The 110,305-nt window shown below is 62.6% G+C and carries 117 protein-coding genes, 2 tRNA genes and 1 other RNA gene (2 of these 120 cut by a window edge); 56 read left to right on the forward strand and 64 right to left on the reverse strand.

What is annotated here, in order from left to right; genetic code table 11:
* From K3758_RS15490 to K3758_RS15505, 4 genes are all read left to right on the forward strand, one after another.
* Nucleotides 1-180: the 3' portion of a hypothetical protein gene (locus K3758_RS15490; RefSeq protein ID WP_259946424.1), read on the forward strand. It extends 75 nt beyond the left edge of the window; the window shows 180 of its 255 coding nt (coding positions 76-255); the start codon falls outside the window, past its left edge; it ends in the stop codon at nt 178-180.
* Between the two features lie 10 nt (nt 181-190).
* Nucleotides 191-1,822 carry an FAD-dependent oxidoreductase gene (locus K3758_RS15495; RefSeq protein ID WP_259946425.1) on the forward strand — a complete coding sequence of 544 codons (1,632 nt, stop codon included), beginning with the start codon at nt 191-193 and terminating at the stop codon, nt 1,820-1,822.
* The gene (locus tag K3758_RS15500; RefSeq protein ID WP_259946427.1) at nt 1,819-2,007 is read left to right on the forward strand and encodes a DUF2783 domain-containing protein; all 189 of its coding nucleotides are present in this window, start codon (nt 1,819-1,821) and stop codon (nt 2,005-2,007) included. The genes K3758_RS15495 and K3758_RS15500 overlap by 4 nt, the downstream gene beginning before the upstream one ends.
* A gap of 236 nt (nt 2,008-2,243) precedes the next feature.
* Nucleotides 2,244-3,923 (forward strand): ABC transporter substrate-binding protein, encoded by a 1,680-nt coding sequence (locus K3758_RS15505; protein WP_259946429.1) that lies wholly within the window; start codon nt 2,244-2,246, stop codon nt 3,921-3,923.
* Between the two features lie 68 nt (nt 3,924-3,991).
* Here the strand turns inward: K3758_RS15505 and K3758_RS15510 are convergent, their stop codons facing one another.
* The 7 genes from K3758_RS15510 to clpS all read right to left on the reverse strand — a co-directional run bounded on the left by K3758_RS15510 (nt 3,992) and on the right by clpS (nt 8,853).
* On the reverse strand, nt 3,992-4,927 hold the full coding sequence (locus K3758_RS15510) for an acetamidase/formamidase family protein (RefSeq protein ID WP_259946430.1): 936 nt from the start codon (nt 4,925-4,927) through the stop codon (nt 3,992-3,994).
* Nucleotides 4,924-5,892, reverse strand: coding sequence for a Gfo/Idh/MocA family protein (locus K3758_RS15515; protein ID WP_259946431.1), 969 nt, complete (start codon nt 5,890-5,892; stop codon nt 4,924-4,926). The genes K3758_RS15510 and K3758_RS15515 overlap by 4 nt, the downstream gene beginning before the upstream one ends.
* A 75-nt stretch (nt 5,893-5,967) precedes the next feature.
* On the reverse strand, nt 5,968-6,399 hold the full coding sequence (locus K3758_RS15520; RefSeq protein WP_259946432.1) for a thioesterase family protein: 432 nt from the start codon (nt 6,397-6,399) through the stop codon (nt 5,968-5,970).
* A gap of 134 nt (nt 6,400-6,533) precedes the next feature.
* A tRNA-Met gene (locus K3758_RS15525) sits at nt 6,534-6,610 on the reverse strand.
* 103 nt (nt 6,611-6,713) lie between these two features.
* Entirely contained in the window at nt 6,714-7,514 is an 801-nt protein-coding gene (locus tag K3758_RS15530; RefSeq protein WP_067939675.1) for an SDR family NAD(P)-dependent oxidoreductase, read from the reverse strand.
* 19 nt (nt 7,515-7,533) lie between these two features.
* Nucleotides 7,534-8,526 (reverse strand): class I SAM-dependent methyltransferase, encoded by a 993-nt coding sequence (locus tag K3758_RS15535; RefSeq protein ID WP_259946433.1) that lies wholly within the window; start codon nt 8,524-8,526, stop codon nt 7,534-7,536.
* Between the two features lie 3 nt (nt 8,527-8,529).
* Nucleotides 8,530-8,853: an ATP-dependent Clp protease adapter ClpS gene (gene clpS, locus K3758_RS15540; RefSeq protein WP_120352290.1), complete on the reverse strand. Its 324-nt coding sequence runs from the start codon at nt 8,851-8,853 to the stop codon at nt 8,530-8,532.
* Between the two features lie 156 nt (nt 8,854-9,009).
* On the opposite strand from clpS, the gene K3758_RS15545 reads away from it, so the two are divergent.
* Complete coding sequence (locus K3758_RS15545) at nt 9,010-9,717, forward strand: HAD family hydrolase (protein ID WP_259946434.1); 708 nt, start codon at nt 9,010-9,012, stop codon at nt 9,715-9,717.
* Between the two features lie 263 nt (nt 9,718-9,980).
* Complete coding sequence (locus tag K3758_RS15550) at nt 9,981-11,453, forward strand: D-alanyl-D-alanine carboxypeptidase family protein (protein WP_259946435.1); 1,473 nt, start codon at nt 9,981-9,983, stop codon at nt 11,451-11,453.
* A gap of 127 nt (nt 11,454-11,580) precedes the next feature.
* Here the strand turns inward: K3758_RS15550 and K3758_RS15555 are convergent, their stop codons facing one another.
* Genes K3758_RS15555 through K3758_RS15570 form a run of 4 tightly spaced genes read right to left on the reverse strand, consistent with a single transcriptional unit; the run spans nt 11,581 to nt 17,293 of the window.
* Nucleotides 11,581-13,161, reverse strand: a complete 1,581-nt coding sequence (locus K3758_RS15555) for an ABC transporter ATP-binding protein (protein ID WP_259946436.1) — start codon at nt 13,159-13,161, stop codon at nt 11,581-11,583.
* A complete protein-coding gene (locus K3758_RS15560; RefSeq protein ID WP_067624908.1) occupies nt 13,158-14,264 on the reverse strand; it encodes an ABC transporter permease in 1,107 nt (368 codons plus the stop codon). Before K3758_RS15560 ends, K3758_RS15555 begins: the two co-directional genes overlap by 4 nt.
* On the reverse strand, nt 14,264-15,355 hold the full coding sequence (locus K3758_RS15565; protein WP_259946437.1) for a microcin C ABC transporter permease YejB: 1,092 nt from the start codon (nt 15,353-15,355) through the stop codon (nt 14,264-14,266). Before K3758_RS15565 ends, K3758_RS15560 begins: the two co-directional genes overlap by 1 nt.
* Before the next feature lie 9 nt (nt 15,356-15,364).
* Nucleotides 15,365-17,293, reverse strand: coding sequence for an extracellular solute-binding protein (locus K3758_RS15570; protein WP_409202609.1), 1,929 nt, complete (start codon nt 17,291-17,293; stop codon nt 15,365-15,367).
* A gap of 265 nt (nt 17,294-17,558) precedes the next feature.
* On the opposite strand from K3758_RS15570, the gene K3758_RS15575 reads away from it, so the two are divergent.
* Nucleotides 17,559-18,812, forward strand: coding sequence for a GAF domain-containing sensor histidine kinase (locus tag K3758_RS15575; RefSeq protein ID WP_259946438.1), 1,254 nt, complete (start codon nt 17,559-17,561; stop codon nt 18,810-18,812).
* Between the two features lie 43 nt (nt 18,813-18,855).
* On the opposite strand, the gene K3758_RS15580 is transcribed toward K3758_RS15575, so the two are convergent.
* Nucleotides 18,856-19,677, reverse strand: coding sequence for an alpha/beta fold hydrolase (locus tag K3758_RS15580; protein WP_259946439.1), 822 nt, complete (start codon nt 19,675-19,677; stop codon nt 18,856-18,858).
* Nucleotides 19,678-19,869: 192 nt separating this feature from the next.
* Here K3758_RS15580 and K3758_RS15585 point away from each other — a divergent pair, with 192 nt between their 5' ends.
* Entirely contained in the window at nt 19,870-20,601 is a 732-nt protein-coding gene (locus tag K3758_RS15585) for a uracil-DNA glycosylase family protein (RefSeq protein ID WP_259946440.1), read from the forward strand.
* 62 nt (nt 20,602-20,663) lie between these two features.
* On the opposite strand, the gene K3758_RS15590 is transcribed toward K3758_RS15585, so the two are convergent.
* Nucleotides 20,664-21,164, reverse strand: coding sequence for a cytochrome c family protein (locus tag K3758_RS15590; RefSeq protein WP_259946441.1), 501 nt, complete (start codon nt 21,162-21,164; stop codon nt 20,664-20,666).
* Between the two features lie 154 nt (nt 21,165-21,318).
* Between K3758_RS15590 and K3758_RS15595 the strand changes: the two genes are divergently transcribed.
* On the forward strand, nt 21,319-22,176 hold the full coding sequence (locus K3758_RS15595) for a prephenate dehydratase (RefSeq protein WP_259946442.1): 858 nt from the start codon (nt 21,319-21,321) through the stop codon (nt 22,174-22,176).
* 15 nt (nt 22,177-22,191) lie between these two features.
* Here the strand turns inward: K3758_RS15595 and K3758_RS15600 are convergent, their stop codons facing one another.
* Together K3758_RS15600 and nudC are read right to left on the reverse strand one after the other, a co-directional pair.
* On the reverse strand, nt 22,192-22,665 hold the full coding sequence (locus K3758_RS15600) for an SRPBCC family protein (protein WP_067624890.1): 474 nt from the start codon (nt 22,663-22,665) through the stop codon (nt 22,192-22,194).
* Nucleotides 22,666-22,737: 72 nt separating this feature from the next.
* Nucleotides 22,738-23,706 (reverse strand): NAD(+) diphosphatase, encoded by a 969-nt coding sequence (nudC, locus tag K3758_RS15605; protein ID WP_259946443.1) that lies wholly within the window; start codon nt 23,704-23,706, stop codon nt 22,738-22,740.
* 166 nt (nt 23,707-23,872) lie between these two features.
* Here nudC and K3758_RS15610 point away from each other — a divergent pair, with 166 nt between their 5' ends.
* Both K3758_RS15610 and ffs read left to right on the forward strand, forming a co-directional pair.
* Nucleotides 23,873-25,717: a 5'-nucleotidase C-terminal domain-containing protein gene (locus K3758_RS15610; protein WP_259946444.1), complete on the forward strand. Its 1,845-nt coding sequence runs from the start codon at nt 23,873-23,875 to the stop codon at nt 25,715-25,717.
* 37 nt (nt 25,718-25,754) lie between these two features.
* Nucleotides 25,755-25,852: signal recognition particle sRNA small type (gene ffs, locus K3758_RS15615), an RNA gene on the forward strand.
* A gap of 143 nt (nt 25,853-25,995) precedes the next feature.
* On the opposite strand, the gene K3758_RS15620 is transcribed toward ffs, so the two are convergent.
* The gene (locus K3758_RS15620) at nt 25,996-26,829 is read right to left on the reverse strand and encodes a neutral zinc metallopeptidase (RefSeq protein WP_259946445.1); all 834 of its coding nucleotides are present in this window, start codon (nt 26,827-26,829) and stop codon (nt 25,996-25,998) included.
* Between the two features lie 63 nt (nt 26,830-26,892).
* On the opposite strand from K3758_RS15620, the gene K3758_RS15625 reads away from it, so the two are divergent.
* From K3758_RS15625 to recR, 4 genes are all read left to right on the forward strand, one after another.
* Nucleotides 26,893-27,255 (forward strand): YidH family protein, encoded by a 363-nt coding sequence (locus K3758_RS15625; protein WP_259946446.1) that lies wholly within the window; start codon nt 26,893-26,895, stop codon nt 27,253-27,255.
* Between the two features lie 77 nt (nt 27,256-27,332).
* Nucleotides 27,333-29,084 (forward strand): DNA polymerase III subunit gamma/tau, encoded by a 1,752-nt coding sequence (locus K3758_RS15630; protein WP_259946447.1) that lies wholly within the window; start codon nt 27,333-27,335, stop codon nt 29,082-29,084.
* A 52-nt stretch (nt 29,085-29,136) separates the two neighbouring features.
* The gene (locus K3758_RS15635; RefSeq protein WP_007118099.1) at nt 29,137-29,481 is read left to right on the forward strand and encodes a YbaB/EbfC family nucleoid-associated protein; all 345 of its coding nucleotides are present in this window, start codon (nt 29,137-29,139) and stop codon (nt 29,479-29,481) included.
* Nucleotides 29,482-29,532: 51 nt separating this feature from the next.
* Nucleotides 29,533-30,126, forward strand: coding sequence for a recombination mediator RecR (gene recR / locus K3758_RS15640; RefSeq protein ID WP_120351929.1), 594 nt, complete (start codon nt 29,533-29,535; stop codon nt 30,124-30,126).
* Nucleotides 30,127-30,216: 90 nt separating this feature from the next.
* On the opposite strand, the gene K3758_RS15645 is transcribed toward recR, so the two are convergent.
* The 3 genes from K3758_RS15645 to K3758_RS15655 all read right to left on the reverse strand — a co-directional run bounded on the left by K3758_RS15645 (nt 30,217) and on the right by K3758_RS15655 (nt 33,602).
* Complete coding sequence (locus K3758_RS15645; RefSeq protein WP_259946448.1) at nt 30,217-31,395, reverse strand: type III PLP-dependent enzyme; 1,179 nt, start codon at nt 31,393-31,395, stop codon at nt 30,217-30,219.
* A gap of 186 nt (nt 31,396-31,581) precedes the next feature.
* Entirely contained in the window at nt 31,582-32,703 is a 1,122-nt protein-coding gene (locus K3758_RS15650; protein WP_259946450.1) for an endonuclease/exonuclease/phosphatase family protein, read from the reverse strand.
* 119 nt (nt 32,704-32,822) lie between these two features.
* On the reverse strand, nt 32,823-33,602 hold the full coding sequence (locus K3758_RS15655; protein WP_132443785.1) for a DUF1013 domain-containing protein: 780 nt from the start codon (nt 33,600-33,602) through the stop codon (nt 32,823-32,825).
* A 123-nt stretch (nt 33,603-33,725) separates the two neighbouring features.
* Here K3758_RS15655 and K3758_RS15660 point away from each other — a divergent pair, with 123 nt between their 5' ends.
* Nucleotides 33,726-34,370 (forward strand): ribonuclease T2, encoded by a 645-nt coding sequence (locus K3758_RS15660; protein ID WP_259946451.1) that lies wholly within the window; start codon nt 33,726-33,728, stop codon nt 34,368-34,370.
* Nucleotides 34,371-34,532: 162 nt separating this feature from the next.
* Here K3758_RS15660 and K3758_RS15665 read toward each other — a convergent pair whose 3' ends face one another.
* Nucleotides 34,533-35,543, reverse strand: coding sequence for an NAD(P)H-quinone oxidoreductase (locus tag K3758_RS15665; protein ID WP_259946452.1), 1,011 nt, complete (start codon nt 35,541-35,543; stop codon nt 34,533-34,535).
* A gap of 98 nt (nt 35,544-35,641) precedes the next feature.
* Here K3758_RS15665 and K3758_RS15670 point away from each other — a divergent pair, with 98 nt between their 5' ends.
* Nucleotides 35,642-36,871, forward strand: a complete 1,230-nt coding sequence (locus K3758_RS15670; RefSeq protein WP_259946453.1) for an AMP-binding protein — start codon at nt 35,642-35,644, stop codon at nt 36,869-36,871.
* Nucleotides 36,868-37,974: a thiolase family protein gene (locus K3758_RS15675; RefSeq protein WP_259946454.1), complete on the forward strand. Its 1,107-nt coding sequence runs from the start codon at nt 36,868-36,870 to the stop codon at nt 37,972-37,974. Before K3758_RS15670 ends, K3758_RS15675 begins: the two co-directional genes overlap by 4 nt.
* A 36-nt stretch (nt 37,975-38,010) precedes the next feature.
* Here the strand turns inward: K3758_RS15675 and K3758_RS15680 are convergent, their stop codons facing one another.
* The 4 genes from K3758_RS15680 to K3758_RS15695 all read right to left on the reverse strand — a co-directional run bounded on the left by K3758_RS15680 (nt 38,011) and on the right by K3758_RS15695 (nt 40,699).
* Nucleotides 38,011-38,556 (reverse strand): biotin transporter BioY, encoded by a 546-nt coding sequence (locus K3758_RS15680; protein WP_259946455.1) that lies wholly within the window; start codon nt 38,554-38,556, stop codon nt 38,011-38,013.
* Nucleotides 38,557-38,618: 62 nt separating this feature from the next.
* A complete protein-coding gene (locus tag K3758_RS15685) occupies nt 38,619-39,215 on the reverse strand; it encodes an energy-coupling factor transporter transmembrane component T (protein WP_259946457.1) in 597 nt (198 codons plus the stop codon).
* The gene (locus tag K3758_RS15690) at nt 39,190-39,924 is read right to left on the reverse strand and encodes an energy-coupling factor ABC transporter ATP-binding protein (protein WP_259946458.1); all 735 of its coding nucleotides are present in this window, start codon (nt 39,922-39,924) and stop codon (nt 39,190-39,192) included. Before K3758_RS15690 ends, K3758_RS15685 begins: the two co-directional genes overlap by 26 nt.
* Before the next feature lie 82 nt (nt 39,925-40,006).
* Nucleotides 40,007-40,699, reverse strand: coding sequence for a COQ9 family protein (locus K3758_RS15695; RefSeq protein WP_259946459.1), 693 nt, complete (start codon nt 40,697-40,699; stop codon nt 40,007-40,009).
* A gap of 110 nt (nt 40,700-40,809) precedes the next feature.
* Here K3758_RS15695 and rpsU point away from each other — a divergent pair, with 110 nt between their 5' ends.
* On the forward strand, nt 40,810-41,016 hold the full coding sequence (gene rpsU, locus K3758_RS15700) for a 30S ribosomal protein S21 (RefSeq protein ID WP_007118112.1): 207 nt from the start codon (nt 40,810-40,812) through the stop codon (nt 41,014-41,016).
* A gap of 283 nt (nt 41,017-41,299) precedes the next feature.
* On the opposite strand, the gene K3758_RS15705 is transcribed toward rpsU, so the two are convergent.
* Entirely contained in the window at nt 41,300-41,758 is a 459-nt protein-coding gene (locus K3758_RS15705) for an Lrp/AsnC family transcriptional regulator (protein ID WP_120351940.1), read from the reverse strand.
* Between the two features lie 138 nt (nt 41,759-41,896).
* Between K3758_RS15705 and ald the strand changes: the two genes are divergently transcribed.
* Nucleotides 41,897-43,015, forward strand: a complete 1,119-nt coding sequence (gene ald, locus K3758_RS15710; protein ID WP_259946460.1) for an alanine dehydrogenase — start codon at nt 41,897-41,899, stop codon at nt 43,013-43,015.
* A 64-nt stretch (nt 43,016-43,079) separates the two neighbouring features.
* Here ald and mscL read toward each other — a convergent pair whose 3' ends face one another.
* Both mscL and K3758_RS15720 read right to left on the reverse strand, forming a co-directional pair.
* A complete protein-coding gene (mscL, locus tag K3758_RS15715; RefSeq protein ID WP_259946461.1) occupies nt 43,080-43,511 on the reverse strand; it encodes a large conductance mechanosensitive channel protein MscL in 432 nt (143 codons plus the stop codon).
* 123 nt (nt 43,512-43,634) lie between these two features.
* Nucleotides 43,635-44,609, reverse strand: coding sequence for a histidine kinase dimerization/phosphoacceptor domain -containing protein (locus K3758_RS15720; RefSeq protein WP_311201537.1), 975 nt, complete (start codon nt 44,607-44,609; stop codon nt 43,635-43,637).
* On the opposite strand from K3758_RS15720, the gene K3758_RS15725 reads away from it, so the two are divergent.
* On the forward strand, nt 44,508-44,723 hold the full coding sequence (locus tag K3758_RS15725) for a hypothetical protein (RefSeq protein WP_259946462.1): 216 nt from the start codon (nt 44,508-44,510) through the stop codon (nt 44,721-44,723). The genes K3758_RS15720 and K3758_RS15725 overlap by 102 nt on opposite strands.
* Nucleotides 44,724-44,943: 220 nt before the next feature.
* Here the strand turns inward: K3758_RS15725 and K3758_RS15730 are convergent, their stop codons facing one another.
* Both K3758_RS15730 and pheT read right to left on the reverse strand, forming a co-directional pair.
* On the reverse strand, nt 44,944-45,387 hold the full coding sequence (locus tag K3758_RS15730; protein ID WP_120351942.1) for a YtoQ family protein: 444 nt from the start codon (nt 45,385-45,387) through the stop codon (nt 44,944-44,946).
* Between the two features lie 15 nt (nt 45,388-45,402).
* Nucleotides 45,403-47,799 carry a phenylalanine--tRNA ligase subunit beta gene (gene pheT / locus K3758_RS15735; protein ID WP_259946463.1) on the reverse strand — a complete coding sequence of 799 codons (2,397 nt, stop codon included), beginning with the start codon at nt 47,797-47,799 and terminating at the stop codon, nt 45,403-45,405.
* Between the two features lie 158 nt (nt 47,800-47,957).
* Between pheT and K3758_RS15740 the strand changes: the two genes are divergently transcribed.
* The gene (locus K3758_RS15740) at nt 47,958-48,461 is read left to right on the forward strand and encodes a hypothetical protein (protein WP_259946464.1); all 504 of its coding nucleotides are present in this window, start codon (nt 47,958-47,960) and stop codon (nt 48,459-48,461) included.
* A gap of 12 nt (nt 48,462-48,473) precedes the next feature.
* On the opposite strand, the gene pheS is transcribed toward K3758_RS15740, so the two are convergent.
* Nucleotides 48,474-49,547: a phenylalanine--tRNA ligase subunit alpha gene (gene pheS, locus K3758_RS15745; protein ID WP_259946465.1), complete on the reverse strand. Its 1,074-nt coding sequence runs from the start codon at nt 49,545-49,547 to the stop codon at nt 48,474-48,476.
* A gap of 173 nt (nt 49,548-49,720) precedes the next feature.
* On the opposite strand from pheS, the gene K3758_RS15750 reads away from it, so the two are divergent.
* Entirely contained in the window at nt 49,721-50,395 is a 675-nt protein-coding gene (locus K3758_RS15750; protein ID WP_243261616.1) for a type 1 glutamine amidotransferase domain-containing protein, read from the forward strand.
* A gap of 90 nt (nt 50,396-50,485) precedes the next feature.
* On the forward strand, nt 50,486-50,698 hold the full coding sequence (locus K3758_RS15755; RefSeq protein WP_259946470.1) for a hypothetical protein: 213 nt from the start codon (nt 50,486-50,488) through the stop codon (nt 50,696-50,698).
* Here the strand turns inward: K3758_RS15755 and K3758_RS15760 are convergent.
* From K3758_RS15760 to pyk, 6 genes are all read right to left on the reverse strand, one after another.
* Entirely contained in the window at nt 50,687-51,883 is a 1,197-nt protein-coding gene (locus K3758_RS15760) for a Hint domain-containing protein (RefSeq protein WP_259946472.1), read from the reverse strand. The genes K3758_RS15755 and K3758_RS15760 overlap by 12 nt on opposite strands.
* A gap of 223 nt (nt 51,884-52,106) precedes the next feature.
* Nucleotides 52,107-53,150, reverse strand: coding sequence for an alpha/beta hydrolase (locus K3758_RS15765; RefSeq protein WP_259946473.1), 1,044 nt, complete (start codon nt 53,148-53,150; stop codon nt 52,107-52,109).
* A 163-nt stretch (nt 53,151-53,313) separates the two neighbouring features.
* Nucleotides 53,314-53,679 carry a 50S ribosomal protein L20 gene (gene rplT, locus K3758_RS15770; protein WP_007118124.1) on the reverse strand — a complete coding sequence of 122 codons (366 nt, stop codon included), beginning with the start codon at nt 53,677-53,679 and terminating at the stop codon, nt 53,314-53,316.
* Nucleotides 53,680-53,694: 15 nt separating this feature from the next.
* Nucleotides 53,695-53,895, reverse strand: a complete 201-nt coding sequence (gene rpmI / locus K3758_RS15775; protein WP_007118125.1) for a 50S ribosomal protein L35 — start codon at nt 53,893-53,895, stop codon at nt 53,695-53,697.
* Nucleotides 53,896-54,031: 136 nt separating this feature from the next.
* Complete coding sequence (locus K3758_RS15780; RefSeq protein ID WP_259946474.1) at nt 54,032-54,256, reverse strand: hypothetical protein; 225 nt, start codon at nt 54,254-54,256, stop codon at nt 54,032-54,034.
* A 28-nt stretch (nt 54,257-54,284) separates the two neighbouring features.
* On the reverse strand, nt 54,285-55,730 hold the full coding sequence (gene pyk, locus K3758_RS15785; RefSeq protein ID WP_259946475.1) for a pyruvate kinase: 1,446 nt from the start codon (nt 55,728-55,730) through the stop codon (nt 54,285-54,287).
* Nucleotides 55,731-55,882: 152 nt separating this feature from the next.
* On the opposite strand from pyk, the gene K3758_RS15790 reads away from it, so the two are divergent.
* A complete protein-coding gene (locus K3758_RS15790; protein ID WP_132443798.1) occupies nt 55,883-56,194 on the forward strand; it encodes a DUF1244 domain-containing protein in 312 nt (103 codons plus the stop codon).
* A gap of 197 nt (nt 56,195-56,391) precedes the next feature.
* Here the strand turns inward: K3758_RS15790 and K3758_RS15795 are convergent, their stop codons facing one another.
* Nucleotides 56,392-56,850, reverse strand: coding sequence for a MaoC family dehydratase (locus K3758_RS15795; protein ID WP_259946477.1), 459 nt, complete (start codon nt 56,848-56,850; stop codon nt 56,392-56,394).
* A 106-nt stretch (nt 56,851-56,956) separates the two neighbouring features.
* Here K3758_RS15795 and K3758_RS15800 point away from each other — a divergent pair, with 106 nt between their 5' ends.
* The gene (locus K3758_RS15800; RefSeq protein WP_259946479.1) at nt 56,957-57,400 is read left to right on the forward strand and encodes a DMT family transporter; all 444 of its coding nucleotides are present in this window, start codon (nt 56,957-56,959) and stop codon (nt 57,398-57,400) included.
* A gap of 3 nt (nt 57,401-57,403) precedes the next feature.
* On the opposite strand, the gene K3758_RS15805 is transcribed toward K3758_RS15800, so the two are convergent.
* Genes K3758_RS15805 through dgcN form a run of 3 tightly spaced genes read right to left on the reverse strand, consistent with a single transcriptional unit; the run spans nt 57,404 to nt 60,236 of the window.
* On the reverse strand, nt 57,404-58,264 hold the full coding sequence (locus K3758_RS15805; protein WP_259946481.1) for a D-amino-acid transaminase: 861 nt from the start codon (nt 58,262-58,264) through the stop codon (nt 57,404-57,406).
* A gap of 2 nt (nt 58,265-58,266) precedes the next feature.
* Complete coding sequence (dgcA, locus tag K3758_RS15810) at nt 58,267-59,232, reverse strand: N-acetyl-D-Glu racemase DgcA (RefSeq protein WP_259946483.1); 966 nt, start codon at nt 59,230-59,232, stop codon at nt 58,267-58,269.
* Nucleotides 59,233-59,234: 2 nt separating this feature from the next.
* Nucleotides 59,235-60,236, reverse strand: coding sequence for an N-acetyltransferase DgcN (gene dgcN / locus K3758_RS15815; protein WP_259946485.1), 1,002 nt, complete (start codon nt 60,234-60,236; stop codon nt 59,235-59,237).
* 257 nt (nt 60,237-60,493) lie between these two features.
* Between dgcN and K3758_RS15820 the strand changes: the two genes are divergently transcribed.
* Nucleotides 60,494-61,453 carry an L-malyl-CoA/beta-methylmalyl-CoA lyase gene (locus K3758_RS15820; protein WP_259946487.1) on the forward strand — a complete coding sequence of 320 codons (960 nt, stop codon included), beginning with the start codon at nt 60,494-60,496 and terminating at the stop codon, nt 61,451-61,453.
* A gap of 158 nt (nt 61,454-61,611) precedes the next feature.
* Nucleotides 61,612-62,574 carry an acetyl-CoA carboxylase carboxyltransferase subunit alpha gene (locus K3758_RS15825; protein ID WP_259946488.1) on the forward strand — a complete coding sequence of 321 codons (963 nt, stop codon included), beginning with the start codon at nt 61,612-61,614 and terminating at the stop codon, nt 62,572-62,574.
* Here K3758_RS15825 and K3758_RS15830 read toward each other — a convergent pair.
* Nucleotides 62,571-63,017 carry a GNAT family N-acetyltransferase gene (locus tag K3758_RS15830; RefSeq protein WP_259946489.1) on the reverse strand — a complete coding sequence of 149 codons (447 nt, stop codon included), beginning with the start codon at nt 63,015-63,017 and terminating at the stop codon, nt 62,571-62,573. The genes K3758_RS15825 and K3758_RS15830 overlap by 4 nt on opposite strands.
* Nucleotides 63,018-63,310: 293 nt before the next feature.
* Between K3758_RS15830 and K3758_RS15835 the strand changes: the two genes are divergently transcribed.
* Nucleotides 63,311-63,622, forward strand: coding sequence for a hypothetical protein (locus K3758_RS15835; protein ID WP_259946490.1), 312 nt, complete (start codon nt 63,311-63,313; stop codon nt 63,620-63,622).
* Between the two features lie 15 nt (nt 63,623-63,637).
* Here the strand turns inward: K3758_RS15835 and K3758_RS15840 are convergent, their stop codons facing one another.
* Complete coding sequence (locus K3758_RS15840) at nt 63,638-64,288, reverse strand: GntR family transcriptional regulator (protein WP_067624773.1); 651 nt, start codon at nt 64,286-64,288, stop codon at nt 63,638-63,640.
* Nucleotides 64,289-64,414: 126 nt separating this feature from the next.
* Between K3758_RS15840 and K3758_RS15845 the strand changes: the two genes are divergently transcribed.
* Both K3758_RS15845 and K3758_RS15850 read left to right on the forward strand, forming a co-directional pair.
* Entirely contained in the window at nt 64,415-64,708 is a 294-nt protein-coding gene (locus K3758_RS15845) for a Dabb family protein (protein ID WP_067624770.1), read from the forward strand.
* 8 nt (nt 64,709-64,716) lie between these two features.
* Nucleotides 64,717-65,838 carry an aminodeoxychorismate synthase component I gene (locus tag K3758_RS15850; RefSeq protein ID WP_259946491.1) on the forward strand — a complete coding sequence of 374 codons (1,122 nt, stop codon included), beginning with the start codon at nt 64,717-64,719 and terminating at the stop codon, nt 65,836-65,838.
* Here the strand turns inward: K3758_RS15850 and K3758_RS15855 are convergent.
* The gene (locus tag K3758_RS15855; protein WP_259946492.1) at nt 65,835-66,536 is read right to left on the reverse strand and encodes a M48 family metallopeptidase; all 702 of its coding nucleotides are present in this window, start codon (nt 66,534-66,536) and stop codon (nt 65,835-65,837) included. The genes K3758_RS15850 and K3758_RS15855 overlap by 4 nt on opposite strands.
* Before the next feature lie 111 nt (nt 66,537-66,647).
* On the opposite strand from K3758_RS15855, the gene K3758_RS15860 reads away from it, so the two are divergent.
* The gene (locus K3758_RS15860; protein ID WP_259946493.1) at nt 66,648-66,977 is read left to right on the forward strand and encodes a TIGR02300 family protein; all 330 of its coding nucleotides are present in this window, start codon (nt 66,648-66,650) and stop codon (nt 66,975-66,977) included.
* 93 nt (nt 66,978-67,070) lie between these two features.
* Nucleotides 67,071-67,146, forward strand: a tRNA-Ala gene (locus K3758_RS15865).
* A gap of 280 nt (nt 67,147-67,426) precedes the next feature.
* On the opposite strand, the gene K3758_RS15870 is transcribed toward K3758_RS15865, so the two are convergent.
* The gene (locus K3758_RS15870) at nt 67,427-68,191 is read right to left on the reverse strand and encodes a sulfite exporter TauE/SafE family protein (protein WP_259946495.1); all 765 of its coding nucleotides are present in this window, start codon (nt 68,189-68,191) and stop codon (nt 67,427-67,429) included.
* Between the two features lie 142 nt (nt 68,192-68,333).
* Here K3758_RS15870 and K3758_RS15875 point away from each other — a divergent pair, with 142 nt between their 5' ends.
* Together K3758_RS15875 and K3758_RS15880 are read left to right on the forward strand one after the other, a co-directional pair.
* Nucleotides 68,334-70,016, forward strand: a complete 1,683-nt coding sequence (locus K3758_RS15875; protein ID WP_259946496.1) for an acyl-CoA dehydrogenase family protein — start codon at nt 68,334-68,336, stop codon at nt 70,014-70,016.
* Between the two features lie 67 nt (nt 70,017-70,083).
* Nucleotides 70,084-70,476 carry an META domain-containing protein gene (locus tag K3758_RS15880; protein ID WP_259946498.1) on the forward strand — a complete coding sequence of 131 codons (393 nt, stop codon included), beginning with the start codon at nt 70,084-70,086 and terminating at the stop codon, nt 70,474-70,476.
* On the opposite strand, the gene recO is transcribed toward K3758_RS15880, so the two are convergent.
* The 12 genes from recO to folK all read right to left on the reverse strand — a co-directional run bounded on the left by recO (nt 70,460) and on the right by folK (nt 79,941).
* Nucleotides 70,460-71,182: a DNA repair protein RecO gene (gene recO, locus K3758_RS15885; protein ID WP_259946500.1), complete on the reverse strand. Its 723-nt coding sequence runs from the start codon at nt 71,180-71,182 to the stop codon at nt 70,460-70,462. The two genes, K3758_RS15880 and recO, sit on opposite strands and share 17 nt — an antisense overlap.
* On the reverse strand, nt 71,182-71,511 hold the full coding sequence (locus K3758_RS15890; RefSeq protein ID WP_259946502.1) for a DUF1491 family protein: 330 nt from the start codon (nt 71,509-71,511) through the stop codon (nt 71,182-71,184). Before K3758_RS15890 ends, recO begins: the two co-directional genes overlap by 1 nt.
* A 15-nt stretch (nt 71,512-71,526) precedes the next feature.
* Nucleotides 71,527-72,435: a GTPase Era gene (gene era, locus K3758_RS15895; protein ID WP_259946504.1), complete on the reverse strand. Its 909-nt coding sequence runs from the start codon at nt 72,433-72,435 to the stop codon at nt 71,527-71,529.
* Complete coding sequence (gene rnc / locus K3758_RS15900; RefSeq protein ID WP_259946506.1) at nt 72,432-73,118, reverse strand: ribonuclease III; 687 nt, start codon at nt 73,116-73,118, stop codon at nt 72,432-72,434. Before rnc ends, era begins: the two co-directional genes overlap by 4 nt.
* A complete protein-coding gene (gene lepB / locus K3758_RS15905; protein WP_259946507.1) occupies nt 73,115-73,951 on the reverse strand; it encodes a signal peptidase I in 837 nt (278 codons plus the stop codon). The genes rnc and lepB overlap by 4 nt, the downstream gene beginning before the upstream one ends.
* A 132-nt stretch (nt 73,952-74,083) precedes the next feature.
* On the reverse strand, nt 74,084-74,488 hold the full coding sequence (gene acpS, locus K3758_RS15910; protein WP_259946508.1) for a holo-ACP synthase: 405 nt from the start codon (nt 74,486-74,488) through the stop codon (nt 74,084-74,086).
* A 148-nt stretch (nt 74,489-74,636) separates the two neighbouring features.
* Nucleotides 74,637-75,080, reverse strand: a complete 444-nt coding sequence (locus K3758_RS15915) for a PA2169 family four-helix-bundle protein (protein ID WP_259946509.1) — start codon at nt 75,078-75,080, stop codon at nt 74,637-74,639.
* A gap of 113 nt (nt 75,081-75,193) precedes the next feature.
* Nucleotides 75,194-75,946 carry a pyridoxine 5'-phosphate synthase gene (locus tag K3758_RS15920; protein WP_067627712.1) on the reverse strand — a complete coding sequence of 251 codons (753 nt, stop codon included), beginning with the start codon at nt 75,944-75,946 and terminating at the stop codon, nt 75,194-75,196.
* Nucleotides 75,947-76,045: 99 nt separating this feature from the next.
* On the reverse strand, nt 76,046-76,702 hold the full coding sequence (locus K3758_RS15925; protein WP_067627702.1) for a DUF2062 domain-containing protein: 657 nt from the start codon (nt 76,700-76,702) through the stop codon (nt 76,046-76,048).
* Nucleotides 76,703-76,739: 37 nt separating this feature from the next.
* Complete coding sequence (locus K3758_RS15930) at nt 76,740-78,890, reverse strand: bifunctional (p)ppGpp synthetase/guanosine-3',5'-bis(diphosphate) 3'-pyrophosphohydrolase (protein WP_067627699.1); 2,151 nt, start codon at nt 78,888-78,890, stop codon at nt 76,740-76,742.
* A 36-nt stretch (nt 78,891-78,926) separates the two neighbouring features.
* A complete protein-coding gene (rpoZ, locus tag K3758_RS15935; protein WP_067264606.1) occupies nt 78,927-79,280 on the reverse strand; it encodes a DNA-directed RNA polymerase subunit omega in 354 nt (117 codons plus the stop codon).
* A gap of 73 nt (nt 79,281-79,353) precedes the next feature.
* On the reverse strand, nt 79,354-79,941 hold the full coding sequence (folK, locus tag K3758_RS15940; protein WP_259950127.1) for a 2-amino-4-hydroxy-6-hydroxymethyldihydropteridine diphosphokinase: 588 nt from the start codon (nt 79,939-79,941) through the stop codon (nt 79,354-79,356).
* A gap of 144 nt (nt 79,942-80,085) precedes the next feature.
* Here folK and K3758_RS15945 point away from each other — a divergent pair, with 144 nt between their 5' ends.
* The 5 genes from K3758_RS15945 (at nt 80,086) to K3758_RS15965 (ending at nt 83,782) form a co-directional block, all read left to right on the forward strand.
* Complete coding sequence (locus tag K3758_RS15945) at nt 80,086-80,640, forward strand: NYN domain-containing protein (protein ID WP_259946512.1); 555 nt, start codon at nt 80,086-80,088, stop codon at nt 80,638-80,640.
* 253 nt (nt 80,641-80,893) lie between these two features.
* On the forward strand, nt 80,894-81,631 hold the full coding sequence (locus K3758_RS15950) for a LuxR family transcriptional regulator (protein WP_259946514.1): 738 nt from the start codon (nt 80,894-80,896) through the stop codon (nt 81,629-81,631).
* A 60-nt stretch (nt 81,632-81,691) separates the two neighbouring features.
* Complete coding sequence (gene ispH / locus K3758_RS15955; RefSeq protein ID WP_259946515.1) at nt 81,692-82,642, forward strand: 4-hydroxy-3-methylbut-2-enyl diphosphate reductase; 951 nt, start codon at nt 81,692-81,694, stop codon at nt 82,640-82,642.
* Between the two features lie 55 nt (nt 82,643-82,697).
* Nucleotides 82,698-83,162 carry a ribonuclease HI gene (gene rnhA / locus K3758_RS15960; RefSeq protein ID WP_120351974.1) on the forward strand — a complete coding sequence of 155 codons (465 nt, stop codon included), beginning with the start codon at nt 82,698-82,700 and terminating at the stop codon, nt 83,160-83,162.
* A complete protein-coding gene (locus K3758_RS15965; RefSeq protein WP_259946516.1) occupies nt 83,159-83,782 on the forward strand; it encodes a trimeric intracellular cation channel family protein in 624 nt (207 codons plus the stop codon). The genes rnhA and K3758_RS15965 overlap by 4 nt, the downstream gene beginning before the upstream one ends.
* A 4-nt stretch (nt 83,783-83,786) precedes the next feature.
* Here K3758_RS15965 and fmt read toward each other — a convergent pair whose 3' ends face one another.
* From fmt to def (K3758_RS15985), 4 genes are read right to left on the reverse strand one after another with little or no spacing between them, the layout of a single operon-like run.
* Nucleotides 83,787-84,701 carry a methionyl-tRNA formyltransferase gene (fmt, locus tag K3758_RS15970; RefSeq protein ID WP_259946517.1) on the reverse strand — a complete coding sequence of 305 codons (915 nt, stop codon included), beginning with the start codon at nt 84,699-84,701 and terminating at the stop codon, nt 83,787-83,789.
* Nucleotides 84,702-84,737: 36 nt separating this feature from the next.
* A complete protein-coding gene (gene def / locus K3758_RS15975; protein WP_132443819.1) occupies nt 84,738-85,235 on the reverse strand; it encodes a peptide deformylase in 498 nt (165 codons plus the stop codon).
* Nucleotides 85,232-85,729, reverse strand: coding sequence for a peptide deformylase (gene def / locus K3758_RS15980; RefSeq protein WP_259946518.1), 498 nt, complete (start codon nt 85,727-85,729; stop codon nt 85,232-85,234). Before def (K3758_RS15980) ends, def (K3758_RS15975) begins: the two co-directional genes overlap by 4 nt.
* On the reverse strand, nt 85,726-86,244 hold the full coding sequence (gene def / locus K3758_RS15985; protein WP_259946519.1) for a peptide deformylase: 519 nt from the start codon (nt 86,242-86,244) through the stop codon (nt 85,726-85,728). Before def (K3758_RS15985) ends, def (K3758_RS15980) begins: the two co-directional genes overlap by 4 nt.
* 96 nt (nt 86,245-86,340) lie before the next feature.
* Between def (K3758_RS15985) and K3758_RS15990 the strand changes: the two genes are divergently transcribed.
* A complete protein-coding gene (locus K3758_RS15990) occupies nt 86,341-87,510 on the forward strand; it encodes a MalY/PatB family protein (RefSeq protein ID WP_259946520.1) in 1,170 nt (389 codons plus the stop codon).
* A 42-nt stretch (nt 87,511-87,552) separates the two neighbouring features.
* Here K3758_RS15990 and K3758_RS15995 read toward each other — a convergent pair whose 3' ends face one another.
* Nucleotides 87,553-87,909, reverse strand: coding sequence for a hypothetical protein (locus K3758_RS15995; protein ID WP_120352295.1), 357 nt, complete (start codon nt 87,907-87,909; stop codon nt 87,553-87,555).
* Between the two features lie 173 nt (nt 87,910-88,082).
* On the opposite strand from K3758_RS15995, the gene K3758_RS16000 reads away from it, so the two are divergent.
* The 7 genes from K3758_RS16000 to mnmH all read left to right on the forward strand — a co-directional run bounded on the left by K3758_RS16000 (nt 88,083) and on the right by mnmH (nt 94,150).
* Complete coding sequence (locus K3758_RS16000; protein WP_259946522.1) at nt 88,083-89,057, forward strand: glutathione S-transferase family protein; 975 nt, start codon at nt 88,083-88,085, stop codon at nt 89,055-89,057.
* 80 nt (nt 89,058-89,137) lie between these two features.
* Nucleotides 89,138-90,091 carry a threonine-phosphate decarboxylase CobD gene (gene cobD / locus K3758_RS16005; protein WP_259946523.1) on the forward strand — a complete coding sequence of 318 codons (954 nt, stop codon included), beginning with the start codon at nt 89,138-89,140 and terminating at the stop codon, nt 90,089-90,091.
* Nucleotides 90,088-90,996, forward strand: coding sequence for an adenosylcobinamide-phosphate synthase CbiB (gene cbiB, locus K3758_RS16010; protein ID WP_259946525.1), 909 nt, complete (start codon nt 90,088-90,090; stop codon nt 90,994-90,996). Before cobD ends, cbiB begins: the two co-directional genes overlap by 4 nt.
* Before the next feature lie 14 nt (nt 90,997-91,010).
* On the forward strand, nt 91,011-92,189 hold the full coding sequence (locus K3758_RS16015; RefSeq protein WP_259946527.1) for a lytic murein transglycosylase: 1,179 nt from the start codon (nt 91,011-91,013) through the stop codon (nt 92,187-92,189).
* A 13-nt stretch (nt 92,190-92,202) separates the two neighbouring features.
* Entirely contained in the window at nt 92,203-92,619 is a 417-nt protein-coding gene (locus tag K3758_RS16020; RefSeq protein ID WP_067935519.1) for a rhodanese-like domain-containing protein, read from the forward strand.
* A gap of 71 nt (nt 92,620-92,690) precedes the next feature.
* Nucleotides 92,691-93,041, forward strand: coding sequence for a RidA family protein (locus K3758_RS16025; protein WP_259946529.1), 351 nt, complete (start codon nt 92,691-92,693; stop codon nt 93,039-93,041).
* Between the two features lie 53 nt (nt 93,042-93,094).
* A complete protein-coding gene (gene mnmH / locus K3758_RS16030) occupies nt 93,095-94,150 on the forward strand; it encodes a tRNA 2-selenouridine(34) synthase MnmH (protein WP_259946530.1) in 1,056 nt (351 codons plus the stop codon).
* Here the strand turns inward: mnmH and selD are convergent.
* On the reverse strand, nt 94,134-96,305 hold the full coding sequence (selD, locus tag K3758_RS16035) for a selenide, water dikinase SelD (protein ID WP_409202610.1): 2,172 nt from the start codon (nt 96,303-96,305) through the stop codon (nt 94,134-94,136). The genes mnmH and selD overlap by 17 nt on opposite strands.
* A gap of 290 nt (nt 96,306-96,595) precedes the next feature.
* Here selD and K3758_RS16040 point away from each other — a divergent pair, with 290 nt between their 5' ends.
* From K3758_RS16040 to K3758_RS16055, 4 genes are all read left to right on the forward strand, one after another.
* Nucleotides 96,596-98,689 carry a DEAD/DEAH box helicase gene (locus K3758_RS16040; RefSeq protein ID WP_259946531.1) on the forward strand — a complete coding sequence of 698 codons (2,094 nt, stop codon included), beginning with the start codon at nt 96,596-96,598 and terminating at the stop codon, nt 98,687-98,689.
* A gap of 230 nt (nt 98,690-98,919) precedes the next feature.
* On the forward strand, nt 98,920-100,317 hold the full coding sequence (locus tag K3758_RS16045) for an aspartate aminotransferase family protein (protein ID WP_259946532.1): 1,398 nt from the start codon (nt 98,920-98,922) through the stop codon (nt 100,315-100,317).
* Between the two features lie 206 nt (nt 100,318-100,523).
* On the forward strand, nt 100,524-100,787 hold the full coding sequence (locus K3758_RS16050; protein WP_067631066.1) for a glycine zipper 2TM domain-containing protein: 264 nt from the start codon (nt 100,524-100,526) through the stop codon (nt 100,785-100,787).
* A 141-nt stretch (nt 100,788-100,928) separates the two neighbouring features.
* Complete coding sequence (locus K3758_RS16055; RefSeq protein ID WP_259946533.1) at nt 100,929-101,690, forward strand: sulfite exporter TauE/SafE family protein; 762 nt, start codon at nt 100,929-100,931, stop codon at nt 101,688-101,690.
* Here K3758_RS16055 and nagA read toward each other — a convergent pair.
* Nucleotides 101,687-102,817, reverse strand: a complete 1,131-nt coding sequence (gene nagA / locus K3758_RS16060) for an N-acetylglucosamine-6-phosphate deacetylase (protein ID WP_259946534.1) — start codon at nt 102,815-102,817, stop codon at nt 101,687-101,689. The genes K3758_RS16055 and nagA overlap by 4 nt on opposite strands.
* The gene (locus K3758_RS16065; protein ID WP_259946535.1) at nt 102,814-103,704 is read right to left on the reverse strand and encodes a BadF/BadG/BcrA/BcrD ATPase family protein; all 891 of its coding nucleotides are present in this window, start codon (nt 103,702-103,704) and stop codon (nt 102,814-102,816) included. The genes nagA and K3758_RS16065 overlap by 4 nt, the downstream gene beginning before the upstream one ends.
* A gap of 117 nt (nt 103,705-103,821) precedes the next feature.
* Between K3758_RS16065 and K3758_RS16070 the strand changes: the two genes are divergently transcribed.
* The 4 genes from K3758_RS16070 to K3758_RS16085 form a co-directional block, all read left to right on the forward strand.
* Entirely contained in the window at nt 103,822-105,285 is a 1,464-nt protein-coding gene (locus tag K3758_RS16070; protein ID WP_259946536.1) for a PLP-dependent aminotransferase family protein, read from the forward strand.
* Between the two features lie 96 nt (nt 105,286-105,381).
* Nucleotides 105,382-107,157 (forward strand): sulfoacetaldehyde acetyltransferase, encoded by a 1,776-nt coding sequence (gene xsc / locus K3758_RS16075; protein ID WP_132443835.1) that lies wholly within the window; start codon nt 105,382-105,384, stop codon nt 107,155-107,157.
* A 3-nt stretch (nt 107,158-107,160) separates the two neighbouring features.
* Nucleotides 107,161-108,261: an acetate/propionate family kinase gene (locus K3758_RS16080; protein ID WP_259946537.1), complete on the forward strand. Its 1,101-nt coding sequence runs from the start codon at nt 107,161-107,163 to the stop codon at nt 108,259-108,261.
* Nucleotides 108,258-110,305, forward strand: partial view of a molybdopterin oxidoreductase family protein gene (locus K3758_RS16085; protein ID WP_259946538.1) — the 5' portion only. The gene runs 769 nt beyond the window's last position; the window shows 2,048 of its 2,817 coding nt (coding positions 1-2,048); it begins with the start codon at nt 108,258-108,260; its stop codon lies beyond the right edge, outside the window. The genes K3758_RS16080 and K3758_RS16085 overlap by 4 nt, the downstream gene beginning before the upstream one ends.

Consider the following 110,305-nt stretch of genomic DNA (forward strand, 5'->3'; position numbering starts at 1 on the left):
GTGATGGATCACCGCCGCCAAGCTGCGCGCCGGAGCGGGCAGCCCTACGCCGGGCTGCGCGATACGGCACAGGTTTGGTCAAAGATGCTGCGCGCGCCAGAGCACCGCAGGTCGCGCCGACGGGTGACGCTGACCACGCTGGCCTTGCTTGTCCTGCTGCTTTTGCGTGCTCTTGTCTGAGGAAACCGCCATGGCCTATGCCTACACCCCTTTTCCCTACAGCCCTCCGCCCGGCCTCACCGCGCCCGAGCCACGGCACCCGGTGGTGATCGTGGGCGCGGGCCCCATCGGGCTGTCGATGGCCGTGGACTTGGCGCTGCGGGGCGTGAGATCGGTCGTGCTGGATGACAACAATGTCGTCTCGCTCGGCTCTCGCGCGATCTGCTGGGCCAAACGGACGCTAGAGATTTTCGACAGGCTAGGCATCGGTGAGCGGATGCTGGAAAAAGGCGTGACTTGGAAAGTGGGCCGCCAGTTTTACGGCGAGAGGGAGGTCTATAACTTCGATCTGCTGCCCGAGCCGGGGCATAAATACCCGGCCTTCGTGAACCTCCAGCAATACTATGTCGAAGAGTACCTTGTTGAACGCGCACAGGATTTTCCCGACCTGATTGACCTGCGTTTTCTAAATAAAGTCATCGATCACAAAGGCCGCGCCGATCACGTCGAACTGACGATTGAGACGCCGGACGGCCCGTATCAACTGGAAACCGACTGGTACATCGCCTGCGACGGCGCGGGCTCCGCCACCCGCAAACGCATGGGACTGCCTTTCGAGGGCCAGACCTTTGACGAACATTTCCTGATCGCCGACGTAGAGATGGAAACCTCACCCTTTGACGACCATGACACGCCCGAGCGCTGGTTCTGGTTCGCCCCACCCTTTCACAACGGCCAATCCGCGCTGCTGCACAAACAGCCCGACAATATCTACCGCATCGATCTGCAACTGGGGCCAGAAACCGACCCGAAGGCCGAGGCGACCGAAGAGAAAGTCCTGCCGCGTCTGAAGCAGATGCTGGGCGATGCGCCTTTCCGACTGGATTGGATGAGCGTCTATAAGTTCCGCTGCGCTCGGTTGGAGAAGTTCGTGCATGACCGTGTGGTCTTTGTCGGGGACAGCGCCCATGTGGTCAGCCCGTTTGGCGCACGGGGCGGCAATGGCGGGGTGCAGGATGTCGACAACCTCGGCTGGAAACTCGCCGCTGTCGTGCAGGGCGACGCGCCCACCACCCTGATCGAGAGCTATGACATCGAACGCGGGCATGGCGCGGATGAGAACATGCGCAACTCCGCCCGCGCGACCAATTTCATGACCCCCAAATCGCCCATCGAAACCCTGTTTCGCAATGAGGTGCTGACCCTCGCCGCTCGTCATCCTTTCGCCCGCAAACTGATTAACTCAGGCCGCCTCTCACAACCCTGCACGCTGACCCATAGCCCGCTGCAAACTGCAGGCGACGCCCCCCTGCGCCCCGGCAGCGCGCTGATCGACGCGCCGCTTGCCGGACCTGCGGGGGATCGCTGGCTGCTGGGCGAGGTTCAGGGCCAGTTCACCCTGCTCGCGGTCGGCGGGATCACGGCCCCGGATATCCCCGGCCTGAGCCGTATCGGCATCGACCAATCGCAGGATGCCTACCCCTGTTTTCAGGGCAAGGATGGCCATGCACAGCGGCGCTATGGCAGCGGGTTCCTCTATCTGCTGCGCCCCGATGGCCATGTCTGCGCCGTCTTCGACCAGCCCGACAGCGCCGCGATTTCCCGCGCCTTTGACCGTGCCTTTGACGGCGCTTTGGACTGCGCGAAAGGAGCCACCGCATGATCCTTCAAGACAACCTCGGCGCCGAGGGCGACACCGTCTATGCCGCGCTCATGGCCGCCCACGAAGGGCTGAGCGAAGCGGAAAGCCACGCCCTGAACGCACGACTGGTGCTGATGCTGGCCAATGAACTCGGCGACCCGGCCCGGCTCGACGCGCTTTTCAAAGCGGCGCGTGATCTGGCCTAAACCGCCATTTTTCTAGTGGTTTTTCCCGGCCACCCCGCTTGCCGGGGCGGTTTCCTGCGCTAGCTTGCTGCTCAACTTCCCGCGACAGGCTTGACGCAACGCGCCTGATCGGCAGACTAAACACCCCGCGCCCACCTCAAGAGGCGACAAAAGCAGGTCAACTGCATCACCTGCCCCACCCTTAAAAGTGGGGATCCGCGATGGCCACGGCCAACGCACCAACAGAGAGGAAAATCATGGAATTTTTGACACGCACCGGAAAACCGCTGCCGCAATCCGTGCTGACATCAGCCGAGAACGCCAAGAAAGACCCCGTCAGCAGACGCGAGTTTCTGGCAATTGCGAGCGCCTTCGGGGCCACGTCCGCCACAGCTTACGGGATGCTCGGCATGGCCGCGCCCGCGCGTGCGGCGGCCCATGCCAACCTCAAGGAAGGCGGCACCGTGCGGATGCAGATGGAGGTACGTGCCCTGAAAGACCCGCGCACCTATGACTGGTCTCAGATCGCCAACTTCAGCCGCGGCTGGCTGGAATACCTCGCCATCTGGGAGAACGACGGCACCTTCACCCCCGGCCTGCTGGAAAGCTGGGAGATCAGCGACGACGCCACCGAATACACGCTAAACGTCCGCAAAGGCGTGACATGGAACGACGGCACTGCCTTCACCGCGCAAGACGTGGCGCGCAACATCGAAGGCTGGTGCGATAAATCGCTCGAAGGCAACTCCATGGCGGGCCGTTTCGCCACGCTGGTGGACGAGGAAACCGGCAAGGCCATCGAAGGTGCGATTGAGGTGGTCGATGACCACACGGTCAAGCTGAAGCTGCCCAAATCCGACATTACGTTGATCCCCGGCATGGCCGACTACCCCGCCGCGATCACGCCCGAGGGTTTCGACCCCGACACCATGTTGGAAAACCCCAAGGGCACCGGCCCCTACCTGCCTGAAACGCTCGAAGTGGGCGTGAAAAGCGTGTTGGTCAAGAACCCCGACCACACATGGTGGGGCACTGAAGTCTTTGGCGGCCCCTACATCGACCGTCTGGAATACATCGACTACGGCACCGACCCTTCCGCATGGATCGCCGCTGCCGAGGCCGAAGAGGTCGACGCTTTCTACTCCATGGAAGGCGAATACATCGACGTGATGAGCACGCTCGACGGTTGGATCGAGAACGAGATCGCCACCGCGGCGACCATTGTGATCCGCCCCAACCAATTGGCCGAAATCGACGGCATGAAGCCTTACGAAGACAAGCGCGTGCGCAACGGGCTGCAACTGGCGGTCGACAACGCCGTGCTGCTGGAACTCGGCTATGCCGGTCGTGGGATCGTGGCCGAAAACCACCACGTCGGCCCGATGCACCCTGAATATGCAGAGGTTGAACCGCCCAAGACCGATCCCGAAGCCGCCCGCGCGCTGATGGAAGAAGCCGGTATGGCGGATTATGAGCATGAGCTCTTCTCGATCGACGATGCATGGCGCAAGGACACGACCGATGCCGTGGCCGCGCAGCTGCGTGACGCGGGGATCAAGGTCAAGCGGACCATCCTGCCCGGCTCGACCTTCTGGAACGACTGGGTGAAATACCCCTTCTCCTCCACCAACTGGAACGCGCGGCCTCTGGGCGTGCAAATCTGGGCACTGGCCTACCGCTCGGGCGAGGCATGGAACGAGTTTGGCTATGCCAACCCCGAGTTCGACGCCCTGCTCTCCGAGGCGCTGGCCACAGCCGATGTCGACGCACGGCGCGAGATCATGGCGAAGGGTGAGAAGATGCTGCAAGACGATGGCGTCACGATCCAGCCCTACTGGCGCTCGCTCTATAACCACACCCGTGAGGGGTTGGTGGGTGCCGCGCACCACATCGGGTTTGAATACCACCCGGCGCGGATGGCTTGGGCAGAAGAGTGATCTGCCGCTAGGTAGAAACGCGAAAGGGCCGCAGCGATGCGGCCCTTTTTCTTTGGTTGGCGCTGGCGTTAACCGCCGATCAGGTTTTTCGCCATCATCATATGCACGCCCTTTTCGCGGTTCACCGTCTGGGTGATGCGCAGATCACCGGCCAGCGAGCAGAGCACATAGGCGTCTTCGCGGCTGATCCCTCCGCGCTCAGACACCAATGCGATCATGTCTCGCAGAGCCATCTCGGCACAGCGATCAAGGTCGGGGGCCATGCCCATGGTGATCACATGGCTCGGCGTTTCGGCCTGCGGATAGCTGAGTGCCCGATCCTTTAGCACGGTCAGACGGAAGCGGCCCTGTAGCGCCGTCTCAATCGCCGTGACGCAGACTTCGCCATCGCCCTGCGCGCCATGCCCGTCCCCGCAGGAAAACAGCGCCCCTTCGTTGAAGACCGGCAGGTAAAGCGTGCTGCCCGCCCCCAGTTCCTTGTTATCAAGATTGCCGCCATGCTTGCGCGGCTCGATGGTGGCGATCCGGCCCCATTCGGGCGGCGGCGCCACGGCCATCACGCCAAAGAACGGGGCCAAGGGCAGTTCCAGCCCCCAAGGCAGCCGGGCGACGCCCCGCTCTGCATCCAGCGGGATGTTGCTGTGATAGGTCTCGGGGAAATCCTGCGGCAGCGTGCCCGCCAAGGGGCGGATGAAGTTATAGCCCCAGTCCTGCCGCAGCGCGACATCAAGGATATCGACCTTCAGCACATCCCCGGGCGTCGCGCCTTCGACGGCCACCGGGCCTGTGAGGATATGACCGGGCATCGGCGGCGGGCCGGCCTTGTGGATGTCGTAAAGTTCCGGCGGCACATGGAAGCCTTCGGGCGGCAGGCAGTTCGGCGCGCCAGAGACGGTGTTGATGATCACCTCGTCGCCGCTTTGGATCGTCAGCGCGGGCGGGCGGCTGGCCTCAAAGTAGCCCCAGTGGCAGGTTTCGGGCGATGCCTGCAACGTGGCGGTCATGACTGTGTCCTTCCGTTGGCCAAAATGCCTTCGATAAGCTCCTGTACGCGCAGCGCCTCTTCTGGCGTGGCCAGTCGGCTCGGGCCGCCGTCCATCAGAAGCGCCATGTCGTCAAGCTGCGCTTTGAGGCTGGTGGCGCGGGTGTCAGTGGGGCTGCTGTTGGTCGGCGCGAAGGCCTCTCCGGTCGACAGGGTGTCGATGGCAAACTCCGAGATGCGGCGGCTGGCCTTGGCCCCTTTCACCGTCACCTCCTGCCGGTCCGGCTGCACGCCACCAACCGAGCCAAGGATCGAAACCGGCAAGCCCTCGGCATTGACCAGCCGTGCCGCGACATGGGTCTCGCAAAGTTTGGCGTCGGGATATTCCGCATGGGCCCATTGTAGGGTCAGGGGCCCCAGCACCCGCTCGCTCAGGAACAGGAAATGCGAGATCACCTCGCGGGTCATGCCTCCCTCTTCGGCAAAGCGCAGCCAATCCGCATTCACCTGCCACGCGCGGGGCCAGGCCGGATAGGTCACGATGATGTCGATACCGCAGAGATCCCCGAGCGCACCCTCACCAATCGACCGCGTTAGATCGGTCAGCGCCGCCCCCGCCGCTTGGGTGAAATTCACCGCCGCCGGGACGCCCGCAGCCTGCAATTCGGCCACCAAAACGCGGCTCTCCGCGATGTCCACGCCCAGCGGTTTTTCGAGGAAGATCGCCTTGCCCGCCGCCGCGGCCTTAAGCGCATAGGCTTTGCGCGGCACCGGAGGGCAGGCGAGGTAAACGAGATCGACATCGGCCATCGCCTCGGCCGCCGTGGCCGACACTGTCGCCTCCGGCGCGATCTTTTGCGCGGCGGCACAGGCTGCAGGATCCGGATCCCACATGGCGGTGACGGTGAAGCCGGGGTGCAGCACCATGTTCTCGGCCATGCGCCGGCCCATGATCCCCAATCCGATTACCGCAGTCCTGATCGTCATCTCTGTCTCCCTCGATATGCAGCGCGATAAGACGCTGCAATTAGGGGAACTTCAACCGCCTCAGACCGATTGCGCCTAGGCGAGGTCGGTGCGGACCAGTGGTTTGATCACGCGGGCCAGTTCTTCGGGGGCAGATTGGCTTTTGAACACATCCGCGATGGTAAAGACGCAGGTGAACGACCCCTCGAAACACAGCACACCGTTCTGCCGCGCTTTCATGCCGAAGGTGATGGATTTATTGCCGAGCCGCGTCGGATAGGTTTCGCACATCAGCTTGTGCCGTGGCGTGACCGGGCTGCGGAAATCCATCGAAAGGTTCACGAAAGGCGTGCCGATGTTGCGGTCGATCTGCAGTTGGAACCAACCATCGCCATCGAAATGCGCCTCCCACCATGCGTTGATCGCATCCAACGCAAAATAGGGCAGCCGTGCCGTATAGGCGATCTGCGCCGGGTCACAATCGCCCCAAGTGACGTTGATCTCGTGAACGAAGTTTTCCGTGGTCATAAGGCTGCTTTCATCTGCTCAAACCCGCGCGGGGCGTGGGCTATCTTCTATCCCTTCCAGCCCCGCGTGCAACCCAAGCGCAGGCGGCCAATGCCAGCCCAGCAGGCATATCGCCATACGAAAAAGGGGGAGGATGGTGGCGTTACCTGGATTTGAACCAGGGACCTAACGATTATGAGTCGTTCGCTCTAACCAACTGAGCTATAACGCCGTGGCGCGTCGGATAAGGCAGCTTGGCATTGGGGTCAAGGGCGAAAGATGGATGAATTCACTTTTGCCGAAGAAAACTGCCGCCCCGTCTTAATGCGCGGGTTTTAATGCGCGGGGGCCGAGACCACATCAAGCAGGGTACGCCCACCATCAATGGTCATGATCTCACCGGTCATAAAGCCCGAGCTTTCGGCGGCGAGGAATTGCACCGCCTCGCAAAGTTCATTCGGCCCGGCGATACGGCCAAGCGGCGTATGCGCGCGAATATCCTCGCGCCAGTCGCGGTTTTCGGCCACGGCGGCGCGCAGCGACGCGCTCATCACCGACCCGAAAGAGATCGCATTCACCCGTATCCGGTGCTGCGCCAGCACCAGCGCCAGAGAGCGGGTCATCTGCTGCACCGCCGCCGAGGCGATGGCATAGCCCATCATATCCGGCTGGTGACGTTGTGCCGCGATGGAACTGAGGTTGATGATCGACCCCACCTGCCCCTCGGTCTGGCCCTCGGCCTGTTTTATCATCCGCCGCGCCACCTGCTGCGACAGTTGCAGCGCCGTCATCAGGTTTTGCTGCAACAGCGTATCAACCGAGCCGTCTTCCACATCCAGCGGATCGGTGGGCAACACCTGCCGCGAGGCATTCACAAGGATATCGACCTGATCGTAGGCGTCGATCGTGGCCGAGACGAGGTTGGCGATGGTCAGCCGCTGGCGTAGATCCCCGGCAAAAACGCGGACATTCCCGTCGTCCGGCGTGTCGCCCAACTCTTCCATCAGCTTTTTCTCGTTGGAATCGGCGCACATCACATTTGCGCCCCGGTCGGCCAGATGCCGCGCGATGGCAAGGCCAATGCCGTCTGCGGCACCTGTGATGATGGCTGTCTTACCAGAGATCGAGAATGACATCGGGATACCCCCTTAAGGCTTAGCGGCGCCGGGTCAGCGGGCGTGTGGCGTGGAACAGTTTGAACCGCGCATCGCCTCCAAGCTCGGCCACCTGTGCAAAGCGTTTCTTCAGTTCCGACTCATAGGGCAGATGCCGGTTGGCCACCATCCACAGGTCGCCCTGCCCCGACAGCATACGCGCGGCGGCGGCGACAAAGGCTTGACCAATCTGTGGCTCAGCGGCGCGGCCGGTGTGGAAAGGCGGGTTCATCACCACCGCGTCCATCCGGTGCGGCGGCTGCCATTCGGTGGCGTCCTCCCAATGGAACACGGCGCGATCATCGGTCACGTTATGACGCGCGCATTCCAGCGCCAAATGCCCGGCCTCGACCAAATGCACGGTCTTCACCTTGGGTCGCGTCAGGATATGCGCCGAGAGGAAGCCCCAACCTGCGCCGAGATCGGCCACCTCGGCCCCAAGGTTATCGGGCAGCGCATCCACCAACAGCGCCGAGGCCAGATCGACCCCATCGGCAGAGAAGACCCCCGGCGCGGTCCAAAAGCCGCCCTCCGTCTGGGCGGGGCCAGCTTCCCAATCGGTGAAGAAATCGCTTGAGCCCGCGTCGATCCAGTAAAGCTTGCCGTGCGCCTTGGAGATCGGCCCCTGCACCGTCACCCGCGCACGCATCTCGCGCAGGATCGAATCCGCGCCATCGGTCTTTTGCCCATCAACCACCACCGGCCCGTCGCTTACGGCGCAGGCTTGCGCGACCAAGGCGCGGGCCTCATGTTTGGCGCGCGGCAGGCAGACTATGGCGGCGGCATAGCGCCCTTCGACCGAATGCGCGGCCTCATAGCCCCGCGCGGTCCAGGCGTCATAGGCCGGTTTGAAATCGTGAATGATCTTGCAGCGCTCGGGCGGCAAACCGGCCAGATCAGCGTCCACGGGGGGCTGAAAGATGGCGATCACCCCAGTTTCGGGCAAGTCCAGCCCACCGCCGTTCAGGGCCAGTTCCAGTCGCGGATCAATCACGTGTTATTCTTCTTTTTCCATAGTGCATTGCAGCGGATGTTGATGACGCCGGGCGAAATCCATCACCTGCGCCACTTTCGTCTCCGCGATCTCGTGGCTAAAGACGCCAACCACGGCCAGCCCCTTTTTGTGAACCGTTAGCATGATCTCAAACGCCTGCGCGTGGTTCAGGCCAAAGAACCGCTCCAGCACATGCACCACGAATTCCATCGGGGTGAAATCGTCGTTCAGCAGCATCACCTTGTAAAGCGGCGGACGTTTGGTCTTGGGACGAGTCTTGGTCAACAACTCGGTGTCGTCGTCATCCTTGGGGCCGTCCGCCATCATCTGCCAACCCATCGCGGGCCGGTCTGCTGCTTGGATCGTCCAATCTGCTTTCGCGTCGTCACGGTGCATTGCTGCTCCTGCGGCTGGGGGTAGAGCTTGTTCGTCGTGCAGCCGTCTATATAACCCCTGAACCAATTTAGGAAAGAGGCAGCACATATGGGCGGGGCACTCACCACCATCGGTTTCGATGCGGATGACACATTGTGGCATAATGAACGCTACTTTGCACTCTCTCACGACCGTTTTGCAGCCCTTCTGGCCGAACATAGTGAACGCGACCACCTGATGGCACGGCTTTTGGAAGCCGAACGGCGCAATCTGCCGCATTACGGATACGGGATCAAAGGTTTCACCCTGTCGATGATCGAGACCGCAATCGAGGTGACAGGGGGCAAAGTCCCCGCTGAGGTGATCAGTGACCTGCTCGCCGCCGGGCGCGAGATGCTGGACCATCCGATTGAACTGCTGCCCCATGTCGAAGACGTGTTGGAAACACTGCGCGGTGACTACCGGCTGATCGTGGTGACCAAAGGCGACCTGCTGGATCAAGAGCGCAAACTGGCGCAATCGGGCCTGCGAGAGAGGTTCGATGCGGTCGAAATCGTCTCTCACAAGACCGATGCCGCCTATCGCCACATTTTTAAGCAGCATGGGCAAGGCGCCGCGCGGGGGCTGATGGTCGGCAACTCACTGGCCTCCGATGTACGCCCGATGATCGAGGCCGGCGGCTGGGGCGTCCACGTGCCCCACGACCTCACATGGGCGATGGAACACGCCGAACCGCCAACCGATTCACCACGTTTTGTTGAAATTAACGATCTTTCCGGCCTCCCAGAGACGGTGAAAAAGATCGTTTCGGGGTGACTCGCCCGCGCCGGTGAGTCGCCCCTGCGCCCCGCCTCAAACGCCCCACTGCGGGCCAATTTACGCCCAATTCTCGCCTTATTCGCGCTTATAGTGGGTAAATGTGCGCAAGCCTCTACATATTGGAGGAGGGATCCGTCCTTTTTTACCCTGTCCATCGGATTCGACGGCTTCCGCGATGCGCCGTCCTATGCTAGCCTTGAACCAATCAATAAATGGTCAGCCGAAAATCGGCGACTTGAGGCAGTAAAAGGCAGGCAAATATGAAGGCTCGGCGCATTCAGCCGGCCCGTTACGGGCTATTTCTATTCGCAGCACTCTGGGTTCTGGTCATCCTACCCCTCAGCGCCATGGCAGCCCCCTATGCCGCCTATGTCATCGATGCCCGCACCGGCAAAGAAATCCACGCAGAGAACGCCGACACGCGCCTGCACCCCGCCTCCCTGACCAAGATGATGACCCTCTACATCGCTTTCCAAGCGGTCGAACGCGGGGAACTCTCACTCGATACCCAAGTAACGATCTCGAAAAACGCCGCCTCAGAGCCGCCCAGCAAACTGGGCATGCGTCCGGGCCAAAAGATCGCCCTGCGCTACCTGATCCGCGCCGCCGCCGTGAAATCCGCCAATGATGCCGCCACCGCGATCGGCGAAGCCATCGAAGGGTCCGAGGCCGCCTTTGCCCGCCGAATGAACCGCACCGCCAAACAGCTTGGCATGACGCGCACCACCTTCAAGAATATGCACGGGCTGACCGAAAGCGGCCACCTCTCCACCGCGCGCGATATGACGGCTCTGGGCCGCCACCTGCTCTATGATTACCCGCAGTACTACAACCTATTCTCGCGCATCACCGCCGATGCGGGCGTGCGCAAGGTCTCCCACACAAACCGCCGGTTTCTGGGGTCTTACAAAGGCGCCGATGGCATCAAAACCGGCTATACCCGCGCCGCGGGCTTCAACCTGACGGCCTCGGCCGAACGGGGCAATGAGCGCATCATCGTGACCGTGTTTGGGGGCAAATCCACCGCCTCGCGCAACGCCAAAGTGGCCGAGTTGATGGACCTTGGCTTCCGCCGCGCCCCCTCTTCGGCCCCCCTGCGCAAACCAGTGCCCCCGGTCTACGCCGATGTCGAAGACACGCCCGCTGCCCCCGGGGCCGCAGGCAAAACGATCCGCCTTGTCGGAGCCGTCACCACCTCCAAACGCCCGCAACTCCGCCCCCGCAGCGAAGTCGTGGTCGTGGCCACCGCGGCTGCCCCCGAAGCAACCAGCACCGTCTCGAACAGCGACATTACGGCAGCCCTCCGAGAAGCGGTGCAAACAGCCCCAACCCCGCCCGCCGCCGCGCCCACACCAGAGATCAAAGACGCCGAAGTCGTCATCGCCGCTGCGCAAGCCTCCCCCCGCCCCGAACCGCGCCCCAAAGACGTAACGCTGGCCGTACAGCAAGCGGTAGAGCAGGAAATCGTGACCCGCGTCTCCACCTCGGGCGGTCGCCACTGGGGGGTCAACGTGGGCCGCTTCCCCAGCCGCTACGCCGCCGAGAAGGTCCTGCTGAAAACCGCACTGGCCGAAATGTCGACGCTTGATGGCACATTGCGCAAAGTGGTGCAGCGTCCGCAGGGCTATGACGCGAACTTCCTCGGCCTGTCACGCGAAAGCGCCGACCTCGCCTGCCGCCGTCTGGCCGCGCGCAACGTCAGCTGCTTCATGATCGGCCCGAGCGAAGGCTAAACGCCGCCGCCCTTCAAGCGCCGCCCCTCCAATCTTCATCCTTTAAAAAATACCGCGGGGGAATCGCGCCCCCCCGGCGCGATGGGGGCAGCGCCCCCCTCCCCCTCTCCGCACTCACGACGTCTGCTTAACCAGCCGCCTGCAACAGCTTGCGCGTATAGTCGGTCTGCGGATTGTCATAAAGCGCATCAACGTCGCCGTATTCCACAACATCGCCGCGCTTCATCACCATCACCTTGTGCGACATCGCCCGCACGACCTTCAAATCGTGACTGATGAACAGATAGGCCAACCCGTATTTCGCCTGCAACTCCCGCAGCAAATCAACGATCTGCACCTGCACCGTCATGTCCAAGGCCGAGGTTGGCTCGTCGAGAACCAGCAGCTTCGGCCGCAGCACCATGGCGCGGGCAATGGCGATGCGCTGGCGCTGGCCGCCGGAAAACTCATGCGGGTAGCGGTCCATCGTCGCGGGGTCGAGCCCCACTTCCGTCATCACCTCCGCCACCAGTTCACGTCGGTCGCGCGCTTTGTCGATCTTGTGGATCGCCAACCCCTCCGAGATGATCTGGTAACAGGTCATCCGCGGGCTGAGCGACCCGAAAGGATCCTGAAAAACGATCTGCATGTCGGCGCGTAGGCGGCGTAGCTTTTTGGTGGACCATTTGCGCAGGTCCTCGCCACGAAAAGTCACCTCCCCTTCCGAGCCGATGAGCCGCATGATCGCCAGCGCCGCGGTGGTCTTGCCCGAGCCGCTTTCGCCGACGATGCCAAGCGTTTCGCCCGCGCGGATCGACAGGCTGGTGTCATTGACGGCCTTCACATGGCCCACGGTACGACGCAGCAGGCCCTTCTGGATCGGGAACCAAACCTTGAGGTTGTCGGTCCGCAGCACTTCGGGCGCATCCGCCGCCACGGGGGCCGGCGCGCCGGTGGGCTCGGCGCCGAGCAGTTTGCGTGTATAGGGGTGCTGCGGATTGTCGAAAATCTCGGCCGTCGGCCCCTCTTCGACGACCAGCCCCTTTTGCATGACAAAGACCCGGTCGGCGATGCGCCGGACGATCCCGAGGTCATGGGTAATGAACAAAAGCCCCATCCCCATCTCATCCTTCAGGTCTTTCAACAGGTCGAGAATCTGCGCCTGAATGGTCACGTCGAGCGCCGTGGTCGGCTCATCCGCAATCAAGATGTCGGGCTTGTTGGCCAGTGCCATGGCAATCATCACGCGCTGCCGCTGCCCGCCGGAAAGCTGGTGCGGATAGGCGCCCATGCGGCTCTCCGCGTCATTGATGCCGACCTGTTCTAGGAGGCTCAACACCCGCGCCCGCGCCTCGGCCCCCTGCAATCCCTGATGCAGCGCCAGCGACTCCGCCAGTTGCTTTTCGATCGTGTGCAGCGGGTTGAGCGAGGTCATCGGCTCTTGGAAAATGAACGAGATGTCGTTGCCACGCACCTTGTGCAGCAGCTTGTCATCCGCGCCGATCATCTCTTGCCCGTCATAGGTGACCGAGCCGCTGACCCGCGCGCTATCGCCCAAGAGCGACACCGTCGAGAGCGCCGAGACCGACTTGCCCGAGCCGCTTTCGCCCACCAACGCGACCGTCTCTCCCCGGTTGACGGCAAAGCTGACCCCGCGCACCGCCGGGATCAACTGCCCGTCCTGCCGGAAGGAAACTTGCAGGTCTTTGACGTCCAACAAAGCAGTCACGAGAAGGTCTTTCTAGGATCGAATGCGTCGCGGATGCCTTCAAAGATGAAGACCAGCAGCGACAGCATGATGGCAAAGGTAAAGAAGGCCGAGAAGGCCAGCCAAGGCGCTTGCAGGTTCTGCTTGGCTTGCAACGTCAGTTCCCCCAGCGACGGCGCCGAGGACGGCAGGCCGAAGCCCAAGAAGTCGAGCGTCGCCAGCGTGGAGATCGTGCCCGTGATGATAAACGGCAGCATGGTCAGCGTGGCCACCATCGCATTGGGCAGCATATGGCGCAGCATGATGGTGCCGTTGCCGACCCCAAGCGCACGGGCCGCGCGGACGTATTCAAGGTTGCGTGCGCGCAGGAATTCGGCCCGCACCACGCCCACCAGCGCCGTCCATGAGAACAGCACCAAGAGGATCACCAAAAGCCAGAAACTTCGCCCCAGAATGGCGAACATGATGATGATCACATAAAGTGACGGGGTTGATGACCAAATCTCGATGATGCGCTGAAAGATCAGGTCGAGCCAACCGCCGAAGAAGCCCTGCACCGCGCCCGCCAGAATACCGATGATCGACGCCGCCCCGGTGACGATCAGAGTGAAGACCACTGACAGACGGAAACCATGGATCACCCGCGCCATCACATCGCGTTTGGTGCCATCGGTCCCGAGCCAGTTCTGCCCATTGGGCGGCAGCGGTGCGGCCCCGGGGCGGTCCACGGCGGTGTCGAAGGAATAGGGAATGACGGGCCAAAGCGCCCAGCCCTTGTCAATCGCCTCGCCTTCGACCTCGCCATCCGCGGCGTCGATGATATAGCCCTCAGGGTCGTCGAAACAGGCATCCAAGCCACCGGTGGCGATGAGACATTGCACCTCAGGGTCGCGATAGGCGGCTTCGGTCTGGAAATCGCCGCCAAAAGCGGTCTCAGGGTAGAAGTTGAAAATCGGCGCGTAATACTCGCCGCGGTAGCTCACGAGGATCGGCTTGTCGTTGGCCACGAACTCGGCCAGCAGCGAAATGCCAAAGAGGATCGCGAAAATCCATAGCGACCAATAGGCGCGACGGTTCGCGGTGAAATTGCGCCAGCGGCGCTGGTTCAGGGGGGACAGCGCCATCAGCCTTCCCTCTTCTCAAAGTCGATGCGCGGATCGACGAGCACATACATCATGTCCGACAAGATGCCGACGACAAGGCCGATGAGGCCAAAGATGAAGAGCGTCCCGAAGACAATCGGATAATCGCGCGCCACCGCCGCCTCAAAGCCCAAGCGCCCCAACCCGTCGAGGCTGAAGATCGTCTCGATGATGATCGACCCACCGAAGAAGACCGAGATGAAGACCGCCGGGAAACTGGCGATCACGATCAGCATCGCGTTGCGGAAGACATGGCCGTAGAGAACCTTGCGCTCAGACAGCCCCTTGGCGCGGGCGGTGATGACATACTGCTTCTTGATCTCGTCCAAAAAGCTGTTCTTGGTCAGCAGCGTCAGCGTGGCGAATGCCGAGATCGTGGAGGCCAGCACCGGCAGGGTGATGTGCCAGAAGTAATCGGCCACCTTGCCCAAGGGGCTGAGGCTGTCGAAATTATCCGAGGTCAGGCCGCGCAGCGGGAATATCTGCCAGTAAGAGCCACCGGCGAAGAGCACCAGCAACAGAATGGCGAAGAGAAAGCCAGGGATCGCATAGGCCGCGATGATCGCGCCCGAGGTCCAAGTGTCGAACCGCGATCCATCCCGCACCGCCTTGCGGATGCCTAAGGGGATCGACACCAAGTGAGCAATCAGCGTGGACCACAGCCCCAGCGTGATCGACACCGGCAGCTTTTCCTTGATCAGGTCAATCACGCTGATGGCACGGAAGTAACTCTCGCCGAAATCAAGCCGCATGTAGTTCCACAGCATGTGAAAGAACCGCTCCACGGGCGGTTTGTCGAAGCCGAATTCCTTCTCCAATTCCTCGATCAACTCAGGCGGCAACCCCCGCGCGCCGACATAGGTGCTGTCCGACCCCCGGGCCATGGTATCGACCCCGGCATCGTTGTTCCCCCCGGCGAAACCGCCGAAGACGTCACCGCCGCCCTGAATCCGGGCGATGGCCTGTTCCACCGGGCCACCGGGCACGAATTGCACCAGCGCGAAGTTGACCAGCATGATGCCGAACAACGTCGGGATCACCAGCAACAGCCGTCTGAGAATATAAGCACCCATGAGGTCGCTTTACCGCAAGGCGCCGGAGGCGCGCAATTGCTGCGCGCGGTCTTCGTCATACCACCAGAAATCGAGGTAGCCCAAAGCATAGGACGGAATCTCGGGGTGGTCGTATTGGTCGTAATAGGCAACCCAATAGCTGTCGTTGTACCATGTGGGGATCATGAAGAATTCATGCCGCAGCGCCCGATCCAGCGCCATCAGCGCCGCATCTTCGTCCTCTGCCGTTTCGGCATCGAGCGAGGCTTCGATGATCGCATCGACCAGCGGGCTGGCAAGCCCTGCGGGGTTGAACAGCGAAAATTCCGCCGCCTCGGACCCGTAGCGCTGTGACAGACCGGTGCCGGTGCCAAGGAAGGCGGCATAGGCGTCATAGATCATGTCATAGTCCCGGTCCCGCTCGCGGGCGGTGTATTGCGAACTGTCCACCTTCTCCAGCCGCGCGTCGATGCCGATGGATTGCAAGTTGCCCACAAAATTCTCGATCACCGCCGAAATCGTCGGCGACCCGGCGGAGTTCATCAGGAAGTTCAGCCGCAAGGGCTCGCCCGCCTCATTGACACGCATGCCGTTCTGCACGGTCCAACCCGCATCCTCCAACAGCTTGGAAGCCTGCCGCGCGTTGCGGCGGTCCAACAGGCGGCTGGGGTCTGAGGTATGCGGCACCACGGCAGGCGCGCTCAAAAGCTCCCCCGGCACCAGATCGCCAAGGCTTTCCAGAAGCGTCAGTTCCGCCCCCTCGGGCGCGGCCCCGGCCATCAGCGGCGTGTCTTGCGTGAACGAGGCGCGGTGGCTGAAGAGCCCGTATTGCAGCGACTCGTTGGTCCATTCAAAGTTGAACATCAGTGCCACAGCCTCGCGCACACGGCGGTCCTGCAGCGTCTCGCGGCCGAGGTTGAAGATGATGCCCGAAGGCGTGGGAGGCGAGCCGTCGGGCAGCTCGGCCTTGACGATGTCGCCGTCACTCACCTTGGAGAAGTCGTAGCCCGTAGCCCACTTTTTGGAGTCCCCCTCGGCGCGGAAGGTGTATTCGCCCGCTTTGAGCGCCTCAAAGGCCGAAGTGTCGTCGCTGAAAATCTCCAGCCGGATGCGGTCGAAATTCATGCGGCCACGGTTGATCGGCAAGTCCTTGCCCCAGTAGTCGGGATTGCGTTTCAGCACGATGCGTTTGGTCAGATCGACGCTTTCGACCATATAGGCGCCCGATCCGGGGGGCGGGTCCATCCAGCTGTCTTTAAGGGTGTTGCCGGTTTCCTCGAACCAATGTTTCGGCCATGCGGGCACGCCGCCCACCGTCTCGATCAGGCTGCGGCGGGAGATACCGTCGGCAAAGTGGAATTTCACCGTATGATCGTCCAGCGCTTCAACCTTGGGGATGCGCTTGCGCACCGCGTCGGCATAGGATTTCAGACCCTCGTCCAAGAGCAGGTTGTGCGAGAACACGATGTCATGCGCGGTCACCGGCGTGCCGTCCGAAAACGTCGCCTCGGGGCGCATGTGGAAGGTCACCCAAGACTTGTCCTCGGGGTACTCAAGGCTTTCGCACAGCAGGCAGTAGCTTTCGCCATAGACATCCGCTGGCAGCGGCTCACCCGATGGGGCCTCGCCCAGCAGGCTTTCAAACCCGAAGATCGAGAACAGATGCGCGCGGCCCTTGCCGGAATAGGGGTTCATCGAATCCAGCGTGCCTACGAAAGGGATCGAGATTTCCCCGCCCTTGGGCGCATCGGGGTTCACATAGTTGAAATGCTCGAAATCCGCCGGGTAGGTCAGATCGCCGTAAAAAGAATAGCCATGGCTTTTGATGATCTCCTGCTCCTGCGCCGCGGCGGCACCGGCCAACAGGGCCGCCACCATCAGCGTCAGCGTCGCGAGCCAGAGCGGCAGGTCATCAAAGACCGAAGGGCGGGTCGCGGCGCGGGTCTGGGCACGGGGCATAGGTCACTCCTTGGCGTGGCGTAGTCCGGATAGGCGTCATCTAGGCTAACGCTGTGCGACGCCAAGATACAAGTTGCGAATATGTAAGGTTGCCCCGCACGGGCGGTCCACCGCGGAGGTTGCCCCATCGAAGGGCGATTTCCCCCGCTTCCGCTCGCGAGAATGTGTAGCCCGACGCCCGGGAACTTCCCAGGCCAGCCGATTTCTCGCCCCAAAATTAACAGATTCTTCACTCAAGTTAACGATGCGTAAACTGGAGCAGACGATGAGAACCTACCCGATTCCCTTTAACGAAGAAGCCCGCTTGCGCGCCGTTTTTGATGTGCCCGGCCTCACGGCCGAGAACGAAGCTTTGTTCGACACTATCTGCGAGGCCACCCGCCGTCTGCTTGACTGTCCGATTGCACATATCAGCGTCGTGGAGGCCGATACCCAATGGTACAAATCCGTGGTCGGCTATCCGCTGGAACCGATGCCGAAGGACACCGGGTTTTGCAGCCATACGATCATGTCAGACGTGCCACTGGTGGTGCCCGACCTCAGCAAAGACCCCCGATTTGAGCGCCACCCCATGGTTGCCAAGGGCGGACCCGAGGCGCGCTATTACTGCGGCGTGCCGTTGATCCTGTCCTCGGGCCACCGCTTTGGCAGCCTCTGCGCGCTGGACCTGCAACCGCACGAACAGCCCTCCGAGAAACAGATCGCCCTGTTGGAAGACCTTGGCCGTATGGTCGTTGCGGCGCTTGAGCGCAGCCAGCCGAACGCCCCTGAGCTAAAGGCCGACACCAGCGCCGAATCCACGTTTTTAACGCTGGTAGGTCACGAACTGCGAACACCGCTGACGGTTCTCTTCGGCAGCCTGCGCATGTTGGAGGCCAAAGCCGAACAAGGCGTTAATCCGCTGCTGATTCGCTCTGCCCGGCGGTCTGTCGACCACCTCAGCGCGTTGATCGAGACGATCATATCCTATAGCAATGTCAGCACCGGAGAGCTGCGCCTGAACGAGCGGAAATGCAATCTGAACGATCTTTTGCAATCGGTTTCGGCCCTGCATTTCGCCACCACGGACGCGACCACGAAAACCATCACTCTGCGCGACAGCCTGCCGCTTGAGGAAATGCACATAGATGGCGACCAGATCGAATTGGCGGTGACGGCCTTGGTGCTAAACTCCGTGCTGCACGGCGGCAGTGAAATCGCGCTAGGGACGTTCAAAGACACCGAGGGCAATATCGAGATTTCGATCACCGACAATGGCTCTTTTGACGATCACGTCGACCTTGCCGAGCTTTACAAACCCTTTGTCGTCGGCGGCATGATGGACCATCGCAGCACCAAGGGCGGGCTGGGCCTTGGCCTGCCGCTGACCCGCAAGCTGATCGAAATGCACGGCGGGGATTTCGAGGTGCATGTAGAGGCGGGCCGCAGCCGCGCCGTGATCCGCCTGCCCGCGTGGCGCTGCGACATCGGCGGGATCGCCGCGGCAAACGTCGTCGCCCCGGTGATCGCGGCTCAGTAATTTGAAGCGCGGGGCGCGCACCATGCCGCGCCCCGCTCTTTGCTCAGGCTCCGTCGACCGTGCGGATCAATGCGTTGATCTCTTCCGCCAATAGGTCCGGGTGATCCTCAGGCGTGAAGTGTTTGCCCCCTTCGATCCGCCGCAGCGGTGCATTCAGATCTTTCGCAAGCCGCTCCCCATATTCGAGCTTTTGAAACTCATCGGCCGCGCCCCAAACGATCCGAGCGGGGATGTTGAGCGTGGGCAGCTTGTCCGCGAGGGCCTTGGTGTCTTCCACGTCCAGCGACTGCGCCTGCCGGACAAAGGCTTCGGCCTCTCCATGTTGGGCGTAATGCGGGGCATGGGCGTCAAAGGCAGCCTCGGCGGCGGCATCGGTCTCATGCCCCTTTGAGAACATCATCTTCAGCAACTGGTGGAACGACCCATCGGGCGCATGTTTCGCCACGCCGCCGGTCTTGGCCACAGCGCTGACCAGCGGCACCGGCCATGAATCATAGCTGATCGCATTCGTCAAAAGCAGCCCGCTGACCATTTCAGGATGACGCACCGCCGCAATTTGCGCGACACCGCCGCCAAGGTCATGCGCGGCAAGGATCGCACGCGAGATACCCTGATCGCGCATCCAAGCGACCAGATAGTCCGCCTGAGCCGAGACCGAAATATCACGCCCTTCACCCTGCGGGATCGAGGCACCATACCCCGGCATTTCCCAAGCAAGCACCCGGCGCCCGGTGACCTTCGGGGCGACATCCCGCCAAAGCGCGGGACAGGTGGGAATACCGTGAAGCAGGATGACAGGCTCCCCCGCCCCCGTCTCTTCCCAACGCATTTCGATCCCATTGACCGTGGTTGTATGACTTTGCATGTCGCGTCTCCTTTCGGTGTGGACGTTTCACGGCCCAACACCTGCATGAAGAAGACGTTCCGCCGCGCCCAAGAGCGCCAAGGTATCAGTAAGGGATAATCGGAGCCGTTTGACCACGGGCTTCACTTCCAGCAACGGTAATTTCATATCATCAATGTCTATCGATCTAAAAATCTATATTGAGGACTAAAAATGGCAGAGCTGATTGGCGCTGAAGGATTTGACAGAGACATACTTTTCAATCCGTCTCCATGGCGTGAACTCATCATGACACAGAATGAACTATTCGATCCAGCTACGCTGTACGATATTTCCGATCGGTTGCGTCAGGAGTTCCACCACGGGCATATGCCAAATCGCAAAATGCCAGAGATACCCCGAGAAAACTGGCATACTGACCTTCTTGCCCCCTATTTGTCCAAGACAATAGGCTATGACCTTCCCTGCCTAATATCCGCTGACCGCACTGCTCGAGGTCGCATTATGCTATGCGCCCAAGATCCCAAACGAGATGGCGATGAACCAATTCTTTCGGTTGGAACGTTTTTCGGGATTGATAGTGACTATCACCGTTGTCGGCGTCATTGGGGCATGATTTGGCAACTGATTAGACGTTGTGTCTTTTCAGGTTACGATGTCTGGGCCACAGATGCCGTTAAACTTTATGCAGGCCGAAATGTCATACGGAAGGACAGAGCGCTACGTGAACTATGTTTTTCTGTCATTCGACAAGAGGTAGAAGCATTTCAACCAGACCGCATCCTTGCGATCGGGAATGACGCTCGCGACGCATTGGTTGCTGCGGGAACGCAGTCTCCGGTTGTTCATGTTGTTCACCCAACAGCGCGCGGCCTCACAGGCCCTTTTAAGGACCGCCTTGAGTTATATTGGGAAGCATTAGGCGGGAATGCCTTAACCGCATAGCCGCGCCCAAACGCAAAAGCCGCCCCAGAGGGCGGCTTTCACACACGCAATGCAGCGTGGAATTAGTTGGAAACGCTTTGCAGGTAAGCGATCACGTCAGCGCGGTCTTCGACTTTACGCAGACCGGCGAAACCCATGGTGGTGCCGGGGGCGTAGCCTTTGGGGCTTTCCAAGAAGGCGCTCAGCTCTTCCGGGGTCCATGCACCTTCGAGCGAGGTCAGAGCGCCGGAATAGCCGAAACCGTCAACCGAGGCGATATCGCGGTCGACCACACCGTCAAGGTGCGGACCAACGGCGTTGGAACCGTCGACCTTGTGGCAAGCGGCGCATTTGCGGAACACTTTAGAGCCGCTGTCGGCATCGGCTTCGGCCATCACGGCGGTAAAGTCGATCTCTTCGCCGCCTTCGTCACCACCGGCATCGGCCACTTCGATCACATAGGACGCTTCCCCATGTGCATCGGCGTGGTAAATCTCTTCCCCCGCCCATTTGCCCAGCAGAAGTACCAACCAGGCGCCGAATACGCCGGCTGCGATTTTGGTCAGGGTCATTGTATCGAACATGCGTCAGGGTCCATCACTTGGTATTGGCACCATGGGCGGGCCATGGTTCTTGGCATCGTTGCCCGCGTATCTATTGCTTTCCCTTGGCGCAGGCAAGGTGTAGTTACCGCGACCAATTGCCCTTCTCCGCGCCTTTTGCAGCAGGATACGATCCATGACCGCCCAGACCACGCCGCGCATCGCCTTCCAAGGGGCCCTTGGCGCCTATAGTCACGAGGCCTGCCTTCAAGCCTGCCCCGACATGGAACCGGTGCCCTGCCAGTCGTTCGAAGGGGTGATCCGCGCCGTAAACGAGGGCCGCGCGGAACTGGCCATGCTGCCGGTCGAGAATACGACCTATGGCCGGGTGGCCGACATTCACCGCCTGCTGCCGGAAAGCGGGCTGCATATCATCGGCGAAGCCTTCGTGCGGGTGCGCATCGCCCTGATGGCCCGCCCCGGCGTGGCATTGGAAGACATCAAACATGTCCGCGCGCATCTGGTGCTTTTGCCTCAGGCGCGCAGCTTTTTGCAGCAACATGGCATCACCTCCGAACCCGCCGCCGATTCCGCCGGGGCCGCCGCCGAACTGGCCGCGACTGAGGGCAGCACCGATGGCGTTCTGGCCGGAGAGGTCGCGGCAGAGATTAATGGCCTGACCGTACTGGCCCGCGATATCGAGGATATGGACCACAACACCACCCGCTTTTTGCTGATGGCCCCGCAGATCGACCTCTCGCGCCGGGCCGAGCGGATGCTGACCACCTTCGTCTTTGAAGTGCGCAACATTCCCGCCGCGCTTTACAAGGCGATGGGGGGCTTTGCGACCAATGGGGTGAACATGACCAAGCTCGAAAGCTATATGGTCGGCGGGTCATTTACCGCGACACAGTTCTACGCCGATATCGAAGGCCATCCCGAAGACCCGGCGGTGAAACGCGCGCTGGATGAATTGGGGTATTTCACCAATAAGCTGGAAATTCTCGGCGCCTACCCCGCCCATCCCGGCCGGGGCGCGCCGACCGGGATGTAGGCTGGGCGCGCAGGCTCAGACTTTGACGCCGCGGGCGTGACGCTCTTCCATACCGCGGGCATATTCCGCGACGCGGTCCTTGTATTTCTTGGTTAGGGTCGTCTTGGCCAGTTTGAGCGATTGCACCCAGAGCCGCGCGGAAAGGGTCAGCGGCTTGATCTCAAGCGCGACCAACACGCGCGTGCTGTTGCGCGACAGGGGCATCAATTCAAACGACATTTGCCCCGCCAACCCCTGTGACATGCTGTCGATCACCATCTCGTTGGGCCGGTCGAAGGTCACCATCTCAAGCGTCAGCTCGCGCCGCTTGCCGCGCAGGGGGAAGACCGCATTCCAAGTCATTCCCACACCGGGCTGATGCATCGTATCGGCGCGCTGCACCTCGGCACCGCGCCGCATGGCCGCCCGCTCAAAGCTCTCAAAATCGCACAACATGTCAAAGACCGCCTCAATCGGCGCTTCGACGTCTTCTTTGGTCGAGAATTTCATTCCGTCCGTTCCAATTCTTCTGCTCGCATTTGCCACCCCTGCCGCTTTGACCGGGCCTGTTAGGTCGGTGTGTCAGGTCAGTGTATCCGCAAGCCAGTTTTCCAGCAAGAAATGCGCGATGGCACCGCGGCGGGCGGGCAGCAGACGCGGGTGGCTTCCGGCAAAGACATCCATCATCTCTTCTCGGGTGACCCAGAGCGCGTCTTCGATCTCAACCGGGTCAATGGTCAGGTCGCGGCTCAGCGCTTCGCCAGCGCAACCCAACATCAGCGAGGCCGGAAAGGGCCATGGCTGGCTGGAGAGGTAGCTCACCGCGCCGACTTGCACGCCTGCTTCTTCAAAAACCTCCCGCCGCACGGCGGCCTCTACCGTCTCTCCCGGTTCGACAAAGCCTGCCAGCAGCGAATACATCCCCTCGGGCCAGCCGGGGGAGCGGCCCATGAGCACGGAATTGCCATGGGTAATCAACATGATGACCACCGGGTCGGTGCGCGGGAAATGCGCGCCGCCGCAGTCGGGGCAGACGCGCTGCCATCCGCCTTGGGCCAGATCGGTCGCAGCGCCGCAGCGCGCGCAATGGCGGTGCGTTTCGTGCCAGCCGAGGATCGCCTTTCCGCTGGCAGCCAGTTCGGCATCGCGCGGGTCAAGCCATGTCATCACCCGCCGCAACTCGGCGAATGCCATGTCATCGCCCAGCAGTGGGTGCCGCTGTTCGCTGGGGTCAAGGAACGCCCCCAGTTGCGATTGGTCCAGATCGGCAGGCTGCCAGCCTGAGATATCGACAGCAAAGCGCGCGGCCCCGTCCTCACGGCCCAGCAAGATCGGCGCGGCAGCGGCCTCTTGCAGCGCCGGGTGATCCATCGCCAATCGGACCAAACCGGCAGGGCGTTCAGGCGCGATCAGGGGTTTGCCACGCCAAAAGACGATGGCGCGCGCCGCAGGGTCGGCGCGAAGCTGCGCCAACGCTTCCGGGTTGCCGCGTATCTCTCCCGCCCGATCAAGGGCCGAGCCTCCAAAGGTTATCGTCTCCGCGTGACGCATGGTGCTCTCCCGATACCGGCCCGATACAGGCTTTGTGCGTTTCGCCCAGCCATGCCACGGCGCAGGCGATATTGGCAATCCCAAGCCCCCTTGCCAGATCGATTGTAATCTGGTCATATCAAAACATCTTTAGGTTGTGTAATTTTAACGAGTAATTCCCTTTACGGTGAACAAGCGCAGCACATATGTCACGGCCGGTGTCGTTCCCCCCAAGGGGGGCACCCCGGTCGGGGCACGTCTGCGCATACTGGCCACGACTGATTTGCACATGCAGATCGTGGGCCATGATTATGTGGGTGACCGTTCGGTGGGGCACCATGGGCTGGCCGGGGTTGCCACGCTGATCCGCGCCGCCCGGCAAGAGGCCGCTGAACAGGGCGCGGCCTGTCTCTTGCTCGACAACGGTGATCTGTTGCAGGGCAATGCCTTGGGCGACCAACTCGCCCAGATGCCGGTCACCCCCACGCATCCGCTTGTCGCCTGTGTAAACCATCTGCGATATGATGGCTTGGGCTTGGGCAATCACGACCTTGATCATGGTCTGCCCTATCTGCGCGCCGTGGCGGGCGCGATTGATATGCCGCTGATCTCAACCAATTTGCATCTGACCGATCCCGGCCCCCTGCGCCGCTGGGCCGTTGTGTCATGCCTGCTGCCCGCTGTTGGGGGGCATCCCTCCTCTACGCTGCAGGTTGGCCTGCTTTCCGTTCTGCCGGGCCGAACGGCAATTTGGAACCGCGAGGTCTTGGAAGACGCGGCTGAAATCGTCAGCCCCCTCGAAAGCCTGCGCAGCGCCGCCCTGACACTGCGGGCAGAGGGGGCCGACCTGACCGTGCTACTGGCCCATATGGGCATCCCCCAAAAAGGAGAGATCGCCGCCGAAGAAGACATCTGCGCCTTGGCTCAGATCGAAGGGATCGACGCCGTGATTACCGGCCACACCCACCTTCGGTTTCCCGGCGCGGACCACGGCCCGCGCAAGGGGGTCGACACGCAGGCAGGTACCCTGTCCAACCGACCGGCGGCAATGCCGGGGTTTGGCGGGTCCGATTTGGCGGTGCTGGATTTGGCCCTTGAACGGGACGCACGGGGGGGCTGGCGGGTGTCGCAGCATCACAGCCACCTGCGCGACAACAGCGCGCAAACGCTGGCCGACCCCGTGGTGCTCAGTGCCGCGCGGATCAGCCACATTGGCACCCGCAAGCATCTGGAAGAGGTGGTCGGCCACACCGGGACGGCGCTGCACAACTACTTTGCCCTTGCCATGCCCACCCCCATCGACGCGCTGACCGCCCGCGCGCAGGCCGAGGTGATACGCATAGGCGTGGCGGGCACGGCGGACAGCGCATTGCCCATCCTCGCGGCCACGGCGGCACATACGGCGGGCGGGCGTGGCGGGCCCGAGCATTTTTTGCACATCCCCCCCGGTGCGGTGCAGCGCCGCCACATCGCCGGGCTGGTTCCATATCGAAACGCGGTCTGGGCGCTGCGTATCACGGGGGCTGACCTTCGGCGACGGCTGGAAAAAGCGGCAGAGGTTTACGCCCCGCTTGGCAGCGCGACAGGTCCGCTTCTCGATCCCTGCCGCCCGCCCTTTCACTGCGATACGATCTACGGCGTGACCTATGCAATCGACCCCCACCGCCCCCGTGGGGCGCGCATCACCGCGCTGTCGTGGCAGGGGGGTCCTGTCGAGCCGGACCAACGGTTTCTATTGGCAACCAACCAGTTTCGCGCAGCGGGCGGCGGCGGATTTGACCGTGCGCCCATCGCAGATGTCGCCCTGCGCAGCCCCCTGCCCCTGACCGAGGCGCTGATTGCCGCCCTTGCGCCGGGCCCGGACCACCCATGGTCCGACGCTCCCCCATGGCACTTTGATGCGACCGGAGCGCAAGCGGTCCACTATACCTCACCGGGCGCGCTGCCCTTTCTCAAAGATATCGCGCATCTGTCGCCCGATCCCCGCGGAATAACGGCGTCAGGCTTCGCCCAGATCTGGATCCGCTTGTGAGGCTTGCACTTCGATCCTTCCCCTCCTATATGGGCCTTGAGAGGTTGGTGCGGGCAAGCGCCTCGCCAACCCGGTCAGATCCGGAAGGAAGCAGCCGTAACGAGCCCCGCTTGGGTCGTTATCAGCCTCTCACCACCGTCGCGTTGTGCAGCAATGCAACGCCCCGGCAGGCGTTCCGCATGAACGCTGAGAGGGGTCGCTTCTCCAAAGAAAATGAGGCGGTTAAGAGGTAACAGGCCCGCCGACGTGCCCCGCCCGCGGGCATCACCCTCACCGCCTCACAGCCGATCCGCTTCAAAGGTATCACAGGCCGCGACTTCGCCGCTCTCAAAGCCCCGTTCGAACCAACGCGCGCGTTGCTCTGACGTGCCATGGGTAAAGGTATGCGGCTGTGGCACCTGACCTGCCTGCCGTTGCAAATGGTCATCCCCGATCATCCGCGCCGCATTCAAGGCCTCCTGAAGGTCGCCCTTTTCCATCAACCCTTCGACGTTCGACGCCCAGATCCCCGAAAAACAATCGGCCATCAGTTCAAGCCGCACGGTCAGGGCATTTGCCTCAACCTGGGAGGACTGCTGCCGCATCCGAGCCACCTGCGGCAAGACGCCGATCTCATTCTGCACGTGATGAGCGACCTCATGTGCAATCACATAGGCCGCCGCGAAATCGCCCTCGGCCCCAAGACGCTGGTCCAGCGTGCGGAAAAAGGCGGTATCGAGATAGGCCATGTTATCCGCCGGGCAGTAAAAGGGACCGGTTGCGCCGGAGGCACCGCCACAGGCGCTTTGGGTGACGTTTTCGAAAACGACAAGCTTGGGCGGCGTATAGGTTTCCCCCAGTTGCTCTTGGAAAATGCGGCTCCAGACCTGTTCTGTCGTGGTCAGTACGCGGGCGGCGAAATCGACCTGCGGGTCTTCGCTGTCGCTCAGAGGGCGGGACTGCTGGACCTGACCGCCGCCTTGGCCGGTCAATAGCGGGGTCACATCGATCCCGGTGAAATATCCAATGGCCATAACCGCCAGAACGCCCACCAGACCAAGTCCGCCCGCCTTACCGGCCCCTCCGCTACGGCGAATGACATTCTTGCTCCGCCCAATCCCCCGCAAACGCATTTACCGTCCCCCGCTATGTCAAAGTTTATTGCCACATGAACGCGCAACGAGCAGATTGGTTCAATGAAGGATAAAAACGATCTCGCTGAAAGCCGCACCGATTGGGCCGAAGACCGCACGATTCTGGCCAATGAGCGCACCTTTGCGGGCTGGATGCGCACCGGCATGGCCTGTGTGGCCGTGGCGATTGGTCTGCGTGCCGTCTTTGGTGAGTTTGAGCCGACATGGGTGGCCAAGGCTGTGGCCTCGGTCTTCATCATAGCCGCGCTCTATGTCTATTGGGCGGCACAGGCCTCGGCGGCGAAAACCCAAAAGCGGCTGAGCGACCATCACGCCAACGCCCAGCCCAACAATCGCATGAAAATATTGGCCGCGATCCTTGCGCTTGCCTCAACCGGCGTCGGCGCGATCCTTTGGATGCTCTGAGCATCCCGCAAGCACGGTAGACGCCACGGCGCGGAGCGCCTAGTTTACGGCCTTGACCGAATCCGATCTGGGGCACCATGACAGATACATCCGCCTACCGCGTTCTGGCCCGCAAATACCGGCCCGAAACCTTTGCCGATCTTGTCGGCCAAGACGCCATGGTGCGCACGCTCAAGAACGCCTTTGCCGCCGACCGGATCGCGCAGGCCTTTGTGATGACGGGCATCCGTGGCACCGGCAAGACGACCACCGCGCGGATCATCGCCAAGGGGATGAACTGCATCGGGCCAGACGGCAACGGCGGGCCGACAACCGATCCTTGCGGCGTATGCGAACACTGCACGGCGATCATGGAAGGCCGCCACGTCGATGTGATGGAGATGGACGCCGCCTCGAACACCGGCGTTGCCAACATCCGCGAGATCATCGATTCGGTGCACTACCGCGCCGCCTCGGCCCGCTACAAAGTCTATATCATCGACGAAGTGCACATGCTCTCCACCGGTGCATTCAACGCGCTGCTGAAGACGCTGGAAGAGCCGCCCGAACACGTCAAATTCATCTTCGCCACCACCGAGATCCGGAAGGTGCCGGTGACGGTGCTGTCGCGCTGCCAGCGCTTTGATTTGCGCCGCATCGAGCCTGAAGTGATGATCGCCCTGCTGCGCAAGATCGCGACGGCAGAGACTGCCGAGATCACCGACGACGCGCTTGCGCTCATCACCCGCGCCGCCGAAGGCTCGGCCCGCGACGCGACCTCGCTGCTGGATCAAGCGATCAGCCACGGCGCGGGCGAGACCGGGGCCGAACAGGTGCGCGCCATGCTGGGGCTGGCCGATCGGGGCCGGGTGCTGGACCTTTTCGACATGGTGCTGCGCGGCGATGCAGCAGCGGCGCTGACGGAACTCAGCGGCCAATACGCCGATGGGGCCGACCCGATGGCGGTGCTGCGCGATCTGGCCGAGATCACCCATTGGGTCTCGGTCGTGAAAATCACCCCCGACGCTGCCGAAGACCCCACCATCGCCCCCGAAGAACGCGCCCGTGGCCAGCAGATGGCCGAGACCCTGCCGATGCGGGTGCTCACGCGGCTGTGGCAGATGCTGCTGAAAGCGCTGGATGAAGTGGCCGCCGCCCCCAACGCGATGATGGCCGCCGAAATGGCCGTGATCCGCCTGACCCATGTGGCCGACCTGCCTTCGCCCGAGGAACTGGTGCGCAAGCTGCAAAACAGCACGCCACCCCCGGCCCCCGGCCCCGTCGGCGGCGGCAATGGTGCACCCCAAGGCAGCACCGGCGCGCAGGCCGTGCAACACGCCCAGCAGCGCATGGCGTCGAACCCCGGTCCGCAGGGGCAGAGCACCGCGCTTGCGCAAGACCTGAACGCCGCGCTGGCGCGTTTCCCGACATTCGAGCATGTGGTCGAGTTGATCCGCGTGAACCGCGATGTGAAATTGTTGGTCGAGGTCGAAACCTGCCTGCAACTGGCCGCCTATCAGCCCGGCCGCATCGAATTCGTCCCCACCGACGACGCCCCGCGCGATCTGGCGCAACGGCTGGGCCAAAAGCTGCAACTCTGGACCGGCAACCGCTGGGCGGTATCGCTGGTCAACGAGGGCGGCGCCGAAACCATCGCGCAAATCCGAGACGCGCGCGAACTGGCGCTCAAGAAACAGGCCCAAGAACATCCGATGATGCAGGCCGTGTTGGCACAGTTCCCCAAGGCCCGCATCACCGCGATCCGCACCCCCGAAGACATCGCCGCCGCCGCCACGGCAGAGGCGCTGCCAGAGGTCGAAGACGAATGGGATCCGTTCGAGGACGGTTGATACACCCCACCTCACGCCACATATAAACGACAACACAACAAGGAGACCCCAGATGCTCAAGGGATTAGGCGGCCTCGGCGATATGGCCGGGATGATGAAAAAAGCGCAGGAAATGCAGGGCAAGATGGCCGAACTGCAAGAGGAGATGCACAACATCACCGTTGAGGGTGAATCTGGTGCGGGCCTCGTCAAAGCGACCTGTAGCGCCAAGGGTGAGTTGAAGGGTCTCGATATCGACCCGTCGATCTTTAACAAAGACGAAAAAGAAGTGGTCGAAGACCTGATCCTCGCCGCCATCAAAGACGCGCAGAGCAAAGCATCTGAACGCGCGCAGGCCGAGATGAGCAAGCTGACCGAAGGCATGGGCCTTCCCGCAGGCATGAAACTGCCCTTCTAAACGGTTGGGGCGGAGACGCCCCTTCCCTCCCTTTTGCCACAGGTGCCAGGCTTGAGCTCTACCCGCGACATTGACGCCCTGATTGAGCTGATGGCGAAATTGCCCGGCCTTGGCCCCCGCTCGGCCCGGCGCGCGGTGCTGCACCTGATCCGCAAACGCGCGCTGTTGCTGACCCCTTTGTCCGACCTGATGCAGACCGTCGCCGCCACGGCGCGCGAATGCCTGAACTGCGGCAACGTGGGCACCGCTGATGTCTGTGACATCTGCACCTCTGAAAAACGCGCCAATGGCGAGCTTTGCGTGGTCGAGGATGTGGCGGACCTTTGGGCGATGGAGCGCTCTGGCGTGTTCAAGGGCCGCTATCATGTGCTGGGCGGCACGCTTTCAGCGCTGGATGCCATCGGCCCGCAGGAATTGCGCATTCCGCGGCTGGTGGACCGGATCGATACTGAAAGCGTGACCGAAGTGATCCTCGCGCTCAACGCCACGATCGACGGGCAGACCACCGCGCATTACATCGCGGATCAGTTGGAGGGCCGGGTGCGGCTCACCTCCCTCGCCCAAGGGGTGCCGATTGGTGGGGAGCTTGATTACCTCGACGACGGGACGATCACCGCCGCGATGCAGGCGCGTAAGGCGCTTTAAGTCTCACCGGAATTGCAGCCCGGAATCAAAGCGGGCCGCCCGCTCCTCCCAAAGCAGACGACCCTTTTCCGTGGCGACGCAGACCGTGCTTTAGAGCACGATCACATCAAGCGGCGGAAATCCATTGAACCCAACCGAACTGTAAGAGCTTGTGTAGGCTCCGCAAGCGCGAATCATCACTTTATCGCCATCGCGTAGGGCCAAAGGCAGGTGAATCGGTCGTTTTTCGTAAAGAATGTCCGCCGAATCGCACGACGGGCCAGCCAAAACGCAGGGTCCGGTCTCTTCGCCGTCATGCGGGGTGACGATCTGGTAGCGAATCGCTTCGCCCTCGGTTTCGGCAAGGCCAGAGAAACGGCCAATGTCGAGATAGACCCAACGGTGCAGGTCGTCCGCGGACTTACGGCTCACCAGCAGGACTTCGGCAGCGATATGACCCGCCTCTGCCACCAGCCCACGGCCCGGCTCTGCCATCAGTTGCGGCACGTCGCCGAACCGTGCTTTGACAGCCGAGATGACGGCAGCCGCATAGGCGCGCGGCGCTTCGATGCTTTCGCCGTAAAAGGCCGGGAAGCCGCCGCCGAGGTTCAGCAGTTGCAGGTCATGACCATCCGCCCGCGCGGCGTGCCACAGCGGCGCGACTTGATCCAACACCGGGTTCCAGAACTCCGCCTTGCGGGTCTGCGAGCCGACGTGGAAGGACAGGCCGAAGGGCACGAGGCCCACGGCGACCGCGTGGTTCAGCAGCGCAGGCAGCGCGGAACCGGCACAGCCGAATTTGCGGCTAAGCGGCCAGTCTGCCATGGAGTTTTCAACGATCAAGCGCAGGTAGACCCGCGCGCCCGGTGCATGGGCGGCGATTTTTTCGAGTTCGGCTTCGCTGTCGGCTGCGAACAGGGTCACGCCTGCGGAATGCGCGAAAGCGATGTCAGAGGCGCGTTTGATGGTGTTGCCGAAAGAGATGTTCTCAGGCTTCGCACCTTGGCTGAGGCAAAGCTCGATCTCTGCTCGCGAGGCCGCGTCAAAGCCAGAGCCCTTTTTAACCAGCAGACGGATGATTTCCGGCGCCGGGTTCGCCTTCACCGCGTAGTGGATATGCGCCTCGCCCAGCCCTTTGTGCAGCGCGTCATATTGCGCGGCGACACGGTCGCGGCTGATCACCAGCGTTGGTTTGTCAAAGCTGTTGGCAGCGATATAGGCGGCAGCCGGATCGGCGAATGCAGTGGGTGCGGTGCGCAGGGCACCGGGGACTGTAGCGTTCATGGTCATCTCCAAAGAGCAGGTGGGGCTGGTTCCCCGCGTGTCGTTTCAAGAGACGTTACCGTCGCTACATAAACGCGGGTCAGTCAGAGTAGGAACTGACCGGCCAGAGGCGCGTGCGTTGGCGTCTGTAATCCGCCACATACGCCGTTTTAGGATTCGTACAAGGGGTAAAATTACCCGAAATGCAGATTGTTAGTTTTGCTCGTCTTCCCAGTCACTGCCGATGGGGTCGCGGTCTCTTTTGCGTTCTTCTTTGATCATATCTTTGGTTTCTTGCTCCTCTTCTGGATCGGTTTCCTCGGGATCACTTTCGGCGGCTTCGGTCTGGGCCAGCGCCAAGACAAACCACATGGGGAAGTGATCCGAGCCGATTTTATCCAACCGGTCCATCTCAAGCAGGCGGAACTGCGGGTCGTGGAACAGGTGATCGAGCGGCCAGCGCATCCACGGCATCGTCGCGCTAAAGGTGTTATACATGCCGCGCCCCACGCGCGGGTCCAACAGGGCAGAGAGCCGCTGGAACCGCCGCGTCGTCGTGGACCAAGCCACATCGTTCAGATCGCCCGACACCACGGCGGGCAGCGGATCTTTCTCGGCCTCGATCCCGACCAAAGCGATTTCGCTGTCGCGCCCCTTGGTGTCATGTTCGATCACAGGCGGTTCGGGGTGCACGACATAGAGACGGAAATCTTCCCCCATCGGCAAATGCACCCGGGCGCGGATCGACGGCACGTCGCGCGTCACCAACTCCCGCACCTCAACCTCCGACAGCGGCAGTTTCGACATCACGCACAGCCCGTAGCCATTGTCGAGCGGCACGTCGATGCGGTGCTCGTAGTTCTTGCCCAGCCCGGCATCCAGCGCATCAATCCAATCCTGATCCACTTCGATGGCCATGAAGATATCCGGCACCCGCGCCTCAACGAGGGCGATAAGCTTGCCATAGTCCCGGTTGGATTTCTTGACGTTAGCCGCCAGCAGACTGAAATGGCGGTCCGTCTCGCGGCGCAGTTCGGGCGAGGCGGCGAGCGATTGCTTGCGCCAAAGTGGGGTGAACTTGGTGATATAAAGCGCCTGAAGCGCTGCAACGCCCAGCATGAGAGCAATGCCAATCATGCCGGAAGGCGTCGTCGGCCCCTGCACCAGCGCAAAGGCGGCGGCCAGCAGCAGCGCCAGACCAAGGAATTGCTCACGTGGGAAGGCCAGCCCCCGGATCGCCCCAAAAGGCAGCTTGCTCAGCGGCAGCAGGCTGCACAGTATCAGCAGCCCTGCCAGCCCCCAGATCATCCAGTCCAATGCCGTTTCCAAATCCATCCCCCGGCGCAAAGCGCCTTTTTAACAAAGAAAAACAGGGCGCCGGAGACTCCGACGCCCTGTCACTTTAACACATCCTTGTGGCGAAAGTTCCTTCCGCCACACCGCCCTGAGGGGGCTTAGCCCTTGGCTTTGTCTTCATCCTCGTCGTCTTCATCGGTGCTCTCGGGCAGCGAGAAGAAGCTGTCGGCGTCGGAGTAATCGCCCTTGGAATGATCCTCTTCCTCTTCGTCATCCGTGCTGTTGCCGGAGAGGGTGAAGGTCTCCAGACCTTCGATGGCCGTGGGGATTTTGGGCTCGTTGTCCATGCCGAGGCTCTGCTCGGTCGACACTAGCTTGCGGCGCTCGTCGTCGTTCATCACTTCGCCCGCAGCGGCCTTTTTCGCGGCGGCCTTTTGCACGGCGGCGTCAAGCTCAGACTGTTTGCACAGGCCAAGGGCAACCGGGTCGATCGGCTGGATGTTGGCGATGTTCCAATGCGTGCGCTCGCGAATCGCTTGGATCGTCGGCTTGGTGGTGCCTACCAGTTTGCTGACCTGACCGTCGGAAAGTTCGGGGTGGAACTTGACCAGCCACAGGATCGACGCCGGACGGTCCTGACGTTTGCTGAGCGGGGTATAGCGCGGACCGCGGCGTTTCTCTTCGCCCTCGGCGGCGGCGTTGAACTTGAGCTTCAGCTTGTGCAGCGGATTGTCCTGCGCCGCGTCGATCTCTTCTTGAGTGAGCTGGTTGTTGGCAACCGGATCAAAACCCTTCACGCCCTGCGCCACGTCGCCATCGGCGATGCCCTGCACTTCCAACTCATGCATGCCGACGAAATCAGCGATCTGCTTGAAGCTGATGGTGGTGTTGTCCACGAGCCAGACGGCGGTGGCTTTGGCCATAATCGGTTTTGCCATGTCACTCTCCTAAAAACGCAATTTTCCCGTCGCCTGAAAGGCTGTCCTGCTTGGCAGAACGGTCTTCATTGTCGGGGAAGTTGGCGGCTGTATACTGTCTCAAACATCATAAGGGAAGACCCAATGCGGCCACTGCGCGCCTGTCTGCTGATCCTCGGGCTGATCGCCCCCGTCCCCTCTCTGGCCGAGGGGGAGCGTTCGGGTGAATTCGACTATTACGTCATGTCCCTGTCATGGTCGCCCAACTGGTGCGAATTGACCGGCGACGCGCGGCAGTCTGCGCAATGCGATGCCGCGAAGGACCATGGCTGGACCCTGCATGGCCTCTGGCCGCAATTCACGCGCGGCTACCCGTCCTATTGCCAAAGCGGTCGCCGTCCGCCGAGCCGCGCTCAGACCGGCGCGATGGCCGATATCATGGGCACCGGGGGGCTGGCATGGCACCAATGGAAGAAACACGGCTCTTGCAGCGGATTGGACCCGGCGGATTATTTCACCCTCTCGCGGGAGGCTTACGCCCGCGTCAAACGGCCCGAGGTCTTTCGCAAGCTCGACCGCGCCGTTTCTCTGCCCGCCTCCGTGGTAGAGGAGGCATTCCTCAAGGCGAACCCCGACCTGACCGCACAGGGGATCACCATCACCTGCAAGCAAGGTCACATCCAAGAGGCGCGCATCTGTCTGTCTCGCAGTCTTGAGTTCATCCCCTGCGGGCCGGACGTTCGGCGGGACTGTACGCTTGATAACGCATTGTTCACCCCTCTGCGCTAAACCCACTGGGGCGAGTATTTGGGCGAAAACGGGAGAGGCGTAATTTCCTCCCCCGCATTCAATGCCTTTCGGCTCTCTCTCCAACACGGGTGGCTGGCGTCCCGGCCACCCGTGCCATCAGTAAACGAATTACTGGTTAACAATTCGTTACTAATTCAAATTTTATTGGTCTGCCTCGGCGTCCAGCGCGCCACCGACCTTTAGAACGATCTTGCCGATATGGCCGCTGGCCTCCATCCGACGGTGCGCGTCATTCGCCTCGGACAGGTCATAGGTGCTGTCCATCACCGGCGCGACGCGGCCCTGCTCCAACAGGGGCCAGACGTTCTGCAAAAGCTCCTCTGCAATCCGCGCCTTGGCCAGATCGCTTTGCGGGCGCAGGGTCGATCCGGTCGTGGTCAGGCGACGGGTCATCAGCGTGACAAAGTTCACCTCCTGCTTGGCCCCCTGCAGGAAAGCGATCTGCACCAGCCTGCCATCTTCGGCCAAAGCCTTCAGGTTGCGGTTGATATAGCTGCCCCCGACCATATCAAGGATCACATCCGCGCCGCCTTCGGCCTGCAGCACGTCAACGAAATCCGTATCCCGGTAGTTGATCGCCACTTCGGCACCCAGCTTCATGCAGGCCGTGCATTTGCTATCCGTGCCCGCGGTCACAAACACCCGCGCGCCCAAGATACGGGCCAATTGGATCGCCGTCGTGCCGATACCGGAAGAGCCGCCGTGGATCAGCACTTTCTCCCCAGCCTTAAGCCCGCCCCGCATGAAGAGGTTGGACCAGACGGTAAAGAACGTCTCGGGAAGGCAGGCCGCTTCTTTCAGCCCCATGCCTTCGGGAATCGGCAGGCAATGCGCGGCGGGGGTGGCCGCATATTCGGCATAGCCACCACCGGGCAGCAGGGCGCAGACCAGATCCCCCGGTGCCAGTGTCGTCACGCCGGGGCCGACCTCGACCACCTCGCCCGAGGCCTCCAGCCCCGGCAGATCACTGGCGGTGGGCGGCGGCGCATATTTGCCCGCGCGTTGCAGGGCATCGGGGCGATTCACCCCGGCATAGGCGACCTTGATGATGACCTGCCCATGTTTCGGTTGGGGCCGCGGGCGGGTGGTGCCCTGAAGAACGTCCGGACCGCCGGGTTCGGTGATTTCGATTGCACGCATGGTCTCTGTCATGTCTGAAGTATCCTCGGGTCTCGTTTTGCCGCAGCCTAACGGGCGGCCCCGGGGCGTGCACCCGGAATTTGAAACCCGGCGGAAGTGGGAGAAGGCGGATGCGCGCGCAAGGCAGTTTCAGATGGCATCAGGACGCGCGGCTTTTCGCGGGACAATCGGAAGTGCCTCGCGCGCCTGAAGGCCAGCGCAGCACCTTTCGCGCCCTACCCGCAACCCCGACCTTCGACACGCTGACGGCCCTTACCACAGCGATCAGCCAGCAGGCCCCCTTTTGCCTCAGCGACCGCCCCCTGCCCGATGACATCGCCTGCCCGCCCGGCGCGTTCCTCACCCTCACCGGGGGCGCGTCGGGCCAACCCAAGGCCGTGCGCCGCAGCCAAGCCTCTTGGATCGCTAGCTTTGACGTGAACGCCGATCGCTTTGCCCTAACCCACCGCGACAGCGTTGCCGTGTTGGGGCGGCTCAGCCACTCCCTGTCGCTCTATGCGGTATTGGAGGCGCTGCACCTTGGCCTCGACGCGCATGTTCTGGCCGATCAGCCCCCCCGCCAGCAGGCGGCGCAGATTGCCACGACGGGGGCGACGATCCTCTATGCCACGCCGACGCAATTGCGGCTGCTGGCCCGTGGGGCCGCCGCCCCGCTGCCTTCGCTGCGGCTGGTGCTTTGTGGCGGCGGCGCGCTTGATGCGGCAACGCGGGCGGCGACCGGGCGGCTTTGCCCCCATGCGGCGGTGCACGTGTTTTACGGCGCGGCAGAAACGAGCTTTATCACGCTGGCCGATGCCGCCACGCCCGAAGGATCGGTTGGCCGCCCTTATCCCGGCGTCGAGCTGCGGCTTTTGGATGCGGCGGGGCAACCCACCTCTGATGTGGGTGAAATCTGGGTGCGCAGCCCGTACCTTTTCGATGGCTACGCCTTAGGTCGCAGCACCGAGACCCGCAGGCAGGATGGTTTCGTGACCGTGGGTGAGATGGGCGCGCTGGATGACAAAGGCAACCTGTGGATCAGAGGGCGGCGGCAGCGCATGGTGCAGGTCGCCGATCAACTGGTGTTCCCCGAAGCGGTGGAGGCCGTGATCGCCGCGCATACCGGTCTGCCCTGTGCGGTGCTGCCCCGTGACGATGCGCTGCGGGGGCAACATCTGATTGCAGTTGTCGAAGGCACCGCAGAGGCGGCGCGCCCTGAGGAAATCATCGCCCAATGCCGCGCAGCGCTCGGCCCACTGGCCGCCCCCCGTCGCGTCTATTTCCGCGCCGAATTGCCGCTGCTGCCTTCGGGCAAGATTGACCTTCGCGCCCTCGCCGACGGGTTGGAGGGCCGAGCATGACCCGCGCCTACGTCGTTTCTGCCTGCCGCAGCCCGGTCGCCCCGCGCGGCGGCGCCTTGGCGCATCTGACTTTGCCCGACCTTGCCGCGCCGGTTCTTTCCGCCGCCCTTGCCCGCGCGGTGTTGGCCCCTGCGCAGGTCGACGAAGTGATCTGCAGCACTGCCCTCGGCCCCGGCGGCAACCCCGCGCGCAGCATCGCCTTGGCGGCGCGGCTGCCTGAACATGTCGCGGGCCTGAGCATCGACCGTCAGTGCGCGGGGGGCTTGGACGCGCTCGCGCTGGCGCGCCAGATGATCCTTGCAGGGGCTGCGGATATCGTCGTCGCGGGCGGGGCGGAAAGCTACTCGCGCCAACCGCTGCGCTACCGCACCTTCGCCGATGGCCGCCCGCCTGAGCCCTATACCCAAGCGCCCTTTACCCCATGGCCCGCGCGTGACCCCGACATGGCGCAAACCGCCGCAGCGCTTGCCCGGTCGCAGGGCATCACCCGCGAGGCGCAGGATGACTGGGCGGTGGAAAGCCACGCAAAGGCCCGCGCGCAGCGAGCGCCCAAGGCGGAACTCGTACCGCTCGCAAGTACCGAAGCCGATACATTCACCCGCCGCCTCACCCCCGCGCTTTGCCGCCGGGCCAAGGTGCTTTCCGGTGAGATCACCGCCGCCAATGCCGCCGTCGCCGCCGATGCCGCGGCCTTTTGCGTCGTAGTCTCGGACCGGGTGGCGGCTGAGCTCACCGGGCCAAAGATCGAACTTATCGCCACCACAACCAAGGGCAGCAAACCCGAAGAGCCGGGATTGGCCCCACTGGTGGCGATTGGCGAAGTCTTTCGCCAGACGGGATTAGCCGCCAGCGATCTGACCCTCGCCGAGATCATGGAGGCCTATGCCGTGCAGGCCATCGCCTGCGCCACCGGCGCGGGGGTCGCGCCGCAGATCGTCAACATCGGCGGGGGTGCCTTGGCACGCGGGCATCCGATTGGTGCATCGGGTGCGATCAACGCAGTGCGGCTCTGGCATGGATTGGTGGCGCGGGGGTCGGGCACCGGATTGGCGGCGATTGCCGCAGCCGGGGGTATCGGCTCTGCCGCGCTGATGCGGCTGTAGCGGCCCGCCCCCTTTTGGGGGAGCGGGCCAATCGTTTTAGCTGCGCGACAGCACGCTTGCGGGGCGCGCCTTGGCCAGACCAGAGGTGATGAAACCCGCCAGAACGGCTTTGATCAGGTCACCGGGGATGAAGGCTTGGACCAGCAGGGTCGCCTCAAGCAGCGTCTTGTTCAGCGTCATCATCATGCCGAAGATGCCAAAGGCATAGACCACAAGGATGCCGCCCAAGACGGCCGAAACCCCGGCGGCCAGACCCACAGGCGCTCTGCGCCACTGGTCCATGATAAAGCCAGTCACAAAGGCACCGATCGGGAAGCCAACGAGGAAACCCACGGTCGGCGAGGCAAAGACGCCCAGACCGCCACGGCCTCCGGCCAGAAGCGGCAGACCAAGCGCCACCAGTGCCACGAACAGCAGTGCGGCAAGACCACCGCGCCATGCGCCCAGCACCGTGCCACAGAGCATGACGCCCAGCGACTGCGCCGTGATCGGCACGCCAAAGCCGAGCGTGAATTTCGGGATCAGGCCCAATGCCGCAATCAGCGCGGCGAAGAGGGCGATCATTGTCAGATTGCGTTCCATTGAGAGGGTCCTTGAATTAAAGTTTCCAATGCCTAGGCCAGCCCTCTGCCCCGGTCAAGCAATCACAGCCCGCCACGCGCGCGCAGCGCCTCTGCCACATGTTCGGCGTCATCGATGGCCAGCACGGTAAAGGGCATCACGATCCGCCAGCCCGCCCGCCTGCGCGACCGCGCGCGCCACGCCAGCGATAGCATCTGCCCTTTGGCCGCCAGCACCGGCGTGAAACGCACCACCAGCGCCACGGCCAACTCCAGACTGCGGGTTCGGACCCCAAAGCGGCGCAGCGGCGTGGCAAGCCAACGCACCACCGCCATCATATCGCTGAGTTTCGTGGTCATGGTCACAAGATTGGCCAGCCCCACCGCCGTGACCATGCGCAGCACAATGACAAGGCCCGCCTCTGCATCGCTGGTCAGCACATGCCACAGCAGGATCAACGCCACAAAGGGCCAGAGCATCCGCAACCGCCCCAAGCCGCCCTTTAGAAAAGCCCGACCCGGCAGGGCGTAAAGCAGCAACATCCCGGCACAAAAGGCGATCTGCCAGACCAGATCCTCGACCCCGAATAGCAACAGAGTCGCCGCACAAAGCGCCCCCAGCTTGGCCCCCGCGGGCCAGCCATGGGCGCGGGTCTCAACCGGCGAGGTCAGAGAGATCATCGCTCGCCCCCAGTTCCTTCATCCGTGTCTCGAAGGCGCGCAGCACCGGACGCGCGCTGCCCTGTTGGGCGACCTCGCCACCCTCAAGCCAGAGGATGTGATCGTAGCCCGCCACCGCTGCCGGATCGTGGGTGATGTGCACCAGCGTCAGGTCGAGCCCGGCCAAGACCCGCTCAAGATGCAGGCGCGTCGGAATGTCGAGCCCGGCAAAGGGTTCGTCGAGCACCAGCACCCGTGGTTGCATCGCCAGAACCGCCATCAGGCAAACCAACTGCCGCTGCCCCTGTGAGAGCTGATGGATCGACGCCTGTGCCCAATGACGCTTGTCAAACTGACCAAGGATTGAGGCCACGCCCCGCGCCGCTTCGGCCTTGGATTGGCCCATTTGCAGCAGGCCAAAGGCGATTTCCTCTTCCACGGTGGGAAAGATGATCTGATGGTCGGGGTTTTGAAACAGGATGCCGACAGCGCCAATCGCCCGGCGGCGGTCGCGGGCCACGTCGATCCCGCCGATCCGCACCTGCCCCTCATCTGCGGCCACCAAGCCCGAAAGCACCCGCGCGAAAGAGGTCTTGCCCGACCCGTTGCGCCCCACAATGCCGATCCGCGAGGCATCTGACCTGAGGCTCACGTCGCGCAGCACCGGCGTGCCTGCGGGGGTGTAGCACACCTTTGCAATATCAATGAGCGGGAGCGTTTGGCTGGTCATTGGGGGCCTGTATAAAACCGGGTGCCCCGACCTACCACCTGCCGGGCGGGCGGGGAAGCCCGCAATTCGCCCGCAGGTTGCGTCAGCTCGGCGGCGTCCAGCGGCCGGGCAGATCAGGGTCCTGCTGCCCCCGTGGCGCTTTGATGTGGCTTAAAAGCCAGTTCGGCCCGGCCATCAGACGGCTGAGCGTCGGGCTTTCGCGCACTTGGGCTTTGATCTTCTCGATCTGCATCACGTCGTCGATCCGCCGGTCCAGGAAAGACCACGTCGCCTGATGCCCCTCGCTGGCATCCCCCAGCCAATAGAGCAGCGTGGCAGAATACACCCCCGACAGCGTGGCGCGTTTGCTGTACCAGTTCACATCATCCGACGTATCGCCAAGCGCGGTCCAGATTTTATCGCTGGTCTCCCAGATCAGGCTCGCCCCTTCGGGCGCGTGATGCGGCAGGGCGAAAAGCGTGCTGCCCCGTCGGATCGCCTCACGATCCCCGGCTTCCAGCCGCAGGCGCACGGCCTTGGCGATACGGTCCCTGAACCGCATCTGTGACAAATCGGCCTGCGCCAAACCCTCCAACATCTTCGCATCGCCGCGTCGGTGATAGGCCACGGCCAGATCGACCGCCCCTCGGGGGCAAACCGCGCGCGCCAGCGCCGGGTCTAGACCGCTGTCCTTGATCGCGGCATTGAATGTCGCGGGCGACCAGCCGTCAAACGGCACATGCATCAATGCGGCATCAAGCAGTTGGTCCTTTGGGTCGGCCTTGGGCGGTGTCATGGCGGGCTCCTATCGCGGCGTGATGGGGTGGACAAAGGAGATATAGGCTGTTATAGGCCCATTTCCTGCAATTCCTTGCAACTTTATCCTAGAAAGGTGGTGACAACCACATGCAGGTTAGTGTTCGCGACAACAACGTCGATCAGGCCCTTCGGGCTCTGAAGAAAAAGCTACAGCGCGAAGGCGTTTTCCGTGAAATGAAGCTCAAGCAACATTTCGAGAAACCGTCCGAGAAAAAAGCGCGCGAGAAAGCTGAAGCGATCCGTCGTGCCCGTAAACTGGCACGGAAAAAAGCGCAACGCGAAGGTATGATGTAAATCATTCCCGCGACACGCAACAGATATAGAACCCCCGGTGCCCTTGGCAGCGGGGGTTTTGTTTTGTGGGGGACTGGGTGCAGAGCCGGCCAGCGCCAGACCGCGGGGTGGTGCCCGGAACTTCAGCAATCGGGCAATTTATGGTGGCTGGGCTTAGGAAGCACCTCAGGACGGCACGAACCTCAGCAAAAACGCCAGCCCGTCCGGGCGGTCTGGCGCTGCCCGGCGGCCTCCGGCCTTGATTCCGGGCTGCTCCGCTTGGAACCTCCGCCGCACCGTCCAACTACACCGGCAGCGCCGTCGTTTTACACACTGTCCGCAACGCGAAACTCGACTGCATCTGAGCGACGCCGGGCAGCCGCGCCAAATGCTGGCGATGGATTCGGGCAAAATCCTCGGTGTTCTCCGCCACGATCTTCAACAGGTAATCCGCCGTTCCCGCCATCAGATGACATTCCAACACATCGGGAATGCGCGAGACCGACTTCTCAAAGGCTTCCAACACCTCTTCGGCCTGCGCCTGTAGGGTGATCTCAACAAACACCGTGGTCGGCATATCCAACTTGCGCGGGTCCAGCAGGGCGACATAATCGCGGATATAGCCCTCTTTCTCCAGCCGCTGCACACGGCGATGACAGGCCGAGGGCGACAGATGCACCACTTCCGACAATTCGGCATTGGACATCCGCCCGTTGCGCTGCAAAGCGCGCAGAACACGCCGATCAATCTCATCCAAGGCCATAAGCGCAATACTTTCGCGTAACAAAGCGTTCAGACGCGATTATATTCGAAGGATGAGTCCAATGGCGACCCCAAATTCGCAGCGATATGCACGGCGGCTGTGATAATCCTGTCCCACTACGGAGGAGGAGTGACCCCCATGAAAATCGGATGCCCGACAGAAATCAAACCGCAGGAATTCCGCGTCGGCCTGACGCCCAATGCCGCACAAGAAGCCATCGCCCACGGACATGAGGTCATCGTGCAGGCAGGGGCGGGCGTCGGCGCGGGTTTTGAAGATGCGGATTATACCGCCGCAGGTGCCACCATCATCGACACGGCCAAGGAAATCTTTGCCAGCGCCGATATGATCGTCAAGGTGAAGGAGCCACAGGCGGGCGAACGCAAAATGCTGCGCGAAGGGCAATTGCTCTTTACCTATCTGCACCTCGCGCCCGACCCGGATCAGACGCATGATCTGCTGGCCTCGGGCTGTACCGCGATTGCTTATGAAACCGTGACCGACCGGAATGGCGGGCTGCCCCTTCTGGCACCGATGTCCGAGGTTGCGGGGCGTCTGGCACCGCAGGTTGGCGCTTGGACGCTGCAAAAGGCCAATGGCGGACGCGGCGTGTTGATGGGCGGCGTGCCCGGTGTTGGCCCGGCCAAAGTTATGGTCATCGGCGGCGGCGTCGTCGGCACCCATGCGGCACGCATCGCCGCAGGCATGGGCGCGGATGTGACCGTGCTGGATCGTTCGCTGCCCCGGATGCGCTATCTCGATGACATCTATGGCGGCACCTTCAAAACCGCCTATGCCAGCGCGGGCAACACCATCGAATTGGCGCGCCAAGCCGATATGATCATCGGCGCGGTGCTGATCCCCGGTGCCGCAGCGCCCAAGCTGATCAGCCGCGCGCAGCTGTCCGAACTCAAACCCGGCGCAGCGCTGGTCGACGTGGCCATTGACCAAGGCGGCTGTTTTGAGACCTCCAAGGCCACCACGCACCAAGACCCGGTCTATGAGGTCGACGGCATCATGCACTACTGCGTGGCCAACATGCCGGGAGCCGTGGCCCGCACCTCGACCATTGCGCTTGGCAATGCCACCATGCCCTTCATGCTGGCACTGGCCGATAAGGGCTGGAAACAGGCCTGTGCGGATGACCCCCACCTCAAGGCTGGGCTCAATGTACATGCGGGGAAGCTGACCTATGCCGCCGTGGGAGAGGCGCTTGGGATCGACAGCATCACCGCAGATCAAGCCATCGCGGGCTAAACACCACCGGTGAGACACGAAAGGCCCGCCAATCTGGCGGGCCTTTCTCTTTCGATAACGGCGCTTAGCGCGTTTTCAAGGCATCCCGAATTTCCAACAATACATCAAGCTGCGACGGACCGGTCTTGACCTCCGGCGCCACCTCATCAGGCTTTTCCGCAGCCGATTTCACGCGGTTCACCATCTTCACCAAGACGAAGACGACGAAGGCGATGATGAAAAAGTTGATCACGGCCATCAGGAACGAGCCGTAAGCAAAGACCGAGGCGCCCGCCTCTCGGGCCTGCTCTAGCGACGCACTTGCGGGCACATCGCCCGATAGCACCGCGTAGTTGTTGGTGAAATCCACCCCGCCGGTGAAAAGCCCGACAATCGGGTTGATCAGGTCGGCCACCAGCGACGACACGATCGCCGTAAAAGCCGCGCCGATGATGATACCAACGGCCATGTCCATGACATTGCCCTTGGCGATGAAATCCTTGAATTCTTGAATCACAGTTCTGTCCCTATTCCACGTCGCGCCGATACCCTCGCCGTCATCCCCGATAGTGGGGACTGCGGCACATTGGGGTCAATAAAGTTTTCAAGTGAACCGCCCGTTTTGCGGGCTCGGGCAGGTCTATTCCCGAAAACAGACCCGTAAAAGCGCGCCCCCGGGGCTGAAATCGGTCGTCAGCCGCCCATTCAACTGCTCGGCTGCCGTGGCCATCAACATCCGCCCAAGGCCTGTGCTATCGGCGCCCGACACGGCACCGTCATGCCCGCGACCATTGTCCCGACACTCCAAAAGCCAGCTCTCGCCCCCCTCCTGCCGACGCAGAGAAATCCTGACCTCTCCTGCACGGTCCCCGGCAAAGGCGTGTTTGATCGAATTGGCCACGAACTCACTCACAATCATGCCAAGCGCCGAGGCTTGCACGGCCTGCAACTCGCCCGGCTCGGCCTCGCAAAAGATGGTGACGTGATCCGGCGCGCTGGCGGCGAGAAGTTTGTTCAACTGCTCGAGGTAGGAAGAGGTTTGCACCTTGCCTCTGCCGCCCTGCCCCATCAATTCGCTGTGCAGCGATGCCACCGCCCCGAAACGCCGCTCTACAAGGGCGAGCACATCTTTCGCGTCGGGGTCTTGCACCTTGCGCGTCGCCATCCGCAGCAGTGACGCGATGGTCTGGAACGAGTTTTTCACCCGGTGGTCCATCTCGGCGCGCAAGGCGGCCTCGATGCGGATTTTCTTGCGCAGTTCCAACTGCATCATCACGTGGCGCGACAGGGTTTGCAGCGCTTGGCGTTGGAAGTCGTTCAGGGTGCGCGGCTTGGTATCCAGCACGCAAAGCGTGCCGATCGGTTGGCCGTTCGGCGCGACAAGGTTCGCCCCGGCATAGAATTTCACCCGCGGGTCGCCCACATAGAGCGGGTTGTCCACGGTGCGCGAATCGGCCCCCATATCCGAGATCTCGGTATAACCCCCATCAAGGATCGCGTGAGAGCAGACCGATTGATCCAAGCCGGTCTCCTGCGGCTCGAACCCCACACGGGCCTTGAACCATTGGCGCTTTTCATCAACCAGACTGATCAGAGAGACGGGCGTTTCGCAGATCTTGGACGCAAGCTCGACGATATCGTCGAAATCCGCTTCGGCTTCGGTATCAAGAATATCATAGGAATAGAGCGTCTCAAGACGCGCATCCTGCTCTGCGGGCGTGTCGGCTAAAATGGACCTTTTCCTTCCAAAGTTAACCCGCCACGCAACTTTGGCGCGACAGCGGGGGTCGGATTTGGCCTGCCTTTCGGGGGGCAGATCAAGGCTGATGAACCTCCAGCTAGTGAAGGTTTAGCCCGCGAAGCAGCGGCGTCCACTACGCTGCCGAATCGATTCGCACTTAAGCCCTTGATAGATGTTAAATTTTAAAGCGGCTAGCCCTGCTGCCGCGTCACCCCGGCAGGGTACCGGTGAGCACATAGCGCAGAATCTCGACCACCTGAGCCGGTTCGGAGGCCACGGCCAGCGCCGCGGCATCGACTTCCTTTAGCGCATGGGCATGGTCGGGGCCGTGCAGGATGATCAGCGATTTGCCCAAAGCGGCGGCATAGCCCGCGTCGAAAGCCGCGTTCCACTGCTTGTATTGTTCGCCAAAGCGCACCACGACCACATCCGCTTCGGCGATCGCCTTGCGGGTGCGAATCGCGTTGATCTGCGCGCCCTTGCGGTCATGCCAGAACTTGTCGGCCTCTTCCCCAAGGATCGCCACGCCGCAATCGTCGCTGGCGGCGTGGTCGGTGACCGGCGCGGTGAAGGTCACCTCAAGGCTGCGTGCCCCTTCGATGATCTGTTCGCGCCAATCGGTGTGGATTTCACCGGAGAGATAGACTTTCATCGCTCGTCCTTTCGTTCAGCCGCGCAGCACGCCGCCCGTGGCTTTGGTCACTTTCTCGACAACCTTAGCACCGACGGCTTCGATGTCTGCATCCTTCAGCGTCTTGTCGCTGGGCTGCAACCGCACAGTGATCGCGAGTGATTTCTTGCCCTCGCCAAGGCTGCCGCCGATGAACTCGTCAAAAACGCGCACGTCTTCGATCAGGTTCTTGTCGGCCCCCTTAGCCGCATTCACCAGCGTCAGCGCCTCGACATCCGTATCGACGACAAAGGCAAAATCACGCTCGACCGCTTGCAGGTCACTGATCTGCAAGGCCGGGCGCGTGGCACCGGATTTGCGCGGCAGCGGCACTTCGGCGGGATAGATGGTGAAGGCCATCGCGGGGCCTTTGACGTCCATCGCGGCCAGCACGCGCGGGTGCACTTCGCCAAAGACGCCGAGCACCTTTTTCGGGCCAAGGCAGACCTTGCCGTGACGGCCCGGATGCCACCAATCCGCCGCGCCGCGCAGGACCTGCACCTTGGCGGGCGCACCGATGGCGGCAAGCACAGCTTCGGCATCGGCTTTGACGTCATAGACATCCACCGCCCGGGCCGCGCCATGCACGTCGCGCGGACCGGTCCGGCCCACCAGCAGGCCGCTGACCATGATCTGCTCTTCGCCCGGCTCACCGCCCGAGAACGCAGGGCCGACCTCAAACAGCGCCATATCGGCAAAGCCACGCGCCTGATTGCGCGCCGCGGCCTGCAACAGACCGGGCAGCAGATCGGGGCGCATGTGGCTCATGTCCGACGAGATCGGGTTTTCCAGTCGCGTCTCATCCGTGCCGCCGCCGAACAGCGCGGCAGAGGCTTGGTCGATGAAGCTGTAGGACACACATTCGTTGTAGCCGAGCGCCGCCGCCGTGCGCCGTGCTGTCACCACGCGGCGCTGCATGGGCGAGAGCACGGGGCGCGGCACGCCCGTTGTCAGACGCGGCAGCGGCTTGCCTTCGAGCTTGGTGAGCGACGCAATCCGCGCGACCTCCTCCACCAGATCGGCCTCGCCCTGCACGTCAGGACGCCAACTCGGCACCTGCGCCATGTCACCGTCGAGTTGGAAGCCAAGCGCGGTCAGCGTCTGGCGCTGATCGCTTTCGGGGATCGTCATACCGACCAGCGACTGAACCTTGGCCGCGTCCAGCTTGTAGGCGCGGCTGGTGTCAGGCACTTGGCCCGCGACCACAACCTCAGACGCCTCGCCGCCCGCGTGATCCAGGATCATCCGCGTGGCATGTTCGATACCATAGGGCGTCCATGCCGGGTCCACACCGCGCTCAAAACGGTAGCGCGCGTCCGAGTTGATCTTGAGCGCGCGGCCCGCATAGGCGATCTGCACCGGGTCCCAATAAGCGCTCTCAACAAAGACGTTCACCGTGTCTTCGGTCACGCCTGTGGCCTCGCCGCCCATGATGCCCGCGATGCTTTCCACGCCGCTGTCGTCGGAGATGACCATCTGGCCCGCTTGCAGGGTATAGGTCTTTTCATCCAGCGCCACGATCTCTTCGCCGCCCTTGGCGCGGTGGACGCGCAGGTTGCCTTTGACCTTATCCGCGTCAAAGACGTGCAGCGGGCGGTTGCGGTCGAAGGTGAAGAAGTTGGTCACGTCGACAAGGAAAGAGATCGGACGCAGCCCAATCGCGCGCAGGCAATCTTGCAGCCACGCGGGGCTTGGGCCGTTCTTCACGCCCTTGATCAGGCGGCCATAGAACACCGGGCAGCCGTCCAGCGTGTCATCGTCGATGCTGACATTGATCGGCGAGGCAAAGCGGCCCTCAACCGCATCGCAATCGCGCGGCTTCAGCTTGCCCAAACCCCGCGCCGCGAGGTCGCGCGCGATGCCGCGCACGCCGAGCGCATCGGGACGGTTGGGGGTGATGGCGATCTCGATCACCGGGTCGACCTTGGCGGGGTCATTCTCGGCCAACCAATCGATGAAACGGTCGCCGGGCTTGCCCGAGGGCAGCTCGATGATGCCGTCGTGCTCCTCGCTCAGCTCCATCTCGCGCTCGGAGGCCATCATGCCGAAGCTCTCGACGCCGCGGATTTTGCCGACGCCGATGGTCGTGTCGATGCCCGGCACATAGACGCCCGGCTTGGCCACCACGACGGTGATGCCAGCGCGGGCATTGGGCGCGCCGCAGATGATCTGCATGACGCCTTCGTCGGTTTCCACCTGACAGACGTTCAGCCGGTCGGCATCGGGGTGTTTCTCGGCCGATTGCACATAGCCGAGGGCAAAGTCGGCAAGCTTCGCCGCCGGGTTCTCGACGCCTTCGACTTCGAGGCCGAGGTCGGTGAGGGCATAGGTGATCTCATCAATCGACGCCGTGGTGTCGAGATGGTCCTTGAGCCAGGAGAGAGTGAATTTCATTCTAGGGCGCTCCTACGCAAATCTTGCATGGTCGGTAGCCGTAATTTCAGCAAGTTTCAACGCGCCATGCACTCATGCACCCGGCCAAAGCCACAGAACTTGCTTAAGTTGCTTAAGTTGCTTATAAGGAACTTAAGCAACTGCATTGGAGCTTAATTATGGATTACTTTGAGATCAAAATCGATTTAGACGTTTACAAAATGATAGAGAGTGAACGCATAAGCTTCGCTGAAACTCACAATGATATCATTCGAAGAAAGTATGGGACCCAAAAGACCGAAGTGGCCACCAGCATTCCAGACGAACAAGTGAAGGCCAGCCGAGTTACAGGGAGATACCCTTTCCTCTTTAATGGGATCATATTCGGCGAAGACTCTCTTAAGTCTGCTTACAAGAAGATACTGCTTCTACTTGACGCAGAGAACCCCAAGTTCCTTGACGAACTCTCTAAGCGTGAAACGAGGGGGAGAAGGATTGTGTCGCAGGATCCGAAGCGTCTCTTTATAAGGTCGCCCCACTTGACCCCCCAACATGGAGAAAAACTGAATGACGAGTATTGGTACGACACGAACCTCAGTAAGCCCCAAACAATAAGCAGAATAAAGATAGCATGCACCTGCGCCGGGGTAGATTTCGGCACACAGCTTAAGCTACGTTTTTAGCGCGGTACCATTTCACCTACTCAACCCACCATGTAAATTCGGCTGATCCAAGCTCGCGAACCCATAATGCCGCAGCCAGCGCAGGTCTGAATCAAAGAACGCCCGCAAATCCGGAATCCCGTATTTCAGCATCGCGATCCGGTCGATCCCCATGCCAAAGGCAAAGCCCTGCCATTCGTTCGGGTCGATCCCGCCCGCCTGCAACACCTTGGGGTGCACCATGCCGGAGCCCAGCACTTCCAACCAGCCGTCGCCCTCGCCGATGCGCAGCTGACCGTCGACCCAAGAACATTGGATGTCGACCTCGGCCGAAGGCTCGGTGAAGGGGAAGTGCGACGCGCGGAAGCGGGTCTTGATGCCGTCGATCTCGAAAAACGCGGCGAAAAACTCCTCAAGCGTCCACTTGAGGTTCGCCATCGAGATGTCCTTGTCGATCGCCAAACCTTCGACCTGATGGAACATCGGCGTGTGGGTCTGGTCATAGTCCGCGCGGTAGACACCGCCGGGGCAGATGATGCGCAGGGGCGCGCCTTCGGCCTCCATGGTGCGGATCTGGACAGGCGAGGTGTGGGTGCGCAGCACGTGGGGCGCGCGCTCGTCGCCCTCGGCACGGGCCATGTAAAACGTGTCCATCTCAGCCCGGGCGGGGTGGTGGCCGGGGATGTTCAGAGCGTCGAAGTTGTACCAATCGGTGTCGATGCGCGGGCCTTCGGCGACGGAGAAACCCATCTCGGCAAAGATCGCGGTCAGCTCTTCGGTGACTTGGCTGACCGGATGGATGCTGCCCTGACGCTGGTGCCGCGTGGGCAGGGTCACGTCGAGCCATTCGCTGCGCAGACGCTCGTCCAGCGCGGCATCGCCAAGTGCTGCCTTCTTGGCGGACAGCGCCGAGTTGATCTCATCCTTCAGCGCGTTCAGCGCGGGGCCAGCGACCTGCCGCTCTTCGGGGGTCATCTTGCCCAGCTCGCGCATTTTCAGGGCCACTTCGCCCTTTTTGCCCACGGCGGCCAGCCGGATGTCTTCCAGCGCGGATTCGTCGCCAGCATCGGCGATTTGGCTCAGGTACTTTTGCTTCAGATCGTCCATGACAGGCCCTTGGAATAATACCCCGTCCTGCTAGCCCTCTCGCCCCTCGAATGCAAGCCGTAGGGGTTGTAGCGGCATGGGGGAACCACCACCTCTGCCAAGCGTTAGGCCGCATCCCTCCGGCGCGCCCTCATGGCAGCGGCGCGCCCAAACTCCCCCGAAAGGAGAGACCTATGAAAATCCTGATGGTTCTGACATCGCATGACGAACTGGGCGACACCGGCAACAAAACCGGCTTCTGGCTCGAAGAATTCGCCGCGCCCTATTACGTCTTCAAAGACGCGGGCGCAGATGTGACCCTCGCCTCGCCCAAGGGCGGCCAGCCGCCGCTTGACCCCAACAGCGATAGCGAAGACGCGCAGACTGATGCCACACGCCGTTTCAAAGACGACGACGCGGCACAGAAAGCCCTCAGCTCAACCAAAGTGCTGGGCGATGTGGATGCGGAGGGTTTCGACGCGATCTTCTACCCCGGCGGCCATGGCCCGCTGTGGGATCTGGCCAATGACGCCGACAGCAAGCGCCTGATCGAGACCTTCTGGGCCTCCGACCGCCCCGTGGGTGCCGTCTGCCACGCGCCTGCGGTGTTCAAAGATACCCAAGCCGACGGCAAGCCGCTGGTCTCGGGCAAGCGCGTCACCGGCTTTACCAACACCGAGGAAGAGGGCGTTGGCCTCACCGACGTTGTGCCCTTCTTGGTCGAAGACATGCTGAAGAAGAACGGCGGCGAGTATAGCAAAGGCGATGATTGGGCGTCTTACGTGCTGGTCGACGGCAAGCTGGTGACCGGCCAGAACCCTGCCTCTTCCGAAGAGGCGGCGAAAGAAATGCTGGCACTGTTGAAGTAACGGCATGAGGGGGCGCAGCCGCGCCCCTTCCCCGCCCGGAGGAACCGCCGGTGGTCGCGGCGTGTTTTACCTCTGAAAGGAGCCTCCGACATGGCAGATTATGACCGCAGCACCGGCGCCCCATGGAGCGCCGCAGACCTTGAGCAGCTTCGCATTCTGGCGGCAGAGGGCACAGCGCCCTCCGTGATCGCCGTACAACTGGACCGCAGCGAAGAGGCGATCGCCCATCGGGCCGCGCAGGACGGCATCAGCCTGCCCCCCGCCAGCCTGAACCCCTATGACCCCGACACGTTAGACCGATAGCAGCGCGCGCCCGTTCTTCTTGTGCTTTTCGATCAGCCGTTTTTGCAACTCCCCGGGTGGGATCGGATGCGCGGTTGCGCCGAAACCGACGCCTGCGACCAAGGTGGGAAAGAGTGTGGCAAATTCTTCGCGCTGCGCATGACTTAGGACGCCGATCGTCTCGGCGTTCAGCAGGAAGCTCTCGCTCGGCGCGCCCTCGGCATAGACGACCTCGTGCCGTTTAAAGATCAGGTGGAAATATTCCACCTGCGCCACACTATCGTGGACATGCACCCCCGGCAGTTCGGTCAGCCGAATGGCGGCGACGAGCACGGCCATGGCCCCGCAAACCCGCTTCACGATGCCCGAGCGCGCAACCATGCGGTGCTGCCGCGAGACCATGAGATCGCGCTTGGGCAGACCCGCGCCCAATGCCCCAGCGGTGATCCGAATGGGGTAAAGTTTCGGGTTCTTCGCCAGTTCCGACACCCCAACAGAGCGGCGCAATGCGGCGACAAGCTCTTGATAGCCACTGCTTTGGGTCAGCACGCGCACGCCGGGGGCCAAGGTTTCGACCGGCAGATCGCCCAGGTCGGTTGTGATCAAGGTGCCGCGCGTGAAACAGGCCACACCGGTCGAGACGAGATCCCCCTCTTCGCGCATCGTGTCGATGTCGGACTTCCAATCCAGACTTCCCACAAGCCCCCCCTCCGGCAGAGCGGAGAAATCAACGGTCATAGTGGTGAAAAGATCCCCCACAGGCGGACTGCCCGCCAGATTGACGATGCCAGCGTAGGTCACCTCAAGATCACCGGCCAAATCCCGCGAGTCTGCGTTCACCCGGAAGGGAAACCCCTCTAGCGACGTGGGGGTAGAGCCGCCATTCGGATCGTCATCCGGAGCTGTGGTGGTATCGAAAACCGAACTGGCGGGCTGGAGGTCGATCTCCATAGTGGCCAGAGGTTTGGTCGTTTCCAGATGGTGCCAGTCATAGCCAAAGGACATCTGCGTATCCTCGCCAACCGCCGCGCCATTCGTATAGGGGTCTGTCGCGTGCCAAGTCAGCGTCTCGGTCGTGCCATCCGCATAGGTCAGCGTGATCCGCGCCCCATCCAGATCGACACCGCGCGAACTGGTATCGTCGCGAATGCCGTGGACCGTTTCATGGGGATCTTCGTCCAACCTGTTGATTACAATCCCGGGCATAAACGTCCCCACCTTTTTCAAATAACCTGCCGACCAACAGCATAAATTGCCACGCCACCCGCGAAGGATCTCTGCACAATGGCCTATCGTTAAGCCACATTGTCCATAAGGTGGGGTAGGAGCATGGCCATGGCGAGGGTTTATTAAGGCAACATTAAGCAGCTACCTGATACGCAAAAAGCCCCACCAAAGAGGCGGGGCTTTCGCTTGGCCTTGAGGTGATTTACTTCGAAAAGTGGTTTTTCAAAAAGCCAGACACCTGCTCAATCACCGCTTCGGGCGCGGGGGTGCCCGCAATGGGGTTGAGCATGGCAAAGTCGTGGATCGAGAAATCATAGCGCGTGCCCTCGGTCTCCACGCCCGCTTTGACCAGCTTGGCCGCATAGGCTTCCCCTTCGTCGCGCAACACATCGTTTGCGCCTGTAATCACGAGCGAAGGCGGCAGATCGGCCAACGCTTCGGTGTCATAGTTCAACGGAGAGATCATCGGATCCATCGGATCGGCGTCCTCAGGCAGATAGGCGTTCCAGAACCACTCCATCGAGGCTTTGGTCAACCACGGGCCATCAGCGAATTCCTCGTAAGAGCCGCTGGTCAGATCAGCGGTGGTAACCGGGTAAATCATCGCCAGCGCGTCGAGGTCCGGGCCGCCCTGCTCTTTGGCCATCTGCGCCACGACAGCGACCATCTGGCCACCGACAGAATCGCCCGCCAAAGCCAGTTGGTTGGCATCAATGCCGAACTCAGCGGCATTCTCTGCAACATGTTTTAGCACTGCGAAATCCTGCTCAAGCTGCACGGGGTGCTTCTGCTCGGGCGCCGGGGCGTAGTCGACAAAGACATAAGCCGCGCCTGTCTGGTTCGCCAGTTCGCGGATCATGCGCTCATGGGTCGTGAAATTGCCCAGGATCCAGCCGCCACCGTGGAAGTAAAGCACGCCCGGCAATGCCTCATCACCGGCATCCGCGGGCTTTACCACGACCACATCCGTCTGTCCGGTGGGGCCAATTTCCAGTGTCATTTTCTCGACCGAGGCATCGGGCATCTCGACATCTGCCTTGGTCTGCGTGTCGATCAAGACCTGCCGCGCCTCTTCCGGCGATAGCTCATTGATGGGGGTCGAGCCTTCAAGGCTGTCGATAAACTCCTGCGTCTGCGCCTGCAGCACAACTTTGTCTTTGTCGGCATGTGCCTCGGCAAAGGCGGTCGCGGGAACCAGCGCGCCAATCGCGGCACCGGTCAACAGTTGGCGTAGGGAAAGTGTCATTGAATGTCTTCCTTCCTGAATGTGTCCTGCTGGCACAACAGATGGCTCTTGGGGCAGTTCAATGACATTTTCTTGAGGATCCCCTTCGGTCCTTCTGCGTCTGCCCAAACGCAAAAAGCCCCGCCGTGGGGCGGGGCTTTCTAAAACTCAATGCAAGGTCAGCTTAGGCTGCCAGTGCGTCCTGCGCCTGTTTGACGATCGCGCCAAAGGCTTCGGGCTCATGCACGGCCAGATCGGCCAGAACCTTACGGTCCACTTCGATACCGGCCAGCGACAGACCGTTAATGAAGCGGCTGTATGTCAGCGCTTCGTCATGGCTGCGCACGGCGGCGTTGATCCGCTGGATCCACAGAGCGCGGAAGTTGCGCTTGCGGTTCTTGCGGTCACGGGTTGCATATTGGTTGGCCTTGTCGACCGCCTGTGTGGCGACCTTGAAGACGTTCTTGCGCCGACCATAATAGCCTTTTGCGGCTTTGATGATCTTCTTGTGACGCGCGTGGGTGACTGTACCACCTTTAACTCGGGACATCTCGGTACTCCTATATCAGCGGGCGTAGGGCATGAAGCCCTTGATGATCTTTGCATCGGGCTCGGACAGTGTTGTCGTGCCGCGTGCGTTACGGATGAACTTGTTGGTCCGCTTGATCATACCGTGCTGTTTGCCAGCTTGGCTGCCGATGACCTTACCAGTCGCCGAGACCTTAAAGCGCTTTTTGGCGCTCGATTTCGTCTTCATCTTGGGCATTTCCGTCTCCGTCTTTTGAGTTCGGTATAAACACGACTCGGCATGCCACTTGAGGCCGGTCGTGCAGGCTAAGATGCGCCGTATAGGCGCGCTCGGGTGCGGATGCAAGAGGTTTTGAGCAGCGCTGTGGACGCGCTTAAGGCAACAGGTCCGCCGCCACGGAAACGAAGACATCCGGCAGCGTCTCGAAGGAATAGCGCCCTGGATTTTTCTGCAGCGCAAAGACGACCAGCCCGGCAGCAATCAAGATCGTGATGGCCGAGGCGCGCGGCGACCGACGGTCGGTCACCGCGGAGAGTATCGAAGGGATCGACAGCACCGCCAGAACGATGCCAACCACCAGTGCCAAGTCAGAGTTCACACGCAACATCCCCCTAGTTGAGGAAAGGCTACTCCGGATCGGAGGCGTAAATCAAACGTTCGTCACAGGGCGCCACGCGCAGAATATTGGTGCTGCCCGGCACGTTGAAAGGCACACCGGCGGTCACCACGATATGATCCTCCGGCCCGGCGTAGCCCTCTGACAATGCTGCCCGCGCGGCGCTGAGGACGGCCAGTTTGAACCGGTCATGCCCATCGGTGATGATGCAATTCGTGCCCCAGCTGAGCGCCAGACGGCGCGCGGTATTGACCAATGGCGACAGCGCGATGATCGGCACGCGGGGGCGTTCGCGCGCGGTCAGCAGCGCTGTGGTGCCCGATTGGGTGAAACAGCAGATCGCCTTGATGTCCGTCGTCTCAGCAATCTCACGCGCGGCGGCGACGATTCCGTCGGCCACGGTGGTACGGTCCGCCGTACGCGAAGATTCGATGATCTGCGTATAGGTCGGATCGGCTTCGACCTCTTGGGCGACGTTATCCATCGTCGCCACGGCCTCCAGCGGGTAATCCCCGGCGGCTGATTCCGCACTCAGCATCACCGCATCCGCGCCTTCGTAGATCGCCGTGGCCACGTCCGACACTTCGGCGCGGGTCGGCATCGGGCTTTCGATCATCGATTCGAGCATCTGAGTCGCCACGATCACCGGCTTGGCAGCCGCCCGGCATTTGCGCACCAGACGCTTTTGGATCGGCGGCACGTTCTGCACGGGCAGCTCCACGCCCAGATCCCCGCGCGCCACCATGATGCCATCGCTGACCTCCAAGATGGCCTCGAACCGCTCCACGGCGGAAGGCTTTTCGATCTTCGACAGGATCGCCGCCCGGCCTTTGACCAGATCACGTGCCTCGGTCACATCTTCGGGCCGCTGGACAAAGCTGAGGGCGAGCCAATCAACACCCAACTCGCAGACGAATTCTAGATCAGCCCGGTCCTTCTCGGACAGGGCGGCCAAGGGCAGCAGCACGTCGGGCACGTTCACGCCCTTGCGGTTCGAGATCACACCGCCCGTCACGACTTCGCAATCGGCAAAATCAGGACCGCAGTCGCGCACCTTCAGACGGATTTTACCGTCATTGACCAACAGGCTCGCGCCCGGCTCAAGGGCTGCGAAAATTTCGGGATGGGGCAGGCAAACACGGGCCGCATCGCCCGGCGCCTCATCAAGATCAAGCCGGAAGGATGCCCCTTCTTCCAAGGTCGGCCCGTCGCCCTCGAAAACGCCCACGCGCAGCTTCGGCCCCTGAAGGTCAGCCAAAATGCCGATCGCGCCGCCGGTCTCTTTTTCGATCTCGCGGATGATACGGTGCTTTTCGCGGATCTCTTCATGGCTGCCGTGGCTCATGTTGAGCCGGAAAACATCTGCACCGGCGTTGTGCAATGCCGCGATCACCTCTCGGGTTTCGGAGGCCGGCCCGAGTGTGGCCACGATCTTTACATTGCGCAAACGTCTCATATCTGTTCCTTCGTGTCCTATGTCCCCAAAGCGAATGTTAACGATAACATCGCCTATCCGGTGGCCTAGCGCCCCCATGAGTGCCTGTCAAAGGTTTCATCAGAATGACGGTCCCTCGCGGTGCCGTCCAGTGATATGAGAAGGAAGCTGTCATGCCCAGCCAACAAGAGATCGAACTGCAAGCCGCCGCCTTTCGCCGGTTGCAGAAACACCTGATGGAAGACCGGACCGATGTGCAGAACATCGACATGATGAACCTCGCCGGATTTTGCCGCAACTGCCTGTCGCGCTGGTATCAAGAGGCCGCCAACGAGCGCGGCATCGACATGGGCAAGGACGAGGCGCGCGAGCTTTTCTACGGGATGACCATGGACGCATGGAAAGCCAACTATCAGACCGAAGCGAAAGACAGCCAGAAAGAGGCGTTCAAGACGGCATTTGAAGAGAACGTCGGCAAAGGCTAACAGCCCGTCGAGCTGAAACAATGCACCGTCAAACGACAGCATTGACCATGATCGCGCAACACTCACTACCTGCGCGGCGTGAGTGAAACCGCCAATGGGGCGGGCATTAGGGGCTTTCTTTTCGGTGCCCCCATGCCTGCCCTTTTACTTCGCCCGCATCGCTGAGCGTTCGCCCCCTCCGCCCCGAAGGGGGCCGCTCAAAACATGTAGAGCACCAGCCAATCGGCCTTCAGCGCCGGGCGCTCTGCCCCCTCAATCTCAACCGTCGCGGCAAAGCGGGTCATCAGATTGCCGCGCCCCCGCGTCTGTGCCTCTGCCAGGGCAAACCGCCCCCGGATCCGCTTGCCGGAATGCACAGGCGCGATGAAACGCACGCTATCGAACCCGTAGTTGATCGACGCCTTTGCCCCCGTCATCACCGGCAGCGCGCCATAGGCCATGCCCGACATCATCGACAGCGTCAGCATTCCATGCGCCACGGTGCCGCCGAAATCCGTTTCCGCCGCGCGCACTGGATCAACATGGATGAACTGGTGATCTTCGGTCACATCGGCAAAGGCGTCGATCCGCGCCTGATCCATCATGAACCATGGTGAGACGCCCAATTCGCGCCCCACGGCGGCTTTCATCTCTGCCCGGTCAATCTCGTTGCGCATTGCGGCCTCCTCTTTGCACCAGTCTAGCCGCGCGGCCCGTGGCTGCGAAAGCCCTTGCGTCCGACGGGACATTTCTCATGCTGGGGCCAAGCAGAGCGGAGCCGTCATGAACACCCCCATCCTTGCCCTTATCGTCGTGGCCATCGCCGGGGCCGCCGTGGCCTTGCAAACGCCGATCAATGCCGCCTTGGGCCGTAACATCGGCAGCGGGGTCGCTGCGGCGGCGGTGTCCTTTGGCGTGGGTTTCGCAATCCTACTGGGGGTCTTGCTACTGCGGGGCGAGTTGGGCGCCCTGCCCCGCGCGGCTTCGGCTTCGCCGGTCTTGCTGCTGGGTGGTGTGCTGGGGGCGTTCTACGTCTGGTCGGTGCTTTGGGCGATCCCGACGCTGGGCGCGCTGACGGTGATCTCAGCCCTGATCCTCGGCCAGCTAAGCGCGGCGCTGGTCATCGATGCGACGGGGCTTTTGGGCCTGACGGTGCAGGCCATCACCCCCACCCGCATTGCCGCCGCCGCGCTGGTGGCGGCGGGGCTGGTTTTATCGCGGTTCTGAGCGTCAGATCGCGGTTTTGCGCATCTCTTCCAGATAGATTTCGCGCAGACGGGGCGCCAATTTGCCCGGCGTGCCGCTGCCGATCTTGGTGCCGTCAATCTCTACCACGGGCGTCACGAAAGCGCTGGCCGAGGTCACAAACGCCTCATCCGCCTGCTGCGCCTCTTCGATGGTAAAGTTGCGTTCTTCGACCTGCATCTGCGCCTCGCGGGCCAGTTCCAGCACCGCTTTGCGGGTGATGCCGTGCAGGATATCGCTGGAGGTCTCGCGCGTGACGATCTTGCCGTCCTTAACGATATAGGCGTTGTTCGAGGTGCCCTCGGTGACGAAACCGTCTTCGACCATCCACGCGTCTTCGACACCGGCTTTCTTGGCCATCATCTTACCCATCGACGGGTAGAGCAGCTGCACCGTTTTAATGTCGCGACGGCCCCAGCGGATGTCTTCGATGCTGATGACGCGGATGCCATCACGGGCGGCAGGGTTGTCGGCCAGCCCCGGTTTCGACTGGGTAAACAGCACTAGCGAGGGCGCGGTGGTGTCGGGATCGGGGAAGGCGAAATCGCGGTCACCATCCGACCCGCGCGTGACCTGAAGATAGATCAACCCGTCTTTGATGTCGTTCAGCCGCACCAGCTCGCGGTGAATCTCCAGCAGCTCTTCAGTGGTGGCAGGCGCGCGCATGTCGAGCTCGTTCATCGAGCGGGTCAGCCGTTCGGCATGGCCGTCAAAAGCGATAAGCTTGCCATCCAGCACGCTTGTCACCTCATAGACCCCATCGGCCATCAGGAAACCCCGATCAAAGATCGAGACCTTGGCTTGATCCTCGGGCAGGTATTCGCCGTTTACATAGACAGTCCGCATGGTCACCCCCAAAGCGCTGCGGCGGGGGGATGCACGCCCGCGCCGTCGAATTTCAAAGCATTGTCGCGGTCTTCGGCCAGAAGCAGCGGGCCGTCAAGGTCCACCACCTTCGCACCTTGAGCGACCAGCGTCGCGGGGGCCATGGCCAGCGACGATCCGACCATGCAGCCAACCATCACGTCGAAGCCTTCGGCCCGCGCCGCATCGCGCAACGCCAGCGCTTCGGTCAGCCCGCCGGTCTTGTCGAGCTTGATGTTCACCACATCGTATTTGCCCTTGAGGCCCGGCAGGCTGGCACGGTCATGGCAGCTTTCATCCGCGCAGACGGGCACGGGGCGATCCATACCCAAAAGCGCGTCGTCGTCCCCTGCGGGCAAGGGTTGCTCCACCAGCGCCACGCCAAGACGGACCAGATGCGGGGCGAGATCGGCATAGACCTCAGCCGACCAGCCCTCATTGGCGTCGATGATGATGGTGGCATCGGGCGCACCCGCGCGGACCGCTTCAAGGCGCGGCATATCGTCGGGCGTGCCGAGCTTGATCTTCAACAGTGGCCGATAGCTGTGTTTCGCCGCCTGCGCGCGCATCGCCTCGGGTTCGTCCAGCGAGAGGGTATAGGCCGTGATCTCTGGCCCCGGCGCGGTCAGCCCGGCCAGCTCCCAAACGCGCTTGCCCGCGCGTTTGGCTTCCAGATCCCACAGCGCGCAATCGACAGCGTTGCGGGCCGCCCCGGCGGGCAGCAGATCATAAAGCGCGGCACGGGTGAAATTGTCGGGCAGGCCGTTAATCTCAGCCGTGACTGATTCGAGCGTTTCGTCGTAACGCGCGTAGGGCACGCATTCGCCCCAGCCAGTCACGACACCTTCGGTCACGCGGACGGTCAGCACTTTGGCCTCGGTCCGCGAACCGCGGCTGATGGTAAAGACCTGCGCCAGTTTTAATGTATCTGCGGTAACGTCGATCTGCATGGTCACAGCGCCGCCAGTGCATCGGCCAGCCGCGCAGCCCCTTGGCGGAAGGGATCGACCGCAGGCAGGCCAAGACGCTCTTCGACCTCGGCCAGATAGGCATCCGCCTCGGCCTCAGACATGTGGTAGGTGTTGACCGAGATACCAACGACCTTGCAGTCTGGGTTCGACACCTGCGCCAGCGTCAGCGCCATGTCGCGCACCGCTTCGAGGCTGGGCAGGCTGTATTCCGGCAGGCCGCGCATATGGGTCCGCGTGGGCTCATGGCAGAGGATCAGCGCATCGGGTTGGCCGCCGTGGATCAGCGCCATGGTCACGCCTGAGTAGGAGACGTGGAACAGGCTGCCCTGCCCTTCGATGATGTCCCAATGGTCATCGTCATTGGCGGGGGTGAGATATTCCACCGACCCGGCCATGAAATCGGCAATCACTGCATCCAGCGGCACGCCTTCGCCGGTGATCAGGATGCCGGTCTGGCCCGTGGCACGGAAGGTACTTTTCATGCCCTTTTCGCGCATCGCCTCATCAAGCGCGAGGGCGGTGTACATTTTCCCGACCGAGCAATCGGTGCCCACTGCCAAGACCCGCTTACCGCTGCGTTTCTTACCGTCGGCGATGGGATATTCGACGCTGGGCACGCGCACGTCATGCAGGGTTGTGCCATTCGCCTCGGCGGCGGCGACCAGATCGGCTTCGTTGCGCAGAAGGTTGTGCAGGCCAGAGGCGATGTCGAAACCCAAGTTCAGCGCCTCGATCAGCACTTCTTTCCATGCCGCGCTGATTTTGCCGCCGCGGTTGGCGACGCCGATGACCAAAGTCTCGGCCCCTGCCTCGCGCGCTTCGGCCAGCGTCATGTCTTGCAAGCCGAGATCGGCCTTGCAGCCTTCCATGCGGAATTGGCCCACAGCGTTGTCGGGGCGCCAGTCTTTGATGCCTTGAGCGACCTTGGCGGACAGAGAGTCAGGCGCGTCGCCTAAAAACAGCAGATAAGGGGTTTTGATCATGGCAAGTCTCCGGCATTGATTTTGTCCGCATATTGCGCGCGAGAATACGCAAGTGCGTGGCGTTGTCGACGCATCAGCATGCAATTGCGCAGCATTTACCGCGAATTACCGCTGGTTGCGCAAAAATCGTGCGCCACCTTGGCCCGCCTCGAAAAACATCGAAATGCTGCAACTGCGAAATCCCCCTTGCGATTGGCGGCGCAATTTCATACCAGAATGAAGACGCATGATGAAACAAAATTACCCATAGGTGCCCCATGAGCTTCCGCATTCAGCCTGCCGCCCCTGCCCGCCCGAACCGCTGCCAATTGTTCGGCCCCGGCTCCCGCCCGGCGATCTTTGAAAAGATGGCGGCCTCGGATGCGGATGTGATCAACCTTGACCTCGAAGACAGCGTGGCACCTTCGGACAAGGACAGCGCGCGCGCCAATATCATCAAGGCGATCTCGGAGATCGACTGGGGCAAGAAGACGCTTTCGGTCCGGATCAACGGGTTGGACACGCCCTATTGGTATCGTGACGTGGTGGAGCTGCTGGAACAGGCCGGGCCGCGCCTTGATCAGATCATGATCCCGAAAGTTGGCTGTGCGGCGGATGTCTATGCGGTGGATGCGCTGGTCACCGCAGTGGAAACCGCCAAGGGCCGCGAGAAGAAGATCAGTTTCGAGGTGATTATCGAATCCGCGGCCGGCATCGCCCATGTAGAAGAGATCGCCGCCGCTTCGCCGCGCCTGCAAGCGATGTCGCTGGGGGCTGCCGATTTCGCGGCCTCGATGGGGATGCAGACCACGGGCATCGGCGGCACGCAGGAAAACTACTATATGCAGCGCGGTGAGCAAAAGCATTGGTCCGACCCATGGCACTGGGCGCAGGCGGCGATCGTGGCGGCCTGTCGCACCCATGGGGTGTTGCCGGTCGATGGGCCTTTTGGCGATTTTTCGGATGACGAGGGTTTCCGCGCGCAGGCGCGGCGGTCGGCGACATTGGGGATGGTGGGCAAATGGGCGATCCACCCCAAACAGGTCGCGCTAAGCAACGAGGTTTTCACGCCCTCCGAGGAGGCCGTGGCCGAGGCGCGGGAGATTCTCGCGGCGATGGAAGAGGCCAAAGCGAAGGGCGAAGGGGCGACGGTCTATAAGGGGCGTCTGGTGGATATCGCCAGCATCAAACAGGCCGAGGTGATTGTGCGGCAGTCCGAGATGATCGCTGGGGGCTGAGCGCCTGTGGCAGACCGCCAGGGGCCCTGCCCCCGGACCCCCGCGGGTATTTGAAAAAGGATGAAGTGGTAAGGGCGTGGGCCTGCCTGCCTGTCAAACCCGCGTTGCAAACCGGCGCGTTGCGCTCCATATAACAGGGCAACAAGCCGGAGCATGCAATGACCCAATATTTGGATTTCGAAAAACCGCTGGCCGAGATCGAAGGCAAGGCGGAAGAGCTGCGGGCATTGGCCCGGTCCAACGAAGAGATGGACATCACCGATGAGGCCCGCGCGCTGGACAAGAAAGCCGCGGGGATGCTCGAAGACCTTTATGGCTCATTGACGCCATGGCGCAAATGTCAGGTGGCGCGTCATCCAGAGCGGCCCCATTGCAAAGACTATATCGAGGCGCTTTTTACGGAATTCACGCCGCTGGCGGGCGACCGCAATTTTGCCGATGATCTGGCCGTCATGGGCGGGCTGGCGCGGTTTAACGATACGCCGGTGGTGGTGATTGGCCATGAGAAGGGCAATGACACCAAAAGCCGGATCGAGCGCAATTTCGGCATGGCGCGACCTGAGGGCTATCGCAAAGCGGTCCGGCTGATGGAACTGGCGGATAAGTTCAACCTGCCCGTGGTCACCATCGTCGACACGCCCGGTGCCTATCCCGGCAAGGGCGCAGAGGAGCGTGGCCAGTCTGAGGCGATTGCCCGCTCGACGGAAAAATGCCTGCAGATCGGTGTGCCCCTGATCAGTGTGATCGTCGGCGAAGGCGGCTCTGGCGGGGCGGTGGCTTTTGCCACGGCGAACCGCGTCGCGATGCTGGAGCATTCGGTTTATTCGGTGATCACGCCCGAAGGCTGTGCGTCGATCCTGTGGAAAGACAGCGAGAAAATGCGCGAAGCGGCTGAGCAGATGCGTTTGACGGCGAATGAGCTTAAGACCCTTGGTGTCATTGACCGTATCATTCCCGAACCGATGGGCGGCGCGCATCGCCATGCCGAAGAGTCGATCAAGGCAGTGGGCAACTCGATCGAAGCCATGCTCAAGGAACTCGACGGCAAGGACGGCAAGACTTTGGTCAAAGAGCGCCGGACCAAGTTCCTTGAGATGGGCCGCAAAGGGCTGGCGGCCTAGGCCAGCCGCCGCCGAAAACGCGGATCAGGCGTGATTTGATCGAAACCGGCGGCGCGGTAGAACCCCTGCGCGCGCCGGTTTTTTGTATCTGTACCCACCGTCACATAGCTGCATCCCTGCGCCTTTGCATGGTCCAGCGCGGCGTCGACCAGTGCTTTGCCGATGCCGCGCCCACGCGCGGTGTCACAGACAAAGAGGTGGTGAAGGTCCATCCCCCTTGCGCCGAATTGCAACTGCATCTGCGGGCAGAGCGCCGCATAGCCATGCAAGCCGGTCGCGCCTTCGGCGACCAAGAGTGTCAGCCAAGGCGTGGGGCCGAGGCAGTCCCGTTCCAGCGCTGCAAGCGTGAGTGTGGCGGTGTCGCCGTGGTAGGCGGCCAGCGCATGAGCCAGATCGAGGACCATTGGTAGATCGGATTTTCGGGCGGGGCGAATAGGGGGCATGTCGTCTCTTTCTGTGATTGCCACAGGGAGACAAGCAAAGCCGCGCTGTGGCGGCTTGTGGATATGGGAATAGGTGCCGCGCCGGTTAGGAGCGGGGATAATAGACTGTTGTGAAGCAGGTCTGTTCCATGAAGCGTAGATGCGCCTCTGCCGCGCACCTGTCAAGCGCCGCATATGTGACCCGGTGTGATTTGCAAACAGCCCCAACGCAGCCGATATTTATACTACAGGGCGTCTGCGACACCCCTGTGCCGCCGGATGCCCTTGTTGACCACAGCACAAGGGAGCCTGTCATGTATAAACGTATCCTCACTGCCGCCCTGCTCTTTGGTATGGCTTGCACCGGGCCACCGGTCTTTGCTCAGGCACTGGCCTGCGCCCCGCGTGCGGCGCTCGCGGCGCAATTGGAAGCCGCCTATGGCGAGACCCTTTCGGCGCGGGGCCTGCAAAACCCGAACGCACTGATCGAAGTCTTTGCCTCGGCTGAAAGCGGCAGCTTTACCGTGTTGATAAGCAGGGCTGACGGCATGAGCTGTATTTTATCAACCGGCACGCATTGGATGGTCAAGCCTGTCGCGCCGCCAAAAGAGGGCGCGGCGAGCTGAGCATGGGGCCAGCAGTTAACTGGCCAGCATCCGCAGACCTTGGGTGACATCAGAGCGCACCGCCAGTCGCAGCCCCGGTTCATCCCCGGCGCGCAGGGCGGCGATGATCAACCGGTGGAAATGCGGCGGCTCGGTCCGGCGCAGGCGGCCATAGAGCGCGCGCATGGTGGGGCCCAGTTGCAGCCAGACCGTCTCCGCCATGGCGAGCATGGCAGGCGCTTGGGCGCGCAGATAAAGCGTTCGGTGGAATTCGAGGTTGGTGCGGATGTAGCTGACCGCATCGCGGTGGGCCACGGCCTCGGCGATATTGGTGTTGATGGTCTGCATCCGCTCGATCAGCGCCATATGTGCGCGCGGCAAGGCGCGGGAGGCGAGTTCGACCTCTAAAAGCGCGCGGAGGGCCGCCAATTCTTCAATCCGCTCGTTGCTGAGTTCTGGGGTGGAGATGCGCCCTGAGGCCGACATCGTCAGCGCGCCTTCGGCCGCCAAACGCCGCACCGCTTCGCGCGCGGGCGTCATTGAGACCTCATATTCCTTGCCGATGCCGCGCAGGGTCAGCGCGTGACCGGGCGGCAGATCGCCGTGCATGATCCGCGCGCGCAGGCGACGGTAGACACGATCATGGGCCAGTGGTGTGGCCTCGACAGGGCGGGGGCTTAGGTTCATGATGCGGTTGTGATCACAAATTAGCCACCCGTCAAGCGCGGCATTTTGCGGCGCTGAGCACGATCACCCGTTGTCCCGAGCCCTGCGGCGATTTATCGGGGATAAAACCGCCAAAGGAGACGCGCCTTGACCAAACGAAACTTCATCCGTCACGTGGTCTTTTTCTCGGCCAAAGACCCCAAAGACTTGCCCACGATCGTGGCCGGGCTTTGGAAACTGGCCGACATCCCGCATTCGACTACCTTCGAGATCTGCGAAAACACCCGTGTCGATGCGCTTTCGGGCGATGTGGATGTGGTTGTCTATGCCGAATTCCCCGACGCCGAGGCGCTGGCCGCCTATAAGGCGCACCCGATCTACCAAGAATCCATCGATATCGTCCGCCCGCTGCGCGACATGCGCGTGCCTGCGGACTTTTAAGGCGCGGCATGGCTGGCCCTTGCGTCCTCTTTGACACTGGCCCGCTGGGAAGCGGCACGGCTTTTCACGCGCCCCAGCGGATCATCAGCGCCCAGACCCCCGCGGAGGTGCCCGCAGCCTTTGCAGCCCTTGAGGCGGCGCAGGCGGGAGGCGCGTGGCTTGCTGGCTATGCGAGTTACGAGCTGGGCTACCTCGGCTCTGGTAAGCTGCGCGAGCTGATGCCTGCGGAGCGCGGGCTGCCCCTGCTGCGTTTCGGGGTGTTTGATGCGCCTCAACCGCACCGTTTCGACGACGCAACTGGGGATGCAAGCCTGTATGCCCTGACGCCGGATTGGGACTTTGCCCAGTATGAGGCCGCCTTTGCGCAGGTGCAGGACTTCATCACAGCCGGGGACATCTATCAGGCCAATCTGACCTTTGGGATGGAGGGGCGTTATAGCGGCACGCCTGCCGCCCTCTATGCCCGGCTGCGGCAGCGCCAGAGGGTGGAACATGGGGCCTTCGTCGATCTTGGCGGCCCGGTCCTGCTGTCACGCTCGCCCGAGTTGTTCTTTGCGCTGACCGCGGACGGACACCTAACCGCGCGCCCGATGAAGGGCACCGCGCGGCGGGGGCGGGACGCCCATGAAGACGCCAAGCTGCGCGCCGATCTTGCCGCCTCGGAAAAGAACATGGCCGAGAACCTGATGATCGTGGACCTGCTGCGCAATGACATCAGCCGGATCGCGGAACTGGGCAGCGTCACCGTGCCCAAGCTCTTCGAGATCGAGACCTACGCGACGCTGCACCAGATGACCTCGGAGATCGCCGCGCAGTTACGCCCCGGGTGCAGCCTGCACGACATCTTCGCCGCGCTCTTTCCCTGCGGCTCGATCACCGGGGCGCCGAAGATCCGCGCCATGCAAATCATCCACGCATTGGAGGCCGGCCCGCGCGATGCCTATTGCGGCGCAGTGGGCTGGATCGCGCCCGAAGGGGCGATGCAGTTCAACGTGGCGATCCGCACGGCGACCTGCCACGCCGATGGGCGGTTACGGCTAAATGTCGGTGGTGGCGTGGTGCATGACAGCACGGCCGAGGATGAATATGCCGAAGCGCTGCTGAAGGCGCGCTTTGCGGCCCTGCCCTAGAATCGGTAGCGATGCAGCGCGCCGCCATGGTCGCGCAGCCATTGGCGGGGGGCCTGATAATCACCGTATATCCGCGTGACCTCGGCCCAGAAGGCGGGCGAGTGGTTCATCTGCGCCAGATGCGCAACCTCATGGGCGGCGACATAATCCAGCACCTCGGGCGGGGTCATGATCAGCCGCCACGAAAACATCAGCCCGCCATCACTGGTGCAAGACCCCCAGCGAGAGCGCGTGTCGCGCAGGGTGATCCGGGCATATGGCCTGCCCAGCAGGGCGGCATAGTCGTCACAGGCCCCGGCGAGGCGGTCGCGGGCCACTTCGCGCAGATGCGCCGCAAGACGTTTGCCGATGCTCTCCTCCGGGCCGGGCACGAAGATTTCTTCGGGGCCGATCCGCACGCCCTTCCCTTGCACGGCAGCCCCCTGCCCGCCGCGCACCCGCAGCACCTTGCCGCCTACCGGCACCTCAGCCCCCGGCCCCACGATCACATCCTCGCCCCGCGCGGCGAGATGCTGGCGAATCCAGTCCTGTTTGGTCTCGGCAAAGGCCAAAGCCTCACGCTCGGCCAAACGTTTGGGCATGGTCAGGGTGACCCGCCCGTCCAACTGCGAGATCCGCAAAGAGATGCGTCGCGCGCGCGCCGAACGGCGCAGGATCAGCGGAATCGGCGGGTTGCCGGGCAGCACAGGGTCTTTCATTACCGGAGCAACGTCCCTAGATAGAGGCCAAAGCCTTTGACAGTGCCCCCCTCATATGGCACTTGGCCGGAATCATCTACACGCAACAGCAATATTATAAAGGGGTGTTTCATGCCCAACGAAGAATGGGGAACCAAGCGCCTGTGCCCCACTACGGGCAAGCGCTTCTATGACCTCAATAAAAATCCGATCATCAGCCCCTACACGGGCGAAGAGGTCGAGGTCGACAACTCCAAGTCGCGCATGATCGCGGCGGATGCCGAGGATGCGGTCACAGCCAAAGCCAAGAAGGGCGACAAGGCGAACGAAGAATCGCTGGTCGATGACGATGACTCGGTCGACGTGGATCTGGACGACGACATCCTTGATGACGAAGACGATGATGACGATACAGTTCCGCTCGACGATTTGGCCGATGTGGCCTCGGACGACGAGGACTAATTAATCGGCGGCGGGGTCAATTTTCCGCTTGATCCCGCCTCCGCCAGCGCCTAATTAGCGGCACAGAACGACCCGGATCACATGATCCACGATGGGGCCTTAGCTCAGCTGGGAGAGCGCCTGCATGGCATGCAGGAGGTCAGCGGTTCGATCCCGCTAGGCTCCACCAAGCCTTTTGCAAAGCAAAAGGCGTCGCGCGGCAGTCGCTTCGAAGAAGCGATGAGAGCGCTAGCGCAACAGCCCCTACAACCGATACCCTCTATCTGACCATGGCAAACGATGCTTTGCGATCAAAACCTATAGGCCAACCCTGCCTACTGGTCGGCGATCTGTCTCGCCTCTTGCCACTATGCCGCGCCCACGATGTGCACCGCCTAGCGCGGGCCAAACCTTGCCAGATCGCCAACCCATTGGGAAAGGCTGATGTTAGCTGGCCGTGCCGTACCCGCTCAGAAGATCGCCCGACGGATCAAGTTCAACCCCGCCACCATCAGCACCAGCAACGTCATCTTGCGGAACAGCACCGGGTCCACCCGGTCCATCACCTTGCTGCCCAGCCAGACGCCCAGCATCACCGGCAGGACCAGCAGCGCCGAAAACGGCCATGTCTGCGCATTCAGCACCCCCGACCCGATATGCGCCGCCAAAAGCGCCACGGCGCCCAGCCCGTAGATCACACCTTGGATTCGCATCTGGTCATGTTTCTCGGTCCCGAGCGCGGTGAGATAGGCCACCGTGGGCGGCCCCCAAATGCCCGAAATCCCTCCGACGGCCCCGGCAAAACCGCCCACCAGCGCCTCAACCTTGGCCGAGCGCTGCGGCAGGTGGAATTTATGCTTGGACAGTTGCAGCAGCGCGAACAGCACCACCGGCACCCCGATCATCAAGAGCATCACCGTGGCGGGCACCAGCCGCACCATCTGCGCGGAGAGCACCAGCATCACGCCGCCGCAAACCAAGAAAACCCAAAACAACCGGATCGAACGCAGCGCCGCCTGCGGCCCCTGCCGCAGCGCTTGGAACGCATTGGCCAGCACCGTCGGCAGAATCAGCCCCGCCAGCGCCAATTCGGGCGCCATAAAGGTCGTGAGACCAGAAATCAGCACGAGCGGCAGAGCAAAACCAACAACGCCCTTCACGAACCCGCCACAGAGGCCGATTGCAAGTGCAGCATAGAATTCGAACGGGGTGAGAAAGGGGAAAATACTGTCCATACCGCTACATAGCACCCCCTCTGGCAGCTGCACGCCGAAAATACGCGCGCAAGATTAAAACAAAATGCTGCGGTTAAACGTATCTTTGTTGTGCTGCGACTGCGAAAGGTCTATGTCTTCCCCAAGCAAGAAAGGACAGCTCATGGCACATGATGGTCAGGATATGACGATGCATAGCGTAATTCTCGACGATCTGATCGGGCTCACCGGCGCGACGCTGCCGCCGTTGGATCGGCTGCTGGAAACCGCCACCGCCGCCGTCCGCGCACAGGTAAGCGAGGGGGATCGCGTTTCGGCCAAGCTGATCGAGGCCAACCAAACCGCCGCTCACGGGCTCGCATGGCTCGCCACCTATGTCCAAGCGCTGCGACAGATGCAGCTTTGGGCTGAACGGCTGCAGGATGACGGGCGCTTTGGCGAGGTCGAGCAACTGCTGCACCAGATCGGCTTTGGCGAATACCTTTGTCAGATGCGCGGCGGCATCCAGATGAACCAAGGCGAGATACTGCGCCTGCAAGATTTGGGGCTGAGTGCTGAGGATGAGGCCACGCTCGACAATCCTGCGATCACCACCCTGACCCGCAGCGGCAACACCCAAGCCGCGCGCAGCCGTCTGGTGGAACTGATGCAGGAGCGCAGCGCCGATGTGACCTTTGGCGTCAGCGGGCTTGATGAAGAGCTTGAAATGATCCGCGACCAGTTCCGCCGCTACGCGGTCGAAAAGGTCGAGCCCTTCGCCCATGACTGGCATCTGAAAGACGAATTGATCCCCATTGAGGTGATCGAAGAACTGGCCGAAATGGGGGTTTTCGGCCTGACCATTCCCGAAGAATACGGCGGTCTGGGCCTGACCAAAGCGTCGATGTGCGTGGTCAGCGAAGAACTGTCGCGCGGCTATATCGGTGTCGGCTCGCTCGGTACCCGGTCGGAAATCGCGGCAGAACTGATCCTCTGCGGCGGCACCGACGCGCAGAAAGAGAAATGGCTGCCCCGCATCGCCAGCGCCGAGACTTTGCCCACGGCGGTTTTCACTGAGCCGAACACCGGGTCGGACCTCGGCAGCCTGCGCACCCGTGCGGTCAAGGACGGGGACGACTATAAGGTCACCGGCAACAAGACATGGATCACCCATGCCGCGCGCACCCATGTGATGACACTGTTGGCGCGGACCGACTCTGAGACCACAGACCACCGCGGTCTGTCGATGTTCTTGGCCGAAAAGACCCCCGGCGACGATGCCAACCCCTTCCCCACCCCCGGCATGACCGGCGGAGAGATTGAGGTACTCGGCTACCGCGGCATGAAGGAATACGAACTTGGCTTCGACGGTTTCGAAGTGAAGGGCGAGAACCTGCTCGGCGGCGAAGAGGGCCGGGGCTTCAAACAACTGATGGAGACGTTTGAATCCGCCCGCATCCAGACCGCCGCCCGCGCCATTGGCGTGGCGCAATCCGCGCTCGATATCTCGATGCAATATGCCCAAGACCGCAAGCAATTCGGCAAGGCGCTGATCAACTTCCCCCGCGTGTCGGGCAAGCTGGCGATGATGGCGGTGGAACTGATGATCGCGCGGCAGCTTACCTATTACAGCGCGTTTGAAAAGGACGCTGGCCGGCGCTGTGATGTCGAAGCTGGCATGGCGAAACTGCTCGGCGCGCGGGTCGCTTGGGCCGCCGCCGACAACGGGTTGCAAATCCACGGCGGCAATGGTTTCGCGCTGGAGTACAAGATCAGCCGGGTGCTATGCGATGCGCGGATTCTCAACATCTTTGAGGGTGCAGCGGAGATCCAAGCGCAGGTTATCGCGCGTCGTCTTCTGGGCTGACGCTCCGGGGTTGCATGCGCTGCCTATGTCGGGGACATAGGCAGCGTTTCCACCCAAAGGACAGCCCATGCGCAGCTTCTTGATCCTCGCCGCCCTCAGCGCCCTGCCGCAATGCCAAGGGGATGAAACCGTCCGCGCCTACGGGGCGGGCGATAAGACCTGGACCTTGGTGGAACTGGACGGCACCCCTTTCGACGCCCGCGCCACGCTCACCTTTCCCGAGACCGGCAAGATCGCAGGAAAGGCCCCCTGCAACGCCTATAGCGCCGCGATGACGGCGCCCTACCCGTGGTTCGACGCGGGCCATATCGCCGCCACACGCCGCGCCTGCCCAGACCTCGCGGCAGAGGCAGCGTTTCTGAATGCATTGGGGGATGTGACGATCTCAGACGTGTTGGCCGACACGCTGATTCTGTCGGATGACAGCGGCGAACGACTGATCTTCAAAGCCGCCGACTGAAGGCATCGACAAAACGCGCGCGGGCTTCGGGCAATGGCTTGCCGCCCAGATCGCGCGCCAGATGCGCGGCAAGGAAATGGCCCGTTGTAACAAGCCCCTGCGCAATCTCCGCATCGCTCCCGGTGCCGCCCCGCAGGACAGCCGGCAGCGGCAGCAACCGATCCGCCCACTCCCCCGCGCCTTTGGCGGAGACGGCGCGGCCCGATTTTGGCGAGACATAGATCAGCTCTTCGCTCAGCCCAGTTACCGCGCAGGCCTCAAGATCAAGCGCATAGCCCATCTCTTCCAACAGACGCAGTTCCCATTTCAGATAGGCCAGCGGCCAGACCTCCCCCTGCCCCAGAAGATCAAGCAGCGCTTCGGTGCGGCGGTAGAGCGCCGGATGCGGCTCGCGTTCGGGCAGGCAAAAGGACAAAAGCGCGGTCACCGCGTTCAACCCCGCCAGCGCCAGACGGTCCTGCATGGCCACCGCGGCACGGCTGCGCAAAGGCTCGACCGTGAAGGCACCGATATGGTCCTCCAACCGCGCGCGCCATGCCAGATCAAGCTGCGCGCCGGGCTGCAGGCTGGGGGCGATCTTGCGGCTGGTGCCGCCGCGCACGATCCCGGCATGGCGGCCCTGTTCGGGGGTGAAGACTTCGATGATGGCAGAGGTTTCGCCATGTCGCCGCGCGCTCAGCAGGATGCCCTGATCGCGCCATTCCATCAGGTGAGCCCCGGTTCGTCCAACAGGTGGCGGCCCTGCCGGTCTTCGACTTCGATCACCCAGAGGTCTGGGTCAAAGCTGCGCTGGCGGCTGACGGTGGCGTCAACCTCAGCCTCGTCGCCCGAAGCCAGCTCTATCCACTTCCGGTCGCCAGTCATCAGATCGAAAGAGCGTTGAAACAGCACCGCATTGCTGTCCAGCGTCGCCAGTTTCACCAGCACCGCGCCGCCCGTGTCATCGCCATGGGCCACAACAAAGGCCGGGATATCCTGCAAACGCAGCCGGGTAAGATAGGCGTCGACCCAGAAACGCGCGGTCAGACGCGGCATGGCTGGCCCTTACGCTCAGTCGTTGCCATCTTTGAAATCCAAGCCCATCTCGGAATAGCGCTCGGCCTCTTCCAGCCAATTGGCGCGGACCTTGACCTGCAAGAACAGATGCACCTTGCGGCCCAAGAACTCTTCAAGCTCTTCGCGGGCGGCCTTGCCCACGGCCTTGATCGTCTCGCCCTTATTGCCCAGCACGATGCCCTTGTGACCGTCGCGCACGACATAGACCAACTGATCGATCCGGGCCGAGCCGTCCTTGCGCTCTTCCCAATTCTCGGTCTCGACCGTGAGCTGATAGGGCAGTTCCTGATGCAGCCGCAGGGTCAGTTTTTCGCGGGTGATCTCGGCCGCGATGTTGCGCATCGGCAGGTCGGCGATCTGGTCTTCGGGATAGAGCCACGGGCCTTCCGGCACCTCTCCGGCCAGCCACTGGCGCAGCGTGTCGATACCGTGGCCACGCTCGGCGGAGATCATGAAAGTCTCGGTGAAATCGAAAGCTGCGTTCATCTTTTCGGTCAGACCCAGCAACACAGGTGCCTCAACGCGGTCGATCTTGTTGATCGCCAGCGCCACGCGGCGGCCCTTGGCGATGTTGCCAAGCTCCACAAGGATACGCTCCACACCCTCGGTCATGCCACGGTGCGCTTCGATCAAAAGCACGATCACATCGGCATCGGCAGCCCCACCCCAAGCGGCAGCCACCATGGCACGGTCAAGCCGGCGGCGCGGCTGGAACAGGCCGGGCGTGTCGACGAAGACAAGCTGCGCGTCGCCCTCCATCGCCACGCCGCGGATGCGGGCGCGGGTGGTCTGGACCTTATGGGTCACGATCGAGACTTTGGCCCCCACCATGCGGTTCAGCAGCGTGGATTTGCCCGCGTTGGGCTCTCCGATCAGGGCGACGAATCCGGCACGGGTGGTCATGAGTTCTTCTCCAATTGCCGCAACAGCGTGGTGGCGGCGGCCTGTTCGGCGGCGCGTTTTGAGGGCGCGGTGGCGGCGGCTTCGGCGCCGTTGTCCAGCCGCGCGGTAATGGTAAAGACCGGCGCATGGTCGGGGCCGCTGCGGTCAGTCTGGACATAGCGCGGCGGGGTCAGCCCGCGCGCCTGTGCCCATTCCTGTAACGCGGTTTTGGCGTCGCGGGCGTCTTCTTTAACCGTCTTGAGCCGGTCGCCCCAGAGCCGCAGCACCAGCGCCTTGGCCGCGTCAAATCCGCCATCCAGATAGACGGCGGCGATGACCGCTTCGATCGCATCGCCCAAAAGCGCCTGTTTGCGCCGCCCGCCCGAAATCATCTCAGACCGGCCCAGTTTCAGCACCTTGCCCAGATCGATCTCACGCGCCACATCGGCGCAGGTTTCCTTGCGCACCAATGCGTTGAACCGCGGGGCCAACTGCCCCTCGGTCGCGCCGGGATCCAGCGCCAGCAGCGCCTCCGCCATGACGAGGCCCAGCACCCGGTCGCCCAGAAACTCCAACCGCTGGTTGTCGTCGCGATTGGCCGAGGACATGGAGGCATGGGTCACGGCGCGCACCAGCACGTCCGGCGTGGCAAAGTGGTGGCCGATCCGCGCCTCGAAGGCTTTGAGGTCTCCGCTCAGCTTCATCTGACAGCTTCGAAGAAACGGTCGCTGCGCCATGTCCAGAAGAACAGCATCGAACGCCCAGCAGAACTGAACATGATGCGATCCGCGCGGCCAATGAGGTTCTCAAACGGCACGAAACCCACGCCACCTGCGCGCTGCGCCAACCGGCTGTCAGCAGAGTTGTCGCGGTTGTCGCCCATGAAGAAGTAATGCCCCTCAGGCACGGTATAGACGCCCGTGTTGTCCGACTGCTGGTTGGTGATGTTCAAGATCGGGTGCGAGACGCCATTGGGCAGCGTTTCGATCTGGCGGCTTTTGACGCAGGTGCCGCCTTGCCCGACGGGGCCGTTTTCGCAACGCGGGCGCAGTTGTTGCGGGCCTTGCGGGGCCATGACCTCTTCAAAGGTGCCTGCATCTTCGACTTTGACCGGGGTACCGTTCAGGCTGATAACGCCGTTTTGGATCTGCACCTTGTCCCCCGGCAGACCGATCAGACGTTTGATGTAGTCGCGGCCCGATACGGGGTGACGGAAGACCACCACATCGCCGCGCTCAGGCTCGGATCCGAAAAGCCGATCGTTGTCGCCGTCGAACACACCGCAGACATCCTTGGCGTCGATCTCTATCCCGACCCCGGGGAGCATCAGACTGGGGCAAGACGCGTAGGAATAGCCGTAAGCCATTTTGTTCACGAAAAGGAAATCGCCGATCAGCAGCGTCTCTTTCATCGACCCCGAAGGGATCCAGAAGGGCTGGAAGAACAGGGTCCGAAAGACACCCGCGATCAGCAGCGCCCAGAAGATTGTCTTGATGGTTTCGACAAAGGCGTTGCCGGTTTTTTCCTTAGCGGCCATGCGGCGCTCCTGACATATCGGTTTGGGGTTACATGCGGGGCCGTGCGGGCCAAGTCAAGTGACGCGGGGCCGGATCGGCCTGCCCCGCGTGCATATGACGCGAAACGGCGGGGCGCGCCAGTCTGGGGGGTCTTAATCGGCAAGGGGGCGCGCTTCGATCACGACAAAGGCCTGCGCCCAGGGGTGGTCATCGGTCAGGGTGACATGGATGATCGCCTCATGCCCCGGCGGGGTCATCGCGGCCAGACGGTCGGCGGCCCAACCGGTCACTTCCATCACGGGTTGGCCGGTGCGCAGGTTGCTGACCGCCATGTCGCGCCATGCAATGCCCATGCGCAGCCCGGTGCCAAGCGCCTTTGAACAGGCCTCTTTCGCGGCCCAGCGTTTGGCGTAAGTTCCCGCGACATCGCGGCGACGCTCGGCCTTACGCTGTTCGACGTCCGTAAAAACACGATTGCGGAAACGATCGCCAAAGCGGTCGAGCGTGCTTTGGATACGCTCGATATTTGCCAGATCAGTACCGATGCCGAGGATCATTGGGGCCATTCTTATCGCGTGACGGGGCCGATGCGCCCTTTGCCCTCAATAGATCATGCGGCGGGGCCGAGGAAAAGCAGCAATACGACGAGAAAACGCCGCCTCGCTGGGGCGGGACGGCGTTGAAACTTGTGGCAAGGCGCGGCGCTTATGCGACGGCGTGGCGGGCCTTCTCGGCTTTCGCTTCGTCAATGGCGCGCTGAACCGAGGCACGCTGCTCGGTCAGGAACTCATAACCGGGGCGGCCAGCGGTGGCTTTGATCGCATCGTCGTAGTTTTCGACCAATGCGGATTCGCCGTTGATGATCTCGTCATAGACGGCTTCGTTATCGCCGGTTACCGCGTCGCGCAGTTTCAGCCAGCCACGGTGGGCCGATGCAGCGGCGGAGCCTTCTTCGGAGACATCCACGCCGTCGACGCCCAACTGGCGGTGCAACTCGGTGTGGAACTTCTCGCGCTCAGCGATGCGCTGGTCGAAGAAGCCGACGAAGGCGGCCTCATCCGAGACCTGCTTGCGGGATTCACGATAGCCGTCGCGGCTGTCGATCAGGCGGGTGTGGAGTTTTTTCAGTGTGTCGATATGGTCGCTCATTGGTGCCTCCTTAGGTTTGTTAACCAGTCTGGCGGCCTAACGCAGTCAAAGCCGTTTTGGGTCCAGAAGAAGGCATCCTTTGAGTGATTTTCCGCCACCGAAGACCGGCGGGCTTAGCCCTCGCGGGCCTCATCCATCAGGCGGCGCATCTCGGTTATGGCTGGTTCCAGCCCGAGGAATATCGCCTCTCCGATCAGGAAGTGCCCGATGTTGAGTTCGCGCACCTCTGGAAAGGCGGCGATGGGGGTCACCGTGTCATAGGTCAGCCCGTGTCCGGCATGAACCTCAAGCCCGAGGGAAGCTGCGAAACTCGACATCTCGCGCAGCTTGTTGAGTTCAACGTCCGCCTCGTCCCAGCGGCCTTCGGCGAAGGCATCGCAATAGGCGCCGGTGTGCAGTTCGATCACCTCTGCGCCGATGCGATTGGCGGCTTCGATCTGCGCAGGCTCGGCGGCGATGAAGATCGACACCCGGCTGCCCGCCTCACGCAGGGGCGCGATGAAATGGGCCAGCTTGTTCTCCTCGCGGGCGACTTCCAGCCCGCCCTCGGTGGTGCGCTCTTCGCGCTTTTCGGGCACGATGCAGACGGCATGGGGCCTGTGGCGCAGGGCGATCTTTTGCATCTCGTCGGTGGCGGCCATCTCAAAGTTCAGCGGGACGGAAAGCACCTCCATCAACCCTTCGATATCGGCGTCAGAGATATGCCGCCGGTCTTCGCGCAGATGCGCGGTAATGCCATCGGCGCCAGCCTTTTCCGCGATCTTGGCCGCGCGCAGCGGGTCGGGATAGGCGCCGCCCCGCGCGTTGCGCACGGTCGCTACATGGTCAATGTTCACGCCCAATCTCAGCTTTGGTTGATCCGCCATCTCGATTCCCCTTGCATCACTTGCCCGACCATAGGTCGGAAATTTCGCCAACCCCATAGGGGGAAGCGGTTTTTCCGGAAAATTGATGCCCTGAAAGCCTCAGTCCGCGTGGCGCTTGGCCTCGGCCTTTTGCGCCGCCTTATGCTTGAGCGCCTCGAACTTGGCCTTGATCATCCCGCGGCGCCGCTTTTGGTATGCCCGCAGCACCGGCACCGAGATGTAATAGGCGATAGAGGCGCAGATCATTCCCGGCAGGATGCCCCCGATCAGATAGGGGTAGAAGACCTGATGGAAAAAGGCGGTCAGCCCCGTCCAATCCATCTGGCTATCGGTAAAAATCGCGACAAAGTTCTCTTGCAGATCGCGGCCTGCATCCAGAAACTTCCCCCCGAAGGAGCGATGCTCTTTCGGGGCCACGGGCGCGCCAAGGATCCAATGCCCGGTCTGCAAAGCCGCGATGCCGATGGGCACATAGGTCAGCGGGTTGCCAAAGAAGGTCGCCATAAGGGCGGCGAGGATATTGGCCCGCATCACCCGCCCGATTAGTGCCGCCACAATGAAGTGCAGACCATAGAAGGGCGTGAAGGTGGTAAAGACCCCGGCCCAAATGCCGCGCGCAATGCGCTCGGGGCTGTCGGGCAGCCGCCGCATCCGGTGTTTGACGTAGTGAAACGCACGTGTCCAACCACCCCGCGGCCACAGAAACTCGGCCAGCGCGCGCAGGGTCGGTTTCGGATCGCGGCGTTTGAAAATCAAGTCTCAGGTCCAGTATCGGCGTTTCGTCTGCGCGGGGTCAGTCGGTCTTTTCGACAGTCTTTCCCATGCTCATATTGCGGTGCCTGCTGACATCGGCGACTTCACTTTCGGCTTCGATCGTGGACATCAACGAATGCAGGTGACTTACGTCTCTGAGATCCACATAGACCACCAAACGGTAAAAGTCAGGCTTGCGCTCCACAAACTCCAAATCAGAGATATTGGCCGAGGCTTCGCCGATCAAGGTGCAGACCCGCCCCAGTACGCCCGCGCCGTTGCCGATGGTGATGTCCAACGCGCAGGTATAGACCGCCGGGTGGCTGCCATCGTGCCAGCGCAGATCCAGCCAACGCTCGGGCTGGTCTTCGTATTCCGACAGGCGGTCGCAGTCGATTGAGTGGACGGTCACGCCCTTGCCACGGAAGGTGATGCCGACGATCCGCTCACCGGGCAGCGGCGTGCAGCAGGGCGCGCGGTCAAAGCTCTGGCCCGGCTCCAGCCCCACGACGGCGCGGCGCACGTCGATCTGCTCGCCCTTTTGCGGGGCAAGGTCAGGATAGACGCATTCCACCACTTCGCGGCCCGTGAGCTCGGAACTGCCAAGCCGGGCGAGCACCTCATCGGGGCCGTTGAGCCGCATGTTCTTGGCGACGGTATGCAGCACCTTATCGGTGGCCTTCTTGCCGACCTGCGCAAAGGCCGAGCGCGCCAATTCGCGGCCCAGTTTGATAAAGCGCTCGCGGTCGACCTCCCGCAGGGACCGCCGGATTGCCGACTTGGCCTTGCCGGTGGTGGCGATATCAAGCCATGTGACCTGCGGTGTTTGCCCCTGCGCGGTGGTGATCTCAATCGACTGGCCGTTTTTGATCCGCGTCCAGAGCGGCACACGCATCCCGTCGACCTTAGCCCCAACGCAGGCGTTGCCGATCCGGGTGTGGATCGCATAGGCAAAATCAATCGGCGTCGCCCCGCGCGGCAGTTTCACCACATCGCCTTTGGGCGTGAAGCAAAAGACCTGATCCGCGTACATCTCAAGCTTCACCGCTTCGAGGAAATCCTCGTGGTCGGTCTCGGCGTCGAACTGTTCGGTCAGTTGGCTGATCCACTTGGCGGGATCAACGGCGAAGGGGTTCCGGCTGCGCACACCGTCGCGGTAGGACCAATGCGCGGCGACGCCCGTCTCGGCCACGTCATGCATCTGCCGGGTGCGGATCTGCACCTCAACCCGCTTGCCATCCCGGCCCGAGACGGTGGTATGGATCGAGCGATAGCCGTTGGTCTTGGGCTGGCTGATGTAATCCTTGAACCGCCCCGGCACCGCGCGCCAGCGGCGATGGATCGCGCCGAGAGTGCGGTAGCAATCCTCGTCAGAGGCGGTAATCACGCGAAAGCCGTAAATGTCGGACAGACGGGAGAAGCTCTGTTCCTTCTCCTCCATCTTGCGCCAGATCGAATAGGGCTTCTTGGCCCGGCCAAAAACCTCGGCGTCGATATCCGCTTTTTCCAACTCGACCCGCATGTCGCCGGTGATCCGCTGGATCACATCGCCGGTGTCGCGTTGCAGGGTAATAAAGCGGCGAATGATCGACGCGCGCGCCTCGGGGTTGAGCACGCGGAAGGCGAGGTCTTCCAACTCTTCGCGCATCCACTGCATGCCCATGCGCCCCGCCAGCGGCGCGTAGATATCCATCGTCTCCCGCGCCTTTTTGACCTGCTTGTCCGGGCGCATGGATTTGATCGTGCGCATGTTGTGCAGACGGTCGGCGAGCTTGACGAGGATGACGCGCAAGTCCTTGGACATCGCCATGAAAAGCTTGCGAAAATTCTCGGCCTGTTTGGTCTCGGTCGAGTTGAGCTGAAGGTTGGTCAGCTTGGTGACACCATCGACCAATTCCGCCACTTCACCGCCAAAGAGGCTCTGCACCTCGGCATAAGACGCTTTGGTGTCTTCGATGGTATCGTGCAGAAGGGCGGTGATGATCGTCGCATCGTCAAGCTGCTGTTCCGTGAGGATCGCAGCGACAGCGACAGGGTGGGTGAAATAGGGTTCACCGGAATGGCGAAACTGCCCCTCATGCATCCGCGCCCCGTAGTCAAAAGCGGCGCGGATCAGGGGTTCGTTGGTACGCGGATTGTAACCTTGAACAAGAGCGATCAGGTCATCGGCAGTAATGTCGGCGCTGTTCATGCCATCTGCCTCATAGCCCCGGCCGGGGCGCGGGGGTTAGCCCTGACCCTGTGCGGCCATCAACTGGCGCAGCAACATTTCTTCGGACATGCTGTCTTCTTCAGGCTTGTCCTCTTCGGCACCCATCAAAAGCGCCATGGCGTCTTCTTCGGGTTCGTCGACTTCGATCTGGCTCTGGTTGCTTTCGATCAGACGCTCGCGCAGGTCATCGGCCGACTGTGTTTCTTCGGCGATTTCGCGCAGGGACACGACGGGGTTCTTGTCGTTGTCGCGGTCGACAGTCAGCTGCGATCCGGCAGAGATCTCACGGGCGCGATGCGCGGCCAGCATAACGAGTTCGAAACGGTTCGGAACCTTATCCACACAATCTTCGACGGTGACGCGGGCCATGAAGCCTCCAATATCTCATTTGCTGCCAGAAGTGCGGTATTTAGGCCGCCTCGGGCAGATTTACAAGCCGTTATTACAGACGCCGCACGCTGGCACGATCCCGCTCAGGCAAAGCCTCAAGCAGCGCGCGGACCGGTTTCCCAAGCAGCGGATGCACCCAATCGGGGGCCACATCGGCCAAGGGCACCAGCACAAAAGCGCGGTTTTGCAAGCGCGGATGCGGCAAGATCAACTGCTCTGGCGTGCGGCCAATCTGCGCTTCAAGCGGCAAATCACGCCACATCTTGTGGGTGTTACGGTCTGGCAACACGATATCATCACAGGCCAGCAAATCCAAATCCAAAGTGCGCTGGCCCCAACGCTGCACCCGCTCCCGACCCAACTGCGCCTCGATCCGATGCAGGACGCCAAGCGCCTTGGCCGGATCCCAAGGTGCCTCCAGACGTGCTGCGGCATTCACATAATCGGGCCCCGCTCCTGCGGGGAAAGCCGGAGTATGATAGAATGCACTGGTCGCGCGAATCACCGCGCCGGAGGTTTGCAGCAGCTTCAAAGCCGACTTCAAGGTTTCCTGCGGCGCACCGACAGAAGAGCTGAGGTTCCCACCAAGCGCAATCAGGAGACTATACTTTCGTATAGGCTCTCTACTGCTTAATTCCATACCCACGGGGTCTTGCGACATCGTTAAAAAGCCTTAGTTATGCACCCTGATGTGGGGGCATCGCCAGCCGTCACGGATTTATTAATCTGCGACGATTACAACTCAAACCGGGAATACGGCGAAGCCTGCCGAAAGGATAGATTAATGTTCTACAAAGATGAGCGTTTGGCGCTTTTCATAGACGGCTCCAACCTCTACGCCGCAGCAAAGACGCTTGGCTTCGACATCGACTATAAGTTGCTGCGGCAAGAGTTCATGCGCCGCGGCAAGCTGCTGCGCGCCTTCTACTATACCGCATTGCTGGAAAACGATGAGTATTCGCCGATCCGCCCGCTTGTTGACTGGCTGAACTACAACGGCTTTTCGATGGTCACCAAACCGGCCAAGGAATACACCGACAGCATGGGCCGGCGCAAAGTCAAAGGCGACATGGACATCGAACTGGCCGTTGATGCGATGGAACTGGCACCGCGTGTCGACCATATCGTGATCTTTTCCGGTGACGGCGACTTCCGCCCGCTGGTCGAAAGCCTGCAACGCCAAGGCGTGCGTGTTTCTGTCGTGTCGACGATTCGCAGCCAGCCGCCGATGATCTCTGACGATCTGCGCCGCCAAGCCGACAACTTTATCGAGCTTGACGATCTGCGTGATGTCATTGGCCGTCCGCCGCGCGATCCGATCTCGCCCTCGCAAGACTAAGCGCAAACCGCCTTATTTCCGCCCAAAACCATGTTGCTAGCCGCAGCAGTGGCTTTCTTGTGCCTGCCTCCAATGAGGCAGGCAGACGAATAACAGACCAGTGACAATGGCGTCACTGGCCTGTGAAATTTCTAAAATACCCCAGGGAAGATACAATACAGCACATGAACCCATGCGTTCCCCTTGATCCCACAGTACCCGTTCCCGTAGAAGTAGACGACCCCCCGAAAAAGGGGGGTTAAAGTGAGGGACGATGCTTTTCGATGATGCGGTGCGGCTGGAGAAGCTACAGGATGTAGGCAAGCTCTGGGACGGCATTGTAGAGGCGCTGCGACAGATTGGTTTCACCCACGCCATTCACATCAGCGTCGGGGCAGATTTCAAAGATGCCCAGTTTTTATCCACCATCCCCGACCTTTACGATGATCTCCCCCCCGAGGATGACCCCTTTCTCCACCATTCGTGCAACAGCTATGAAGTCCTGACAATCGGTCAGGCCTTCGTGCACCTTTACCCCGACGTTACCCCTTCTGAGCATTCGCTGATCGCACGCGCAGGACGGGAAGGTTTGCACGCCGCCTTTGCGGTGCCGATGCGGCTGAAAGGATCAGAACGTTTCGGTGGCTTCATCATCGGCAATTGGATGGAGGCCGATGAATTCGAACGGACCTTTAGCGACGTTGCCGAGGATCTTCGCCTCTTTTGCCTGCTGATGCACCGCCGCATCGAAGACCTGACCGGCACCGCCCCGTTACCCCTGCCCGAGACCCCATCGGCCTTTGGCAAACTCAGCCCGCGCGAAGCCGAAGTGGTGAACCTGCTGGCCCATGGCTACACCCGCCAGCAAACCGCGCATCGCTGCAACCTCTCGATCCACACCGTCTCGGACTATGCGAAATCGGGCTACCGCAAATTGGGCATCCGCAACCGGGCGCAGGCCGCCGCCCTCGTTCACGGCACCGCGGGCGAGGCTGCGCCCAAGAAAGGCTGACGGGCTGGACGAAGCGCGCCCAAGCCCTTACCTCTGCGCCAAGCCGTTCGGAGACTTCGCATGACCAACACGCCCCTGACCCTCTACCTCGCCGCGCCGCGCGGATTCTGCGCGGGCGTGGACCGGGCGATCAAAATCGTCGAAATGGCGCTCGAGAAATGGGGCGCGCCGGTCTATGTGCGCCATGAAATCGTGCACAATAAATTCGTCGTCGACGGGCTGCGCGACAAAGGCGCGGTCTTTGTCGAGGAACTGTCGGAATGCCCCGACGACCGCCCGGTGATCTTCTCCGCCCACGGCGTGCCGAAATCCGTGCCCTCCGCCGCGCAGGCGCGCAATATGATCTATGTCGATGCCACCTGCCCGCTGGTCTCCAAGGTCCATATCGAGGCGCAACGCCATGCCGATGCAGGGCTGCAGATCATCATGATCGGCCACGCGGGCCACCCTGAGACGGTCGGTACCATGGGGCAATTGCCCGAAGGCGATGTGCTGCTGGTCGAAACGCCCGACGATGTGGCCGGTGTCGCCGTGCGTGATGAGGCGCAGCTGGCCTATGTCACCCAGACCACGCTCAGCGTTGATGACACCGCCGATATCGTGGCCGCCCTTCAGGCGCGGTTCCCGGCCATCATCGGCCCGCATAAAGAAGACATCTGCTACGCCACCACCAACCGTCAGGAGGCCGTCAAGGCCATGGCGCCCAAATGCGACGCGATGCTGGTGGTGGGCGCGCCGAATTCGTCGAACTCCAAGCGGCTGGTCGAGGTCGGCGCCCGCGCGGGCTGCGCCTATGCGCAACTGGTGCAACGTGCGGACGACATCGATTGGCGCGCGCTAGATGGGATCGGCAGCATCGGCATCACGGCGGGCGCCTCGGCCCCTGAGGTGCTGATCAATGAGGTTATCGACGCCTTCAAAGCGCGCTATGACGTGACCACCGAATTGGTCGAAACCGCGCAGGAAAACGTCGAGTTCAAGGTGCCCCGCGTCTTGCGCCAACCCGCCTGATTGACCGCCGCGCGCCAGCCGCCTAAACCGCGTTGAAACCGCGACGGGAGCCGACATGCCAGACCTTTACGCCTACACAGACGGAGCCTGCTCGGGCAATCCCGGCCCCGGTGGCTGGGGCGTGTTGATGCGCGCCATGGACGGCGACAAGATCGTCAAGGAACGCGAGTTGAAGGGCGGCGAGGCGCAGACCACCAACAACCGCATGGAATTGATGGCCGCAATCTCGGCGTTGGAATCGCTCAGCCGCGCCACTGAGATCACCATCGTGACCGACAGCAACTACGTCAAAAACGGCATCACCGGCTGGATCTTTGGCTGGAAGAAAAACGGCTGGAAAAACGCCGCCAAGAAACCCGTGAAAAACGCCGAGCTTTGGCAACGGCTGGACGCGGCGAACGCGCGGCATAATGTGACGTGGAAATGGGTCAAGGGCCACGCCGGCCACCCCGAAAACGAACGCGCCGACGAACTGGCCCGCGCGGGCATGGCCCCCTTCAAACCGGGCGGCAAGAAGTGAGCCTGCTGGCCCTGCTCGACTATGCCGCCGTGCTGGTCTTTGCCATCACCGGCGCGCTGGTCGCCAGCCGGGCGCAGCTTGATATCGTGGGCTTTGCCTTTATCGCCTGCCTGACCGCCGTGGGCGGCGGCACGATCCGCGACCTCCTGCTCGACCGCAATCCGATCTTTTGGATCGAGACGCCCAGTATGCTCGGCGTGGCCATCGTGGCGGCGCTGGTGGTGTTTTTCACCGCGCACCTGCTGGAAAGCCGCTTTCGCACGTTGATCTGGCTCGACAGTCTGGCACTGGCTGTCGCCGTCGCGGCGGGGGTCGGTGTGGCGATGTCTCAAGCGCAATCCGCGCCGATCATCATCGTCATGGGCATGATCACCGGCTGTATGGGCGGGCTGATGCGCGATGTGGTGGTGGGCCAACTGCCACTGGTGCTGACCCAAGGCGAACTCTACGCCACCGCGGCGCTCTCCGGTGCCGCTGTGGCCGTGCTGCTGGCGCCCTATTTCGACGGGACGCTCTACCCGCTATTGGCCTGCGCCGCCACCACGTGGGTGCTGCGCGCCGGATCGCTTTATTTCGGCTGGCATCTGCCGGTCTACAAAAGCACCCCGCCGAAAAGCTGAGCGTTTAAGCGGCGCTCAGCTTCGTGCCGACCGCGATCTGCGCGCCGCGTTGAAACACATCCGCTTCCTGCACGCCCTTGCCTGCGCGCTGCAACCGCGTGAGCCGCACCGCACCGTCGCCGCAAGCCACGCGCAGGTCATCTGACAGCACTTCACCCGCCGCGCCGGTGCCTTCGTCCAGCACCGATCCGAGCACCTTCACCCGCTGGCCGTCGTTTTCGAACCACGCCCCGGGAAAGGGCGACAGGCCCCGGATCAGGCGGTCCACCTCAACCGCCGGGCGGGACCAGTCGATCCGCGCCTCGGCCTTGTCGATCTTGGCGGCATAGGTCACGCCCTCCTCGGGCTGAGGCTGGGGGGGCAGGTCTGGCAACCGCGACAGCGCCTTGTTGATCGCCACCGCGCCCATGGCGCTCAGCCGGTCGTGCAGTTCCGCCGTGGTCTCGCCCGCGCCGATCTTGGTCTCTTCGCAGAGCAGCACGGGCCCAGTGTCCAACCCCGCTTCCATCTGCATGATGCAAACGCCGGTCTTTTCATCCCCCGCCATGATCGCACGGTGAATGGGCGCGGCCCCGCGCCAGCGCGGCAAGAGGCTTGCGTGGATGTTCAGACAGCCCTGTTTCGGCGCGTCCAGAATGACCTGCGGCAAGATCAGACCGTAGGCCACGACCACCGCCGCATCTGCGTCAAGCTCGGCGAATTCTTCCTGCGGTTCGGGATGTTTAAGCGTTACCGGATGCCGCACCAGCAGACCAATCTCTTCGGCGCGTTGCTGCACCGGGCTGGGGCGGGGTTTCTTGCCGCGTCCGGCGGGGCGTGGCGGCTGGCAGTAGACGGCGCAGATGTCATGCCCCGCTTGCACCAGTGCATCGAGGATCGGCACCGAAAAATCGGGCGTGCCCATGAAAATCAGTCGCATCTGTTCACTCCTGACGAACAGCACCTGTGAGGGCTGTCAGCCGTTCTGTTTACGTGCTTTGCGCAACAGCATGTCGCGCTTGGTTTTGCTGAGGTTGTCGAAATACATCTTGCCCGCCAGATGGTCGATCTGGTGTTGCACGCTGACGGCCTCAAGCCCGACAAAATCACGCTCAACCTCTGCCCCCGTCTCGTCAAGGAACCGCACCTTCACGCCGCGGGGGCGGCGGATCACGGCGCTGAAACCGGGCAGGTTCGGGCTGGCTTCCTCATAGGGGTGCAGCACGGCAGAGGCGTCTATAATCACCGGGTTCGCCAGCCGGATGCGCTTGTTGCGCGCCTCGGAGGCATCGACCACCGCGACTTGCAACATCACCCCGATCTGCGGCGCGGCAAGGCCGACGCCCGGCATGGCGTCCATCGTCTCGATCATATCGTCCCAAAGGGTGCGGATTTCATCCGTCACCGCTTCAATGGGTTCGGCAGGGCTGCGCAGGCGTTTGTCGGGCCATGCAACGTAGCGGCGTAGGGTCATTGGGCGTTGAACTCCGCGATCTTGGCGGCGCGGGTGTCCGCGTCGAGGTGATCGAAGGTCACCACACCGTCAAGGTGATCCATCTCATGCTGCGCGATCAGCGCGGCGGCCCCCTCAAAGCTCTGCACATAGCGGCCACCGTTCAGCCCGGTCCAAACCATCTGCACCTGCGACGGGCGCGAGATGTCGGTGCTGATGCCGGGGATGCTCAGGCAGCCTTCGGTATTGGTCACGCGCTCTTCGCCGATCTCTTGAAACATCGGGTTGATGCAGACCAGCGGGTCGGATTTGTCTTCCTTCCAGCCCGCATCCATCACGAAGATCCGCAGCATCGCGCCAACCTGCGGCCCGGCAAGGCCCCGCCCCGGCGCGGCATACATCGTCTCCAACATATCGGCGGCCAGCGTTTCGATCTCTGGCGTGATCTCTTCGATCGGCGCGCAGGTCTCGGCCAGACGTGGGTCGGGCCAGCGAAGTACCTCCAGCACGCTCATCCGCGTGCCAACTCGCGCTTCAGCTTCACCATCTTGCGGGTGATCATCTGGCGCTTCAACGGCTTGAGGTAATCGATGAAAAGCTTCCCATCGAGGTGGTCAATCTCATGCTGCACACAGGTCGCCCAGAGGCCGTCAAACGCCTCCTGCTGCTCTTTGCCGTCGCGGTCGAGCCAGCGGACCTCAATCTCAGCCGGGCGGGTCACATCGGCGTATTGCTCAGGAATGCTCAGGCAGCCTTCTTCATAGGTGCTGAGGTCATCCGAAGAGGCCACGATCTCAGGATTGAACATCAACAGCGGGCGCGGCGCTTCGCCCTCTTCTTTGACGCAATCGAGCACGATGACACGGCTCAGCACGCCGATCTGCGGCGCGGCAAGGCCGATGCCCGGCGCATCATACATGGTGGTCAACATATCATCGCCCAGCACGCGCAGCTCGTCGCTGAGATCGGCGACAGGGGCTGCGGCTTTCTTGAGCCGTGGATCGGGGTGCAAAAGGATCGGGCGTTTCATCCCGCTCATTTAGGCCATGCCCGGGCATCGCGCAACCGGGGGCTTGCAGCGCCTGCGGCAGCCGTTAGCTTGGCCGCAATATCAGGAGAGACCAGCATGAGCTTTGACGACATCATCGACCGGCGCGGCACCCATTGTGCGAAATGGGACAAGATGGAAGCGATCTATGGCGTGCCCGCGGATAGCGGCATCGCCATGTGGGTGGCCGACATGGATTTCCGCCCCCCGCAGGTGGTGCAGGACGCGCTTCAGGCCCAGATCGACCACGGGGTGCACGGGTATTTCGGCGACGACAGCGAATACCTTGCCGCGATCCAATGGTGGATGGAAAACCGCCACGGCTGGAAGGTCGACGCCGAGGCGATCTTTACCACGCATGGCTTGGTTAACGGCACCGCCATGTGCGTCGACGCCTTCACCCAGCCCGGCGATGGCGTGGTGCTGTTCACCCCGGTCTATCACGCCTTTGCCCGCGTGATTAACGCCGCCGAGCGTCGGGTGGTGGAATGCCCGCTGACCAATGCTTCGGGCCGTTACGAGATGGATTTTGACGCCTATGACGCCCTGATGACCGGGGATGAGAAGATGGTGATCCTCTGCTCGCCGCATAACCCCGGCGGGCGGGTCTGGAGCCGTGAGGAACTGCAAGGCGTGGCCGACTTCGCCAAGCGGCACGATCTGGTGCTGGTCTCGGATGAGATCCACCACGATCTGGTGATGCCGGGGCACAAGCATATCCCCATGGCCCAGATCGACGGGATCGAAGACCGTCTGGTGATGATGACCGCCACGACAAAGACCTTCAACATCGCGGGCGGCCATACCGGCAATGTCATCATTCACGACCCCAAGCTGCGCCAACGCTTCGCCCAGCGCATGGCGGCTCTGGGCGTCTCGGCGAACTCCTTCGGGCTGATCATGGCAACGGCCGCCTATTCCCCCGAGGGGGCCGCTTGGGTGGATGAGCTGACCGCCTATCTGGACGGAAACCGGCAGTTGTTCGATGACGCGGTGAACGCGATTCCGGGGCTAGGTTCGATGCAGCTGGAATCGACCTATCTGGCTTGGGTGGACTTTTCGGGCACTGGGATGGACCCCGCGGAGTTTCAGAAACGAGTCGAGAAAAACGCCGCCATCGCAGCCAACCACGGCGCGACATTCGGCACGGGGGGCGAAAGCTTCCTGCGCTTCAACCTCGCCACGCCACGCGCACGGGTCGAGGAAGCCTGCGACCGGCTCGTCAAAGCCTTTAGCGATCTACAATAATCGGAAAATGGCGCGGCGGGACTGACCCGCCGTGCCGCCCTTTCAGGCGCGGCCGTCTTCGATCAGACCCAGCGGCGCATCGGCAGGACGTTCGAAATCAAGCGGCGGTCGGTCTGCCACGGCGGTCGCGCGTTTGAACTCATAACGCATTTCGCCCGCTTCTTCCTCGCTCGCCACGATCAGACATTGGAACAGATGCAGGCTGCCATCATAGAGATCGACCAACCCGCGCAGCTTGGGCGCATCCGCCGCATCGACGGAAAAACCGGTCTTCCACATACGCAGCACCCGGTAGACATCGCCGCCCACCTCAAGCCGCAGGCGCGCGCCCTTGCGCAGGCTTGCCATACGCGCGGCATCCAGCCCCGCTTGTATTTCTTTCGACAGAAATTCTTCCATGAGCAATCCCCCCGCTGATGCCTCTAAGCTGGCGGAAAGCGTAGAAAATACAAGTTAAGATTTGATGACGTTTGGGCAGTCTGCACCTGCGCAGGGCGGCTGCGCGCCCATGAAGATGTGCACCCCTCGCCCCCTGCCCTAGATATATCCTCAAACGCGCAAAGGAGAACAAGATGGGCCTATTGGTTGACGGAAAATGGCAAGACAAATGGTATGATACCAAATCCTCGGGCGGCAAGTTTGAGCGCGCCGCAGCGAAGTTTCGCAACTGGGTGACCGCCGATGGCAGCGCCGGCCCCAGCGGCGACGGCGGGTTCAAGGCAGAATCGGGGCGCTACCACCTCTACGTCAGCTATGCCTGCCCATGGGCGCATCGCGCGCTGATCTTCCGCCAGTTGAAGGGGCTGGAAGATCACATCGGTGTCTCTGTCGTGCATCCCGATATGCTGGGCGAGGGCTGGACCTTTGACACGGATTTCCCCGGTGCTACGGGCGACACGCTTTTCGGCCTGCCCTATGCCCGCGACATCTACACCCGTGCCGATCCCAATTTCACGGGCCGCGTCACCGTGCCGATCCTCTGGGACAAAGAGCGCGAGACCATCGTCAGCAATGAGAGCGCCGAGATCATCCGCATGTTCAACAGCGCCTTCGACGCGATCACCGGCAACAGTGATGACTATTACCCCGCGCAGCTGCACGACCGCATCGAAGAGGTGAACGCCCGCGTCTATGACACGCTGAACAACGGCGTCTACAAAGCTGGTTTCGCCACCACGCAAGAGGCCTATGACGCCGCCGTGCATCCGCTCTTCGACACGCTGGATTGGATCGAAGACATCCTGTCGCAGAACCGCTACCTCGCGGGCGACCGGATGACCGAGGCCGACTGGCGGCTTTTCACCACGCTGGTGCGCTTCGACAAGGTTTATCATCTGCACTTCAAATGTAACCGCCACCGGATCGTCGATTACCCGAACATCTGGGCCTATACGCGCGAACTCTATCAGGTGCCGGGCGTGGCCGAGACGGTGAACTTCGACCATATCGTGCGGCACTACCACTACAGCCACGACACGATTAACCCGCATCGGATCATCCCGATCAACCCGGTGCTGGACTTCGACGCGCCGCACGGGCGCGGCTGACCTCCCCTCCCCCTGCCCCGTGGAAGGCGCTTGATCGCGCAGCGCTTTTGCGCTTTCACCGCAGCGACGACGGCAGGGGGATGATCATGCAAAAGCCAGACCAGCGCGACCACGGCGGCGGTGTCGATGCGGCAGCGGCGCGTTTCGGCGGGGAGCGGGCGGAGTGGATCGACCTGTCGACCGGGATCAATCCGCAGCCCTATCCGATCCCCGCCCTGCCTGCTGAGGCGTGGAACGCGCTCCCCGATGCCGCAGCGCAAACCGCGCTGGAGGATGCCGCCCGCGCCTTCTGGAAAGTGCCAGCGGATGCTGCGCTGCTGGCCGTGCCGGGCGCATCCTCGGCCATCGCGCGCATTCCGGCACTGGCACCGAAGGGCACCGTGCGCATCCCCGGCCCCACCTACAATGAACATGCCGCCAGTTTCGCCGAGAGTGGCTGGCAGGTGGTCGAAGAGGGCAACACCCACGCCGCTGTCCATGTTCACCCCAACAACCCCGACGGGCGGCTTTGGGATGCAGCAGAAGTCACCGGCCCCTTCAGTATAATTGACGAGAGTTTTTGCGACGTCACGCCCGATGCCACCCTCATGGCGCAGGCAACGACACCCGGCACGCTGATCCTCAAAAGCTTTGGCAAGTTCTGGGGGCTGGCCGGGTTGCGGCTGGGCTTTGTCATCGGTGACCCGACCTTGGTGGCGGAACTTCGGCGGATGCTTGGCCCATGGCCGGTAAGCGGCCCAGCGCTGCATATCGGCGCGGCGGCGTTGCGCGATACGGATTGGGCCGACGTCACGCGAACCCGGCTCGCCACAGAGGCAGAGCACCTCGATACCCTGATGACCGGCGCAGGCGCGCAAATCGTCGGCGGCACCCCGCTTTTCCGGCTTTATGAGGTCGATGACGCGCAAGCTTGGCAAACCCGCCTCGCCCAGCATCACATCTGGACCCGCGTCTTCCCCTATAACCCACGCTGGCTGCGCCTTGGCCTACCGCCCGCCGAAGGATGGGCGCGGCTGGAGCGGGCGCTGGCATGAGCACGGCGGCGGTCCTTGCGCTGGCCATGCTGCTGGACGCGGCCTTTGGAGAGCCGGACTGGCTCTGGCGTCGCCTGCAGCATCCGGCGGTGCTGATGGGGCGGCTGATCGGCTGGGGGGATCGTCGGTTGAACCACGGCCAAGCCCGCCGCGCCAAGGGCGTGGCGCTGCTGCTGGCGCTGATGATCGGGATGGCGTGCCTTGGCTGGGCGCTGAGCCTTCTTGGCCCGCTGGCCGAGATCATCATCGCCGCCATCCTGCTGGCGCAACGCTCCCTCGTCGAACACCTGCGCGCCGTGGCCGACGGTCTGCGTCAGTCGCTGGCCGCAGGCCGCCGCGCCGTCGCGATGATCGTCAGCCGCGACACCGCTGCGATGCCGCCAGAGGCCGTCGCCCGCTCCGCCATCGAAAGCGGCGCGGAAAACCTCAGCGACGGGATTATCGCGCCTGCCTTTTGGTTCCTGCTGGGCGGTCTGCCGGGGCTGCTGGTCTATAAGATCGTTAACACCGCCGACAGTATGATCGGCTACCGGACCCCGCGCTATGCCGATTTCGGCTGGGCCGCGGCGCGGATGGATGACCTGCTGAACCTCGCCCCCGCACGGCTGACCGCGCTGCTCATCGCGCTCCCCGGCGGGGTTTTGCACCACTGGCGTGGCATCCGGGCGGATGCGGCGCTGCACCGCTCGCCCAATGCCGGTTGGCCGGAAGCCGCCATGGCGCGGGCCATAGGTGTGGCCCTCGCCGGTCCGCGCAGCTATGATGGGCAGGTGCAGCAGTTTCCTTGGGTGCATGGCGCGGGGGCGCGCGTCATCGGACCTCAGGAGATCGATGCGGCCATCACCCGCCTCTGGCAGGCATGGTTGGTGATGTGGGCAATCGCCCTAGTTCTGGCCTGTCTGTGACAAAGAGGATATCCATGCGCCCCACTTTTCTAGCCGCCACCCTTGCGGCCCTCACCCTTCCCGCCACCGCCTTTGCGCAAACGGCCTGTGGCGGTGATTTCTCCAGCTTCATCGCCGATGCCAAAGCCGAAGCCGTGGCGAATGGCGCCGACCCCGCCACTGCCGATCAGTTTTTTGCAGGTCTGCGCCAAGACCCCGCCGTGCTGCGCGCCGATCAGGCGCAGGGGGTGTTTCAAAAGCCCTTCATCGAATTTTCGCGCCACTTGATCTCGGAAAACCGGATCAACCGGGGCCGCGCTATGGCCGAGAAATACGACGCGGTCTTTGACCGGGTTGAATCCGAGTATGGCGTCAGCCGCGGCGTGCTACTGGCCTTCTGGGCGTTTGAGACGGATTACGGCGCGATCCAAGGCGACTTTAACACCGCCAACGCGCTGGCCACGCTGGCGCATGACTGCCGCCGCCCCGAGTTGTTCCGCCCACAGCTTTTCGCGGCATTGGAGCTTTTCGAGCGCGGTGAATTCGACCCCGCCACCACCACCGGCGCTTGGGCCGGAGAGATCGGCATGGTGCAAATGCTGCCGCGCGACATCATTGAAAACGGTGTGGACGGCGATGGCGATGGCGAAGTCTCGCTGAAAACCTCTGCCCCTGATGCGCTGCTGTCGGGTGCGAAAATGCTGCAAAGCCTTGGCTGGCGCGCGGGGGAACCTTGGCTGGCCGAAGTCACCCTGCCGCAGGATTTCGACTGGTCGCAAACCGGGCTGGAAACCTCCAAACACGTCAGCGAATGGCAGGCGATGGGCGTATCCCCGCGAGGCGGTGCGCTGGCCGAGGGACTGACCGCCTCGGTCCTGCTGCCACAAGGGCGCGGCGGGCCTGCTTTCATTGCCTATCCGAACTTCCGGGTTTATTTCGAGTGGAACCAGAGCTTTACCTACGTCATGACCGCCGCCTATTTCGCCACGCGGCTGGAAGGCGCGCAGGTCTATGATGCGGGCAATCCGCAACCCGGCCTCGGTGGGGAGGCGATGAAGACGCTTCAGCGCAAATTGCAATCCATGGGCTATGACGTGGGCGATGTGGATGGCATCCTCGGGTCTGGCACCCGCGCCGCGGTGCGCGCCGAACAGGAGCGTCTGGGCATGCCCGTCGATGGCTGGCCCACACCTGACCTGCTGAACCAACTGTAAGGAGAAGACCCCGATGGCCCTCAAGAAAACCGCCGCCCAAATGGTCTCTGAGGCCCGTGCCCGGATCGAAGAGATCGACAGCATTGAGGCCATCGCCATGCTGGACGACGAAAACGTGCAATTCGTCGACCTGCGTGATCCCCGCGAACGCGAGCGCACCGGGTTCATCCCTGGTGCGTTCCACTGCCCACGCGGCATGTTGGAGTTCTGGGTCGACCCCGACAGCCCCTACTTCAAAGAGGTCTTTGCCCAAGACAAGAAATTCGTCTTTCACTGCGCCTCGGGCTGGCGCTCGGCCATCTCGGTCGCGACGCTGCAAGACATGGGCTTTGACGCGGCGCACCTAAAGGACGGTTTTGGCGGTTGGGAAAAAGCAGGCGGCCCAAAAGAGGGCGGCCCAGAAGCAGGCGGAAAGGCTGAGAAGCCCTGACGCGCGGCCTTTGATCTGGTCTCCCTCTCGCAAAGCTGCCACAAGTTTTGCAACGTCAAAGGAGAGACAAAATGACCGAGATCAAACGCCATCACACCAACACCCGCATGAGCCAAATCGTCGAGCATGGCGATGTGATCTACCTTGCCGGTCAGGTCGGAACGGCAGGTGCGGATGTCGCCACGCAGACCCAAGATTGCCTTGATAAAGTCGACACCCTGCTGGCCGAGGTCGGCAGCGACAAGACCCGCATCCTGCAATCGACGATTTGGCTGGCCGACATGGCCGATTTCGCGGCGATGAACGCCGTTTGGGACGCTTGGGTGCCCGAAGGCAACGCCCCCGCGCGGGCCTGTGGCGAATCCAAACTCGCCACGCCAGAATATCTGGTCGAAGTGCTGGTGATCGCGGCCAAGGCCTAAGCCATCGCCCCCCGCCCTGTCATAGGGCGTGGGGCCTTTGCCGGAACCCCCAGATGACCCCCTGCACCCTCACCGCCCTGTCGGACCTCGCCACGCTCGACGTTGATACCATCATCGACGTGCGCGCCCCAATGGAGTTTGCCGAGGATCATCTGCCCGGCGCGATCAATCTGCCCGTGCTGTCGGATGCCCAGCGGGCCGAGGTCGGCACCATCTACAAACAAGTCAGCCCCTTTGACGCCCGCAAGATTGGTGGGGCGCTGGTGGCGCAGAACACGGGCCGCCATTTGCAAACGGCACTGGCAGACAAAGGCGGCAGTTGGCAGCCGCTGGTCTATTGCTGGCGCGGGGGGCAGCGGTCGGGCGCATTTTCTACGATCCTTGATCAGGTCGGCTGGCGCGTGCAACTGTTGCGCGGTGGCTATCGCAGCTATCGGCGGCTGGTGGTCGCGGCGCTCTACGACACGCCCATGCCGCACCGGCTGATGTTGATCGAAGGCGGCACCGGCACGGCCAAGACGCGGCTGCTGCACCATCTGGCAAAGGCAGGCGCGCAGGTGCTTGACCTCGAAGGGCTGGCACAACATCGCGGGTCGCTGTTTGGCGCGGTGGACGGCGGCCAACCGCATCAGAAAATGTTTGAATCCCGTCTGGCCCAAGCGCTCACGCCGCTCGATCCGGCGCAGGTAACTTGGGTCGAAGCGGAAAGCAGCAAGATCGGTAACATCACCCTGCCCCCCGCCCTCTGGGCCGCGATGCGCGCAGCCCAGAGGGTTGAGATCGCCGCCCCGCTCGCCGCGCGGGCGGATTTTCTCTGTCGGGCCTATGACGACCTGACGACGGACCCTGCTTTGCTGGATGACCGCATCGACAGGCTGCGCCCCTATCACAGCGCAGAGACCATCGCGGCATGGCAGACCCAAGCCCGCGCGGGCGATTGGGCCATGCTTGCCGAAGGGCTGATCGGCCAACACTACGACCCGCGCTATGCCAAAGCCGCCAGCCGCAACCCCGCGCCGATAGAGCGGCTGACGCTCGACACACTCGACGACACCTCTTTGGCCGAGGCCGCCGCCGCACTGAACACCCGGTTTACGTCAGGCGCATAGAGGGGGCACCGGCCTCCAGCCGTCCGATGATATGGCCCGTCAGACCCGCAGCCTCTAGCCGTGCCTGCGCCGCTTCCGCCGCTCCCTTTGGCAAGGCCGCCAGCAGCCCCCCGGCAGTCTGGGGGTCGTGGAAAAGCGGGTTTACCGGGCCTGCGGCCTCTATCGGAGCGTCGGCCTGATTGACCGACAATAGCGACGATGCCACCCCCTGATCCGACAGCGCCTGCGCGCCGGGGTAAATCGGCACCGCCGCGCCCCGAAGCTCTGCCGCCAGCCCCGAGGCGCGGCAAATCGCCTGCACATGGCCTGCCAAGCCAAAGCCCGTCACATCCGTCATCGCATGGGCGTTTGCCAAAATCTCTGCCTCCCGCGCCTGCGGTGTCGCCATGAGCCCGAGCGCTTTGGCCACCACCCGCCCCGGCGCGCTGCCTGCCATATGCCCGGCAAGGATCACGCCAGACCCAATGGGCCGGGTCAGCATCAACACATCCCCCGGCTGCGCGCCGCCGACACCGATGGGCATGTCCGCCCGCGTGCCGGTGACCGTAAACCCAATGGTCAGCTCCGCGCCCATGGTCGTATGGCCGCCGACAATCTGCGCCCCTGCCGCCGCCATTACATCTTGCGCGGCCGCCGCGAGCTCTCGCAACGTGCGGGCCTGCAATGCGGGCGACATGCGCGGCATGATGATCGAACTCAGCGCCACCTGCGGCTTGGCCCCCATGGCCCAGACATCGCCCAAGGCGTGGACCGCTGCGATCCGCGTCATCAGCGCCGGGTCTTCGATGAAGCCGCGCAGGTGATCCGTGCTCATCACCTGAAAACCACCGCCCGGTTGGCGCAGCACCGCCGCATCATCGCCCGCCCCGGTGACGACATCGCCGGAGATTGGCCCCTGCGCCTTTGCCAAAAGATCGCCCAGCACCGCGCCGCCCACCTTTGCGCCGCAACCGCCACAAAGCGGCTTGCCCGCCAGCGCCTCCTCCACGCCCGAGGCCGTCGGAGCGGACAGCGCATTGCCCTTCATTTCGGGCAGGTCATCAAGCTGATCCATGAACTTGCGATCAATGCGGTCCTTCCACTGCCAAAGCAGCGCCCCGCCAAGGGCCAGCCCGTTCCGCTCGGCCACGGCAGATTTCCCACCGAGCGAAACCAGCTTGAGGTAATGTTTCTGCGGTTTGAACGCCCGCCGCGCACCACCACTCAGCGCAGCGCGCAGGTTATCATGCAGCACCGGCGCTGCCCGCACGGCAAAAACCCCAGCTTTGGGGCGCGGCGTGGCCTCCATATGCGCGCAATCGCCCACGGCAAAGAGTGCTGCATCATCCACCACCCCCAGATCCGCGCCGACACGGATGAACCCCTGATGAAGCGGCAGATCAGTCTGCGCGAGCCAGCCATGCGGCACCGCCCCTGCAGCGCCCACACAAAGCGCAGCCGGGATCGACGCGGCCCCGTCCAAGATGACCGCCCTATCGGTTATCCGCGCCACTTTGGCATTCAGCGTGAGACCTACCCCCAATTCCTCCATGCGGCGTCGGACCATCGCCTCGGTCCGAGGGGCCATGCCGGAAAGCTGTGGCCCGTGTTCCACCACCGTCACGGCAGGCTGCACACCCGCTTGGCGCAGCGCAAAAGCCATCGCCATGGCAAGCTCGCAGCCCGCCACACCACCACCGATCACCGCCACCTCGGGCGGCTGTTCGCCCGCCTTGACCGCTGCCAGAAACTCACGCCAGCGTGCGGCGTAGACATCAAGTGGTTTGGCCCCGACCGCGTGGTCGGCAAATCCCGGCAAGTCCATCTTGGCCGTGATGCCGATGTCGATCGAAGCCACGTCATAGGCCACGGCCCCCCGCCCTTCGACCGTGATCTCCCGCGCCGCGCGGTCGATCCCCGTCGCCGCCCCAAGGATCAGCCGCGCCCCGGCGTGGCGGCACAGGCGCATCAGGTCGATCTCCAACTCATCCCGCCCGTAATGCCCGGCGATATGGCCGGGCAGCATGCCGGTATAGGGCGCGGTGGGGCCGGGGTTGATGACCGTCAGCCGCGCGCCGGGCAGCGGGTCCATCCCCCATTTGCGCAGCACCAGCGCATGGGCGTGCCCGCCGCCCACCAGCACCAGATCTCGCGTCAGGGGCAGATCGCTTTGCACCAGATTGCCTCACTCTCTCTTTCAGCTTTGGTTATAGCTAACCGAAGCTGCCCGGCCGCGCCATTGGTCTGACCGAGATGTGAGCGGATCGGACCAGAGCGAAAATGGCATTTCCCCGCCCATTCGCGCATCCAAACCCGCCAAACAGGTAAAAAGGGTGACAATTCGCCCAAAAACCCCCATGTACATTCCATCCCCGACCCTCTACCGACGGTCGGATTCCTTTGCCGTGGCTGGTAGCACCCCACGTGCCCGCCCCCCGCACAAACGTTCAAGACAGGACAGCCTTCGTGATCCAGACTATTGCCGATGCCCTTGCCCAACAGGGTTATGAAACACTTACCGCCGTACAGGAGGCCGTCACAGACCCCGCGCTGAACGATCAAGACCTTCTGGTTTCCGCCCAAACCGGGTCGGGCAAGACGGTGGGCTTTGGCCTCGCCATCGCGCCGACGCTTTTGGGCGACGACACCCATTTCGGCCAAGCGGGCGCGCCGCTGGCGCTGATTATTGCCCCCACCCGCGAATTGGCGATGCAGGTCAGCCGCGAACTGACGTGGCTTTACGGCAAAGCGGGCGCAGTGGTTACCACCTGCGTCGGCGGCATGGACACCCGGACCGAGCGCCGCGCGCTGGACCGGGGCGCGCATATCGTCGTCGCCACGCCGGGCCGCCTGTGTGACCACATCAAACGCAACAACATCAACCTCGACGCGATCCGCGCCGTGGTGCTGGACGAAGCGGATGAGATGCTCGACCTCGGCTTCCGCGAAGACCTTGAGTTCATCCTCTCCGAATCCCCCGAAGAACGTCGCACGCTGCTGTTCTCGGCCACCGTGCCTGCGGCGATTGCCAAACTGGCGAAATCCTACCAGCGCGACGCGCAGCGCATCACCACTGTGAGCGAAGCCAAACAGCACAGCGATATCGAATACCGCGCGCTGAATGTGCACCCCCGTGACACTGAAAACGCGATCATCAACGTGCTGCGCTTCTATGAAGCCAAGAATGCCATCGTGTTCTGCAACACCCGCGCCGCCGTGGCGCGCCTGACGACGCGCTTTACCAACCGGGGCTTTTCGGTCGTGGCGCTGTCGGGTGAGTTGACGCAGTCTGAGCGGACCAACGCGCTGCAAGCGCTGCGCGACGGGCGGGCCCGCGTCTGTATCGCGACAGACGTGGCCGCACGCGGCATCGACCTGCCGAACCTCGAGCTGGTGATCCACGCCGATCTGCCCAGCAACTCCGACACGCTGCTGCACCGCTCTGGCCGGACAGGCCGCGCCGGGCGCAAGGGTGTTTCCGCCCTGATCGTGCCTGCGAAACTGCGCAGCAAAGCCAACCGTCTGATCGGCGGCGCGAAGCTGAAAGTGGAATGGGCGGCACCACCCTCCGCCACCGAAGTGAATGCCGCCGATGAGGCCCGTCTGCTGGCCGATCCCGCATGGTCCGACCCGATCCCGGAAGATGCCGAAGGTTTTGTCGCCAATCTGGTTGAGCAATTCAGTGCCGAGCAACTGGCCACTGCCTTCGTCAACCTCTACCGCGCCCGCCAATCCGCGCCGGAAGAGCTGGCAGAACCCGGTGCGCCCGGCGACGACAAACCGCGCCCGGCCTTTGGCAAATCGGTCTGGTTCTCGATCTCAACCGGCCGCAACGACGGGGCCGAGCCGCGCACGCTGCTGCCGATGCTTTGCCGGCGCGGCGATCTGACCAAAGACGACATCGGCGCGATCCGTGTGCAGGGCAGCCACAGCTTTGTTGAAGTGCTCGAAACCTCTGTCCCCGGCCTGCTGAGCGCACTTGGCGGTGACATGAAACTGGAAGAAGGCGCGGTGTTGACGCAGCTCGACAAAGCCCCCGATCTGGCCCGTGGCCCAAAGCCTGCAGGCAAACGTGGCCCCAAGCCGGGTGGCGGCTACAAAGGTGACCGCGACCGTGGTCCGCGCCCGCCGCGCGACAACTACGATCCCGATGCCGCCCCCGCCCCGCGCAAACCCCGCGCCAAAGCTGCGGATGGCCCCGGTGCGGCGTCGTTCGACAAGCCCAAATACGACAAGCCCAAATTCGACAAACCGCGCGCGCCCAAGGGCGAACGCCCGCCAAAGTCGCACAAGACAGAGCGCAGCCCGATGAAGCCCGGTGCGACGCCCAAACCCAAGTCTGGCGGCGAAACAACCGGCAAGCCCAAGGCAAAAGCCGTTTGGAAAAAGGAAAAGCCCGCAGGCGATGCACCGCGCAAAGGCAAGGGCAAGCCGACAACCTCGGCCACCACGCCGGGCGGTGAGAAGTCCTACAAGCGGGCGTCGGACCCGTCCAAACGCTTCACCCCGCCGAATAAGATCGGCAAGCAGGGCGGCAAGGGCGGCCCGAAATCGAAGTAAACTCGAACGCCGGGGCACCACCCCGGCGTTTTCGTTTAAGGCCCCGGACTTTTTAAAAAAGCCCGCCCCGTTTTCTTTAAAAGAAATCTGCGCCGGCGGCTGGCCTTAAGGAACAAACCCAACTGGCACTACTTGTGGCGCGACTTTCGCGGTGATGTGATACGCACATTCCCCGCCTCTGCGCGGGCTTCATTCGTGGGTTCGCCCACCCGCACAGAAAGGTTTGCCCCATGGACGGCAATTTCAACGAGAACGACATCTCCCGCGTTGTCGAAGCCGACCGCGCGCATATCTGGCACCACCTGAGCCAGCACAAACACTATGAAACCACCGATCCGCGCATCATTGTCGAAGGCAAGGGCATGCGTGTCTGGGACCAAAAGGGCAAAGAACACCTCGATGCCGTGTCCGGTGGTGTCTGGACGGTCAACGTCGGCTATGGCCGCGAAAGCATCGCCAATGCCGTGCGCGACCAACTGATCAAGCTGAACTATTTCGCCGGTTCCGCAGGCTCGATCCCTGGCTCTCATTTCGCCGAGAAACTGCTGGATAAGATGCCGGGTCTTGATCGCGTCTACTATTGCAACTCCGGCTCCGAGGCGAATGAGAAAGCCTTTAAAATGGTGCGCCAGATTGCGCACAAACGCTATGGCGGCAAGAAGCACAAGATCCTCTACCGCGACCGCGATTACCACGGCACCACCCTCGGCTGCCTCTCGGCGGGTGGGCAGGACGAACGCAACGCACAATACGGCCCCTTCGCGCCGGGTTTCGTGCGCGTGCCGCATTGTCTTGAATATCGCAGCTTCGAACAAGACGGCGCGCCGCAGGAAAACTACGGCACATGGGCGGCTGACCAAATCGAAAAGGTGATCCTCGCCGAAGGGCCGGAAACCGTCGGCGCGCTTTGCTTAGAGCCGGTGACAGCAGGCGGCGGCGTGATCTGCCCGCCCGATGGCTATTGGGAGCGGGTGCAAGAGATTTGCCGCAAATACGACATCCTGCTGCATATCGATGAGGTCGTCTGCGGCGTGGGCCGCACCGGGACTTGGTTCGGCTACCAGCACTACGGCATCCAGCCCGACATGGTAACCATGGCCAAGGGCGTCGCCTCAGGCTATGCCGCCATCGCTTGTCTGGTCACGACCGACGCCGTGTTTGACATGTTCAAGGACGACGCCAGCGATCCGCTGAACTACTTCCGCGACATCTCGACCTTTGGCGGCTGCACCGCGGGGCCGACCGCGGGCATTGAGAATATGAACATCATCGAACGCGAGAACCTGTTGGAGAACACAACCAACATGGGCCACTACATGCTGGAGCAGCTTCATGCGCTGGCCGATAAACATAAGGTGATCGGCGATGTGCGCGGCAAGGGGCTGTTCTTGGGCGCCGAACTGGTCACTGACCGCGACAGCCGCGACCCCGTCGAGGAAAAGCGTATTCAGGCCGTCGTCGGGGACTGCATGGCCCAAGGGGTGATCATCGGGGCCACCAATCGCTCCCTGCCCGGCAAGAACAACACGCTGTGTTTCTCGCCCGCCCTGATCGCCTCACGCGATGATATTGATGAGATCATCACCGCGGTGGATGGCGCATTGGGCCGGGTTTTCGCTTCGGCGTAAAACCGCGCTTTCAGGCCTGCGATAGGCGGCATCGGTTGACCCGGTGCCGCCTTCGTCTATCTAAACCTCTGTCTTGCCCGAACATGACAACAGATGGAAAATTGCCGCGCACACCCGCGTTGAAAATTTTTCTTAACATCCATCGCTTTCGCGGGAACCTCTTCCAATCCCCCCGCGTTGGCAAATGAGTAACTTGGGAGAAAGACATGAAGAAATTCCTTATCGCCGTTCCGCTGGTCGCCACTCTTGCCGCTTGTAACGGCACCACGCCCAGCCAAGGCGCCCTGACAGGTGCAGCCCTCGGCGCAGCCACAGGTGCTGCTGTTTCAGGTGGTGACGACAAGGTTCAAGGCGCAATCATCGGCGGTCTCGCTGGTGCGGCGGCTGGCAACTACATCGGCCAGACTCAGTCCGGCAAATGTGTGTACCAGAACTCCAACGGCCAGCGCTACGTCGCAGCTTGCCCATAAACGGCTGACATCGCGCGATTTCGCGCTATCGGGGCTTCGACCATCGGTCGGAGCCCTTTTTCGTGCCTGCCCCCCCATCTTGGCATCGCCGTGATTTGATCCTAACAGGGTTCCAAGCGCCGCATGGCGTGGGGAGGGACAATGACCACATTAAGCGATATCGCGATCTTGCTGATCGCGGCCTTTGGCGCGGGCGTGTTGAACACCATCGCCGGGGGCGGCACCTTTCTGACCTTTCCGGCGCTGGTCTTTACCGGGATGCCGCCTGTGGCGGCCAATGCCACCAGTGCCGTGGCGGTGTTTCCCGGCTACCTTGCCGGGGCTTTCGGCTTTCGCGATGAATTGGGCGGTTTTGACCGCAAGCGGTTGCTGCGGCTTAGCCTCATCACGCTGGCGGGCGGTGTGGTTGGCTCGGGCCTGCTGCTGGTCTCGTCCAACGCGGCCTTTTCGATTGTCGTGCCCTTCTTGCTCCTCGCGGCGACGCTGGCCTTCCTGCTGGGCGACCGCATCCGCGCCTTTGCCGCGTCCCATGCCCGCGGCGTCACACCCGAAGGCGCGCTCGGCCTGTTCGCGGTCAGCGTCTATGGCGGTTATTTCAATGGCGGCTTGGGCATCGTTCTGCTGGCCCTCTTTGCGCTTTGGGGGATGACCGACCTGCACGGGATGAACGGGCTCAAGAACGGGCTGAGCTTCGTGCTCTCATCGATTTCCGTGGCGGTCTTTGCCTTGGCCGGGCTGGTCGCATGGCCGCAGGCGTTGATGATGATGCTGGCCGCCACGGCGGGGGGCTATGCCGGGGCGCCGCTGGCGCGGGCCTTGCCGAAACAGACCGTGCGCTGGCTGATCGCCGCCATCGGCTTTGGCATGAGCGCGGTGTTCTTCTGGCGGCTTTTCGCAGGCTAGGCCAGCAGGTCCACCGCGCCGCTTTCGGGGGCGAACAGCAGCAAAGGTTGGCCCGCGCTTTCGATCCGGCCCAAACCCATGTCATCGCGCAACAGTGCCAGCGGCCCCGAAATCGCCCGCGCCAAGGCGGCCTCCAACGGCTCTCCCACTGCATGGGTCAGCGTGCGGACCGCGCGACCCAACTCCAAGTGCGCCCCCGCCAGAGTGCCATCCGCCAAGGTCAACCGCCCCTCCGCGCGATAAACCTCGCGCCCGTTGAGCGTAAAGCCCGCGATATCAGAGCCCGCCGTCGCCATGGCATCACTGACGAGGAAAATCCCCTCGCGCTTGGCCGCCAGCGCGTTGCGCATGCTGGCGGGATGCACATGGATGCCATCGGCAATCAGCCCCGCGTGAACCCCGTCTCGCGCCAGCGCCGCCCCGACCAATCCCGGCGCGCGGTTGCCCATCTGGCTCATCGCGTTGAACAGATGCGTGACGCAGCGCGCGCCAGCATCAAAAGCAGCCATAGAGGTCTCGTAATCCGCGTCGCTATGGCCAAGCGAGACGATGACCCCCGCCTCCGCCATCGTGGCGATCTGCGCGGCGCTGGTGTTTTCCGGCGCGACCGTCACCATTAGGTTCGGCAGCAGCACGGCGGCGCGCAGGATCAGGGCAAGATCCGCCGCCTCCATCGGGCGGATCAACGCCCCGTCATGCGCGCCCTTACGCGATAGCGCCAGATGCGGGCCTTCCAGATGCAGCCCGATAATGCCCGGCACCCCCTCGGTGATGGCAGTCGCGACAGCCTCAATCGCCGCTTCGGTTTTATCGGGCGTGTCGGTGATTAAGGTGGGCAAAAGCGCCGCGACACCCGTGCTGCGATGCGCCTCGGTCATGCGCCGCAGGGTGGCCACATCGGGGCTGTCGTTGAACATCACCCCGCCGCCGCCATTGACCTGAAGATCGACGAAACCGGGGCAGAGCACCCCCGCCTGCAGCCGCTCTGTCGGCATGCCCTGCGGCACATCTTCAAAGGCAAGGATGCGGCGGCTGCCGTCTTGCATCTGCGCCAGCACCTTGCCGTGGTGCAGATGCTTTCCATCGTGAATATCCGCCCCGGTGAAAACCCTCGCGATCTCGCTCATGGCAAAACCTCTTCCGCTGCGGCCTTGCAGACCAGATGAAACGCCCCATCAAGCGCCGTGCCGCGCGCCGCGATCAGCCCCGACAGGTGTTCTTCTGGCAGGTAACGCGCGTAATGCGGGCCAATCCCGCCCAGCAGGCAGAGCGGGTCGCCGGGCGCGAAATCCAGCGCCTTCAACGCGCGGAGGTAATAGGCCGCCCCCTCTTGCATCAGTGCCTGCGCGTGGCGGTCCCCAGCCTCGGCAGCCGCGATGACCTTGGGCGCGAATGCCGCATAGTCTCCGGGCTGCGCCGTCAGGCTAAAGGAAACGAGAGCCTCTGGATCATCGCCGAAATCCGCCAATAAAGCGCGGGTCAGGTCGCTGTGCGGCAGCACCCGGTCATGGCATTGCAACGCAAAATCCAACGCCCCGCGCCCCAGCCATGCGCCTGATCCTTGGTCGGCCAGATGGAACCCCCAGCTTCCGACATAGCGATACGCCGTGCCGTCCGTCGCGGCCACAATCGTACCAGTGCCGATGGCCAGCACCCAGCCCGCCACGCCTTCGCCAAGCGCGCCGACCACGCAGGCGGGGCGGTCATCGTCGGCGTGGATCCGGGCATAGGGCAGCGCCGCGCGCAGCCGCGCTTCGTCCCGCGCGACGTTCATCCCCGCCAGCCCGATGAACGCCCTGGCGTCCTTAAGTGCCGTGAGGGGCAGCCCCGCCTCGGCCGCTGCCGCCTCCACCGCACCGCGCAGGTTTGCGAGCGCTCTGTCCGGGTCATTGCCGATATTGGCGCGCCCCCCAGTTGCACGGCCAAGAATGCCATCGCGCTGCGTGCCGATGGCGGCGCGGCAACCGGTGCCACCACCGTCAACGGCGATCAAAAGAGGGGCGGAGATGCTCATGCGACACTTTTAGGCGAGGTGCCGGGTGAACGGAAGTGCGGGCAACGCGCCGAAGTAAATTCGACAGGCCGTAATGCCAGATTGAACTCCCCCTAAGGCCAGCCTAACCTTCGCCCCATGGCCCTGCCCGTCGAAACCTTTTTCCTGCGCCCCGATGCGCAAGGCACCCTGCAACAGCAGATCCAACAGATGATCGCCCAAGGCATCCTCTCGGGTCGGTTCCAGCGGGGTGAGAAGCTGCCCTCCACCCGCAAGCTCGCGGCGCATCTTGGGGTCAGCCGGATCACGGTCACCATCGCCTATACCGAGCTTTTGGCGAATGACTACCTCACCTCGCGCGGGCGGTCGGGGTATTTCGTTTCCGAAAACGCCCCCGCGCCCCCGGCCTTTGCCCCCAAAGCCGAGGCCGATGACGCCATCGACTGGACCCGCGCCATCGGTCAACGGTTCAGCGCCAATGGGCTGGCCGCCAAACCGCAGGACTGGGCCAGCTACCGCTACCCTTTCATCTACGGCCAAGCCGACCCGACGCTGTTCGACCACGCGAACTGGCGGCTCTGCGCGTTGCAAGCCTTGGGCCAACGCGACTTCACCTCGATGACGACCGACTACTACGATCAGGATGACCCGCAACTAATTGAGTTCATCGCCCGCCACATCCTGCCCCGGCGCGGCGTCTCGGCGCGGCCCGAGCAAATCCTCATCACGCTTGGCGCGCAGAACGCGCTTTGGCTGACCGCGCAGGTGCTGCTGACCCAACGCCGCCGCGCCGTTTTGGAAGACCCATGTTATCCGGCGCTCAGCGGTATCCTGAGCCAATCACGCTGCCACATCACCCCGGTGCGCGTGGATCAAGACGGCCTCCCGCCCGAGGCGATCCCCCCCGATACGGATGTGATTTTCACCACGCCCAGCCACCAATGTCCGACGAATGCGACCATGCCGATGGACCGCCGCCGGGCGCTCTTGGCCCGCGCCCGCGCGCTGGAGGCGCTGATCGTCGAGGATGACTATGAGTTTGAGATGTCCTTCCTCAAACCTGCCTCGCCTGCGCTCAAGTCGCTCGATGATGAGGGGCGGGTGATCTATGTCGGCAGCTTCTCTAAATCGCTCTTTCCTGGGCTGCGGCTGGGGTATCTGGTGGGGTCTGAGCCGTTCATCCGCGAGGCCCGCGCGCTGCGCGCCTCGGTCCTGCGCCACCCGCCGGGGCATATCCAGCGCACTGCCGCCTATTTCCTGTCTCTGGGCCATTACGACGCGCAGATCCGTCGCATGGGGCTGGCCTTGCATGAGCGTCGCCGCGTCATGGAAGAGGCGCTTGAGGCGCACGGCCTGCGGGTCTCGGGCCGGGGTGCCTATGGCGGATCGTCCTTCTGGATGCGCGCGCCGGAAAGCGTTGATACCGCGCAACTGGCCGAAAACCTGCGCGCGCGGGACGTTCTGGTTGAACCTGGCCACGCCTTTTTCGCGGGCGAAGAGAGGGCCACGAATTACTACCGGCTGGCCTATTCCTCCATCCCCGCGGCACGGATCGGCGAAGGGGTTGGCCTAATCGCCCAAGAGATTGACCGCCTGCGTTAATCTGGCCCTAGGGCTAGACCACTTCTGGCCCTAACCCCGCCCCGCGCCTGCCCGTAATTTGCCCCAAGCTTTGCCCCACGCCCAAAGGATCGACCCATGAAAATGACCACCGAAGAAGCCTTCGTCAAAACCCTTCAGATGCATGGGATCGACACGGCCTTTGGCATTATCGGTTCGGCCATGATGCCGATCTCCGACCTCTTCCCCGCCGCCGGGATCACCTTCTACGACGGCGCGCATGAGTGTAACTCCGGCATGATGGCCGATGGGTTCACCCGCGCCTCGGGGCGGATGTCGATGATGGTGGCGCAGAACGGGCCGGGGATTACCAACTTTGTGACGCCGGTGAAAACCGCCTATTGGAACCACACGCCGCTGCTGCTGGTGACCCCGCAGGCGGCGAACAAGACCATTGGTCAGGGCGGCTTTCAGGAGGTCGAGCAGATGGCGCTCTTCCGCGACATGGTCGCTTATCAGGAAGAGGTCCGCGACCCCACGCGCATCGCCGAGACACTGAACCGCGTGATCCTGCAAGCCAAACGCCACTCTGCCCCGGCGCAGATCAACATCCCCCGCGATTTCTGGACGCAAGTGATCGACATCGACCTGCCCGCCATCGTCGAGTTCGAGCGCCCCTCCGGCGGAGAGACCGCCATCGCCGAGGCGGCAGAGCTGCTTTCAAACGCGAAATTCCCGGTGATCCTGAATGGCGCGGGCGTGGTCATCGGCGGCGCAATCGACGACGCGCGCAAGCTGGCCGAACGGCTCGATGCGCCGGTCTGCTGCGGCTATCAACACAACGACGCCTTCCCCGGATCGCACCCGCTGTCGGTCGGGCCCCTGGGCTACAATGGCTCCAAAGCGGCGATGGAATTGATCGCCAAGGCCGATGTGGTGCTGGCGCTCGGCACGCGGCTTAACCCCTTTTCAACCCTGCCGGGTTATGGCATCGACTATTGGCCCAAGGACGCCAAGATCATTCAGGTCGACATCAACCCCGACCGCATCGGCCTGACTAAGAAGGTCAGCGTCGGCATCGTCGGCGACGCGGGCAAGGTGGCCCGCACGATCCTTGACGGGCTCAGCGACAGCGCGGGCGACGCGGGCCGCGAGGAACGGCGCAACCTGATCGCCCAGACCAAATCCGCATGGGCGCAGGAACTCACCTCCATGGATCACGAGGACGACGATCCCGGCACCACATGGAACGAGCGTGCCCGCGACCGCGAGCCAGAAAAGATGTCCCCCCGCATGGCATGGCGCGCGATTCAGAAAACCCTGCCGAAAGAGGCGATCATCAGCTCCGACATCGGCAACAACTGCGCCATCGGCAACGCTTATCCGACATTTGAGGCGGGCCGCAAATACCTCGCCCCCGGTCTCTTTGGCCCCTGCGGCTATGGTTTCCCGGCGATCTGCGGGGCCAAGATCGCCTGCCCGGATGTGCCGGTGGTGGGCTTTGCCGGGGATGGCGCATTTGGCATTTCGATGAACGAGATGGTCAGCGTCAGCCGCGACGACTGGCCCGCCGTGACCATGGTAATCTTTCGCAACTACCAATGGGGCGCGGAGAAACGGAACACGACGCTATGGTTCGACGACAATTTCGTCGGAACCGAATTGGCGCAGGACGTGAGCTATGCCGCGGTGGCCAAGGCCTGCGGCGTCGAGGGCGTGCAAGTGTCGTCGATGGATGAGTTGACCGACGCGCTGGACCGCGCGGTCAAGGCGCAGATGGACGAGGGCAAGACCACCTTCATCGAGGTGTTGCTGAACCAAGAGCTGGGCGAGCCCTTCCGCCGCGACGCGATGAAGAAACCCGTTTCCGTCGCCGGGATCAGCCGGGATGACATGCGCCCGCAACAGGTCTGAGGCGTGACACAAGCGCTGGTGCTTGTCGTCAACGCGGGATCATCGTCTATCAAGGCGGCGGTCTTTGACGGCGGCTTGACCGAGCGTCTGCGGATCGAGGCGCAGGGCATCGGCCAGACTGGCGCGCTTCGGGTCGGCTCTGCACCAGCGAAGCTGCGCGCCTTGCCGGATCACCAGACGGCCTTCCGCGCGCTGCTAGAGGCGCTGCGCGGGGAAGGTATCGACACGGGCGATCTCACCGCCGCCGCGCACCGTATCGTGCATGGCGGGCCGGATTTGGCCGAGACCTGTGTGATCAGCCCGAAAGTGCGGGCCGCCATCGCTGCCGCCGCGCCGCTTGCGCCCCTGCACAATCCGCACCACCTCGGGGCCATCGACGCGCTGGCCAGCCTCATGCCCGACCTGCCGCAGGTTGCCGCATTCGATACCGGGTTTCACCGGAGCAACCCCGAAGTCGCCCGCCGCTATGCGCTGCCCGACCGGGCCGAAACGGCCGCCCTGCGCCGCTATGGGTTCCACGGCATCAGCTATGAGAGCCTCGTCGCGAACTTTCGCGAGACCACTGGCGCAGACCTCCCCCGCCGTTTGCTGGCGCTGCATCTGGGCAATGGCGCATCCCTTTGCGCGATCCACGAGGGGCAATCGGTCGCCACCACCATGGGGTTTTCGCCCCTCAGCGGGCTGACCATGGGCACCCGCGCGGGCGAGATTGACGCGGGCGCGGTGCTGCATCTGGTGCGCGATGTGGGGCTGGAGGAGGCCCAAACACTGCTGCATCACGAAAGCGGATTGCTGGGGCTTTCGGGCCTCACTGCCGACATGCGGCAATTGGCGGAAACAGACAGCAACGCCGCCCGCTTCGCCCGAGACCATTTTTGCTACTGGATCACCCGGCAGGCGGGGTCGATGATCGCTGCCATGGGCGGGATGGACGGCATCGCTTTCACCGGGGGCATCGGCGAAAACGATTCCGGGGTGAGGGAAAAGGTTCTTGCAAACCTCCGCTGGGCGGGAAATATTTCCTCTTGGGTCATCCCCGCCGCCGAAGAGAAACATATCGCGCGCCAAACGCACGCCCTGCTGAAAGACCCCGCCCTCTCATGACGCACTCCCAGCCGCCGCTTGATCTGTCGCCCAAGGTCTCGGACGAGGTTCGCAAGACCACCTGCTACATGTGCGCCTGTCGCTGCGGCATCAACGTGCATATGAAGAAGGGCAAGGTCGCCTATATCGAGGGCAACCGTGACCATCCGGTGAACCAAGGTGTGCTCTGCGCCAAGGGGTCTGCCGGGATCATGCAGCACAACTCCCCCGCGCGGCTGCGCAACCCGATGAAACGGGTCGGGCCGCGCGGGTCGGGTGAGTTTGAGAGCATTAGCTGGAAAGAGGCGCTGCAGATCGCCACAGACTGGCTGGAACCGCTGCGCCGCGAAGCGCCGGAAAAGCTGGCATTCTTCACCGGGCGCGACCAGTCGCAGAGCTTCACCTCGCTTTGGGCGCAGGCTTACGGCACGCCGAACTACGCGGCTCATGGCGGCTTTTGCTCGGTCAACATGGCCACCGCGGGCATCTATACGATGGGCGGTGCGTTCTGGGAATTCGGCCAGCCCGATTGGGACCACACCAAGCTGTTCATGCTATTCGGCGTGGCCGAGGACCATGACAGCAACCCGATCAAGATGGGTCTGGGCAAGCTCAAGAAACGCGGCGCGCGGGTCATCGGGGTGAACCCGATCCGCACCGGATACAATGCCATCGCCGATGATTGGGTCGGCATCACGCCGGGCACCGATGGGCTGTTCATCCTGTCGCTGATCCACTGCCTGATGAAGGCCGGGCGCATCGATCTGGATTACCTCGCCCGCTACACCGACGCCCCAGTGCTGCTGAACAGCGACCCGAAGTCGCCCGAATATGGCCTGCAACTGCGCGACGCGGACGGCAAGGCGCTGGTGGTCGACCGCAAGACCGGCAAGCTGACCCCCTTCGATCAGCCCGGCGTGCGCCCCGACCTTGCCGCCACCTACCGAACGGCGGGCATTACCCACCGCCCGGTCTTTCACCAGATGGCTGAGCAGTATCTGGGTGAGGACTACACCCCCGAAGCCGTGGCTGAGCGTTGTGGCATCCCCGCCCCGCGCATCCGCGCCATTGCCGCCGAACTGGCCCGCGTCGCCTTTGACGAAGCCATTGAGCTTGAGCACGCATGGACCGATTTCCGGGGCGAGCATCACAAAACGATGACGGGCCGCCCGGTTTCTTTCCACGCCATGCGCGGCATCTCGGCCCATGCCAATGGGTTTCAGACCTGCCGTGCGCTGCATGTATTGCAGATCATCCTTGGCACCGTCGAAGTGCCGGGCGGTTTTCGTTTCAAGCCGCCCTACCCCAAGCCTGCCACCGCGCACCCCAAACCACATTGCAAAGCCACCCCCGATGCGCCGCTCGACGGGCCGCATCTGGGTTTCGTTCAAGGCCCCGACGATCTGGCGCTACGCGCTGATGGCAGCCCCGCGCGGATCGACAAGGCGTTCACATGGGAAAACCCGATGTCGGCCCATGGGCTGATGCATATGGTGATCTCGAACGCCTACGCGGGCGATCCCTATAAGATCGACACGCTGTTTCTCTATATGGCCAACATGTCGTGGAACTCGTCGATGAACCCCGGCGGGGTGATGGAGATGCTGACCGACACCGACGAGAATGGCGACTACGTCATCCCTCGGATCATCTATTCCGACGCCTATTCCTCGGAGATGGTGGCCTATGCCGATCTGATCCTGCCCGACACGACGTACCTTGAACGGCACGACTGCATCTCGCTGCTCGACCGCCCGATCAGCGAGGCCGACGCCGCCGCCGATGCGATCCGTTGGCCCGTGGTGGAGCCCAACCGCGATGTGCGCGGCTTTCAGTCGGCGCTTTGTGATCTGGGGGCAAAACTTGGCCTGCCGGGGTTCGTGAACGAGGATGGCACCCAGAAATACAAAGACTACGCCGATTACATCACCAGCCACGAACGCCGTCCGGGCATTGGCCCGCTGGCCGGGTTCCGCGGTGAGGATGGCAAAGACGCCGGGCGCGGGGCGCCAAACCCCGAGCAGATTGACCGCTACATTGAGAACGGCGGCTTCTTCGTCAATCA

The sequence above is a fragment of the Sulfitobacter sp. W002 genome, assembly GCF_025142135.1.
GTDB classification, from domain to species: domain Bacteria; phylum Pseudomonadota; class Alphaproteobacteria; order Rhodobacterales; family Rhodobacteraceae; genus Sulfitobacter; species Sulfitobacter profundi.

What these genes read in the sequence shown, in the direction of transcription:
- recO (WP_259946500.1), bottom strand. Translation starts at nt 71,182, where the DNA reads ATGGAATGGCGCGATCAGGGCATCCTGCTGAGCGCGCGGCGACATGGC.
- K3758_RS15800 (WP_259946479.1), top strand. Translation starts at nt 56,957, where the DNA reads ATGAACACCCCCATCCTTGCCCTTATCGTCGTGGCCATCGCCGGGGCC.
- K3758_RS15875 (WP_259946496.1), top strand. Translation starts at nt 68,334, where the DNA reads ATGGCACATGATGGTCAGGATATGACGATGCATAGCGTAATTCTCGAC.
- K3758_RS15505 (WP_259946429.1), top strand. Translation starts at nt 2,244, where the DNA reads ATGGAATTTTTGACACGCACCGGAAAACCGCTGCCGCAATCCGTGCTG.
- K3758_RS15915 (WP_259946509.1), bottom strand. Translation starts at nt 75,080, where the DNA reads ATGAGCGACCATATCGACACACTGAAAAAACTCCACACCCGCCTGATC.
- K3758_RS16055 (WP_259946533.1), top strand. Translation starts at nt 100,929, where the DNA reads ATGACCACATTAAGCGATATCGCGATCTTGCTGATCGCGGCCTTTGGC.
- K3758_RS15830 (WP_259946489.1), bottom strand. Translation starts at nt 63,017, where the DNA reads ATGCCCCCTATTCGCCCCGCCCGAAAATCCGATCTACCAATGGTCCTC.
- K3758_RS16065 (WP_259946535.1), bottom strand. Translation starts at nt 103,704, where the DNA reads ATGAGCATCTCCGCCCCTCTTTTGATCGCCGTTGACGGTGGTGGCACC.
- K3758_RS16015 (WP_259946527.1), top strand. Translation starts at nt 91,011, where the DNA reads ATGCGCCCCACTTTTCTAGCCGCCACCCTTGCGGCCCTCACCCTTCCC.
- K3758_RS15920 (WP_067627712.1), bottom strand. Translation starts at nt 75,946, where the DNA reads ATGGCGGATCAACCAAAGCTGAGATTGGGCGTGAACATTGACCATGTA.
- rpoZ (WP_067264606.1), bottom strand. Translation starts at nt 79,280, where the DNA reads ATGGCCCGCGTCACCGTCGAAGATTGTGTGGATAAGGTTCCGAACCGT.
- K3758_RS15595 (WP_259946442.1), top strand. Translation starts at nt 21,319, where the DNA reads ATGACCGCCCAGACCACGCCGCGCATCGCCTTCCAAGGGGCCCTTGGC.
- cbiB (WP_259946525.1), top strand. Translation starts at nt 90,088, where the DNA reads ATGAGCACGGCGGCGGTCCTTGCGCTGGCCATGCTGCTGGACGCGGCC.
- K3758_RS15650 (WP_259946450.1), bottom strand. Translation starts at nt 32,703, where the DNA reads ATGGATTTGGAAACGGCATTGGACTGGATGATCTGGGGGCTGGCAGGG.
- K3758_RS15585 (WP_259946440.1), top strand. Translation starts at nt 19,870, where the DNA reads ATGGCAGAGCTGATTGGCGCTGAAGGATTTGACAGAGACATACTTTTC.
- K3758_RS15840 (WP_067624773.1), bottom strand. Translation starts at nt 64,288, where the DNA reads ATGAACCTAAGCCCCCGCCCTGTCGAGGCCACACCACTGGCCCATGAT.
- K3758_RS15620 (WP_259946445.1), bottom strand. Translation starts at nt 26,829, where the DNA reads ATGCGTTTGCGGGGGATTGGGCGGAGCAAGAATGTCATTCGCCGTAGC.
- K3758_RS15500 (WP_259946427.1), top strand. Translation starts at nt 1,819, where the DNA reads ATGATCCTTCAAGACAACCTCGGCGCCGAGGGCGACACCGTCTATGCC.
- mnmH (WP_259946530.1), top strand. Translation starts at nt 93,095, where the DNA reads ATGACCCCCTGCACCCTCACCGCCCTGTCGGACCTCGCCACGCTCGAC.
- K3758_RS15545 (WP_259946434.1), top strand. Translation starts at nt 9,010, where the DNA reads ATGGGCGGGGCACTCACCACCATCGGTTTCGATGCGGATGACACATTG.
- K3758_RS15825 (WP_259946488.1), top strand. Translation starts at nt 61,612, where the DNA reads ATGACCCAATATTTGGATTTCGAAAAACCGCTGGCCGAGATCGAAGGC.
- ispH (WP_259946515.1), top strand. Translation starts at nt 81,692, where the DNA reads ATGACCAACACGCCCCTGACCCTCTACCTCGCCGCGCCGCGCGGATTC.
- K3758_RS16025 (WP_259946529.1), top strand. Translation starts at nt 92,691, where the DNA reads ATGACCGAGATCAAACGCCATCACACCAACACCCGCATGAGCCAAATC.
- def (WP_259946518.1), bottom strand. Translation starts at nt 85,729, where the DNA reads ATGAGCGTGCTGGAGGTACTTCGCTGGCCCGACCCACGTCTGGCCGAG.
- K3758_RS15765 (WP_259946473.1), bottom strand. Translation starts at nt 53,150, where the DNA reads ATGACACTTTCCCTACGCCAACTGTTGACCGGTGCCGCGATTGGCGCG.
- K3758_RS15795 (WP_259946477.1), bottom strand. Translation starts at nt 56,850, where the DNA reads ATGCGCAACGAGATTGACCGGGCAGAGATGAAAGCCGCCGTGGGGCGC.
- clpS (WP_120352290.1), bottom strand. Translation starts at nt 8,853, where the DNA reads ATGATGGCGGACGGCCCCAAGGATGACGACGACACCGAGTTGTTGACC.
- cobD (WP_259946523.1), top strand. Translation starts at nt 89,138, where the DNA reads ATGATCATGCAAAAGCCAGACCAGCGCGACCACGGCGGCGGTGTCGAT.
- K3758_RS15685 (WP_259946457.1), bottom strand. Translation starts at nt 39,215, where the DNA reads ATGATCTCTCTGACCTCGCCGGTTGAGACCCGCGCCCATGGCTGGCCC.
- K3758_RS15630 (WP_259946447.1), top strand. Translation starts at nt 27,333, where the DNA reads ATGACAGATACATCCGCCTACCGCGTTCTGGCCCGCAAATACCGGCCC.
- pyk (WP_259946475.1), bottom strand. Translation starts at nt 55,730, where the DNA reads ATGAGACGTTTGCGCAATGTAAAGATCGTGGCCACACTCGGGCCGGCC.
- rpmI (WP_007118125.1), bottom strand. Translation starts at nt 53,895, where the DNA reads ATGCCCAAGATGAAGACGAAATCGAGCGCCAAAAAGCGCTTTAAGGTC.
- pheT (WP_259946463.1), bottom strand. Translation starts at nt 47,799, where the DNA reads ATGAAATTCACTCTCTCCTGGCTCAAGGACCATCTCGACACCACGGCG.
- acpS (WP_259946508.1), bottom strand. Translation starts at nt 74,488, where the DNA reads ATGATCCTCGGCATCGGTACTGATCTGGCAAATATCGAGCGTATCCAA.
- fmt (WP_259946517.1), bottom strand. Translation starts at nt 84,701, where the DNA reads ATGCGACTGATTTTCATGGGCACGCCCGATTTTTCGGTGCCGATCCTC.
- K3758_RS15855 (WP_259946492.1), bottom strand. Translation starts at nt 66,536, where the DNA reads ATGAAAGACCCTGTGCTGCCCGGCAACCCGCCGATTCCGCTGATCCTG.
- K3758_RS16050 (WP_067631066.1), top strand. Translation starts at nt 100,524, where the DNA reads ATGAAGAAATTCCTTATCGCCGTTCCGCTGGTCGCCACTCTTGCCGCT.
- K3758_RS15670 (WP_259946453.1), top strand. Translation starts at nt 35,642, where the DNA reads ATGCGCGCGCAAGGCAGTTTCAGATGGCATCAGGACGCGCGGCTTTTC.
- K3758_RS15880 (WP_259946498.1), top strand. Translation starts at nt 70,084, where the DNA reads ATGCGCAGCTTCTTGATCCTCGCCGCCCTCAGCGCCCTGCCGCAATGC.
- rplT (WP_007118124.1), bottom strand. Translation starts at nt 53,679, where the DNA reads ATGTCCCGAGTTAAAGGTGGTACAGTCACCCACGCGCGTCACAAGAAG.
- rnc (WP_259946506.1), bottom strand. Translation starts at nt 73,118, where the DNA reads ATGAAGCTGAGCGGAGACCTCAAAGCCTTCGAGGCGCGGATCGGCCAC.
- K3758_RS15990 (WP_259946520.1), top strand. Translation starts at nt 86,341, where the DNA reads ATGAGCTTTGACGACATCATCGACCGGCGCGGCACCCATTGTGCGAAA.
- K3758_RS15645 (WP_259946448.1), bottom strand. Translation starts at nt 31,395, where the DNA reads ATGACCATGAACGCTACAGTCCCCGGTGCCCTGCGCACCGCACCCACT.
- K3758_RS16070 (WP_259946536.1), top strand. Translation starts at nt 103,822, where the DNA reads ATGGCCCTGCCCGTCGAAACCTTTTTCCTGCGCCCCGATGCGCAAGGC.
- K3758_RS15890 (WP_259946502.1), bottom strand. Translation starts at nt 71,511, where the DNA reads ATGCCGCGTCTGACCGCGCGTTTCTGGGTCGACGCCTATCTTACCCGG.
- K3758_RS16000 (WP_259946522.1), top strand. Translation starts at nt 88,083, where the DNA reads ATGGGCCTATTGGTTGACGGAAAATGGCAAGACAAATGGTATGATACC.
- K3758_RS15695 (WP_259946459.1), bottom strand. Translation starts at nt 40,699, where the DNA reads ATGACACCGCCCAAGGCCGACCCAAAGGACCAACTGCTTGATGCCGCA.
- K3758_RS15530 (WP_067939675.1), bottom strand. Translation starts at nt 7,514, where the DNA reads ATGTCATTCTCGATCTCTGGTAAGACAGCCATCATCACAGGTGCCGCA.
- K3758_RS15570 (WP_409202609.1), bottom strand. Translation starts at nt 17,293, where the DNA reads ATGCCCCGTGCCCAGACCCGCGCCGCGACCCGCCCTTCGGTCTTTGAT.
- K3758_RS15675 (WP_259946454.1), top strand. Translation starts at nt 36,868, where the DNA reads ATGACCCGCGCCTACGTCGTTTCTGCCTGCCGCAGCCCGGTCGCCCCG.
- K3758_RS15835 (WP_259946490.1), top strand. Translation starts at nt 63,311, where the DNA reads ATGTATAAACGTATCCTCACTGCCGCCCTGCTCTTTGGTATGGCTTGC.
- xsc (WP_132443835.1), top strand. Translation starts at nt 105,382, where the DNA reads ATGAAAATGACCACCGAAGAAGCCTTCGTCAAAACCCTTCAGATGCAT.
- ald (WP_259946460.1), top strand. Translation starts at nt 41,897, where the DNA reads ATGAAAATCGGATGCCCGACAGAAATCAAACCGCAGGAATTCCGCGTC.
- K3758_RS15870 (WP_259946495.1), bottom strand. Translation starts at nt 68,191, where the DNA reads ATGGACAGTATTTTCCCCTTTCTCACCCCGTTCGAATTCTATGCTGCA.
- K3758_RS15860 (WP_259946493.1), top strand. Translation starts at nt 66,648, where the DNA reads ATGCCCAACGAAGAATGGGGAACCAAGCGCCTGTGCCCCACTACGGGC.
- K3758_RS15730 (WP_120351942.1), bottom strand. Translation starts at nt 45,387, where the DNA reads ATGAAAGTCTATCTCTCCGGTGAAATCCACACCGATTGGCGCGAACAG.
- K3758_RS16020 (WP_067935519.1), top strand. Translation starts at nt 92,203, where the DNA reads ATGGCCCTCAAGAAAACCGCCGCCCAAATGGTCTCTGAGGCCCGTGCC.
- rnhA (WP_120351974.1), top strand. Translation starts at nt 82,698, where the DNA reads ATGCCAGACCTTTACGCCTACACAGACGGAGCCTGCTCGGGCAATCCC.
- nudC (WP_259946443.1), bottom strand. Translation starts at nt 23,706, where the DNA reads ATGCGTCACGCGGAGACGATAACCTTTGGAGGCTCGGCCCTTGATCGG.
- K3758_RS15625 (WP_259946446.1), top strand. Translation starts at nt 26,893, where the DNA reads ATGAAGGATAAAAACGATCTCGCTGAAAGCCGCACCGATTGGGCCGAA.
- folK (WP_259950127.1), bottom strand. Translation starts at nt 79,941, where the DNA reads ATGGAATTAAGCAGTAGAGAGCCTATACGAAAGTATAGTCTCCTGATT.
- K3758_RS15600 (WP_067624890.1), bottom strand. Translation starts at nt 22,665, where the DNA reads ATGAAATTCTCGACCAAAGAAGACGTCGAAGCGCCGATTGAGGCGGTC.
- K3758_RS15805 (WP_259946481.1), bottom strand. Translation starts at nt 58,264, where the DNA reads ATGCGGACTGTCTATGTAAACGGCGAATACCTGCCCGAGGATCAAGCC.
- K3758_RS15790 (WP_132443798.1), top strand. Translation starts at nt 55,883, where the DNA reads ATGCCCAGCCAACAAGAGATCGAACTGCAAGCCGCCGCCTTTCGCCGG.
- K3758_RS15520 (WP_259946432.1), bottom strand. Translation starts at nt 6,399, where the DNA reads ATGACCACGGAAAACTTCGTTCACGAGATCAACGTCACTTGGGGCGAT.
- K3758_RS15690 (WP_259946458.1), bottom strand. Translation starts at nt 39,924, where the DNA reads ATGACCAGCCAAACGCTCCCGCTCATTGATATTGCAAAGGTGTGCTAC.
- K3758_RS15510 (WP_259946430.1), bottom strand. Translation starts at nt 4,927, where the DNA reads ATGACCGCCACGTTGCAGGCATCGCCCGAAACCTGCCACTGGGGCTAC.
- dgcA (WP_259946483.1), bottom strand. Translation starts at nt 59,232, where the DNA reads ATGCAGATCGACGTTACCGCAGATACATTAAAACTGGCGCAGGTCTTT.
- K3758_RS15740 (WP_259946464.1), top strand. Translation starts at nt 47,958, where the DNA reads ATGGATTACTTTGAGATCAAAATCGATTTAGACGTTTACAAAATGATA.
- nagA (WP_259946534.1), bottom strand. Translation starts at nt 102,817, where the DNA reads ATGAGCGAGATCGCGAGGGTTTTCACCGGGGCGGATATTCACGATGGA.
- K3758_RS15550 (WP_259946435.1), top strand. Translation starts at nt 9,981, where the DNA reads ATGAAGGCTCGGCGCATTCAGCCGGCCCGTTACGGGCTATTTCTATTC.
- era (WP_259946504.1), bottom strand. Translation starts at nt 72,435, where the DNA reads ATGACCACCCGTGCCGGATTCGTCGCCCTGATCGGAGAGCCCAACGCG.
- dgcN (WP_259946485.1), bottom strand. Translation starts at nt 60,236, where the DNA reads ATGATCAAAACCCCTTATCTGCTGTTTTTAGGCGACGCGCCTGACTCT.
- K3758_RS15655 (WP_132443785.1), bottom strand. Translation starts at nt 33,602, where the DNA reads ATGGCAAAACCGATTATGGCCAAAGCCACCGCCGTCTGGCTCGTGGAC.
- K3758_RS15680 (WP_259946455.1), bottom strand. Translation starts at nt 38,556, where the DNA reads ATGGAACGCAATCTGACAATGATCGCCCTCTTCGCCGCGCTGATTGCG.
- K3758_RS15750 (WP_243261616.1), top strand. Translation starts at nt 49,721, where the DNA reads ATGAAAATCCTGATGGTTCTGACATCGCATGACGAACTGGGCGACACC.
- K3758_RS15705 (WP_120351940.1), bottom strand. Translation starts at nt 41,758, where the DNA reads ATGGCCTTGGATGAGATTGATCGGCGTGTTCTGCGCGCTTTGCAGCGC.
- K3758_RS15590 (WP_259946441.1), bottom strand. Translation starts at nt 21,164, where the DNA reads ATGTTCGATACAATGACCCTGACCAAAATCGCAGCCGGCGTATTCGGC.
- K3758_RS15565 (WP_259946437.1), bottom strand. Translation starts at nt 15,355, where the DNA reads ATGGGTGCTTATATTCTCAGACGGCTGTTGCTGGTGATCCCGACGTTG.
- K3758_RS15930 (WP_067627699.1), bottom strand. Translation starts at nt 78,890, where the DNA reads ATGAACAGCGCCGACATTACTGCCGATGACCTGATCGCTCTTGTTCAA.
- K3758_RS15575 (WP_259946438.1), top strand. Translation starts at nt 17,559, where the DNA reads ATGAGAACCTACCCGATTCCCTTTAACGAAGAAGCCCGCTTGCGCGCC.
- K3758_RS15950 (WP_259946514.1), top strand. Translation starts at nt 80,894, where the DNA reads ATGCTTTTCGATGATGCGGTGCGGCTGGAGAAGCTACAGGATGTAGGC.
- def (WP_259946519.1), bottom strand. Translation starts at nt 86,244, where the DNA reads ATGAAACGCCCGATCCTTTTGCACCCCGATCCACGGCTCAAGAAAGCC.
- K3758_RS16045 (WP_259946532.1), top strand. Translation starts at nt 98,920, where the DNA reads ATGGACGGCAATTTCAACGAGAACGACATCTCCCGCGTTGTCGAAGCC.
- K3758_RS15665 (WP_259946452.1), bottom strand. Translation starts at nt 35,543, where the DNA reads ATGACAGAGACCATGCGTGCAATCGAAATCACCGAACCCGGCGGTCCG.
- K3758_RS15820 (WP_259946487.1), top strand. Translation starts at nt 60,494, where the DNA reads ATGAGCTTCCGCATTCAGCCTGCCGCCCCTGCCCGCCCGAACCGCTGC.
- lepB (WP_259946507.1), bottom strand. Translation starts at nt 73,951, where the DNA reads ATGGCCGCTAAGGAAAAAACCGGCAACGCCTTTGTCGAAACCATCAAG.
- K3758_RS15945 (WP_259946512.1), top strand. Translation starts at nt 80,086, where the DNA reads ATGTTCTACAAAGATGAGCGTTTGGCGCTTTTCATAGACGGCTCCAAC.
- K3758_RS15755 (WP_259946470.1), top strand. Translation starts at nt 50,486, where the DNA reads ATGGCAGATTATGACCGCAGCACCGGCGCCCCATGGAGCGCCGCAGAC.
- pheS (WP_259946465.1), bottom strand. Translation starts at nt 49,547, where the DNA reads ATGGACGATCTGAAGCAAAAGTACCTGAGCCAAATCGCCGATGCTGGC.
- K3758_RS15560 (WP_067624908.1), bottom strand. Translation starts at nt 14,264, where the DNA reads ATGGCGCTGTCCCCCCTGAACCAGCGCCGCTGGCGCAATTTCACCGCG.
- K3758_RS15515 (WP_259946431.1), bottom strand. Translation starts at nt 5,892, where the DNA reads ATGACGATCAGGACTGCGGTAATCGGATTGGGGATCATGGGCCGGCGC.
- K3758_RS15760 (WP_259946472.1), bottom strand. Translation starts at nt 51,883, where the DNA reads ATGCCCGGGATTGTAATCAACAGGTTGGACGAAGATCCCCATGAAACG.
- K3758_RS15580 (WP_259946439.1), bottom strand. Translation starts at nt 19,677, where the DNA reads ATGCAAAGTCATACAACCACGGTCAATGGGATCGAAATGCGTTGGGAA.
- rpsU (WP_007118112.1), top strand. Translation starts at nt 40,810, where the DNA reads ATGCAGGTTAGTGTTCGCGACAACAACGTCGATCAGGCCCTTCGGGCT.
- K3758_RS15850 (WP_259946491.1), top strand. Translation starts at nt 64,717, where the DNA reads ATGGCTGGCCCTTGCGTCCTCTTTGACACTGGCCCGCTGGGAAGCGGC.
- K3758_RS15995 (WP_120352295.1), bottom strand. Translation starts at nt 87,909, where the DNA reads ATGGAAGAATTTCTGTCGAAAGAAATACAAGCGGGGCTGGATGCCGCG.
- K3758_RS15660 (WP_259946451.1), top strand. Translation starts at nt 33,726, where the DNA reads ATGCGGCCACTGCGCGCCTGTCTGCTGATCCTCGGGCTGATCGCCCCC.
- K3758_RS15635 (WP_007118099.1), top strand. Translation starts at nt 29,137, where the DNA reads ATGCTCAAGGGATTAGGCGGCCTCGGCGATATGGCCGGGATGATGAAA.
- def (WP_132443819.1), bottom strand. Translation starts at nt 85,235, where the DNA reads ATGACCCTACGCCGCTACGTTGCATGGCCCGACAAACGCCTGCGCAGC.
- K3758_RS15495 (WP_259946425.1), top strand. Translation starts at nt 191, where the DNA reads ATGGCCTATGCCTACACCCCTTTTCCCTACAGCCCTCCGCCCGGCCTC.